This window comes from Nocardia sp. NPDC051463, assembly GCF_040681975.1.
GTDB lineage: Bacteria > Actinomycetota > Actinomycetes > Mycobacteriales > Mycobacteriaceae > Nocardia.
This window is the reverse complement of record NZ_JBFBAB010000024.1, coordinates 1-112620: the sequence shown is the minus strand read 5'-3', so window position 1 is coordinate 112620 and position 112620 is coordinate 1. Positions and strand designations below refer to the sequence as shown.

Here is a 112620-nt window from a genome sequence, read left to right as displayed (position 1 = left end):
ACTGATGCGGTGACGCAGACGACCGCCTCTGTCAATACCCAGTCTCTCGGTGAGCTCGATCCGGAGCTTGCTGCCGCGATGGCAGGCGAACTCGCCCGCGAACGCGACACCCTCGAGATGATCGCCTCCGAGAACTTCGTGCCGCGCGCCGTGCTGCAGGCACAGGGCAGCGTGCTCACCAACAAGTACGCCGAGGGCTACCCGGGCCGTCGCTACTACGGTGGCTGCGAGCACGTCGATGTGGTCGAGACCCTCGCCCGCGACCGCGCCAAGGAGCTCTTCGGCGCCGAATTCGCCAATGTGCAGCCGCATTCCGGCGCGCAGGCGAACGCGGCGGTGCTGATGGCGCTGATGGATCCGGGCGACAAGCTGCTCGGCCTCGACCTCGCGCACGGCGGACACCTCACCCACGGCATGCGGCTGAACTTCTCCGGCAAGCTCTACGAGGTGCACTCCTACGGGGTCAGCAAGGAAGACCACCGCATCGATATGGACGAGCTGCGCAAGACCGCGCTCGCCGCGCGCCCGAAGGTGATCGTGGCAGGCTGGTCGGCCTACCCGCGCCACCAGGATTTTGCCGCCTTCCGTGAGATCGCCGACGAGGTCGGGGCTTACCTGTGGGTGGACATGGCGCACTTCGCCGGTCTGGTCGCCGCGGGTCTGCACCCCTCACCCGTGCCCTACGCCGACGTGGTGTCCTCCACCGTGCACAAGACCCTTGGTGGTCCGCGGTCGGGCCTGATCCTGGCCAAGCAGGAGTACGCGAAGAAGCTCAACAGTGCGGTGTTCCCCGGCCAGCAGGGCGGTCCGCTCATGCACGTGATCGCCGCGAAGGCCGTGGCCTTCAAGATCGCGGGCGGCGCCGAGTTCAAGGAGCGCCAAGAGCGCACCCTGTCGGGCGCGAAGATCCTCGCCGAGCGCCTCGGCGGCGCCGACGTCAAGGACAAGGGCGTCAGCGTCCTCACCGGCGGCACCGACGTGCACTTGGTGCTCGTCGACCTGCGCAACTCCGAACTCGACGGCCAGCAGGGCGAGGATCTGCTGCACGAAATCGGAATTACGGTGAACCGCAACGCTGTTCCGTTCGATCCGCGCCCGCCGATGGTCACCTCCGGTCTGCGCATCGGCACCGCCGCCCTGGCCACCCGTGGCTTCGGCGACGCCGAGTTCACCGAGGTCGCCGACATTATCGCCACCGCGCTCGCCGGCGGCTCCGACACGGAATCGCTGCGCGCCCGCGTCGTCAAGCTCGCCCGCGACCTCCCGCTGTACCAGGGCCTGGAGGACTGGAACCTGCTCGGCTGAGCCGACCCGCTCCGACCAACGTCTCCGCACACCATTTCCAGGTGTGCGGAGACGTTTTTCATTCGGCGGGGTGGTGCAGCGGGGTCGGCATAGCCCGTCGGCGATGTCCCGTCGACTCACTGCGCCGGGCAGCTGTCGAGCATCTCGCCGAGGGCATCGCGTTCGGGCGGGGTGACGTGCAGGCCGTAGCGGGCCTTCACGCCGACCCATCGTCTGGCGTACTCGCACCGATACTCGTGGCGAGACGGCCGCCACCGGTCCGGACTCTTGCTGCCCTTGTCTCGATTGGCCTGTTTGTGCACCGCGACCAGGTTGTCGATGTCATTGGCGAGGCGCTCGCGCCGATCCGCCGGCCAATCCCATGCACCCGAACGCCACGCGTTACCGAGTGGGACGACATGGTCGATCTCGAGGTCGGAGGCTGTGAAGCGGTCGTAGGGCAATGGTGTACCGGTGTAGGGGTCGTCCAACCTGCCGGATAACACCTGGCACCGATTGCGGTCGGCCATCCGCACCTCGTGCAGGTCGCGGCGCAGCACCGCATCCCGTGCGGTGCACCCGTCCGACTGCGTCGGTTCGCCGCCGTGGCCTGCCCAACCAGGACCGAATGCGTTGCGGGCGTAGCTCTCCCCGTGTTCGTTACGTGCCACGGTCAGGCTGTTCAGCAGTGCCCGCGCGGATTCGGGACCGGGCGGGAACTGTGCCGGCGAGGCGGGTCGAGGACCCGGCGAACCACCCACCGCGGGCGCTGCCGAATCGCGAGGGGTGATCCACAGCGCGGCAGCGGCGGCGGCCAGGCACAACAGCGACGCCACCGTGGCCGCGGCACCGCGCAGGAGCTGTCGCGGCCTGTCCCGGTCCACCGGCCGCCGAGTCGGGAGGCGGGCGGGATAGTCCCTGGCAAACGCACGGACGCCGGGACGCGCAGAGCGTCGTTGGCCCCTAACTGTCGAGCCGCGCTTTGCCGCGAATGATGGCCTCGTCCAGGTAGCGGGTGATCTCCGCGCTGGTTGTCGGCCGAATCATGAGAGCGCGATTGGCGGGAATCTCGCAGTAGCGGCCTGCCTCCGTATCGATCCAGCGCAGCTTGCCCGTCCGGATCGGTGTGCCGTTGCGTGGGCCGAGCAACACAACGGCGGAGCCTCTGGTGTCGTAGGGCTGACGCCAGAAGCGCTGGTAGCGTTCCTTGACCCCGCGCGAGGGCGCATTGGCGAACGGGTCGGGCCGGTTGTCGTTGAGATCGTCCAGCAGGTAGCTCTTTTCGGCCGCGGTACCCGCAGGCGGGTCCGGCAGTAGCCGAACCAGCTCGGTCGCGAGCTGGTCGACCCGGCAGCGGCGCAAGCGCACCGTGCCACCGTCGAGGCCCGGCGCCTGCACGCCGATGACGCCGGGACCGCCGCGGGTCGCGCACCCGATGGCCCGAATCTCCGCCGAGTCTCGGGCATTGTCGATGCCGAAAAGTTCGATGCGCCAATCGGGTCGGGCGAGCACACCGAGCGCGCGCCGGAGGTGGATGTGGTCCTCGTGCGCCAGTTCCGCGCGGAACTGCTGCTGATACGCCTGATACTCGTTGCGGCCGAGGAAGCGGCTGGTGAACCGGAACGGAAAAGGCAAACGGTCCATACCGGTTCCGAACCACGCGGCCGCGAACTGTTCGGCCGTGAGTGACCATTGCGCCACTACTCGGCCCCGAGCACCGGCGGGACGGTTCGCTCGACCGGCCCGAGAAGTTCCGCCGCGTGCTCCTCCGAACGCAGGTAGCCGGGCGAATCGTGTTCGTCGTCGGTCCCTCGTGCCCGAGTACGCGGCGGAACCATGTTCGAATAGCCCGCTCCGAGTGTCGCGCCCGGGCGGCCGGCGGGGCCGGAGACAGGCTGTGTTCCCGGTGTTCCCGGCGTCGGCTGGCCGGGGACCGACGCGCCTTGTCGAGGTTCGCTGCTGTAGACCGGTGCCGCGGTGGGCGAACTCGGTGTCGTCGGGCCACCCGGGATGCTGTCGAGCGCAACCGGGATGTAGGTGGTCGGGACCGTTGCCGGATACGACGCAGGGCTGAGCGTCGAGGGCATGGCTGGTCTCGTCGAGGTTGGTGTGGTGCCTGTTGGAATGGTGGGCGCGCCGTTCTGTGGGCTCGATGCGGGCGAGACTCGCCGTGGAGTTCCTTCTTCCGGCTTCCCTTGCTGCTCCGATGTGTCCTGCCCTGCTGGTGTGTCCTGCTCTGCTGGTGTGTCCTGCTGCCCCGGTGTGCCGTGATCTGTGGGTGGGTTTTCAGCTGCCGGTTTGTCCGGCCCGCCGGGCTCGTCGTGGCCGGTCGGGTTGTCGTGCTCGGTCCCGCTCTGCGCGAAGGGTTCGCCCGATCCGGCGCCGTTCGGACTGCCGGGTCGAGCGTCGGTGTCCATGCCGCCCGGATTCACACCGACGGGTCGCACCGGCGGTGGCAGCGTCGGAATGTCCGGGGCGGTATTTCCATACGGTTGGATGTACAGCGTGTCCATATCGTCGCGGGCCTGCTCTTCGGCGGTGTTCCGTGCCGCGGGATCGGTTGTGGTTCCGGAATTTTCGATCACGTCGGGCACCGCCGCCTTGAACCGTGCCGCCGCGTCTGCCGCCACCGAGAGCGGCTGGGACTGCTGATCCAGCGCCTGCCCCAACTCGCTCATCCGCGCCGTGAACTGCCGGATGCTGCGCACGGCACCGTCCGCGGCAGCCCCCTCCCAATCCTGTTCCACCGCTTGCTGAATGGCCGCCTCGAACTGTTCCCCTGCCTTGGTCACCGCCGCCGCGATGGCCGACCAGGCTGCGAGGGCGCCGTCGAGGCCGGCCGGGTTCATGTGAACCGAAGCCTTTTTGATCTCCGCGTGCGAAAAGTTCTGCGCGTTCTCGGGATTGGTGATCGCGCGGCCGTCGGTTGGTCTCATGACCGGCCCTCCGCCCTTCCGTCAGTGCCGTCTTGACCATATAGACGCACCCGACCCTGCCCCGGTTCCATCGAACACACCTCTGCCCCCCGGTGCCGGCCACGCCGCGGCGGATTCGCACCGTCGGACCGGTTCAGTGCGCAACGGACTGGTTGACCAGCGTCGAGTAGTCCCGCAGATCGAATTTCGCCGCGCTGTCGGTGTACTTCATCATGAGCGTGAACATCCGCGAGTTCAGGAACCAGTTGCGCATCTTGATGCCGCGCGCGGTCTTCGGCGCGAGGAACGCACCCGCATTGCTGTTGCCCGCGAGCTTGGTGTAGCGCCGCATGATCTCGCTGTAGTTGGCGAAGGCGGTGGTGTGATCGTCGTTGACGGCGAGTTCACCGGCGATGACGTAGGCGCCGACGACCGCGAGTCCGGTACCGAAGCCGCCCAGAGTGTTTCCGTAGGCCGAGTCGCCGACCAGTGCGACCCGTCCCTTGGTGTAACCGACCTTCTTCATGTTCACCTTGCTGATCGAATCGAGGAAGACGTCCTCGAACTCGTCGATCTCGGTGAGCATGCGCGGCACCTCCCCGTCGACGTCGGCATAGGTCTGCTTGATGACTCGCCGCTGGTCTGCGGTGCAGGTGCGGTCGTAGTCGAGTTCCGCGGCGGCGAACATGTAGAGCTGCTGGGCTTTCGAGCCGCCACTGACTGCCAGTCGGCCCGGCACATTGTGCGCATAGGCGGTCGCGCGGTCGCGCGGCCCCTCGGCGTCGACGCTCCACGGGCTCGCACCCGCGACGCAGTAATAGTGGCCCAGGTGCTTGACGAAGTCCTTTTCCGGTCCGAAGGTCAATTTCCGCACCCGCGAATGGATTCCGTCGGCGCCGAACACCAGGTCGAAGGTGCGCGCAGGGCCGTGTTCGAACTCGACGAACACGCCGTCGGCCGTGTCGGTGAGTGCGCTGATCGAGTCGCCGAAAAGGTATTCGCAGTCCTCGACGGTCTTCTTGTACATGATCGCGGCGAGGTCCCCGCGCAGGATCTCCACATCGCCGCCGGTGAAGTCGCCGGACATGACAGCGAGTTCATTGCCCGCGTCGTCGATGAACACCGTGTCGGTCGTGCCGGTGCGCTGCTGCTGGATATCGTCCCAGATCCCCATCCGATCGAGGACGAAGCGGTGTGTCTCGCCCTTGAAGTCGACGGCCTGACCGCCGGTCCGCAGCGCAGGCGCCCGCTCGACCACGGTGACGGCGAATCCGTAGCGGTTCAGCCAGTAGGCGAGGGCGGGACCGGCAACGCTGGCGCCGGAGATGAGGACGGTCTTGTTTCGCATGATGACTCCCTTTGTTTGTGTCCCATGAAATCTGTTTCCGTCGGACACGAATGAGAGTATGGTAGACACAGTTACAAGTCAAGCCGTATCTCGGGAAGGATGTGGTGATGCCGTCACCTACCGCTGTCGAGCTGCTGTGGGGAACCCAGCAGCGACCAAAGCGTGGGCCCAAGCCCTCGCTGTCACTGAGTGGGATCGTCGCCGAGGCGATCGATCTTGCCGATGCCGAAGGTCTGGCGAACCTGTCCATGCAGCGTCTCGCCGAGCGCCTCGGCTACACCAAGATGTCGCTGTATCGCTACGTGCCGGGCAAGGCCGAGCTCACCGCGTTGATGCTCGACGCGGCCCTCGGTACGCCGCCGGATATGGCCGCGATCCAAGCGGATTCGGTCGATGAGCGCTGGCGTATCGGCCTGCGCCGGTGGGCGGAGACGATCTTCGAGAAGTACAACGCGCATCCGTGGTCGCTCGAACTCTCCGTCGGCGTGCGTCCCTTCGGGCCCAACGAGATGTTGTGGATGGAGGCCGCGCTGGAGGTATTGGCGGGTACCGGTCTGGCCGGAGCCGAACGCCTCGACACCATGGTGCTGCTGAACGGTCACGTCCGTAGCCTCGCGCAGCAATCGATGACGACGGGCAAGGAGGGACTGGAACAACAAATGATCCGCGAGCTCGGGGATGTCCTCGCGACCATGGGCGATCGTTACCCCGAGGTGGTCGCGGCCTTCGCCGAACAGGCGGTCGTCGGGGCCTCGGGTCCGGAGGCGGCCCGCGACAACGCGCTGAACTTCGGCATCGACCGCATTCTGGATGGACTCGCCGTCTTCATCGCGGACCGGCGCTGATCCGCCCGGAGTCGACCCGCGCGGCATACAGTCGAAACATGTCCGAACAGACCGAATTGACAGAAGACGCGATCATCACGGTGCGCGAGTTCTTCGCGGCGCTGGAAATGGGCGCGGTGGAGGAGGCGCTGGAGCTTCTGCACCCCGACCTCGTCTGGAAGAACTCCACGTTGCCCGACGTCGGTGCCGGTCTGGCCCGGCGCATCCTGCGCGGTCTGCACCGCGACCAGTTCGGCTTCGCCGTCGAGATGCATCACATCGCGGCCGAGGACGACAACGTGGTGCTGACCGACCGCACCGACATCCTGCGGTTCGGTCCAGTGCGCGTGGCGTTCTGGGTGGCGGGCACCTTCGAATTGCGTGAGGGCCGGATCATCCTGTGGGACGACCACTTCAGCTGGGAGAACTTCCTGCGCGGCACCGCCGTCGGGCTGTGGCGCGCGGTGTTCCCGCGCGACTGAGCCGGAACTCGGGCCGGAACTCAGGAGTGCTCGACGAGGTACTCCAGGTAGAACGGGCGCAGCACCTCGGCGACCTCGCCGTCGCCCGCATGGACGTAGTCATCGATCATCGGGACGACGTACTTGATGTCGGCCTCGCTCTGGCCGAGGTTGCCCGCCGCGGCCTCGGCGGCGGGGATCGAGGTGAGCAATCGCCACAGGTACTTCACGTCGCCGTGGCGTACCGCCAGTTTCACCGCCCTGTCGTGCAACTCCTTGGACGACAGCTTCTCCAGATCCTCGTAACCGGCCATGTCTGCGACTCTAACCCTTGCGCGCCGAATGTTCCCGTGAGCTCGGGTTAACGACAAATTCACGGACACGCCTACCAGTCCCGGAGCGAGGAATGGTCGGTCGGCGGTAGCGTCGGTGGTGCGGGTCGCGTCGGTGTGACTCGCACGGGAGGTCCTGACCGTGACTGAGCTATTCAGTACGAGGGGGCCGGCACCCGGCCCTCGTGGCATCTGACTCACGTCGGATCCCATCAGGACGGACCGGTCCAGCGAGATCGTCTGTGCGGGTGCCGCGCGGACACAAAGGAGCCCACCGTGACTGCTGCACGCTCCGTTCCCGCTCCCTCGGCGCATTCCCGCTCCGCGAAAAATAAGGATTCCGCCGCTGTCGCTACGGACATCAAGGGGGCCCGCCCCACGCATTCCCACAGTTCCGGTGCCAGGACCTTCGTGATCGACACTTCGGTATTGCTATCGGATCCCTGGGCTTTCACCAGGTTCGGCGAGCACGATGTCGTCCTACCACTGGTTGTCATCAGCGAGCTCGAAGGCAAACGACACCATCACGAACTGGGCTGGTTCGCGCGGGAAGCCCTGCGCAACCTGGACGATCTACGCCTGCAGCACGGCAGGCTGGATCAGCAGGTGCCGATCGGCACCGAGGGTGGAACGCTGCAGGTGGAACTGAACCACACCGACCCAGCGGTACTTCCGGTCGGGTTCCGCACCGACACCAATGATTCCCGCATTCTGGCCTGTGCCCTCAATCTCGCGGCGGAAGGCCGCGCCGTGGTACTGGTGTCCAAAGACATTCCGTTGCGCGTCAAAGCGAGTGCGGTGGGATTGCAGGCCGATGAGTACCACGCCCAGGACGTGGTCACCTCCGGCTGGTCCGGGATGGTCGAGCTCGATGTCAACTCCGCTCAGATCGATCAGCTCTACTCCGAGAGTGTGATCGATCTGGACGATGCCAAGGAACTGCCGTGCCATACCGGAATTCGGGTGCTCGGCTCCAGCTCCAGCGCGCTCGGTCGGGTCACTCCCGACAAGCGGGTGCAGTTGGTGCGAGAGCGCGAGGCATTCGGATTGCACGGCCGCTCGGCCGAGCAGCGCATCGCGCTCGATCTGCTGCTCGACGAGAGCATCGGCATCGTCTCGCTCGGTGGCCGAGCGGGCACCGGCAAGTCGGCGCTCGCGCTCACCGCGGGTTTGGAGGCGGTGCTCGAGCGCCGCACCCAGCGCAAGGTGGTGGTGTTCCGGCCGCTGTACGCCGTGGGCGGACAAGACCTCGGCTACCTGCCCGGCTCCGAGAGCGAGAAGATGGGCCCGTGGGCGCAGGCCGTCTTCGACACTCTCGACGGGTTGGCCAGTCGCGAGGTGTTGGAGGAGGTGCTCAGCCGCGACATGCTGGAGGTATTGCCGCTCACCCACATTCGTGGTCGTTCGCTGCACGATTCGTTCGTGATCGTGGACGAGGCGCAATCGCTGGAACGCAATGTGCTGCTCACCGTGCTCAGCCGACTGGGCACGGGATCACGGGTGGTGCTCACCCACGATGTGGCACAGCGCGACAACCTGCGCGTCGGCAGGCACGACGGTGTCGCCGCGGTGATCGAAAAGCTCAAGGGGCACCCGCTTTTCGCGCACATCACCCTCACTCGTAGCGAGCGGTCGCCGATCGCCGCGCTGGTGACCGAGATGCTGGAGGAGTACGGCCCGAGCGCATAGCCCGGTAAACCCGTGCGGTGCTGGTGTAGCCAGCAACTATTCAGGGTGTGTTTCATTTCACAATCGAATGGGTAGTATCCGCCGCGATACGTGTTCAGCAACGGCCCGGCGAGTCGGTCATCGGTTCGCCGGGTCATTGCCGGACAGCGGCCTAGGCTACGGCCGACGTCACCGCATCCGCGGTGTCGTCGGTAGCCACTTTCGAGAGGATGGAAATGCACCACTTCGCTCGACGAACGGCTGGACTCACCGCGGTGCTTGCGACGGGCGCATTGCTGCTTGCCGCGGGCTGTAGCAAGGATGACGACAAAGACTCGACCCATGCTGCGATGACAACCACCTCGATGGCCATGGGGCACATGGAGGAGCACACCGCGGGCGCCGCGGAGGAAACCAAGATCGCTACGCAGAACGGCGAGATCACCATTTCCGGCGAGATCCTCGAAAAGTACACCGCGACAGGCGGTCCGACCGGTCCGCTCGGTGCCCCACTGGAGGCACTGGAGACCGCGTCCAACGACGGCAAGTACCAGGACTTCACCGGCGGCACCATCTACTGGAGCAAGGACACCGGCTCACACATCGTGTGGGGCGAGATTCGCAAGGCGTGGGAAGACAACGGCGGCGCCAACGGCAAGCTCGGCTACCCGACCAGCGACGAGAAGGACATCGCGGGCGGCGGCAAGGAGAGCGATTTCAGCGGGGGCACCATCACGTGGGCGGACGGCAAGACTACAGTCACGCCCAAGGCCTGATCGGCTGCGGCGTCCGGTGCCGTGCCCCGCACGTTCCGGACGCCAGTCTCCATCCCTTGTTTCTCATCTGTAGATGCCCGCACCGCGGGCCCAGCAGCTAGGTTGTGTGAGTGCAAAATCTCTTGACCGACCGCGAGCTTCTGCAAGCGCTTGCGGACGAGGTGGAACTGAATCTGCGTCGTCACATCGAAGCCGCGGACGGCTGGCAGCCGCACGATTACGTGCCGTGGGACGACGGCCGGAACTTCGGCTTCCTCGGCGGCATCGATTGGGAGCCGGAGCAATCCGAGCTCAGCGAGACCGCCAAGTTGGCGTTGACCGTCAGCGTGCTGGTCGCCGACAACCTGCCCTCGTATCACCGTGAGGTCGGCAAATACCTGCGCACCGGCTCGTGGTGGCGCTGGGTCGGCCGGTGGACGGCCGAGGAAAACCGCCACGAGATCATGATCCGCAACTACCTCATGGTCACCCGCTCGGTCGATCCGATCGAGTTGGAGCGGTTGCGGATGGACCACATGACCAAGGGCTTCCGTCGCCCCGCACTGCACCTGCTCGACGTGCTGGCCGCCTGCGCGTTCGAGGAATCGGCCGCCGCGATTCGGCATCGCAACACCGCGGCCCTCGGCGAGAACAAGATGGTCACCGCCATCGCCGAGCGCATCGCGGTCGACGACGAGCTGCAGTCGATCCTCTTCGCCAACTTGGTCGCCGCGGCCTTCGAGATCGCGCCGGACCAGACCATGCGTGCCGTCGCAGACAGTGTGGCGAGCTTCCACGTGCCGACGGTGATACTGCCCGACGGACGTAGCAGCGACGACCTGCTGGCCGAAGCGGGCATCTACGACTTGGCCGCGGAGGGCGAGCTGGTCTTCGCTCCGCTGCTGGCTCGGTGGAACGTGTTCGAACGGACCGATCTCGGTGCAGAGGGCGAACAGGCCCGCGCCGAGCTCGCGCATCTGCGCGCCGAGTCGCTTGCCTGACTCGGGCTGTCGCGGGTAGCGCGATGAAGGGCCACCGGCCGGTGCACGGATCCGTGCACCGGCCGGTTTTCTAGGGCGCTCGAGGCTAGTCGTCGGTGGACGCTTGCTTTCCGTCCTTCACCTTCGCCATCGACAACACGTCGAGTCGGCGATCGAGTTCGTGCTCTGTCAGCTTTTCGTCGATCAGACCACGGTCGATGACCGTCTGCCGAATCGTTTTGCGCTGTTTCAGTGCCTCTTTCGCGACGGCCGCAGCCTCTTCGTAGCCGATCGCCGAATTCAGCGGCGTCACGATGGACGGGGATGATTCGGCCAGGGTGCGCAGGTGATCCTCGTTCGCGACCAGGCCACGGATGCATTTGTCGGCGAACAATCGGGAGACATTGGCGAGCAAGCGGATCGACTCCAGCAGATTGCGTGCCATCACCGGGATGTAGACGTTCAGTTCGAACGCACCGCTCGCGCCGGCGAACGCGACCGTCGCATCGTTGCCGATCACCTGCGCGGCGACCTGCGTGACCGCCTCGGGCAGTACCGGATTCACCTTGCCCGGCATGATCGAGCTGCCGGGCTGCAGATCGGGCAGCTGCAGTTCGCCGAGGCCGGTGAGCGGGCCCGAACCCATCCAGCGGATGTCGTTGGCGATCTTGGTGAGACTGACCGCGACGGTGCGCAGCGCGCCGGAAGCCTCGACCAGGCCATCGCGCGCGGCCTGCGCCTCGAAGTGATCCTCGGCCTCCGACAGTGCATCGAGGTCGGTCGAGCGCACCAGTTCTGCAACAACTTTCGTGCCGAAGCCATCCGGTGCATTGAGACCGGTGCCGACCGCCGTGCCGCCGATGGGCAGCTCGCCCAAGCGTGGCAGCACCGCCATGATGCGCTCGATGCCCGCGGCGACCTGGCGGGTATAACCGCCGAATTCCTGGCCGAGGGTGACCGGCACCGCGTCCATCAGATGGGTGCGCCCGGACTTCACCACCGTGCGCCATTCGGTCGACTTGTCCAGCAGCGCGAGCCGCAAGTGATCCAGCGCCGGAATCAGATCCTTGATGGCGCCCTCGGTAGCGGCCAGATGCGTTGCGGTGGGGAAGGTGTCGTTGGACGACTGGGACATGTTCACGTCGTCGTTCGGATGCACAATGACGCCGTTGGCCTTGGCGATCGAGGCGATCACCTCATTGGCGTTCATATTCGAGCTGGTGCCGGAACCGGTCTGGAAGACATCGATCGGGAATTGGTCGTCGTGCTTGCCCTCGGCGATCTCCTCGGCCGCGGCGATGATCGCGTCGGCCTTGGTGGGGTCCAGCAGACCCAGATCGCGGTTCACCTTGGCACACGCGGCCTTCAGCAGGCCGAGCGCGCGAATCTGCGCACGCTCCAGGCCACGTCCGCTGATCGGAAAGTTCTCCACGGCCCGTTGAGTCTGCGCCCGCCACAACGCGTGCACGGGTACCCGGACCTCGCCCATGGTGTCGTGTTCGATGCGGTACTGCGTCTCCTCGGTCGTCATGAATTCGACCCTATGCCCGAGACGACCGCTGTGGGGCTGCCACGCCTGAGCGCATTCGCACAGTGCCCGCCGGAATAAGAAAGAGACGCGCAGGCAAGCCCTGCGCGTCTCTTCTGCGTCTGGATTGCCCCCGCGTCAGGGCAGCGGGGGGATTGCGTCCTCGTCGCCGATGAAGTCGACCGAGGAGTACTCGCGCAGCTTGGTGAGGCGGTGGTACGCGTCGATCATGCGGACGGTGCCCGACTTGGAGCGCATGACGATCGACTGGGTGGATGCGCCGCCGCCGTAGTAGCGGACGCCGCGCAGCAGGTCACCGTCGGTGACACCGGTCGCGCAGAAGAAGACGTTGTCGCCGGCCACCAGATCCTCGGTGGTCAGCACCCGGTCCAGATCGTGTCCGGCGTCGAGAGCCTTCTGCCGCTCGGTGTCGTCGGTGGGCGCCAACATGCCCTGCAGCTCACCGCCCATACAGCGCATGGCGGCGGCCGCGATGATGCCCTCGGGGGTGCCGCCGATGCCGACCAGGATGTCGGTTCCGGAATCGGGGCGCGCGGCGGCAATGGCGCCGGCGACGTCACCGTCGGAAATCAGCCGGATACGGGCGCCCGCGTCGCGGACCTCCTGGATCAGCTCGGCGTGCCGAGGCCGGTCCAGGATGCACACGGTCAGGTCGGACTTGAGCAGACCCTTGGCCTTCGCGACCCTGCGGATGTTCTCGCCGATCGGCGCAGAGATATCGATCACGTGGGCGGCATCGGGGCCGACCGCGATCTTGCGCATGTAGAACACCGCGGACGGATCGAACATCGCGCCGCGATCGGCGACCGCGAGCACGGCAATGGCGCCGGGCGAGCCCTTCGACATCAGCGTGGTGCCGTCGACCGGGTCGACCGCGAAGTCCACCTCGGGACCGGTGCCGTCGCCGACCAGCTCACCGTTGTACAGCATCGGCGCTTCGTCCTTCTCGCCTTCGCCGATGACCACGACGCCGCGCATGGAAACCGAGCTGACCAGCTGCCGCATGGCGTCGACGGCCGCGCCGTCGCCACCCTCCTTGTCACCACGGCCGACCCAGCGACCCGCGGCCATCGCACCGGCCTCGGTGACCCGGACCAGTTCGAGCGCGAGGTTGCGGTCCGGCGCCTCGCGGCGGCTGGGTGCGGGCGAAGATGCCGTCATTACGGTGTGCCTCCTACGGTCGTTGCTAGGAGTGATTGTCTCAGAAGCGTGGACGTTCCCGATCAGGTACACCCGTACCGGCTCGGGCCACCTGTGGTCGAGCCCGCCGGATGGTGCGTGGATACTGGGAGCGTGTCGTACCAAAAGCCACGCATTCTCAACGACTACCGGGATCTGCTCTGGTCACTGCTCCCGTTGGTGCTGATCGCCGTGGTTTTCGCCGGGTTGGCAAGCCAATGCAGCTTCGCGGCCAAGGGCCCGACGCAGGGGCAGATCCCGCACTTCGACGTCACCGCCGCGCTCACCGCCGACGCCCGCACCCTGCCCTTCCCGATTCGGAATCCGAGCCTGCCCGCGGGTTGGACGCCGAACTCCGGCAGCCGCGACACCATCACGAGCAACGGCGGCGGCCCGGTCAGCACGGTCGGCTACCTCACCCCGCAGGGCACCTACATGCGCCTGAGCCAGAGCAGTGCGACCGAGGAATCGCTGTCGCGTTTCGTACTGGGCTCGCGCTACGCCGGCGGCGCCGAACAGGTCGGCGACCAGAAGTGGATCGTCTACACCGAGCCCGGCGAAGAGACGGCGTGGATCGCCGATCTCGGTCGGTCGCGTGTGCTCGTCACCGGCGCGGGCAACGAGGCCGCCTTCCGGATACTGGCTGCCGCCGTCGCCGCCGCTGAGCCACTGAAGCGCTGAGCCACTGAAGCGCTGGGTGGCCGAAGTGCCGAGCCGCTCAGGTGCGGGGTGCGGGGTCGCTCATGCGCGGGGTCTGGGGTCGAGGCGCTGAGTGCTGGTGCGTGGGGGTGCTCAGCGCGCAGGTGCTGGGGCGCGGGGTGCTGGGTCGCCGAGGCGCAAGGGTGCTGAGCCTGCTGAGGCGTCCTCCACTGGAGTTGCCGGAGTGGCCAGGTTGCCGCGAAGCGAGTGTGGTCGCTACCCGGGCATCGATGGCCGATGCGGGGTGGCAGCAGGTGTTGCGCAGGTTGCTGCGCTACGGTTGCCGTGGCGCGAGATGCGCGAGGACCAGGTCGGGCGGAGGTTGATGAATATGGCTGTCGGTAGCCGTCTTTCGCATGCCCACATCCGGTCTGCTCGCCGCTGAATCTCGAATTCGCCTGCCGGCCGGACTCTTCCGATAGTCAGGAGTGTCCTCATGTTTCGCCGTTTCTCGACCGCCGATTCCGACTTGATCACTGATCGCCTCGTGCTGCGATCGTGGACCGCCCACGAGGTGGCCGCCGCACTGGATGGCCACCGACTCGCCCACTGGGCCGAGGACTTTCCCGCCGACGGCGACCGTGTCATCGTCTCCCTCGTCGCGGAGCATCCCGACTGGTTGACCGAGTACGGCCATCGCCAGATCATCGAACGCGAAACCGGCCTCGTCGTCGGCTCGCTCGGCCTGTTCTGGCCGCCGGTGGACGGTGCGCTGGAGATCGGATACGGGGTCGTCGGCTCGCGGCAGGGGCGCGGGTATGCGACCGAGTCGACCCGCGCCCTCACCGAATTCGCGCTGACCACAACGGAAGTGCGCACCGTGTACGCGAATGTGGAGTTGTCGAACCCGGCCTCGATTCGTGTGCTGGAGAAGGCCGGATTCCAGCACTGGGCTACGACAGACGATATGGCTCGCTTCCGCGTTATCGCGGCGGACTGATCGCATGGACCGGCGTGTGGGGCGGGTGTGAAGCACTCGAACCGCGCGCCGGTCGCGCTGGCCGGTGCGTAGACCGGACGATGGGGAAAGCACGGGGCGAACGGAGACCGCTTGTCAGCGGTGGTTCACCACGTTGACGATGGTGCCGCTCGGGTCGCGGACGAAAAAGCGGCGCACGCCCCAGGGTTCGTCACGCAGTGCGTACACGATGTCGGCGCCCGCGGCGACCATGTCGGCGTGGACGGCGTCGACATCATCGACCTCGACGCTCATATCGGGTTGCGGCTGTTCGGCTTCCGGGCCGACGAGCAGGACCTGGGCGGTCGGGTTGGTGGGCGAGGCCATCGTCACCACCCAGCCGAGGTCCATGGCCTCTTCGAAGCCGAGCAGCTTGTAGAACTCGCGGCTGCTCTCCATGTCGTCGGTGCGGATGTCGGGGGTGGCGCGACGAATCGTCATTACCGCTCCTCGGGCTCAGTCGGACCCTGTCTCGGATCGGGCCAATGCGTTCTCGACGCGCGTGCGCGCGCCGGCGAGATGTTCTTCGCAGCGGTTGGCGAGTGCCTCGCCGCGCTCCCACAGCGCGAGTGAATCGTCGAGGTCCATACCGCCCTGCTCGAGCATTTTCACGACGTTGACCAGTTCGTCGCGGGCGCGTTCATAGCCGAAGGTGGCGATCTCGGCCAGCTCGGTGTCGGCGTCCTTGCCGGAGTCGGCCACGGTCATGTCCTCCCTGCTTCGGTATTTTCAGTTGGCTCGGCGCCCACTGTTCGGGTGCCGAGTTGCTGGGTGCCGAGCGCGGCGGCGGTCACGGCGCCGTCGGCGACGCGGATACGCAGCTGACTGCCCGCGGGCGCGTCGTCGATGTAGCGCACCACATGCCGCTCCTTGCCGTTCACACGCTGCACGACAGCGTAGCCACGGGCCAGCGTCGCCGCCGGGCCCACCGCGGTCAACTGCTCGCGCAGATGGCGCGTCGCCGTGGTTTCGGCGCGGATCAGGTGTTCGGCGGTGCGTCTGGTGGCGGTGCGCAGTCGTTCGACTTCTTCGTGGCGGCGTTCGAGGAGTTCGCGCAGTGGATCGGCGAGCACCGGCCGGGAACGCAGCTGGCCCAGCGCCCTGGTTTCGCGGTCGACCCAGCCGCGCAGCGCGGCGGCCGAGCGGGCTCGCATATCGCGTACACCGGCCAGTTCGGCGGCGGCGTCGGGCACGATGCGCTTGGCGGCATCGGTGGGGGTGGCCGCGCGCAGGTCGGCGACCAGATCACTGAGCGGGTTGTCGGGTTCGTGGCCGATCGCGCTGACGATCGGAGTGGTCGCGGCGACGATTGCGCGACACAGCGCCTCGTCGGAGAAGGCCAGCAGATCCTCGACGCTGCCGCCCCCGCGGGCGAGCACGATCACGTCGACGGTGGGGTCGCGGTCGAGCTCGGCCAGCGCCTCCAGCATTTGCGGCACCGCGGTCGGGCCCTGCACCGCGGTATTGCGAACCTCGAAATGCACTGCGGGCCAACGATTACGGGCCACAGTGAGGACATCGCGCTCGGCGGCACTGGCCCGGCCGGTGATGAGTCCGACGGTCTCGGGCAGGAAGGGGATCGGTCGCTTCAGTCGGGGATCGAACAGGCCTTCGGCGGCAAGCAGGGCCTTCAGGCGTTCGATGCGGGCCAGCAGCTCACCGATGCCGACCGGGCGAATCTCGATGACGCGCAACGACACTGTGCCCCGGCCGGTGAAGAACGAAAGCTTGCCGTAGACCACCACCCTGCTGCCTTCCTGCAGCGGGACCGGCGATGTGCGGATGAGGTCGGGGTCGCAGGTCACCGACAACGACATGTCGGCGGACGGATCGCGCAAAACCAGGAACGCGGTGCGGGTGCCGGGGCGCAGATTGATTTGGGTGATCTGGCCCTCGACCCAGATGCTGCCGAGCCGATCGATCCATTGCGCGACCTTGATGGCCACCGAACGCACCGGCCACGGGTGCTCGGCGGAATTGGCAGCCGCCGCTTTGGCCGAATCGGCCGGACGGTCGGGTTGGCCGGAGGGCACCCGGCCAACCGTCGATGAAGACATCGGGGGTTCGGTCACTGGGCCCGCACGGTGGCGATCCGGTTGGTCAGCATGGTGATGAAGGGCGCACGGGCGCGAGTCTGCTGCTCGTAATCCAGCAGCGCGCTCAGATCCTCGATGGTCAGCATGCGCAGGCGAGCGCGTAGCTGGGCCAGGGTCATGTTGGCGTAGTCGTAGCGGGTGGCGACTTCGGGTTCGTCGATCTCCGGCTCGGGCCGGTCGGTGTCGGGGGCAGGGGTTTGCTGCTCGGCGATTTCCGGTTCGAAGAGGGTCTGCACGACGGAGTTGTGGCCGTTGGACCGGTATCCGGTGGGTTCCTCGGCGGTGTATAGGTCGAAACGGCTGGACCGTGCGGTGGCGGGGGTATCGGAGCCGGGGGTTTGCTCGGGTGCCGCGTCCTCGTCGAACGTGGCCCACTCGGGTTGTTCCACGGGGCTATTGGTCAGCTGTTCGAAGACCGCGTCGCCCTTGAGGGCGAGGCTGGTCACGAACTGTTGGATGTGCATCGTGGTCTGCAACAGCTGGCTGATCGCGGTGATCGGGAGATTTATTGCCGTCGTGGGTAGCCGACGGGTTTCTTCGATGGCATAAACGGCCGCACCGGCGGCGACGCGGGCCAGGAATGGTGGTCGAAACATGGTCCTAGCCTGCCCGAAGCGGGTGGTTATGCAAAGAACAGACGCGCATGTGTCACCGTCCGGCATCGTCATCCACCGCCATTTCGGCCAAGTCGTCCCAGACGGATGTCCGGACGTCACCCATATTGTTCCGCACCAGTGCCGTCGCGGCAGTGACCGGCCGCTGATCGATTCCTCCGGCGCACGTAAGCTGAACGGCATGTCTTCGGCCATATCCTTGAACCTCGGAATCGCCCGCTCGGCCGGTTCCGGCTCTGCCGATGCCGACGGCGGAAAGCGGGTGCTACTCGCAGAGCCGCGTGGGTACTGCGCCGGCGTGGACCGCGCGGTGGAAACGGTGGAGAAGAGCCTAGAGAAGCACGGTGCGCCGATCTATGTGCGCAAGGAGATCGTGCACAACCGGCACGTGGTGGAAACACTGCGTGAGCAGGGCGTTGTCTTCGTAGACGAGACCGACGAGGTGCCGGAGGGTGCGGTCGTGGTGTTCTCCGCGCACGGTGTCTCGCCCGCGGTGCACGAGTCTGCGGCAGCCCGCAATCTGCACACCATCGATGCGACCTGCCCGTTGGTGACCAAGGTGCATCAGGAAGCCAAGCGCTTCGCCCGCGACGACTACGACATCCTGCTGATCGGCCACGAAGGCCACGAGGAAGTCGAGGGCACCGCGGGGGAAGCCCCCGACCATGTGCAGCTGGTGGACGGTCCCGATTCGGTGGATCGCGTCACAGTCCGCGACGAGTCCAAGGTCATCTGGCTGTCGCAGACCACGCTCAGCGTCGACGAGACGATGGAGACGGTCAAGCGGCTGCGTGAGCGGTTTCCCGCGCTGCAGGATCCGCCGAGCGACGACATCTGCTACGCCACCCAGAACCGTCAGGTCGCGGTCAAGGCGATGGCGCCGGAGTGCGATCTGGTGATCGTGGTCGGCTCGCGTAATTCATCGAACTCGGTCCGACTGGTCGAGGTGGCCCTCGGCGCGGGCGCCAAGGCTTCCTACCTGGTCGACTACGCCCGTGAGGTGGATCCGGCGTGGCTGGAGGGTGTCCGGACCGTCGGCATCACTTCCGGCGCTTCGGTGCCGGAAATTTTGGTTCGCGGTGTGTTGGACATGCTGGCCGAGCACGGCTTCGCCGATGTGCAGCCGGTCACCACCGCCAACGAGACGCTGGTGTTCGCGTTGCCGCGGGAGTTGCGCACCACTCGGAACTGAGAACTGTCGCACTGATCACCGTTGCCCGGGACCGTTATCGGTGCTCGGGCACGGTCGTCTCTACAGGTTCTCCGGCTTGCGCCGTTCGTTCCTGCTCGAATCACGTTCGCGGTAGCGGACATTAGGCTGCGGATGCGGCGGTAGCTCGGCGCGCCCACGAGCTCCCGACCTGCGGTTCGGCTCGGCTCCCGCGCGCGGCATCGCCGCAGTGGGCCGGGCGGGGCCGCGGGTGCCTCGGGGATATTTGGCGGTGGGACGGTCATCGGCACCGGGCTCCTCGGCGGTCGCGGCCAGCCGCGGTGGCGTATCGGCTACTGGCCCGCGCCTGCGAATTCGCGGCGATGCCTCATCCTCGTCGACATCGTCGACATCGTCGAGGTCATCGAGGTCGTCGAGTTCGGCGCGCGCGAGCCGGCGGCGAGCGGACTCGGCCAGGGTGCCCGCGGAGGTACCGGTCCGTGAGCGTTTCGCCGCGCTGCGGCCCCAGCTCGTGCCACGCCTGGCCTCATCGGTGCGCCCGGAGGTTGCTTCGCGCCGGTGCAGCAGGATCCGGCCCGCACCGATCGCCAGCACGAGCAGCGTGGCAATTGCCATCGTTGGGAACCTGTTCACCAACGGGATCGCCAGATTGAGCAGGATGTCCTTGATCGAGGTCGATTCGCGCCCGGTCAGCTGTTGGTAGGCCAGCGGCACCGAAACGAACAGCAGCAGCGGCGGCAACACCATGGTGGTGAACAGTCCGCGGTAGCGCACGGCCAGTGCCGCGATCACGCAGCCGACCACATACAGCGTGGCAAACGTGCCGGTCAGCTCGCCGCCTTCGCCGCTGGCATCGATAAGGAACCCCAGAAACGTGCAGGCGACCGCGATCAGGACCGCTGCGCCGGCCGGGATGCCCGGGACCGACGGCAGGATCGAACGATGCGGCGCGGGCACCCGGGATTGCACACGTTGGGAAGCAGCCACGCCATGAACACTAACTGCCGTCACGCCCGGTGGCGTTACGGCACGGCCATTGCCCGGGCTAATCGTCGGCGTCGGCGAAGCCCACCGCACGTGGCAGGGAATCCACTCGATGGATTGCTGGCACCTCGTGTTCAGCTATTTCCAGGTCGTGCAATTTGCGTGCGGTGACCATCACCCGCGACTCCACGGATGCGACGGTGTAGTTGAAAGCGTCGACGGCCTTACCGAGTTGCGCACCCAGCCGGTCCAAATGCTTGCCGGTCATGCCGAGCCGGGCGTACAGCTCCCTGCCTAGTTGCTGAACGGTTGCCATGTCTCGTGACAAGGCCTCTTGTCGCCAGCTGAACGCGACTGTGCGGAGCAAAGCGATCAATGTCGTCGGCGTCGCGAGGATCACGTTGCGGCCGAATGCGTACTCCAGCAGCCCGGAATCCGTGGTCAACGCGGCATCGAGGAAAGGGTCACCCGGCACGAACAACACGACGAATTCCGGTGTCGGTTCGAATGCCGTCCAGTATGCCTTGTCGGCCAGCTGATCGACGTGGGAGCGCAGATGCTTGGCATGCCTGCCGAGTAGTTCGGCGCGCACGTCGGGATCGTCGGCCATGGTCGCGTCGAGATAGGCGGTGAAGGGCACCTTGGCGTCCACGACGATCTGCCGGTTGCCCGCCAAGTGGACCACCAGGTCGGGTCGGACAATGGCGGTTCGTTCGGACGTCCCGTCGCCACGAGTGGCCTTGGTCACCTGGGTGTCGAAATCGCAGTGCCTGCTCATGCCTGCCAGCTCGACGACCCGCTCCAACTGGATCTCGCCCCACCGCCCGCGTACTTGCGGCGCGCGCAACGCCGCGACGAGCTGACCGGTCTGGCTGGTGAGCTGGTGTGAGGTGCGCTGCATGCCCGCAACCTGTTCGCGCAGGCTGGAATAGGCATTGATGCGTTGATGCTCGACCTGCTGGATGTGCTGATTCAGCGCGCCGACCGCTTGGCGCAATGGATCGACCATGGCGCCGATGGCATGCGAATGCCTACGCGCCGCATCCTCGTTGGCCGCAGTGAGAGACTGCCGTAGTAACCGTTCGTTATCGGCGGCCGCCGACAATCTCGCCTCCGCCGCCGTCGCCCGATGCCCTGCGCGCGCCGCATGTCCCAGCCCCCCGAGGCCGACCCCCGCGACGAACACCAGCATCAGCGCAACGAGCATCGGTGCGGTCATAGCGCAGATAATGCCGCACCCCACCGACAAGATACGAATCCGTCGAGCTACCAGGCAGCGGCCGCTCGGAAAATAGTCGTCGACCCGCACTTACCATCCGCACATCGGCTTTCCTGGACAGGCTCAGCAAACCGAGCCGGTCGAGAATCCCTCCGACCGCCGGCCACGCGGCTCCCTCTCGCGTCCGAGCATCCGAAGCACAGGCAACGGGTCGTGAGATTTCCATAGGCGTGCCTGCTCGGCACGATGATGATGACTTGCGGGTGCAGCGAGGTCCGGTGCTAAAGCTCGCGAGCATCTCGCGTCCGAGCACCCGAACCGCAGGCAACAAGGTCGCAAGATCCCCACGGACACGCCCACTCGGCACGATGACACTTTCCGAGCGCAGCGAGACCGAGCATTAGAGTTCGCGGCCCGTCTCGCTTCCGAGCCGTCGAAGCGCACGCGCCGAAGGCGCAAGTCTCGACGACTCGGAAGCGAGACCAAGGGGGCCGCGAACACGCAGCGCCGAAGGCGCTGCCAAAAAAACATCAAAATTGGAGTCTGTCGGTAGCTTCGCCTACGGTTTCGCGGCATGCGGATGCTGCACACCTCGGACTGGCACATCGGCCGCACGTTCCATGGTGTCGATCTCCTCGCCGACCAAGCCCGGTCGCTGGCTGCCATCGCGGACCTGGTGGCGGCGGAGTCGGTGGACGTCGTGGTGGTGCCGGGCGACGTGTACGACAGGTCCATCCCGAGCTCTGATGCGATCGCCGTGTGCAATAGAGGTTTCGAGGCCATCCGCGCGGCCGGAGCGCGGATCGTCGCGACCGCGGGCAATCATGATTCGCCCGCCCGCCTCGGGGCCGGAGCAAGTTTCGCGGCCGCGGGCGGCCTGTATCTGCGCACCACCGTAGCCGATGCCGACCAGCCGGTATTGCTGGCCGACGGACACGGCGAGGTTGCCTTCTACGGGATCCCGTACTTGGAGCCGGAGATCACCCGTGCCGAACTCGGTGTGCCGCAGGCGCGTTCGCATGCGGAGATCCTGGACGCGGCTATGGGCCGGATACGTGCCGATTTCGCCGCGCGGCCGGGAACGCGCACGGTGGTGCTCGCGCACGCCTTCGTCGTCGGTGGGGAAGCGACCGGTTCGGAGCGATCCATCTCGGTCGGCGGGGTGGAGACGGTGCCGATGTCGGCATTCGACGGGATCGACTACGTCGCCCTCGGTCACCTGCATTCGCCACAGACCCTCTCGGAGTCGGTCCGTTACTCGGGTTCGCCGCTGCCGTATTCGTTCGCCGAGAACTCCCACCGCAAAGCCGTCTGGATCATCGATCTGGATGCCGAAGGGCTGCAATCGGTGTGCCGCCACGACCTGCCGCCGGTGCGCGGGCTCAGCAGGCTCGCCGGTACCCTCGACGAGCTGCTCGCCGACCCGGTGCACACCGCGGCCGAGGAGCATTACGTCTCGGCGACCCTGACCGACCACGCGCGGCCCGTCGACGCCATGCGCAAGCTCCGCGAACGCTTCCCGCATGCCGTGCACGTGGAATGGTCACGTCCGGAAGGCAATCCGGAGCTGCGCTACCGTGAACGAGTGCACGGCCGACGCGACACCGACGTAGCGCGGAGCTTCCTCGCCGACGTCCGCGGTGTGCCCACCGCGAGCGAAATGCAGTGGCTGGAACGAGCTCTCGCGGCGGCGGTCACCGAACCGGACGCGGTATCGGCGGCGAGCGGCCCGACCCAGGGGTTGTCCGCGTGAGCGCGGACGCCCGCGACGGTCGAGTGCGATCGGGACTACCACCTCGCGTGTCGGACGCGGCCGGATCGACCTCGGGTGCTGGGGAACCCACGTGGACGGACTCGAGGTTGCGGGCCTGCGGTGACCACCGGCTCCGCTCCGCGATACCGCTGTCCCCGCTGGCCGGCGTCGGAGCCGTCGCGTGAGACTGCACTGCCTCGAGATGACCGCGTTCGGCCCGTTCGCCGAAACGACGGTCGTGGACTTCGACGCGCTCGGCGCGGACGGGTTGTTCCTGCTGCACGGCCAGACCGGTGCGGGCAAGACCACCGTGCTGGACGCGATCGCGTTCGCGCTGTACAACAAGGTGCCCGGTGCCCGTGGTGAGGGAAAGCGGTTGCATTCCGATCATGCGCCGGAGCAGACGCCGCCGCGCGTGGTTCTGGAGGCGACGCTCGGCGGTCGGCGAGTGCGACTGACGCGCACCGCCGAGTTCGAGCGGCCCAAGGTGCGTGGCACTGGGGTCCGCACCGAACAGGCCAAAGCGACGTTGGAATGGCTGGACGGGAAGGGGCAGAATCTCTCTCGCATACCGGATATCGGCGAGGAGATCGTCCGGTTGCTCGGTATGAGCGCCGAACAGTTCTTCCAGGTGGTGTTGCTGCCGCAGGGTGATTTCGCGCGATTCCTCCGGTCGGACAACGAGGATCGCGAGAAGTTGCTCGAAAAGCTTTTCGACACCGAACGATTCGGCACGGCCGAGCAGTGGCTGGCCGACAAGCGCCGAGCGTCGGCCGCCGAGGTGGAGGCGAGCAAGGACGGGATCAATCAACTGATCGCCGAGATTCGAGGTGCGGTCGGACTCGGGCGCGCCGAATCCGTCGAGGTGCTGGAGGCGGTGTCGTGGTCGCAGGACCTGCTGGCCACCGCTCGTGCCGAACTGGCAGCTGCTGCAACGGAAGTCGAAGGTAGGCAACAAGAGTCGGCGCGGGTGCGGACACGCGCCGAGGAACAGCGCCGGGTGCACGAGTTGCGCCGCCGGATGGCAGTCGCCCGGCAACAGCTCGACGAGTACACCAGCGGTGCCGCTCACCGGACCGATCTGCACGCCGAACTCGAATCCGCGCGTCGCGCAGCGCCGGTCGACGAGGCGATCGCCGAGGCTCGTGCCGCCGTCATCCATGCGCGCCGCAAGGACGACGAATCGCAGCGCATCGCGGTGCGACTGGCCGGTCTGCTCGGGGAACCAGCGGCTGCCGATATCGCTGGGATCGACCTGATCGCCGTCGAGGCGGGCGCCGACGCGTCGCCGATCGTTGGCGTAGACGCCGATGTCGATGCGGCCGTGCGGCGGTGGAGCGGTCAGATCGGTGCGCTCGACGAGGTAGGCGCCGACGCGGCCGTCGCCACCACGCTGACCGCTGAACTGTCCGGCCTGCACGACGAGGCTGCCACGCTGACCGCCAGGGTCGGCGAGCTGACCCGGTTGCGCGGAGCGCTCCCCGGATCGATCGTCACCACCGAGGGCAGGCTGCGCGAGGCCACCGAGGCCGCGGCGTCGTTGCCCGGGCTGTCCGCCGAATGCGAACGCCTGCAGATCGCGGCAGCTGCCGCGGTCGAAATCGCCGGACGTAGAACCGCTCTCGACCGTGCACGGATCGAATTCGAGTCGGCCCGCACCGCGCACAACGACGCCAAGGAACAGGTGCTGGATCTGCGTGAGCGCAGGCTGGCCGGGATGGCCGCCGAACTCGCCGGACAGTTGTCGGAGGGGCGGCCGTGCGCGGTGTGCGGCTCCGCCGAGCATCCCGCGCCCGCGCGCCCGGCTTCCAGCGCCGTATCCAGGGACGCCGAGGATGCCGCGGCCGCAGCGGAACGCGCCGCCGAGGACACCCGCGACCGCGTGCTGTCGCGCATCACCACACTGGAACGTGACATCGAGTCGTTGATCGCGCGCGGCGGCGACGCCGACCGAGTCGAACTGGCCGCCACATTGCGCACCGCCACCGATCGCTACGAGGACGCCGCCGAACTCGCGGTCAGGTCCGAGGGCCTCACCGCCGAGTTGTCCCGCCTACGGGCCGACGAACTCCGCCTGCACGAGGAACTTCGCCGCTGCGACACGCGCCGGAGCGCGGTTGCCGCGGGCATCACGGCCACGACCACCCGGCTCGCCGAACTCACCACGCGGCTGCGTGCCGCCGCCGGTGCCGACGAGACGATCGATCGCCGCCGCACCCGCCTGCACACTCTGATCGCCGACGCCATCGCGCTGCGCGACGCGCGCAATAATGCCGCGACTGCCGCGGAGCAGGTGACATCGATCGCCGACCGCGTCGAAAGCCTCGCAATAGCAGCGGGTTTCGCAGCGGCCGGAGATCAGCCGAATCCGACGCCGGGGATCGACGTCGTCGACAGCGACACTTCGGCTGTCGACAGCGAATCGATCGATGCGCGTGCGTTCGGTACGGGATCCGAACCGGCCGCCGCGCGGCGTGACGACGTGGCCATGCTGACCGCCTACGCGCGGGTGGTGACGGCGGCTGTGCGCACAGCGCAGCGGCAAGCCGAGATCGAAGCAGAGTTGGTAGCCGCAGACAGGGCTCACGCCCACGCGCAAGCCGTTCTCGCGGAGCCGGATATCCAAACGGCGGCCATTTCCGAACCCGACGATCTCGCGGAGCTGGAGGCGTTGGTGACCACCGCACAGGCCGAACTGAACGCCGCTGTCGCCGCGCACGCGGAGGCGTCGCGTCGGGTGAGTCAGCTGGAGCGGCTCGGTGGTCAGCTGTGGGCTGCGGTGGAGCGCATCGCTCCCGTGCAGCGCGCCCACGAAGAGCTCGCCGCGCTGGCAGAAGTGGTCGCAGGCAGAGGCGAGAACAACCGTCGAATGTCCTTGCGCTCCTATGTGCTCGCCGCTCGACTAGAGGAGGTTGCGGTGGCCGGATCGGTGCGGCTGCGCCGAATGTCCGGCGGCCGCTACGAATTCGTCCACTCCGACAAGGCGGGCCCACGTGGCAGGCGCGGGGGTCTCGGGCTCGACATCCGTGACGACTACACCGGCGCTGTTCGCCCCGCGAAAACTCTCTCCGGCGGCGAAACATTCATGGCCTCACTGTCATTGGCGCTCGGCCTCGCCGATACCGTCGCCGCCGAGTCGGGCGGCCTCGTCCTGGATACCCTCTTCATCGATGAAGGGTTCGGTGGCCTCGACGCCGATACGCTCGACGCTGTCATGGGCGTATTGGACGAACTCCGTGATGGCGGCCGCGTAGTCGGCGTTGTCAGTCATGTCGACGAAATGCGCCAACGCATCCCGAGCCGCCTGCACGTCCTACGTGGCCGCGCAGGCTCCCGCCTCGAAACTACTGTCGCCTGATTTCCCTGGGCGACGAGCGCGGGTGTCGGCTATAGCCGCCTGGTTCGCAGCCGTGATGTTTCTCCGAGGTGGCGCAGGAAGCGTAGGCGCGTCCATGTCGGGCACAGGGTTCGGCTGTCAGGAATTCGGTTCGGTCCGCACACTGATCGATCCCAGCTGATGCGTGGGGCTTTCGTGGTCGAGCAGCCAGCGCTTCACGTCCAGTCCCCACCGGAAGCCGCCGAGCGCGCCGCCGATGCGGAAGATGCGATGGCAGGGAACGAAGAGAGCGGCGGCGTTGCGGGCGCAGGCGTTGGCGGCCGCGCGGGTGGCGTTGGGGCGGCCGGAGATCACGGCGTAGTCGGTGTAGGTGATCGGGCTCCCGGCGGGGACGGTCCGCAGTACTTCCCAGGCATGCAAGAGGAATTCGCCGGATTGCTGGCGGACGGGGATGTCGTCGATCGCCGTCAGGTCGCCGTCGTGATAGGTGGTGATCGCTCGGGTCACCTCGCCGAGTGAATCACGGTGGCGTAGCTGCGCGGGCCGCAGACTCGGGTGGATCAGCCCGCGCAGGTTCTCGGCGTCGGCGGTCCAGCCGGAGGCCAACACCGCCCCGTCGGCGCCCACCAGTGCTGTGAATGGGCCGATCGGCGTATCGGTGACTGCGAAATCAGCTGTGGTGGTTGCTGTTCGGACAGTTTCCTGGTGAATAGCGATCGTAGCGGTCACGATTCGGCACTCGCTTTCGAAATTCAGGGTGATCAGGAGTTGGTGCGTGGCTTCGAACGGGTTGTCGACTTGGCCGCCGCTTTGGCGCCGCGGCCCGCCAGCGCCGTCTTCCACAGGTGCATGGACAGATACGACCGCCACGGTGCCCAGTGGGTGGTGTCGGTGAGGTCGAGGCCGAGCAGGCCCGCGCCCTGCCGTACCACCAGGTCGGTGTCGAGCAGGATGTCCGGGTCTGCGAGCAGGCGCATGGTGACGTAGTCGGCGGTCCATGGGCCGATACCGTCGAGACCCATGAGTTCACGGCGCAAATCCGTTGTGGTGCGGCCTTGGTGCAGCACGAGCTCGCCCGCGGCGAGTGCCTCGGCGACGCCGACGATCGAGCGGATCCGCCGCGCGGGACCGGTCAGCACCTCCGCGCCGCGTTCGGCGATCGCGGCGGGAGTCGGAAAGAGCAACGGCACCGGTCCGTCCACCTGCTCGCCGAGCGCTTCGACCAGCCGCGCGGTGTGGGTGGCGGCCGCGGATACCGAGATCTGCTGCCCGATCATGGTGCGCAGCAACAACTCCGGTCCATCCAGGCACCCGGGGACCCGGATTCCCGGTGTGAAGGCAGGCTGACGGTGACCGGTGGTGGGTTTGGCCACACCGACATTGAACGGGTGCTGTGCGGGTGCGGTCCCCACGTCGGGCAGGTCGGCGCCGTCCGGTGTGAACTCCGCAGCGTCGCGGCGGTGCGCTGCCGCTCGTCGCGAGGCCACCGTTTCATAATCCCCCCGCGTCACCCGGCTCTGCTCCGACGGCGCGGCGGCCGGAATGGCGCCGAGCACTTCATCGATGCCGACCGGGTCGGCGTCCAGATCCAGTAGGTGACGTACTCGCGCGACGGTCGGGGCCAGGTCGCGCATATCGTGCAGCGCCAGTTCGGCGCGCACGTGGTCGCGTTGGAAGCTCAGCCGGATCGTGGCGTGCCCATGCGGCGTGCGCAGGCTTCTCGTGTAGGCGCGGTCCTCCCACAGCTCCATCCCGGGGGCCAGATGGGACGACAGGAACCACTCCAGCCACGCCCGATCCAGCGGCTCTCGGTAAGGCAGCCGCAGTGTCAGCGATCCATTCGTCGGCGGGATCACCTGACCGTTCCCGGAACGGGTCACCCGCTGGGCCTCGGTGCGCATGGTGGTCGGGCTGACGGCGAACACTTCGCGCACGGTGTCGTTGAACTGACGGATACTGGCGAATCCGGCGGCAAAGGCTATGTCGGACATCGGCATGCTCGTGGTCTGGATCAGCAGCCGGGCCGTGTGTGCGCGGTGCGCCCGCGCCAAGGCCAGCGGCCCGGCGCCGAGCTCGGTGGTGAGCACTCGGGTGAGCTGGCGTTGCGAGTAGCCGAGCGTCGCGGCGAGTGCGGGCACTCCACCGCGTTCGATGGCGCCGTCACCGATGAGCCGCATCGCTCGGGCGGCCAGGTCCGCGCGGGTGTTCCAGAGTGGCGATCCCGGCGCGGCATCGGGTAGGCAGCGGCGGCATGCGCGATACCCGGCCTGCTGTGCCGCGGCGGCTGTCGGCAGGAAGGTCACATTGGTCGGCTTCGGCGTGATCGCCGGACACGAAGGGCGGCAATAGATTCCGGTGGTGCGCACGGCCGTGAAGAACTGGCCGTCGAATCGGGGGTCCTTGGTGGATACCGCTCGATAGCAGCGCTCGAAATCCAATGCCGTGATCGTCACCCCAACCACAATGGCAGCAACCCTGGTTGTGCGCTAGCGGAAATCCGCCACTACCCCCTAGGGGGCTCAGCAGCAGCGGTTGCTGGGGTTGCGATCGGCGTCGGCGTGGCGGGTACGCCAGTACTCGCGTTCGGTGGGGATTTCGCAGCCGGGATGGGTTCGACGCAGGTGCGCGACATACCGCTGGTAGTCCTGACCGCCGAGCACCGAGTTGATCCACCAGCCCAGCGCGCGCACCGTCGTGCCGCAAGCGGTTGCGGCCGCGCGCAGCCGCGCACCGGCCGGTCGCGGGGACCGGCCGGTGCGCGGGGCGTCGGATGCGGTCAATGCCCTCGGGCGTGTGCGGCGCCCGGCGCGCGGACCTGCCCCGATTCGATCAGGGCGTCCCATTCCTTCTGTACTTCCTTCTCCGCGGGAGTGGCGATGAATCCTCGTGGCGCGAAGATCTTCGATGGCTCCTCTGGTGATTCGCTGCTCGGGCCGCCACCGGCACGCCACGCGCGCACGCAGACCACGACGCCGACCACCGCGACGATCAGCACGAGCACCGCGAAGATGATCGACAAACTGCCCTGGATGAACGTGTTGCGCACGATCTTGTCCATGTCGTCGACATTCTTGGCAGGCGCCAACAGCTTTCCGGCATCGCGGGCCGTGCTGTAGTTACTGTGCTGCTTCCAGTATCCCAGCTTCGGATCGGCCGAGAAGATCTTCTGCCAGGACGCGGTCATGGTCACCGTCAGATCCCAGATCAGCGGCAGCGCCGGGATCCAGGCCCACTTGACCAGTCCCTTCTTGATCAGAATGGTCAGCACGACGGTCAGCGCGATCGCCGCGAGCAGCTGATTGGAAATGCCGAACAGCGGATACAGCGTGTAGATGCCGCCCAGTGGATCGGTGACGCCCATCAGCAGCACCGAGCCCCATGCGGCGACCACGACGGCCGAGCAGATCCACGCGCCGGGCCGCCACGACGGATCCTTGAACTTCCTCGCGGGGCCGCCGAGATTGCCGAGGGAGTCCGAGAGCATGAAGCGCGCGACACGGGTGCCCGCGTCGATCGTGGTGAGGATGAACAGCGCCTCGAACATGATCGCGAAGTGGTACCAGAACGCCTTCATGCCGGAGCCGCCGAGGAACTGCGACATCACTTGGGACATGCCCACCGCCAGCGTCGGCGCGCCACCGGTGCGCGAGACGATGCTGGTCTCGCCGACCTCGGTCGCGGCCCTGGTGAGTTCCGCGCCGGTGATCGGGTCACCGCTGAGTCCGAGCGAATTGGTGTAGGCGGCCGCCTTCTCGGCGGTTCCGCCGGTGAGCCCGGCGCCCGCGTTCATCGCAAAGTACAGGTGCTGGTCGATGATGCTGGCGGTGATGATCGCCATGACCGCGACGAACGACTCCATCAGCATGCCGCCGTAGCCGATCATCCGCGCGTGCGACTGCTTTTCCAGCAGCTTGGGCGTGGTGCCGGAGGAGACAAGGGCGTGGAATCCCGACAGCGCACCACACGCGATGGTGATGAACAGGAACGGGAACAGGCTGCCCGCGAAGGACGGACCATTGCCGGTGTGCGCGAATTCCGACACGGCGGGGGCCTTCAGCACGGGCATGGTGATCACGATGCCGATGGCGAGTAGGCCGATGGTGCCGATCTTCATGAAGGTCGACAGGTAATCGCGGGGTGCGAGCAGCAGCCACACCGGCAGCACCGAGGCGACGAAACCATAGAGGATCAGCATCCACGCGATGGTGGTGCCGGACAGGGTGAACAGGTCACGGCCCCAACCGGACTCGGAGACCCAGCGACCGGAAATTATGGCGAGCAGCAACAGCGCGAACCCGACGATGGACACCTCACCGACCCGGCCAGGTCGCACATACCGCAGGTAGACGCCCATGAAAAGGGCGATCGGGATGGTCATGCCGATCGAGAACACGCCCCAGGGGCTGCCACCGTGCAGTTGGCCGTCCGCGCCCTTGACCGCGGCGAGTGCCTGCACGACGACGATGCCGAGCACCGCGAGCAGGATCATCATGATCACCAGCACCGCGACGATCGCCGCTACGCCGCCGATCGGGCCGAGTTCGTCGCGGGCCATCTGCCCCAGCGAGCGGCCGCGGCGTTTCGACGAGGCCCACAGCACCAGGTAGTCCTGCACCGCACCCGCGAAAACGACGCCGACGATGATCCAGATCGTGCCCGGAAGGTAGCCCATTTGGGCGGCGAGCACCGGACCGACCAGCGGACCAGCCCCCGCGATGGCGGCGAAGTGGTGCCCGAAGAGCACCCGCCGGTCCATCGGCATGTAGTCCTTGCCGTTTTCCAGCTCTTCAGCGGGCGTTGCCACGTCGTCGCGTGGCTTGGTGATCTTGTATTCGATGAGTCTGGCGTAGAACTGGAAAGCGATCACGTAGCTACAGACCGCCGCGATCACAATCCACACGGCGTTGACGTTCTCGCCTCGTGCGATGGCGACCACGGCCCACGCGACCGCGCCGAGAACCGCGATGACGGCGAACACCGCCTTCTTGGCCGGGGTTATCGGCGACCGATCGACAACGCCGACGGGCGGCAATTCGGGATCGGTCCGTAAATATTCGATTGTCGCCATCCGCCCTACTCTCCTGTAAAACGCGCAGGATCTTGCTGAAACACGTGACAACGTATCCGATCGGTGACGGCGTGTGGGCGCGTTTCCCGACTCCTTCGGCCGACGTTAAATATTGTTCGTGTGTCGGCCATCACCTCGGTGTTGCCGGACGTATGCTGCCATGCGGTTCGTGATGCGCTACATCCGCCCCGAGGAGGGCTGACCTGTATCCCACCCGGTATCCCCACTTCTGGCGGTTCGCGATGCGCTGCGTCCGAATGGGCCATGGTTAGTCTCGAGCGCCATGCGTCCACCTCGGCTGGATTCACCGCAACCCACCCTGCCGGTTCGGCAGCTACGCCGGCGCACTCTGCTGAGTTCGGCACTGGCCGCGCCGCTGCTCGCCACCGGGTGCGGCGCCGCCGACGACGCCTTGACCTTCTTCTTCGGTGCCCGGCCGCAGGAGGCGCGGGTCCGGCAGCGGATCATTCAGGAATTCCAGAAAACCCACCCGGACATCAAGATTCGCACCATTGTGTCGGGGCCCGATGCGCTGCAGCAGATGCTCACCTATTGTGCGGGCGGCAAATGCCCCGACATCATCATGGCCTGGGAACTGCTCTACGCCGGTCTCGCCGAGCGCGGCGTGCTCCTGGACCTGAACCCCTTGCTCCAGCGCGACACCGAGCACGCCGCCGCGCTACGCGGTGACGGATTCCCGACGCTGTATGACACATTCACCTATTCCGGTGGGCAATACGCGCTGCCCGAGCAGTGGTCCGGGGTGTTCCTCTATTACAACCGGCAGCTGTTTGCCGAGGCGGGACTTACCCCGCCCGCTCGCTGGTCCGAGGCGTGGAATTTTACTGAATTCCTGCATGCGACAAAGGCTCTCACCCATCGTGAGTCCTCGGGTCGAACACGACAATGGGGCTTCACCGACGCGTGGGTGCCGTATTTCTCGGCGGCCTGCTTCGGCATGAACAACGGTGTGGAGTGGTTCACGCCGTCGGTCGGGCCGACCAGAACCAATCTCGGCGATCCCCGGTTCGCCGAGGGATTTCAGTTCTACGCCGATCTCGCGGTGCGGCATCACGTTGCGCCGCGAGTCGCCGACCAGCAATCGGTGTCGGCGCCGGACCTGTTCCGGCGCGGCAAGGCCGGGATGATGATGGGTGGGCACTGGCTGTACTCCGAATTCGTCGGCAAGAAAGACCTCGACGTCGATCTCACGGTGCTGCCGGTCGGTCCACACGGTGGTCCCGGCGCGATCACCGATGTGGGATGCACCGGGCTGTCCATCGCGGCGGACAGCCCGCGCATCGAACAAGCCTGGGAATTTGTCAAATTCGCGACCGGCCCGGTGGGCCAGGCCATCATTGCCGCCTCTGGCCTGTTCGTTCCCGTCCTGAAATCGGCCATGGGTTCGCGCGGTTTCGCCGACGCGCACCGCGAAATTCGCAACCTGGAAGTCCTCACCGGCGGCCCGGCCGCCTCGCGCCCACTTCCGGTCACCCCCGCCTGGGGCAAGGTTTCGGCCCTCCTCGAGCGCGGCGGCAACCGAGTCCTGCGCGGTGCCGCCACCGCGGCTTCCCTCAACGGCGACTTCACCACCGATATCGACGCCCTCCTGGAGCCCACCACATGACCACGCTGCGCGATCGCCTGTCGAACGGCACCCGGCTGCGGCACCCGTCGCCCAGAGCCCGTCACCCGGTGTCACGCGCCGAACGTGGGCGGCTGGCCCGGCAGCGAGAGCGGGCAGGATGGTTGTTCGTGGCACCGAATCTGGCGGCGGTGGGGTTGTTCTTGCTTTTTCCGTTGGGGTTTTCGCTGTATCTGAGTTTTCACGCGTGGGATTTGTTCAGTGCGCCCCGATTCGTGGGGGTGGCGAACTATCGGCGTTTGTTCGGGGCGGATCCGCTGTTTCTCATCGCGTTGCGCAACACCGCGATTTTCACGGTGCTGACGTTGGTGCCGACCGTGGTGATCGGGTTGGGTGTCGCCGCAGTGCTCAACCGAAAGTTGGCGGGTATCGGCATCTTTCGGACCATCGCGTTTCTGCCACTGGTGGCATCCACCGTGGCCATGGCTGTGGTGTGGCGATTCATTTTCACCAGCGACGACGGGCTGCTCAATATCATGCTCGGCTGGGTCGGCATCGATCCCGTGCCGTGGTTGGTCGATCCGGACTGGGCGCTGGTGTCGCTGAGCATTGTGACCGTATGGAAGAGCGTGCCTTTCGCGACGGTGATCCTGCTGGCCGCCATGCAGGGTGTGCCGGAGACGCTGTACGAGGCGGCGAAGATCGACGGGGCCGGTGCGCTGCGGCGGTTCTGGTCGATCACGGTGCCGCTGATTCGCGGACCACTGTCGTTCGTCTTCGTCATCACGATCATCAACTCGGTGCAGGCCTTCGACCAGGCGTATGCGCTCACCGGCGGCAACGGCGGGCCGGAGACGGGCACCTATCTGCTCGGAATCATGCTGTTCCAGAACGCATTCAGCTTCTATGAGGTCGGATACGCGGCGGCGCTGGCCTGGGTGATCTTCGCGATTCTGCTGGTGGTGACCTTGGTGCAATTGCGGTTGGGTCGGCGCGAGGAGGTCGAATTGTGAACGCCTACCGCGTTGTTCGTCGGTCACCAACGATCGAGCACAGAGCTGAAATGGCGGCGCAGCCGTCGCAAGCGCCCGCCGGCGCGCCGACCACCGAGGTCATTGTCCGAGACAGTCGGGTTCGGCGGGCAATCGCTCGACGTACGCTGCGGGGCACCCTCATCTATGTTGCTCTGGTAGGTGTCGCCTGGTGCGCGCTCGCCCCGATCCTGTGGGCGCTGTCGGGCTCACTGAAGCGTGACGGCGAGATCACCGAGCCGACACTGCTGCCCGCGCAACCACAATGGTCGAACTATCGCGAGATCTTCGATCTGCTGCCGCTGGGCCGGATGTTGCTCAACACCACCGTGTACGCGCTGTGCGTCACCGGGGGACAGGTCTTCTTCTGCGCGCTGGCCGGCTATGCGTTCGCCCGCCTGCGATTTCGCGGTCGGGATGCCTTGTTTCTCGCCTATCTCGGCACCCTCATGGTGCCGCTGACCGTCACGGTGATCCCGCAGTTTCTGATCATGCGCGCGTTCGGCTGGGTGGACACCCCGTGGGCGATGATCGTGCCCGGCCTGTTCGGCAGCGCGTTCGGCACCTACTTGATGCGCCAATTCTTCCGCACCCTGCCTGCGGAGCTCGAGGAAGCGGCCATCGTCGACGGCTGCACCACCTGGCAGGTCTTCTGGCGCGTCCTGCTCCCGCACACCCGCCCCGCCCTCATGGTGCTGGCCGTCCTCACCTGGATCGGCGTCTGGAACGACTTCCTCTGGCCGCTGGTGATGATCCAACGCAACGAGATCGCGACCGCCACTTTGGGTTTGGTGCGATTACAAGGTCAGTACCACACGCAATGGCCGATCCTGATGGCCGCCGCCATGGTCCTGCTCGCGCCGCTGCTGGTGATCTATGCGATCGCGCAGAAGTCCTTCGTCAGCGGCATCGCGCAGTCGGGAATCGGCGGCCGCTGAGTTCTCCCTCGGTCGCGCTGTCCTCGGCCTATCGGCCATTGCTCGGCTCCCGAGCTGCACTGCCTGCAGGATGCGCACGTGGCCGGGCGTTCATGGGTGAACCCGGCCGCGCTCGTCGTCGGCCTACTGGCGCAGCCGCGCTCGTCGTCGGTCTACTCGCCCCGATAGGTGCCGAAGCTCCAGATATTGCCTTCGGGGTCGCGGACGGTGAAGCCGCGGGAGCCGTAGTCCTCATCGCGCAGGCCGCGCACCACCTCGGCACCTGCGGCGGTGGCGCGTGCGAAGAGGTCGTCGGGGTTGTCGCAGACGACGTAGGTGGAGTCGTTGCCGGGGGAGCGTTGTCCGAACACGGTGTCGTCGCGGCTGTGGGAGCCGAACATGATGCCGCCGCCGAGTGGCCACCGCAGCTCGCCGTGTTCGACGATCGTCGGGTCGTCCTCGCGGGCATAGACACCGGTTTCCTCGAAGCCGAAGGCCTCGACGAGGAACGCGGACATGGCGCGAGCGTCGCGGAAGATCAGGCAGGGCCAGATCGCGGTGGCAGTGCGTGTGGTGCTGGTTGCCGTCGTGGGATTCGTCATGTCTCCAGCTTCATCCGGCGAACCCCGTGTCGTCTTGGACGGATGGAATCTCCTCGGCCAGCCAGGTGGTCGGACTGCAGCCGGCCAGGTCCGCGAAGTCACGGTTCAGGTGGGCCTGGTCGTAGTAGCCACAGGTGGCCGCGACCTGGGCAAAGCTCACGAAGGATGGGGTGCGTTCGATCATGTGCCGCGCGCGTTCGAATCGGGCGATCCGCGCGGCCAGTTTCGGGCCGAGGCCGAATTCCGCGCCGAAACGGCGGGCCAGGTGTTGCCGACTCCAGCCGATCTTCTCAGCCAGCGCAGCGATGGGCGCGGTGCCGCCGGTTTCTACCAAAGTCCGCCAGGCCCAAGCTAATTCGGGCGACACCACCCGGTCATGGCAGGCCAGATCGGCCAGTATGCGATCGCAGGCGGTGAATCGATCCGGCCAGGCGGACAGTGTTTGGAGTTGCTCCCACAGTTGGCGCCCGGTCGGGCCGATCACGTCCGCGCATTCCAGCGAGATGTTCCAGAGCTCACCTGCCGGCATGCCGAACAGGGCGCGAGAGCCCAGCGGAGTCAAGGCGATCGACACACCCTCTTGAAAACCGTCGTGGGCGATGGTCGCACTGCTTGCCTGCAAACCGCTGAGCACGCAGCCGTAATTGTCGGGTGTCTGTCGCGGGTCAGTGTGCGCGACAACGTCGATGGTGTGCCCGATGGCGACGATGAACGTCATGTGCCGCGACGGCAGTCCGCGATGCAGTCCGGGTGCGAACCCGGACATGCGGTAGCCGACGTAGCGGTCGATGAAGGCCGCGAGCGCGGGTGCCGGTCGTGCCGTCACCACTTCGGTGGTCGGCTCCATGAACGTCACGCTACGCCCGTCGCTGGTTCCCACAACCCGTCGACGGCTGGTCGGCGTGCAACGCGAAACAGTGCCTGCCACGGCTTCATCGGCCATCCCGATGGGCTCCGGTGCGGGTGCACAGGGCCGTCGGGGTGCTGCTCGGGCGGCGAGCCACCGGGTCATCCATGCCCATCGAGCGGCTCCGTGGGTGGTCGCTCAGCTCGCGACGCTGATGTGCGCGCGGATTGTCTGCCGGTCGGCCGCCACGTCGAGCATGCATGTGGCGAGATCGGCCCTGGCGATTCTGATTCCGAAGGTCACATTGCGCTCGATCGCGGTTCGGTAGGAGCCCTTCGCCGGCTTGTCGGTGAGCTGGGGTGCCCGGATGATCGTCCAGTCCAGCGCGGTGTCACGCACGGTTTGTTCGGCTGCGGCCATGTCGTCGAGGCTATGGCGCAGCAGCGGATTCAAGATGAGCGGCTTGACCACGAAGCGGGTGAACCAGTCGTCACCCGCCCCTGAGATTCTGGCGCTGTTGCTGACCAGGACGATGCGGTGGACGTCGACCGATTTCATGGCCTTGGTGATGGACAGGGCGGTGTCGGTGGCGACAGTCGTCGGTCCCTTGTCTCTGGATCCGATGGTGTCGAGCACAGCGTCCGCGTCTCGGATCGCTTCGGTGAGCGATCCGGGGTCCATGACGTCGGCCGGTACGACCCGGAGCTGCGGATGGTCCTGGATGGAGTGCTCACCTCGGACTACCGCGGTCACCTGGTGCCCTGCAGCCAGAGCTTGGTGCACGAGGTGACCGCCGGTGCGTCCGGTTGCTCCGAAAATCGTGAGTCGCATAACGAGTCCTTCTGGTTGGTGAGTACTTACTAACTTAGAATGGGTGAGTACTTACTAACTTGTCAACCGGGAGGCACGATGGGAACGCGCGATCAGATCCTCGACGCCGCGGCCGAGATCATGCGTAACCGTGGGGTGGCCTTCGCGACTACCAAGGAGATCGCCAAGGCCGCGGGGTATTCGGAAGCCGCGCTCTACAAGCACTTCAGCGACAAAGAAGACCTCATCCTCAATGTCCTGCGGCATCGCATGCCGGGTTCGATCGACGCGGGCCCGCAGCCGGGTGCGGCCACGGTGGAAGACAATCTCGCCGTGATGGCGCGCGGCGCACTGAGCTTCTATCAGCAATCGCTGCCACTACTCGGTGGCCTCTTGGCGCAGCCGAAACGGATGGCGGCACATCGCGATTCGATGAATCGCCATGGTGCAGGTCCGGGTCGGGCGATCGCGGGCATCGCCGGCTATCTGCGCGCCGAGCAAGAACTCGGTCGGGTCGATTCGGCCGCCGACGTCGACACCGTCGCGGCCCTCCTCGACGGTGCCTGCTTCCATCAGGCCTTCCTGCGTTTCTACGAAGGGGGACCCGATGCCACATCCGCGCCGGATGAGCTCGCACGGAATCTCGCGCGGACGCTCACCCGTGCCCTCGGGCCGGACACGGGCGCAGAGTCTCGCCGCTGATCTACTGCGGCCGACGTCCGGCTGCACGCACGGCAGTTGAGTCGGCCCACTGACCACCCGGCTGAGCCCACGGCAGCACCACGGCTCGGCAACCGAGGGGGAACTGCCGGCTGGGCGATTGGCATTCATAGCTGGGCAGCTGTCGTCGGGCCACCGACCGCGTGGCTGCCCTTCGAGCGGTCGTTGTCCACCCCATCTCGGAGGTTGGCGGCCGGACTATAGATCGTCAGCGTGAACCGCATCGCACTCGTCCGCATGCCCCACTCGACGGCGCGGCGCGGGCCCGAACCCGCCTCTCAGTCGATGCCGAGCGATGGTGAGATGGAGCACTCGGGGCGTCGAGGCACTGCGGAAACACGCTGTTGTGCGGTTACCGTTACCGCTTCTAAGCATTTTGGAGGTGTGATGCGGCGGGTTCAATACGAGCGCAGCGGTGGTCCGGAGGTACTCGAGGTCGTGTCGGTCGAGGTGCCGACACCGGGCCCGGGTGAACTTCTGGTTCGGGTCGACGCGATCGGGGTGACCCTGCCGGTGGTCCGCAAGGTGCGCGAGCCGCGGGAGCCGATCGCGTTGGGTGGCGAGATCGCGGGCGAGGTGGTCGCGGTCGGCGAGGGTGTCACCGGATACGCGCCCGGCTACCGCGTGACCGGCTTGGTTTTCGGCCACGGTTATGCCGAGTACGCGCTGTTGTCGGTCGCGATGGCATCGCCCATTCCCGACGGCGCCTCCGCCGTAGACGCTGTCGCGCTGGTGCGCAGCGGACTGGTCGCCTTGGGTGCGCTCGACGCCGCGAACCCGAAGGACGGGGAGGCTGCGCTGGTCACGGCCGCCGCGAGCGGCGTAGGGCACCTTGCTGTTCAGCTGGCACGGGTGCGCGGCGCGGCGCGAGTGGTTGCTGCGGTCTCCGATCTCGCCAAGGCGGATTTCGCGCGTGACCTCGGCGCGGACCAGGTGGTCGAATACGGGCAGGAGTCGTGGGGCGACCCCGTCGACTACGTGCTCGACGCGGTCGGCGGCGAACTGCTCACCTCCGCCGTCGCAGCCCTCGCACCGGGTGGGCGGCTGGTCGCCTACAGCTCTGGCGGCGGCACGATCCAGGCCTACGACCTGCTCGTCGGAGCCAAATCGGTCACCGGCTTCCAGCTCGCGCTGATCGCAAGGAACTCCCCGGATCTGTATGAGCACTGGCGGCAGGAACTCTGGCAGTACTTCGCCTCTGGCCAGCTGCGCCCCGCCGTCCATGCGGAGTTCGCTCTGGCCGACGCCGCCGCCGCGCACGCCGTCGTCGAAGACCGCGCCAACCTCGGCAAGGTGGTCCTGATTCCTTGACGGTGCCCGAAGCCTGCGTCGCCACCCCCTCCCAGTCGTGGCGGCGCAGGGCGTGTGGCAGCCATTCGGCGACGGTGCGGGAACAGTGACCCGGACCGCCGCGTAGACTCTGCTCCTCGTGAGTCTCACCCTCGGAATCGTCGGCCTGCCCAACGTCGGAAAGTCGACGCTGTTCAACGCGTTGACCAAGAACGACGTGCTTGCGGCGAACTACCCGTTCGCGACCATCGAGCCGAACGTCGGGGTGGTGCCACTGCCGGACCCACGGTTGAACAAGCTCGCCGAGATCTTCGGTTCCGAGCGCATCGTGCCAGCTGTGGTGTCGTTCGTCGACATCGCGGGCATCGTGAAGGGCGCCTCCGAGGGTGCGGGCCTCGGCAACAAGTTCCTCGCCAACATTCGTGAGGCCGACGCCATCTGCCAGGTGGTCAGGGTGTTCGCCGACGACGACGTCATCCACGTCGACGGACGGGTCGACCCGACCGCCGACATCGAGGTGATCGAGACCGAGCTGATCATCGCCGACATGCAGACGCTGGAGAAGGCGATCCCGCGGTTGGAGAAGGAAGCCAAGGTCAAGAAGGACCGCAAGCCGGTTCTCGACGCCGCCAAGGCCGCCCAGGAAGTCCTCGACACCGGCGCGACCCTCTTCTCGGCCCGCGCGAAGCTGGACAACGAACTGCTGAAAGAGCTTTCGCTGCTCACCACCAAGCCGTTCCTCTACGTCTTCAACGCCGACGAGTCGGTGCTCACCGACGAGGCGAAGATCGCGGAGCTGAAAGCCACCGTGGCGCCGGCCGATGCGGTGTTCCTCGACGCGAAGGTCGAATCCGAACTGCTCGAGCTCGACGACGAATCCGCCATCGAACTCCTCGAGTCCATCGGCCAGACCGAACCCGGTCTGCACGCCCTCGCCCGCGCCGGCTTTCACACCCTCGGCCTGCAGACCTACCTCACCGCAGGCCCGAAAGAGGCCCGCGCCTGGACAATCCACCAGGGCGACACCGCCCCCAAGGCCGCAGGCGTCATCCACACCGACTTCGAACGCGGCTTCATCAAAGCCGAGGTGGTCTCCTTCGCCGATCTCGTCGAGCACGGCTCCATGGCGGCGGCGAAGGCAGCGGGCAAGGTTCGGATGGAGGGCAAGGACTACACCATGGTCGATGGGGACGTCGTCGAGTTCCGTTTCAACGTCTAGCGGTAGTCGCGCCATCGAAGAATAAGTAGCGCCTGCTCTAGGTGCGTTTCAGCAGCTCGAGGCGGGGCGACGCGCCGAGCCCGCCGGCTGAGCTCGTCGCTGGGGTCGGCTGTGGCTGCCAACCGGGACCCCGGAACAGGAAGCCGAGCTTGTCCGAGAATTTCGCCGTGTTCTTGACGTCCTGCCAGATCGCGACTATCTCGCGGGCGTTGATCTTTGCGATGTTGTAGGTGTTGACGTTCTTGGTGAGGCCGTAGATCGCCCGCTCACCCTCCGGCTCGAAGGAGCCGAAGATGCGGTCCCAGATGATGAGCACGCCACCGTAGTTGCGGTCGAGGTATTCAGTGTTGGAGCCGTGGTGCACGCGGTGATGGCTCGGCGTGTTGAACACGAATTCGATAGGCGCCCAAAGTTTGTCGATGACCTCGGTATGGATGCCGAACTGGTACAGCAGGTTGATCGCGTAGGAGGCGGCGATGATCTTGCCATCGATTCCCGACAGTGCCAGTGGTACAAGGAACGGCAGGGACGTGACAACCAGCCAAGGCGTACGCAGTGCCGTGGTGAGGTTGAAGCTCTCGCTCGAGTGGTGCACGACGTGGACCGACCAAAACACCCGGATTTCGTGGTGAGCGCGGTGAAACCAGTAGTAGGCAAAGTCGACCCCGATAATCGCGACGGCCCACGCAACCCAACCCTCGAGGTGCCACGGCACCAGCGAAGAAACAGACGCGAAGATTGCGAGCTCCGCCAGCGCCCATGGAATATCGAGGAGTTGGTACCCCAGGCCGGCGGCGATGGAGGTAGCTGAGTCGCGGTAGTCGTACGGTTTGCCGTGCCGCTCGAGGTACACGAACTCCGCCGCAACGGCGACGATGAAGACCGGAATTGCCAGCCAGATCAGCATGGTCGAGACATCCATGCCGGACATCGCATACGCAAGGCGGGGAATAACGATGACTACGGCAGCCGTGCTCAGTCCGGCGAGCAGTACTCCGTAAGCCGAGATGAACCTAGTCCGGCCGCGGGCCCGGAACTTCTCCCGCCATGCCTCGGTGGTCGATTTCCTTCCACTCATATGTGAACCATCGTCTGGAGCGGCGCTCGACACCAGGGACCCAAGGTGTGGCTGATCGCCACCTTGTCGCCAGCCGGACCGAATCAGTGGGGGCAAGTCACGCCGTCGCGGGACAACAATGTCGCCCTTCGGCAAGTAGATCTGCTATTTCGGTGTGATTCGGACCGTTTCGGGATCGATGGTCTTTCGCCCGCGCCGTGTAGGTAACAGACGCACTTCGCAGAGCAAGTCGGTGGGGCCGCATCACTGTGTGGTCTCACTTCCCAGGCAGCTCAGCGACTGCATGGCCGCGCGCTCGATGCGTGAAAGATCGCAGAAGAGAGTGCCTGCCTGCAGGAGGTACTGCGTGTCGCCCGATTCGCCGGCTTTCGTGATCAGTGCTGCGGCTTCTGTCCACAGGATGGCTGCCTCGATGTACGCCCTGTGGCCGGTGCGCAGGTGGCTGCAGTCGAGTAGCTCGGTGCATTCGGAGAGGAAGTCGCGGTAGAGGTTGCGGAACAGAGCGCCTCCGGTGCCGCCCTTCTCCATCAAGAGGGCGGCCTGTGTCAGATCCCGCCGCGGGTTGTCAGTGCGCTGGAGCCAGGTGTGTACCTGCATGCCGGCCATCTCGATGCCTCGGTAGCCGAGATTGGCGATAGGTGGGTTGAGGAAGGCGTCGGCGCAGGCGGTGATGGCCGGAATGATCCGGCCCTGCGTGCGGGACAGGTTCCTCGGAACGGTGAGGGTGAAGGACCGATGCCTGGCGGTCATCGGGCGCGCGGCCCTGGCGTGGGCGAGGCTGGTCAGGCTGGTGGAGGCCCCTCGGCCTTGCTGCTCGGTGTCCGCCAGGTAGGCGTCGTGGTCGTCGTAGCCGTACATGGCTACGACATGACCACCGAAGTGCACCTTCGAACTGAAGTAGTCCAGGTAGTAGCTGTCGAGCTGCAGCCCGACGGGGTGACCGGCATCGAGGGGGGCCACTACGTTCTCCCAGGCTCTGCGGGGCGAGTTGGTCTCCTGGACCAGGAGCTCCAGCCCGAGTCCTGTGGCCAGGTTTCTGGTGAGGTCGAAAGGCTTGACCCGGCCCCCGAGGAAGGGAAAGCCTATGTTCTTGCTGTCCCAGTAGAGGAAGGACAGAGCGGAGCCGAGGCCGAAGAGCATGGGCTCGGACAGGTCGAGTCCTTGATGCCTCAGCAGCACCCCTAGGGCTGTCGTCTCGCAGTGCTGCATATCGCGGGCATCGATGTCTATCACCGTGGTCATGCCATGCGCTCCTGGACAGGGGGATCGGTCGGGTCACCAGTTCTTCGTGCGGTGCCTCTACCGGTCCGACGAGAGAGGTGCGAGATGTCCGATGGTGAGAAGTTCGTCTTGCACGACAACATGGTGGACCCTCCCCTGGTGGGAGAGTCCAACGCCGTACCCATGGCGTTATGCCAGCGCCCCCGAGCGCGTCGTCGGCTCGGCTCGCGCCGTGCCGGGATCGGAGGTCCGCTGAGAGATCGGTTCCGCCGCCCCGCCGATACGGCGTCGTAGGAAATCGACGGAAATTGATCATGTAATCCACATCCGGGTGAAGATCAAATGCGAGATCGGTTCCGCCGCCCCGCCGATACGATGCCGTAGGAAATCGACGGAAATTGATCATGTAATCCACATTCGGAGTGAAGATCAAATGTGAGATTGGTTCCGCCACACGCCGTTACGTGGTCTCGTCGTGTAAATCGACAGAAATTGATCATCGAATCCGCGTCCGGGTAAAGATCAAATTGTGTTACCACGACAAAATATTGTGTTAGCCCAATATTAACCGTGATTCATATCACAAAAATATAAGTGGATTTGCAGATCTCTTTTTCATAACGTTGCTGGTGTTCGCCTGTTACGGCGTCGTTATCCATCTGTGGAAGGAACCTCCGTACATGTTCTCTCGCAAGATCCTTGTTGCCGCCGGCGCCATCTCCGCCGCCACCCTGTTCTTCGGCCCGGTCGCGGTGGCCTCCGCCGCTGACTCCGCCGCCACCGGCTCCACCAAGGGCCTCGCCTTGGAATCGGCCAGCCCATCCTCGGATTCGTCCGGTTCGTCTTCGGGTTCGGCCGGTTCGTCTTCGGGTTCGGCCGGTTCGTCTTCGGGTTCGGCCGGCTCATCGTCCGGTTCCGCCATGCTCGACTCCGGTAGCTCGGCCCTCGACGGCGGCACCTCTGCCCTCGTCAACATGCTCGATGTGATCAGCGGCGTCCAGGCCATGGGGCAGCCCAAGCCCGCCTCCTGATTCGGTCTCGGTAGATCACGGCTCGGTACGTGTCGCCCCTCGGGGCCGGACTTATGTGTGCCGCAACGCGACGCATTAGCGATTGCTCGCTATTGCAGTGAATTTGCCAGAATCGCACCGTCCATTCGCTGTGTCGGAAGCCGAAGGGCGATCGCACATTCGATGTCCATGCTGAAGCGGGTGAACTGTTCGCTCACCGAGTCACCGGCTGGCCCATAGGCATTCAACGCCGAATGTCTCCGCGCACACGCCGCCGCCGTCCCACAACGTCGTGGGGCCCGGATCGGGAGTACAGTGCGACACTGGTCGGTGCCGGTAGCGCTTATACGGTAGGCAGACATGATCGGCCGTCCATGCCGCAAACGGAAAGCCCTTCACCGCACGCTGACTTCGAACCGGAGTGGGGCCGACGATCTCGGCGACCTCCGGGAGTGACCTCAGGATCGAGATCCTCGCCTAGCGCCGAGCCGTTATCAGCCAGGCACGCGAGTCGAACCAAACGCCGCCGGTTGTGCTGTGCGCGGCCATCACCACGCGCAGCCGTTCGAGCGCCCGCTCGGTCTCATCGGCATCGAGCTGCACGAGCAGATCGCTGACCATGCGCAACACGAGCACCGCGTCAATGGCGCCGTCGGGGTCCGCGCCGTAATAGATGGGCTCGCACACGTCGGTGATGCGTACGTCGGTAAACCCGGCCGTGGTGAGAATGCCGTCCACCGTGGCCGGATCGGCCAGGGAGAACGGGCCGGCACCCGCAATGGGAACGGGCGGGTCACGATCCACGAGTGCGCGGTGTATCGCGGCCACCCACTCTTGCCGACTGCTGTCCTGCCAGACCAGTTGCACCAGCCGCGCCCCGGGCAGTAGCGCGTGCCCTATGTTGGTCAATGCCTCGACCGGATCGGCGAAGAACATCGTGCCGAACCGACTGATCGCGAGGGTGAAATGCGCCGGTGGGAACGGATGGACCTGGGCATCCGCCTGCTCGAATCGCACATTATGGAGTCCTTCGGCCGCGCCGAGTCGGCGAGCACGCGCCACCATGACCGAGGATGCATCAACGCCGAGTGCGCTGCCCCGGACCGCGAACCTGGCGGCATCACGGGTGGTCTGCCCGGCACCGCAACCGATGTCGAGGACGTCGTCGTCGGGTGCCACATCGATGGCGTCGCGCAACCGCTGGTGATAGCGGCGTAGCTCAGCGTCATAGTCGAACACGATGTTCGAGTCCGGTCCTACGCGATTCCCCTGGTCAACCATGGAACCATCTTGGCAGCCACACCCCGCCGAGGAGCGGCAACGCCTCGGCCTCGATCCTGTCATCGGCATGGGCAGGCGGTCGGCCCGCCCGATGGGCGACATCACCGTGCGTGCGGTGTAGACGCCGACATCGTCCGCGAACGGGCCTGCGTGGGTGATGGTGGCACCTCACCTTTCCGTAGCCTGGATGGGCGGGAGCTGCAGCCTTCGGCGCGGCGATGACGACATCGCGATGTTCTTCGACTTCCCTTGTTGTCACCTGAACGACACGTTCGGTATCACGGCCCGGGCTCGACTGCCCGTATCAGGTCGCTGTAGCTGAACACCGGACAACCACAGATCCTCGCAAGAACTGTTCGCTGTCGGTCGGTCAGCTCGTTGGAGAAGACCACGGCCCCCGCATGGATCCGAGCACACGCTCCCGCGATCTCGCCGACCTTGCCGATGCTCATCAACGTTCTGGCCGAGTAGGGTGCGTCCATCGTCGCTGTGCCGCCGGGTGTATCGCCTTTCTTGCCGCCCGAGACCCCGCGGCGCTGCACGAAGCACTCGGCCACTCGACCTCCGAGACGAGCGACCCCTGCCGAAACGTCGGCCATCACGTCGAGACAGTCCGTGCGCTTGGCCGAGAACAGGCCCGCGACAACCACATCGGCATCGGCGATGACATCCCGCGGTTCCAGTGGCATGGACTCGGCTGGGTTTCGTCGTCGCCCGTCACCGCGTCGTATGTATCGCCGTTCGCCCACGTGCGCACCCTATGGTCGGTCCGGTTCCGGCGCCAGCGCTCGCGTCTCATGGATCGGTGTAGCTGCGCGCTGAGCAGGGGAGCGCCGCCGGGTGGCGCCGAGGGATCAGCTCAGGCGTGTGGCACGCGCGATCCCGGCGATCCGCGGCCACCTGTCTTGCTCATGGCGCTGGGCGAAGACAGTCGGCCGTGGTAGATCGCCGGGCTCGTGTGCCTACGCGCGGTAGTCGCGGAACGTGGCGCGCAGGTCGTCGATGATGAGGTCGGGTTCTTCCATGGCGGCGAAGTGGCCGCCCCGGTCGAATTCGGTCCAGCGCACGATGTTGTGGTTCTGTTCGGCGATGCGGCGGATCGGGGTGCCGATGTTGTGGGGTAGGACTGCTACCGCGACCGGCACGTCGGTGTCGGGCTCGGGTTTGCCCCAGGTGGCGGCGCCTTCGTAGTAGTAGCGCGCCGATGAGCCCGCGGTGCCGTTGAGCCAGTAGATCATGACGTTGGTCAGCATCGCGTCGCGGTCGACGGCATCCTCGGGCGCGTCGGTGGAGTCGGTCCAGTCCTTGAACCGTTCGACGATCCAGGCCAACTGGCCCACCGGCGAGTCGGTGAGCGCGTAGGACAGCGTTTGCGGCCTGCTGGCTTGCAGCATCGCGTACGCGCCGAGCTGGTACTGGTAGCGGCCGGCGAGTTCGACGGCGCGCCGTTCGGCGGGATCGTCGAGGTCGGCGGTCTCTGCGGTGACGGTGGCCGAGGCGATATCGGTCAGGTGCACCGCGACGAGGTGCTCGGCATCGATGACCGCCAGTTGGCGGGTGATTGCCGCGCCGGTGTCTTCGCCGTGCGCGGCGTAACGGTCGTAGCCGAGGCGACGCATGAGTTCCGCCCACGCGCGCGCGGCTCGAGTCGTCGACCAGCCGATGGCAGGTCCGGAGAACCCGTATCCGGGGATGGTCGGCACGATGACGTGGAACGCGTCCGCTGCGTTGCCGCCGTGCGTCACCGGGTCGGTCAGCGGCCCGATCACCTCGAGGAATTCCACGATCGATCCGGGCCATCCATGCGTGAGCACCAGTGGCAACGCGTCGGATTCGGCCGAGCGGACGTGGATGAAGTGCAGGTCGTGGCCGTCGATCTCGGTGCGGAACTGCGGGAAGGAGTTGAGTCGGGCCTCCTGCGCCCGCCAATCGTAGGTAGTGCGCCAGTAGTCGGCCAGTTCCCGGGTGTAGTCGAGCGGGATGCCCTGCGACCACCCCGCACCGGGAACCGCGTCGGGCCAGCGGTTGGCGTCCAGTCGCCGATTCAAGTCGTCGAGCTGCTCCTGGGGGACGTCGATGCGAAACGGTCGAATCTGTTCGGTCATGAAATCCATCGTAGAAATCACCTAGGACAGTTCCGGCCCTAGCTTCCGCGGAAGTCGCGTCATGTTCGAAATGTCGGCGCGACTGGTCCGACCGCTGTCGCTGCTGCGCCGAACCTCCGGCCCACCTGGGGCGCAGGCACTTTCGGATAGTCGCGTAACCAACCATGTGGTTCGCAGAGCTGAGCTCCACCCGGTGCCCGGGTGGAGCTCGGTCGTTCGGTGCCTGCACAGCTCGAACGGCGCGGTCAGTGGTGACGCCGAGTGGTCAAGGGGTGGCGTTGAGTTCGAGTTCGATTGCGCTGGTGAGGAGTTGGCGGGCACGGTCGAGGGTGAGGGAGCCGCTGTGCCAGCGTTCGCTGAGTCCTTCGACGAGGGCGGTGAGGCGTTCCGCGGTGGCGACGGCGTCCAGGGCAGGGTGGACGGTGCCCGTCTGCTGGGCCTGGCGGATGAGGGTTTCGACGTCGGTGTTCCAGCTTCGAGTGGTGGCTTGCAGAGGGTCGCGCAGATCGGGGTGAAAGACGGCGCTGGCGCGCAATTCGCCCCAGGCGATGCTGGTTTCGCGAACTTCGTCGGTGTCCTGGAGTTCGAGCAGCAGCATGTGCTCGACCCGGCTGCGGGGGTCGGCCGTGTCAGTGTGGTCGGTATACGCCTGGGCTCGGTGGTTGATGTGTTCGAGCGCGGCGTGTAGGACACCGGCACGGTCTTTGAAGTGGTAGTAGATCAGTGCCGTCGACACCTCGGCCGCGGCGGCGAGTTTCTCGATACGCAGCCCGCGCACGCCGTCCTGGGCGATGACACGGACGGCGGCTTCCAGGATCTGGGTTCGACGCTCTGACACGATTCCTCACAGTAGGGGCGAATCCGGCAGGCCCGGCAATCGGTGCGAAAGTTCGGGTCAGTCGGCGGGTTCCTGCTGGGTGGCGCAGTGGATGCCGCCGCCACCCGCGGCGATGCCATCGATATTGATCTGGACGACTTCCCGGCCGGGAAAGAGTCGCTCGAGGGTGGCTTTCGCGGCGCTGTCGGTGTCCGGATCACCGAACTCGGGACCGATGACCGCGCCGTTGCAGACATAGAAATTGATGTAGCCCGCGGCGAAGTCGTCGTTCTCGAACTCCGCACGCACCGTCGAGGGCCCCTCGAGGACCTCGACCTGCAGTGGGCGGTCTTGCGCATCGGTCACCGAGTACAGGATATCGAGGTGGCGGCGGGTGACGTCGTAGTCGAACGAGTCCGGGTCGGTGTCGAGTCCAGCGACCACCACACCCGGGCCGGTGAAGCGCGCGTAGAAGTCGGTGTGCCCGTCGGTGATGTCCTCGCCTGCGATACCGGGCAGCCAGATCACCTTTTCGATCCCGAGCAGGTAGTCGAGCTCCTCCTCGACATCCCTCTTCTTCCAGCCCCGATTGCGGTTGTTGTTGAGCACGCAGCTCTCGGTGATGATCGCGGTGCCTTCGCCGTCGACCTCGAGCGCGCCACCCTCCAGCACCAGATCTGTGTGCCGGGTTGCGACTCCGGCGCGGCCGGTGACGAACTGGGCGACCTTCGCGTCACGGCGGTGTTCCTGCTTGTTGCCCCAGCCGTTGAAGTTGAAATCCACCCCGGCCTTGCTGTTTGTGTCCGTCACGAACACCGGGCCGGTGTCGCGCATCCACAGATCGTCGAGGTCGGTGGCGATCAGCTCCACGTTCGCGTCACCGATCAGGCTCTCGGCCCGCGCCATCTCGCCGGGGCGCACGAGCATCGACACCGGTTCGAAGCGCGCGATGGTGGTGGCGATGGTGGCCAGGTTGCGCTGCACCTCAGGCACCAGCTGCGCACCCCAGATCCGTTCGTCGGCAGCGAAGGCCATCCAGGTCCGCTTGTGCGGCTGCCCCTCCTCGGGCATCAACCATGTCCTTCCGTCATCGTGGTCCGCACGGCTGCCGCTACCGAGTGGGGCAGTGGTGTCGTCGCAACCGGCCATCAGCAAACTGCCGATCGCGGTCATCGTGGTCTGGACGAATGTGCGCCGCCGCATCCTGTTTCTCCTCTTTGATCTGTTTATACGTGCTGCGAGTCCCTCGCGGCGCGTCGGAAGCCGGGCAGCTCCACTCTTGCTTCGGAGGCCCGCGTGATGAGCGGGCGACCATCTGGCTACTCGAGACCTTAAATCCTGACTAAAAAATTAGTCAAGGATCGTGACGTGAGCAACAACATCCAGTGGGGTCGGGCGCGATCGGTGGCGCACCGTGTTGCCTGATGCGGGATTCGCGAACATCCGCTGTCGAATTGCCCCCGGATTACCTCTGCGCAGGGGTGTTCGTCGCCGTCGGGACGGGAACGTGCAGGGGTGGACTCACGCCATCGGGGCAGGTATCGGGCGTTGGGTAGCTGCGTCGCACGGTCGTTGCGTAGGCGCAGGCGCCGGAGCTCGGCGACGAGGCGCGGGATGCCCGGTCCGAGCCGGCATCACCTTGGTGGTGATTCTGCTCCACCTTGGGGGTCGGACCTCAGCACTCGGGGTCCTGACGCCGGCGACGAATGCGATGGACAGTTGGACAAGTCACGCCAAGTGAATCGGAGCCTCCAATGTCGATCACCAGCACCATCGCCACCTCGGCGCAACGGGGTGCCACGGTCTCGACCGAAGATGGTGTGGCGCTTGCGGTTCGTGAATACGGCCCACGGAATGCCGATCTCACAGTTGTCCTCTTGCACGGACATTGCCAGCGCACCGAGTCCTGGACCTATGTCCGTGACGCGCTGTTGCGCCGATACGCAGGCGCCCGGATCGTCTGCTACGACCATCGCGGCCACGGCGACTCCGCCGCGGCGTCCCGACAGACCTACAACCTCGAGCAACTGGGCTACGACCTGCGCGACGTTCTCGACGCCGTAGCACCGACCGGTCCGGTGGTCCTCGTCGGCCACTCGATGGGCGGCATGACCGCGCTGACCTACGCCAGCCAGAACCCGCACGAGATCGGCACTCGCATTGTCGGCGTCGCACTCATCGCGACCGCCGCGAGCGGGCTCGCCGACGTCGGCTTCGGTCGCCTCCTGCGCAATCCGGTCGTTTCGGCATTCCAGGCCGCCGTCCGACGTGCTCCGGGCATGATGCACCACGCGAAGAACATGGCCTGCAAGGTCTTCGCCCCAGTCATCCGTACCGCGGAATTCGGCAATCGCACAGTCAGCGCTCGCGTGCTCGCCCTGGCCAACGCGATGCACAACGAAACGCCGATCGTGACAATGGCGAGCTTCTTGAGCGCCTTCATGGTCTATGACCAAACCGACGCGCTTCCGATCCTCTCGAAGATCCCCACGTTGGTGCTGTGCGGCTCCGCCGACCTGATGACGCCGCCGTCGCATTCCGTCGCGATGGCAGCCGTCGTCGAGTACTCGGATTTCGTGATGGTCGAGGGCGCCGGGCACTCGGTCATTCTCGAGCAGCCGAGTGGGGTCGCCGAGGCCATCGCTCGCCTGATGGCGCGAGCAGGCGGGGTCGAGGGCGCTCACCGCACACTCGCCGCGTAGTTCGGTCGAGCCCTCGTGCGCAGGGGTTTCGGCGGCCACTCGGCATACCCGCAGGCCAGGGGAGTGAAATCGGGCGTCAGCCCAGTATCAACAGGCTCCCGAGGGGCTGCGCGCAATCCGGTCGGGCCCTCGGCGATCAACGCCGCCCGCGACACCCTCACCATCCAGTTTCCGATTCGGCATGTTCCGCCGAGTTGAACGGCACACGCGGCGGCTGTTCACGGTGGCGGTCGCAAGAGGTGTTCGCCGGCAAGGTGGATGGCTTCGCGGGTGGTGTACCCGGGGTGGTCGGCAACGATGAAGTGGCGGCCGATCGCGAGGGCGAAGGCCAGGGTGCTGCGTGCCTCGATCTCGTCGGGGTCGGTGATGAAGGTGCCGAACATCTTCCGCAGGAACTGCATTCGCTCGTTGTCGATACGCCGCAGGCGGGTCGCGACGGACTCGTCGTGGCGGGCCCAAGCCCGGATCGCGAGATCAATCCGGTGCAGGTCTTCTGAGAACGTCAGTTGCCCGGCGCGCCGGATCCGATCGGCGGCATCGCCGCCTTCGGCATCGGCCTGGGTGATGGCTTCTTTGGTGCAGCGGAGTTCCCACTCGTCGAGGAGCTCCGTGAGGAACGCGGGGCGGCTATCGAAGTGTCCATAAAACCCGCCCTTCGTCACCCCGAGCTCGGTGGCGAGCGTCTCGACGCGGACCGCGTCGGGTCCGCCCCGGCCGAGGGCTTCGAGGCCCGCCGCTATCCAGCGGGCTCGTGTTGTGCGGGCTACGGCGGGAATCCGGCCACCTCCATTGGTCGAGTCGGATCTATACGGTATCGTATTCATGAACTATACGGTTCCGTATAAATGGGAGGTGAATCGTGCCGCGACTCGCAGAGGCCACCTACACCGAGCAGCCCTGGCGCATCCATGAACTCGCGAGTGACTTCACGGTCGAGGACGTGTGGTCGTTTCGCACCCCCGGAGCCGGACCCGACGACTTCCCGGCGATGCTCGCGGCCTTGCAAGCAGCCGGGGGGCCCGTGCGGCAGATCTGGCCGGTGCGGTTCTTGTTCGCCATTCGGTGGAAGCTCGGTGCACTCCTCGGCTGGGACAAGCCGTCCGCGGGGGTGGGTGAGCGGGTCGGCTCGCTGCGTGACCGCATGCCCAGCGACATGCGCGCCGCTCCCCGCGGCCCGGACAACGACGACATGCCCCTCAAAGCGGTCTACGAGCTCGATATGGAGTCCGCCCGCGAGCTGGCGAACAAGACCGTGCACACCGTGATGCATCTCGGCTGGGTTCAAGGCGCGAACGGCGACTATGAGCTGCGTATGGCCGTCCTCGTCAAGCCCAACGGATGGTTCGGGCGGCTCTACATGGCCGTCATTGCGCCTTTCCGATACCTCATCGTCTACCCGGCCCTGACCCGGCAGTGGGAACGAGCCTGGACAGGACGGTCACGATGAACTCCGAAAAGACGATTGCTGCGCTGGTCGAGCGGGATCATGCTCGTGCTTGGCATCGGCCACCTGTCTTTGCTGGTGCTTGCCGCGTGGGCGGATGTCACCGGCTGGGTGGACAGGGGGATATGGGCGGCCGTTCCGCTCGCGCTCGCCGACGACGGCGTTCAGACGGTGGAATCCCTACTGGTTATGCCGGTGAATTCTGGCGTCGTTTGTCGACGAATGTCGACGTCATGTGGGGAAGGGCCGAGGCGATCGTGTCGGTGAAAAGTGACCTCACTGCCGCGTGCCCGAGGTGGTCCAGAATGCTGACTGTCCTCTGCCAGTGAGTTGGACGTTTGCCATCGAAGTTCGCCCATCGTGGAGTCAGCCATTACAGTTGGCCCGTTCTGACCGAGTTCCGTTGATGGGAGTGGGGTTTGGGTTCAGCACCGAGTGACAGACCAATCGAGGTGCGAAGAATGCCTGAGTCGGAGCTAGCGGAATTTCTCAGCTCGTTCGGTTGGGAAGTGGCTGGGGTGCGACCTGAAGCGGATGCCGTCACGGCAGACCTGGAGCGTGTTGGCTTCGCCTGCCACGAGGAGGGAAGAAGCTTCTTAGGGGAGTATCTCGGCCTCGAGATTGACCATCTTCCGGCCCTCGTCATCGCCGGAGAGAGGATCTCGAGTTGGACGTATTTCGATCCATCTGCCGTAAGTACCGTCCGCGACGTGGACGTGGCCCGGCGATGTGCAGAGGTAGCTGGTGCCGTTCTGTTCCCGATTGGAGTGGACAGCTTTCATATGACCCTATATTCGGGGAGTGATGGAAAGTTCTATGCGGGGTTCGATTCGTCGGTTTATCGATATGCGGAAGATCCCAATGTGCTGTTCTCGATGTTGAAGAATGGAGTCCGCCCAATCTTGTTGGGAGAGTGGACACTTCAGTGAGAATGACATGCCGGCCACACCGGCTCGGTGGCCGCCTTCAGCGTGCGCCAACCCACTCCGTACCTGGCCTGTAAGGCCCTGCCCGTCATCCCCGCTCGGGCATGACGCCGGATCGCGGCATACAGCTCGACCTTCTTCCGCTCGAGGTTCGGGATGAAGCACACGCATCCATACATCGCAAGAAAGATTACGACGTCAAAATTAGCCGATACGAACATCTCCCGATCAGCAGCGACGCTGGGATCCACCGATCGGTGACGTCATAGATCACCGATAGAACCAGCGCGAGCAACGACTGGTGGCACGGCAAGAGTTTCGAGCAGCAGCAGGCTTGGAAGCGGGCCACCGACGACCTCGTTGCCGCTTGGATCGCCGCCTGGAAGGCTGGGGTGTCGCCGACCTCGGAGCGCGGACAGGTGCTGGCCGCTCGACATGTCCAGTGGCTGAGCGAGATTCCCGGCACCCCTACGGCCGAGGGCGATGGAGACCGCTCGATCCAGATGGTGGACTGCCTCGGTCAGATGTACGTCGAGGACCCTCGCTTCGCGACCACCTACGACGGTGCCGAGGGCGCGGCATTCGTCTGCGACGCGCTGCACACGGAGACGGATGTAGCACTTCAGGACCCGGTCGACTTCGCACCCGGTCAGCGAAAGCGGTGGGGTCCTCATTGATTCAGGGCATCGTAGGGTCGACACCCACCGTGTGATGCGGACATGCCGATGACAGGCCCCGGCCGACCGGGGCCTGTCCAGGTCGATCAGGCCGAGTAGTCGATGGCAGGACCGAAGGTGCCGTCACCGTTGCCGTAGCGCAGGGTGATGTTGCCGGTGCCGGTGTTGCCGACGACGGTGTCGGTTTTTCCGTCGGCATTGAAGTCGGCGAGAATCGGGGTCGACAGGGGGACGAGCCCACCGGAGGAGTAGGTGTTGCTCGGCGGGCCGAAGGTGCCGTTGCCGGTTCCGAGCAACACGCTGATGCTCGAGGTGCCGCCGTTGGCGACCACCATGTCGAGCTTGCCGTCGCCGTTGATGTCGGCCACGTCGAAGCACTGTGGGAGCAGGCCGCCGGTCTGATAGGTGCGCAGCGCGCCGAAGGTGCCGTCGCCCTTGTTGAACAGCGTGGACACGGTGCCGCTGACCAGGTTGGAGAAGAGGATGTCCGCCTTACCGTCGCCGTTGATGTCGCGCGCCATCCCGTACCAGGCGGTCAGGGCGCCCTCGCTGAAGGTGGTCGGCGCGGCGAAGGTGCCGTCACCGTGGCCGCGGTAGATCTGGATGGTGCTGTTGACGTAGTTGCCGCGCAGCAGGTCGAGGTTGCCGTCCCCATCGAAGTCCGCGGCGTCGGCGGATCCGGAGCCGACGCCGAGATTGCTGGAGACCGTGGCCGCATCGGCGAAGGTGCCGTCGCCCTTGCCGAGGAGTATCGACCACGACGGGGCCTGGTTGGAGGTGGCCAGGTCAGGGTTGCCGTCGTGGTTGTAGTCACCGACGACCACCGCGCCGGGAGCGAGGTCGGTGGCGTAATCGACGGCCTTGTCGAAGGTGCCGTCGCCCCTGCCCATCAGGATGGAGACGTTGTGTGAGGTGAAATTGGTGACAGCCATGTCGAGCTTGCTGTCGTGGTCGAAATCCGCGATCGCGACGTAGTCGGCCTGGCCGCCGGTGGTGTATCGGACCGCGGGCTGGAAGCCGCCACCCGGCTTGCCCAGGAACACCGACACCCCGAACCCGAGCACGAAGTCGCTGAACACGACGTCGGTGTAGCCGTCGTCATTGAGGTCGGCGACCGCGGGCACCGCTGGACCCGTCAGGTTGGGAAGCGCATCAGCCGATGCCGGGGGGCTGGTGAAGGCGGTGCCCGCCAGCGTGGAGCCTGCCATTGCCAGAGAAGCGAGAGCGCTTACGGCGAACCTGATCTGTGTCACTTATTCTCCCGATTGTCCGATATCGGCAGAACTTTACTTGTTTTCCGTGACAGGCGAAACTATCTGAGCCATAAGACAATTCGATAATTTGTCCTTATCGACGGCCATGCTCAACTGATCGGTTCATCGATAATCATCACTTATGGAATTCGCCTTCGAGGGTGCGCCCTATTCTCGTGCGAAGACCGATGTTTTCACATCCTGGTGGCGGGCGTGACGAGATCGGCGCAACTCGGTTCCTGAGGGTCTTCTCGTTGAATGTGATGATCGGTTGGGCGATCTGCCCGCTATCGGGCCGCACGCTCGTTGAATTGGGCAGAGAGCAGTTCCACTGCGGCGAAACCGTGTTCGAGGATCTCGGTTTCGTAGGCATGGATCGCTTACCGAAGCGAGTCGGTCCGGTCGGCGATGGGGCGGCAGCGCAGCGCGGCGGTCCCTGGGCGCGATGTCCGCGCTGAGTCCGCTGGAATCATCGTGTGAATGGCGTTGTCCATCAACGTGACCGGACCGGTGGTCGACCGACTCCGGATGGACAAGTCATCGATCATCTACATCATCGTTGAACTGGCTCCAGGCCTCGAGTTGATGCCGGAAGCTACTCCGTGAAGGTCACGCCGAAACGCTCGCCCAGTTGCCGGAGGGCCTGCGGGTCGGCGAAGACGGCTTCCGCGCTGTAATCGGGATCGGGCGGGTCGATGCTGCACCAGCGTTCGGGGGAGTCGTCAGGGGTGAGATCGGAGATGTAGCTGGCGAAGGTGAGCGAGGCTTCGAAGGCTTCGTCCTCGCCCGGGTCGACCGGCCAATGGTCGGGTCGGCCGTTGCACAGGAATGTGAGCTTCGAGTCTTCCTCGTCCTCCACGAGCTTTACCTGGGTAATGGTGATCAATCCGCGAGTACAGGCAGCTATTCGCTCCAATTCCTCTCGGTACCAACCCTCTCGGCCTTCCTCCGCCTCGTTGATGCCACGAAAGGTCTTATAGTCGAGGGTGTATCGGATGCCGAGCTCATCGAGCAGGCTCGGTAGCGCCGTTTCGGTGGAGTCGCCGAAATAGTCCAGTGTTTCGTCGAACCACTCCGGTGGCAAGTTGCGGGCGGGCGTCTCGGGGTCGACGAGGCCGAGCTCGACGATGACAGCCGTCGCCTCGCGGATCGTGGCCGTGGACAAAAGACTCATCAGATCCTCCTGTGGCATATCGATCCGAACGGTCTGTGAAATTAGATGAAAAGACTAGTGATGCAACTGATTACAGTTGGGCGACCGCGAACATCAGGGATGGGGCACCGACAAGTCGATGGAGTCGTCACCGCTCGCGGGCATAAACCTTCACCACCGTGCCGTCGACGTCCGCGGCCAGGTACGCGCTGCCGTAGTCGTCGGTCAGGTACACCATGATGGTCGGGCGATCGTCATTGAAAGTCCATGCGGGGTCGACGATCACATAACGGAGGGTCGGGGTTCCGACGTTGAGTTGGTCTTCCGCCGCGCGCATCAGGGTCGGCAGGATGTCCCAATTGATCGAGCTCAGGGTCACGGTGGCTTTTCCCGACATCTGGCCACCCGCGCCCTTGCGGCCGGCGATACCGTTTCGGTAGCTGAATTCGTCGTAGATTTTCGGCTGTCCTGCCACGGGGGCGGCGACGTTGGCGAACGTCGGGTAGAAGGTCGCGTCGGTGAATTCCCTTCCACCGGTGACTTTTTCCAGGGCGGCGATCGCCGTGCGGATGCCGTCGGGGGTGAGGAGGTCGCCTGCCTCTTCGGTCACGGGCGCGGCGGAGGGAGTCGCGCCGGGGAGCTGGGTGCCGCCGGGTCGTTGGCTGGTTTCTGTCGGCTGGCTCGGGCCGGTGCGATTCGTCGACGAATCGGGCTGCATGGCCACTGCCACGACGATCGCGCCGGTAATGGCGGCGGCCGCGATTCCCGACAGAATCCAGCGTTGCCGCTGGGGGGACGCCGCCGGGTTGGGGCCGGGAATTCCGCTCGATGGTCCATGAGTCGGCGCCGGGTGCGCCGGTGGCACGTGGGCTGGAATTTGCGCCGGGTGGGCCTGCGCGGCGGGCGCGGCCCCGATCTGCGCGGCTGCCTGGGCGAGCAGCCAATCGACCTGCTCGGGCGAAGGTCGGTGGCTCGGTTCGGGCACCAGCAGCGCCTGGAGCGCCGGGGTCAGCGGCCCGGAACGTTGCGGCGGCGGGACCTCGCCCTTCAGGACGGCCGCGAGTGTAGCGACAGTGGTGTCGCGGCGCATCGGGTGATAGCCCTCCACTGCCACATAGAGCACCAGACCCAGCGACCACAGGTCGGAGGCGGGGTTGCCCTCCTGGCCGCCGAGTCGTTCCGGCGCAACATAATCCAGCGAGCCGACCACACTGCCGGTGGAGGTGAGCCCGTTCAAACCGGTGATCGCCGCGATGCCGAAATCGGTCAGCACCGGCGTGCCGTCTTCGCGCAGGATCACATTCGCCGGTTTGATGTCGCGATGCAGCACGCCGACCACGTGGGCGGCACGCAACGCGCCGAGTATGCCGCGGCCGATCTGCGCCGCGCGCGCCGGATGCATCGGGCCCTCGGCGAGATGTTCGGCCAGCGTGCGGCCACGAATCAGCTCCATGACGATCCACGGATGTGTCGCAGCGTCCGAATCGACAATGTGATGGACTGTCACCACATGCGGATGCGCGATCCGCGCCAGCGCCCTCGCTTCCCGCAGCACACGTTCCCGCTGCACGTCGGGCAGGCTCGCACCGCCGTCCGGCTCGGCCGCCCGCACTTCCTTCAACGCCACCTCGCGATGCAGAGCGAGATCGTAGGCACGCCACACTGTCCCCATCCCGCCGCTGCCGAGCGGTTCGAGCAACTCGAAACGCCCGTCGACCACTGTCCGCTCGGAAATCACCGCGCCAGCCTATGGGTATCGCCCCGGTTGCGCGAGCGCACCTCGAGGTCGTCGGGACGTCATGGTCACCGGTATCGACACGAGTGCCGCGTTCGGCGGGAAGCCTCAACGCGAGACCGGTCCGCCTGTTGACCGGTCCAGGGCGTTGTAGAGCCAGAGTTGGCCTGCGCCCACCGTGATGGTTGCACCGGTGATTTCACTGGTGAGACGCCAATAGCGTTGTGTGCGAGGGTCGTTGTCGTGCAGGCCGACTCGGAGGCGTTCACGAAATCCCGGGGTATCGCGTTCGCCGCGGGCGGTGGCGTGGGCGTCGACGAAACGGTCCAGAGCCCGACCGGAGCAGGGCGCGCGGCCCTCATGGATCTGCGACTCCGCCATGCCGCAAGCCTCCGCGACGCCGGACAGCAGACCGACCTTGTCGCGGATCGGAGTGGGACCAGGGCGCCAGAGCTGTTGGGAAACAACGGCAGCGAACCGAGGCTCGGCGACAAGGGCGACGAGCTCGGCGTAGCCGACGACCTGTTCCGGCGTCGGATCACGCAGCGGATCGGGCACGTTCATCGAACGGAAATCCTCGAACATGTCCGATGGCATCGGTGTCAAGATCCGCCGCCAGAACGTGACTACCGAGTCGTGCGCAGACCCGCCATCCGATACCTCGGCCAGCAGCTCCAGTCGGGTCGCCCGCTCCGCAGGTGTGGCGTTTTCGATGGCCCGCAACGACGCTCGCCGCCACGCCAATGCCCCTAATTCGACGTCGACCGCCGCCCGTTCGGCGGCCAGCGCTTCCGCCATCGACTGTTCACCGGTGAGTACCGCGGCGATTGCCACCAACCCCACGCCGAGTGCGCGCAGCCGACGGACCAGGAGTAGCCGATCCACCGCCGTGCCCTTGTCGAACATGCGGTGGCCGCCGGTGGTGCGTGTGGACTCCACAATGCCGCTGTCGCAATAGAAACGAATCGTACGAACCGCAACACCAGTCAGCCGCGACAGCTCCCCGATGCTCACCAATCCATGCAGTGTGCCGCCGGTCACAATCTCTTGAACCTCCACCCGGGTGGAGTTCCTACCGTACTAGTGCCCGACACGGAAGGAATCCCCGATGACCACGACATCCGACGAGATCTGGCAAGCCGTCGCCACCGAACGTGCCACCCTGGTCGATCTCCTCGAAAATCTCTCCGAGGCCGAATGGAACCACCCCACCCTCTGTGATGGCTGGCGGGTCCGTGAGGTGGTTGCTCATGTAATCCTTTCCAGCAGTTCGACATTGGGCTCTATTCTGGTCAATCTCCTTAGAGCTCGCGGCAGCATCGATCGCATGGGCCTCGATACGGCCATACGTTACGCAGGCCGCACCACGCCCCAGCAACTCCTCGCCGAACTTCGCGCCACGATCCCGCTGCGCATTGCCCCGCCCGCTACGACTCCCACCGACCGCCTGATGGACACCCTGGTCCACATTCAAGACATTGCTATCCCGCTCGGGCTTTCCCGCGAAATGCCGACTGCTGCCGCACGCCTGGCACTCGACCGGGTCTGGTCGGCCGACTGGATATTTCACGCCAAGAAGAAACTGTCGCCCTACCGGCTGACTGCCACCGACACGAACTGGACAGCAGGCACCGGCCCCAGCATCGAAGGCCCCACTTCCGCGTTACTGCTGCTTGCCAGCGGTCGAACCGCCGGACTCTGCGCCCTCACCGGCGAGGGCGTCGCAATCCTTAGGTCGAAAGTCGGTTAGGGCTGGTCTGGTTCGGCGACCGGCCGTCGAATGCGTGCTTCGGCGGTATTCCATCGGTGCCTTCTACGCTGATTCCTGTTGATCAGGACGTACCACTTCCCATTCGAGAAGGGGCTACACATGATTTGCAGGTTCGCGACGGTCGGTGCGGTCGGAGTGCTTACCGCATCGGCCATCATCCTCACGGCTGGTGGCGCCGCGGCCGCGCATCCCTCCGAATGCGCCGAGGCAGCCGTGGTCATGGCCCAGTTCGCCCCCGATGACGACGGGGGTCTTGTCGGCGACATCGGAGCGGGTGACACAAACGGCAAAGGCGAGGATGGCAAGGGCGCCGATGGCAAGGGCAAGGGCAAGGGCAAAGGCAAAGGCAAAGGCAAGGGCAGCGGCGACGCCAAGAGCGAAATGCCGAGTACCGCGCGCCGTGGCGGCGTGAACTTCGGCGCAGGAAACTAGCCGTCGGAGGGTGCGCTGACATCGTCCTCGCACCGGTTCGGGATCGATACAGCGGTGTGCCCTTGCCGACCGCGGATGCCTGCGGTGGATGCTCATTTCCGGATGCACCGGGGTAAGGATGTGAGCGACTAGCCTCGGTGCAGGGGGTGACGCGGAGGAGGGTGCGGTGCGGCGAGGGGTGTTGATCGGCGCGGTGGGTGGTGTTGTCGTGGCTGTGCTGGTGTGGGGGGAGGCCGAGCATTGGTGGGCTTCGCGGGCCGTGCTGGGACAGGCGCGGTCAGGGGTTCCGGAATCGGAAGTGCTGGTGGTGCTCGGGTTCGCCAATCGGAGTGCGGATCGGGCCAATGCGCTCAATCGGTGGCGGGTTCGGGCGGCGCTGCGGTCGGTGGATGACGAGGTGTCCGATAGCCGGATGGTCTTTTCCGGGACGACGCGGCCTGGTGGGTCTGTTTCCGAAGCCGAGCTCATGGCCCGCTACGCGATACGAGAGCGTGGGATGTCGAGTGCACGGATCCAGCTGGAGGACCGGTCTCGGACGACATGGGAGAACATCCAGTACTCGATTCCGTTCATGGAGGATGCCGCGTCGATCAAAATTGTCTCGAATCCCTTGCATGCGTTACGAGGCCGGCTGTATCTGCGGCGGCAGCGGCCGGATCTGGCGTGCAGGGTTCGGCGAGGCTGCGACTATCGATTCGGTGAGAAGTCCTGGGCCAAACCATTTTTCGCCGTGTACGGCCTACTGGATCTGGCTCGGACGCGGAAAGATACGCGGATGCGGGATGGATAGGTCGCAGTAGCGCTCGCCAGTGCCGGGTGACTCGTGATCACGGGTGGCGGCAACGGTCCGAACCCGATATGGTCTGGCGGGGAGTTCGTCGATGTTCGCGTCGGCTGTGAAATGGGGAGGGCCGTATGGCATTTCGTAAGAAGAAGATTCTGGAACAGGTGACGCAGAAGCTGGCCGAGGTCGGTCCGCCGGGGGAGCAGTTCAATACCGCTTTTCTCGCCATTACGGGCCCGAGCCCGTGGGTCGACAGCCTGCCGTATGTGCGGTTGGTCATGGTGTTTCTGCGGAAATACTACTTCGTGGTGCTGACCAACACCTCTGTGGTGCTGATCGAGGCCAGCAAATGGACAGGTCGGCCGACGAATCTGGTGTCGGCGGAGCATTTTCAGACCGCCGAGTTCTCCGGTCTGCAGATCAATTCGCTCTGGTCGAAGGTGTTCTACCGACTGCCGGGAACCGCGGTGGTCGAGCGGCTCAATGTTCACCGTCAGTGGCGCACCGAGTTGGATGAGCTGGTGCGCGTGACCCATCAGGCACCACAGGTCCAGCAGCCGAGTTCGCACCCGTAACGAACCGGAAGTGGCTTGCTGGGCGGGATATTACGCCGCCCAGCAGGGTTCGCCTAGGTGTCGGTGGACGTGCCAACTCTACTAGCGAGCGCAATTCCGAAGTCACACTCAGGAATTCGGTTCCGCGGCTTCTTTCGGTGCCTCCGCGATGGTGTTCGGCTTCGCATGTCGCGCCGCACCGGCGATGGCGGTGGCGGTGGCGGTGGCGAGGGACAGGCCACCTCACGCGCTGGTTCCGCCGCTGCTACAGCCATCACGCCGGCATCTACCTCAACGCCGCGTAGCCGGCGCTCACGGTCGCCACGGGGATCTCGCCTTCCGGGCGCGCAGCCCTACGGCGGTTCGCGCTCGGCATGAGCACCGCGAGCCGCCGTGACGTCCGAGGAGCGGATTCCAGCGGCGGTGCGTTGAGGAGTCGCTTCTCACCAGGTGCGGGCGGTAGTTTGCGCAACAACGCGCTCGGCCGAGTCCGACGATGCCGCCGCCTAACGGGCGTGTGGCGGACGCGGCCATGGGTTGTCCTCGATGTGTTCGATGGACTCGTTGAAGCGTGCGATCAGCGTGCTCAGTTGTTCGATATCGGCGTCGGCCCAGTCGAGGACCACCGCGCCGATGCCTTCGTGGCTTTGGGCCCGATCGGCGGCGACGAGTTCCAGGCCCTTTCGGCTGGCCCGGACCTTGCGCGCGATACCGCCGTCCGGATCGGGCACCCGCTCCACCAGGTCCTGTTTCAACATGGCGCCGACCTGACGGTTGATCGTGGAGATGTCCAGTTGGAAGGCCTCCGACAGCTCGCGCAGGCTGAGCGGGGAGTCGATCTCGAGTCTGCTGAGGATGAGGTAGGCCGAGCGGTCCAGCTGGAACCCGGGGCGGCGCAGCAGGGATGCGGGGAACTGCCGGGAGAGCAGGGTCAGCTCGAAGACGAGGCGCGAGAGCGCGTCGTTTTCCTCGGGACCTGATGCGGGCATGGACCACACTATGTCGCCTGAATCACGGTGATAGCAAATTGTGCACGATACACATCATGTGTAGCGTGCACATTCGTGACTGTTGCTGCCGACGCGTCCTCGACCGTCTCTGGTACCGACGACCGGCGCAGGCCCGCGCCGGCCCTACTCATCGCGACCCTCGGCACGGTCGGTGTCGTCGTCTCGCTCATGCAGACGCTGGTTATCCCGATCATCCCCACCCTCCCCTCGCTGCTGAACACCTCGGCGTCCAACGCCTCGTGGGTAATCACCGCAACGCTGCTCGCGGGCGCGGTGGCCACCCCGATCAGCGGCAGGCTCGGCGACATGTTCGGCAAGCGCCGGGTGCTGTTCGCGAACATCCTCTTGCTGGTCGCAGGCTCGGTGGTCTGCGCGCTGTTCTCCTCGCTCGTTCCGGAGATCGTCGGCCGCTCGCTGCAGGGCGCCGCGGTCGGCGCGATCCCGCTCGGCATCAGCATCATGCGTGACGAGCTGCCCGCCGAGAAGGTGGGTTCGGCAATGGCGATCATGAGCGCGACACTCGGCGTCGGCGGCGCCCTCGGGCTGCCGGTCGCCGCGGCCATCGCGCAGAACGCCGACTGGCACATGCTGTTCTGGACCGCGGCCGGACTCGGTGTCGTCTGTGCCGCACTGGTTTTCGTCTTCGTGCCCGAGTCGCCGGTGCGCACCCCCGCACGCTTCGACTTCGGTGGTGCGGTCGGGCTTTCCATCGCCCTGCTCGCCCTGCTGATCGCGATCACCAAGGGCGTGGACTGGGGCTGGGGCAGCGCGAGCATCCTCACCCTCTTCGCGATCGCGGTGGTGGTGTTCGTCGGCTGGGGAGCCTTCGAGCTGCGGCAGCGTTCGCCGCTGGTCGACCTGCGGGTCTCGGCACGGCCTCGGGTGCTGTTCACCAACTTCGCCTCCATCGCCGTCGGCTTCGCGCTCTACGGCATGTCGCTGACCTTCCCGCAGCTGCTGATGGCTCCGGAACAGACCGGATACGGGTTCGGCCTGTCCATGGTCAACGCCGGATTGGCGCTTGCCCCTACCGGATTCGTGATGATCCTGCTCTCGCCGGTGTCGGCTCGGCTGTCGGCGGCCCGAGGGCCGAAGATCACCCTTGCGCTCGGTTCGGCGGTGATTGCGGCGGGTTACCTCTGTGCCGTGGTGCTGATGAACAGCGTCTGGGAAATCATGGTCGCGGCGATGATCGTTGCCGCCGGTGTCGGCCTCGCCTACGCCGCGATGCCCGCCCTGATCATGGGTGCGGTCCCGATCACCGAAACCGCGGCGGCCAACGGACTCAACTCGTTGATGCGCTCGATCGGCACGTCCACCTCATCGGCGGTGATGAGTGTGGTGCTCGCGCACATGACGATGCAGCTGGGCTCGCACGTGCTGCCGTCGCGGGACGGATTCCACACCACCTTCCTCATCGCCACGGCGGCGGCGCTCGTCGCGATCGTGCTCACGCTCTGCATTCCGATGCGTAAGGCGCCGGATGCCGCGGACAAGGCCGGGCACGCCTGATCATCGGGCCATCGCGCTCGAACGGCCACGGGGCCGATCCTCAACGGCGAGGATCGGCCCCGTTGTCGTTGGTATGACGCTAGGAAATGCCCGCGGCGAACTCGGCGAAACGCGCGGCGATGCGGTCCGGGAACTCGCCGTTGACGGCATGCGAAGCCACCGGCCACACCTCGACCTCGGCGCCGGGGATGGTGCGAGCGGTCGTGGCGGCGCGCTGCGTATCGTGCACGATGCTGCGCCCGGCCAGGATCGCCAGCACCGGGACAGTGATGTTCGCCAGTTGGTCCTGACTCGGTCGGACGGGCATCGGCTGCGCCGAGGTGAAATCGCGCATGGCAGTGGCAACCAGGCGGCCTTCGGGGACCGAGTCGTCGACCCGCGCGCCGCCGGAGATCCAGCTCAGCAGCCAGTAGCGGGCCCGCATCGGCAAACCGGGAATGACGCTGCCCAAGGAGACGGTGACCATCTTCCAGGTAAGCGGCGCAAAGGTATTCGCCGGATCGAGCAGTGTCACCGAGGCCGTGCGTTTCGGCTGATGGATCGCGACCTGGGTGGCCAGCCAGCCACCGATGCTGACGCCGAGCAGATGTGCGCGCTCGAGACCAAGCCCGGTGATGGCCTCGGCGACCCAGGTCGCCTGATCGGCCGGACCGGTCAGCGGGCGGTGCTGGGTGCTCGCACCGGGTTCCCCGATGCTGTCGATCGACCAGACCGTGTGTTGTGCCATCAGACCGGGCAGATTCACGCCCCACAACGGGGTGGACGCCTGCCGACCGGACAGCAGTACCAGCGGTGTGCCGCCGGCCTCGCCGAAACGGTAGCCGCGCACCGGCCCGAACGAGGTGGTCACCGCTACCTTTTCGGAGGGTGCCGGCAGTTGCGCCATGCCGTCGCGATAGGCCGCCGCGAACCGATCGAAACCAGCGCGACTCGCGAAGTATCCGACCTTGTCCGCAGGCTTACCGATGTTCGGTGCGAGGAAGAACTCGTCGTTGGCCATAGGCGAACACTAGTGACGGCAGTCGCCGGGCGGTGGCAGTTCGGCTGCCCGCCCTGCGAGTAGCGACACTACGGTGCGGATGCCACCGAGGCGGTGTATCGGCGGGCCAGCGTACGCAGATGCGCGACCAGCTCCGGTGGCCCGTCGACCCGGAAATCCATCATCAGCATGCTGAGGTAGATGGCAATGGTTTCCAACGCATCCGCGCCGGTCAGCAATACGCAGGTGTTCGCGTCGACAGCCTCCACCACGCCGACAGCGGGATTGATGCGCGCGATCACTGTTTCGGCCGGTGCCAGCACGGTGACCCGGGCGTGCACCTTCCAGCCGGTGCTGGCGATATAGCGCATGACGAACGCGATCAGGTCCTCGTCGGGCAGCGGACGCGGTCCGAAGCGGCGGGTGCCGGTGGCTGCCCGGTGCACCTGTGCGACGGGAATCGCACGCCAGGAATGGGTTTCGAGGTCGTAGGCGACCAGATACCAGCGCCGCTGCCAGTTGATCAGGCGGTACGGCTCGACTTCTGTTGTGCCGCTGTCGATCTCGACCGACACCGCGGTCGTGTCGCGGATAGCTCCGGCCAGGGTGGTCAGGACCGCGGCGGGCACCGGGGCGTCCGGTTCGCGCGAGCCGGTGGTCGCCGGTCCGATGGCGGTGGCCTTGCGCAGCGCCAATACCTTGCGCTGCAACCGCTTCGGCAGGATCTGTTCCAGCTTCGCCAGCGCTCGCGAGACGTTCTCGCTGATGTCGGCGATGCCGGTGGCGCCGTCCTCGGCAAGGCCGACCGCCACGGCCATCGCCACCGCCTCGTCGTCATCGAGCAACAGCGGCGGCATCGTCGCGCCGCGACCGAGCCGGTAGCCGCCGATCGCACCGCGTTCGGCGTGCACCGGGTAGCCGAGTTCGCGCAGTCGCTGGATGTCGTTGCGCAGGGTCCGGTCGGTGATGTCGAGCTGTTCGGCCAGCTCCCGGCCGGTGTATGCGCGATCCTGCAGCAGCGAGAGCAAACGTAGTACTCGGGTTGTGGCGGTCGCCACATTCGCCTCCAAATTATTAGGAACGAATCCAGCCTAATAGGCCCATAGGCTTACTTCATCATCGAAAAGCACGACGAAAGGCCCATCATGAACATCACCACCGCCGCCGACGCCACCGCGACACTGCGCCCCGTGTGGCGCGAGGTGCTCTCGACCGCCTACACAGCGCTGGAAAACGCTGTCGCAGGCATCGGCGACGAGCAGTGGCAGGCACCGACCCCGTGCTCGGAATGGAATGTCACGCAGGTGATTGCGCACGCCGCGGGTGACCAGCTCGCCTTCGCCCAGGCACTCGGTGTGGGTGTCGGACCCGCCTACAACCCCTTCGAACCCTCCGGAACTATCGACGGCTCGGCCGCCGCTCTGGTACGCGACGCGATCGAACAGACCGCGGCTGCCTGGGCGACCGTCGCCGACGACACCGAGGCCGTCCCGACTCCGCTGCCGCACGGCACACTGGCGACCCCGGTCGCTGCCGTGATGTGCGCTTTGGACGCCGCCGTGCACGCCTGGGACATCGCGATCGCAACCGGTCAGCCATCTCCGCTGACCGACGAACTGGCCGGCTACCTGCTGACCGCCGCACGGACCGCGCATCCGGCGCCGGGTAGCGGTGTGGAGGCCGAAATCATTGAGCCGCTGCGTCAGTGGGGTGCTTACGCCGCGGTGGTCGACGGGGACACCGACGACACCGCGGTCGCCGAGCTGCTGCGCTACCTCGGCCGCGACCCGCGCGCATGAACCGGGGTGTGTGCGGGTGCGTACCGTCGCACCCGCATACCCGGCGTCGAGTTGTGCTGCATTTCTTCGCAATCGGTGGCGATCCCCGGGTGGCGGATAGCCCAGCGGCCTACGCGGGGCCACCGGATCGGCGGTCCGGTCAGCGCGCGGTGACGAACCCTTGGGCAACCATCCAGTCCCGCGCGACCTCGGCAGGCTCGCGCCCCTCCACATCGACCTGGCGATTCAGTTCGGTGATGGCCTCATTGGTCAATAGTTTCGAGATGGGCGCCATGATCGCGGCGACCTCGGGGTGCGCGTCGGCGAATGACTTGCGCATCACCAGTGCCGCATTGTATTTCGGGAAGAAGCCGAGATCGTCCTTCAGCAGTACGAGATCGAGGGCGGGGATGCGGCCGTCGGTGGCGGCGACGGAGCCGAATCGGCATTGCTTGCTATCGGCGGTGGCCTGATACACCAGGGCGTCTTGCACGATCTGTTTGTGGACCTTGCCGGTATCGATGCCGTACTTGCGGGCCAATCCCGGGAAGCCGTCCTGGCGCACATTGAATTCCGTGCCCACACAGGTGGCTGCCGCGTCCGGGTCGGCATTGCTCAGCCGCGCGTAGTCCGACAGCGTCCTCACGCCGGTCTGCTGGGCGGTCTGTCTGCTCATCACCAGCGCGTAGGTGTTGTTCATCGGCGCCATATCCGTCCACACGATGTTGTGCGCAGCCAGGTCGGCGTCGCGGACCGCCTCGAACTGTCCGATCTCCTCCGGTATCGGGGTCTCGTTGCCGAGGTAGTTGATCCAGCCGGTGCCGGTGTACTCGTAGGAGAGATCGATCTGCCCGTGCAGCTGGGCATCGCGCACGCTGTTGGAGCCCTGGATATTCGTCAGATCCCGCACCTGCGCCCCGGCAGCGGAGAGGGCGAACTCGATGAGATAGCCGAGGATGTTCTGTTCGGTGAAGTCTTTGGATCCGACGGTGATCGCGACCCCGTCGAGCTCGGGTACTGGACGGATACTGCCGGGACCCACCCGCAGCGGCACCGCGCCGCCCGATTGCAAACCGCAGGCGGTGATCAGCGCGAGTACTGCGCCGGCCGTCGCCGCGGCCGCGCGCCCGCGCCATCCGCGCCTCATGTCAAACCTCGTGGGCCGAGGAACTGTTCGGCCAGCGCGCCGAGCCAGTCGACCAGCAGCGCGAGCGCGACGGCGAGGACCGCGCCGACGACCAGCGTGACGTTGTCGCGCAGCTTATAGCCGGTGTCGATCAGGATGCCGAGACCGCCCGCACTGACAAGGAACGATAGCGTCGCGGTGCCGACCGCCAGCACCAGCGAGGTGCGCAGTCCGGCGAGGATGTAGGGCACCGCGAGGGGAAACTCTATGCGGCGCAACACCATCAGCGTCGACATGCCCTGCCCGCGGCCCGCGTCGATGAGGGTGTCGTCCACCTGGTGGTAACCGAGGATCGTGTTGCGCAGCACCGGAAGCAATGAATAGAAGGCGATCGGTGCGACACCGATCCAGAAGCCCGTGGTGCGGGTGGCGAGATAGCACAGCACGATCAGCCCGATGGCGGGCGCGGCCGCGCCGATATTGGCGATGCCGAGGAAAACCGGTGCCAGACGTCGATACCCGGGGCGGGTGAGCAGTGTGCCGAGCGGCACCGCAACCGCGACGACGATCACCACGACCGTCGCGGTGATGAGCACATGCTGCCAGGTGAGGGTTGCGATGTTGACCGCGCTGATGCTCGCATGCTGGGTGGCGGTGAGATCACGCCGGAACGCCCACACCAGCACCCCCGCGGTGAGTGCGAGTACCAGCACCGGCTGGACGAGCAGTCGAATGTGTTCTGCGCGACGCTCTGTCGTCGGAGTGCGTCCCGGCGCTGCGGTGGCGGGTGGTGTCGCGGACTGTGTGGACGGTGTCATGTCGTCGCGTCCGTATCGATGGTGCTGTGGCTGGCGCGTAATGCCGACAGATGCTCGACGAGCGTATCGATCGTGATCAGCCCGGCGTACTCACCGCGCCGCCCGGTGACGACCGCGGTCGCCGTCTGCTCGGCGAGTAGCGATTCCAGTGCCTCCTGCAAGGTCGACTGCAGCGACAGCGGCGCACCGACCGGAGATCCGGTGTCGCGCAACGATGTCGCATGCGCGAGGTGCTCGGCCGACACCCACCGCACCGGACGCCGATGATTGTCGAGCACCAGCGTCCACGGCCACTTCCGGCCCGCGAGTGCGGTGCGTAAAGCCGAGACCGGTTCGTCCTCGGTCGCGGTCGGGCACTGGCCGAGCGTGACATCCCGGACCCTGGTGAGGGTGAGCTGCTTGAGCGAGGCATCCGCGCCGACGAAACCGGCGACGGTCTCGTCCGCGGGATCGGCGAGGACGGCCGCGGGGGTGTCGTATTGCAGAATGCGGGATCGGTTGCCGAGCACCGCGATTCGATCGCCGAGCTTGACCGCCTCGTTGAAATCGTGGGTGACGAACACGATGGTCTTACCGAGCTCGGCCTGTAGTCGCAGCAGTTCGTCCTGCAGTAGGCCGCGGGTGATCGGATCGACCGCGCCGAACGGTTCGTCCATCAACAGCACCGGGGGATCGGCCGCCAGTGCGCGAGCCACCCCGACCCGCTGCTGTTGGCCGCCCGAGAGCTGGCGGGGATAGCGATGGCGGTAGGTATCGGGCGGCAGGCCGACCAGGTCGAGCATCTCGTCGGTGCGGGCGGCGATTTTCTTGCGATCCCAGCCGATGAGGCCGGGGACGGTCGCGATGTTCTTGGCGACGGTCATGTGCGGAAACAGGCCGGCCTGCTGAATCGAGTAACCGATGCCGCGCCGCAGCCGATCGGGGTCGACGGCCGTGACATCGCGCCCACCGATGGTGATGGTGCCCGAGGTCGGTTCGATGAGGCGGTTGATCATGCGCATAGTGGTCGTTTTGCCGCAGCCGGAAGGCCCGACGAGGACGACGATTTCGCCCGCCGGAATGGTCAGCGACACAGTGTCGACGGAAGGGTCCTGGTGTCCTGCATAGCGTTTGGTCACCGAATCGAGCACGATCTCGACGCCGGAAACCGCCGACTCGATAGTGCCGCTTCGGGTTTCGGTCTCAGTCACGAATTCCCCTCGAGGTGGTGAGACGGCCGATGATCACGAATAGTCCATCGAGAACCAGGGCGAGGACGACGATGAGGATCGTGCCGACCAGGGCCTGCGGCACCGCATTCGGGCTGCCGAGCCTGGCCAGGCCGGAGAAGATCAGATTGCCGAGCCCAGGGCCCTTCGCGTAGGCGGCGATCGCGAGAATGCCCATGATCATCTGGGTGCTGACCCGGATGCCGGTCAGGATCGACGGCCACGCCAGCGGGAGCTCGATGCGGGCCAGCACCCGCAGCCGATTCATTCCGACACCGCGCGCGGCATCGACGATCGCCGGATCCACCGACGCCAAGCCGACGATGGTGTTCCGGAGAATCGGCAGCAGCGCGTAGAGCACCAGCGCGGTGATCGTCGGCCCGACGCCGAGGCCGAGGAACGGGATCAGCAAGCCGAGCAGCGCGAACGAGGGAACGGTCAGGATCGCGCTCGCCGTCGCCGTTGCCACCGAAGAGCCCAGCGGGCTGCGATAGACCAGCACGCCGATCCCTACCGCGACGATCGTGGCAAGTAGTACCGACTGGACAACCGCCGAAACATGCAGAGCGGAATCGGTGAGCAATTGCGCCCGACGGTTCACCACGAACGTCCACAACGTGTCCAGGTCGCACCTCCCCGTCGCCCAGTGTGTTGGGAGACTACCTCGACTTGCGCTCGGCCGGAGAGGATTCCGGGCGGCCCGGCATCCGCCAGGGCCGACAGACTTCTCGCGGAGAATGCCCCACCCGGTGCGGTCCGAAACCAGCCGTTCGGTGCGGCCCGGCGGTGGCGGGAACCGATCGGGCGGACTGTTCGTCTAACTGATCAGGGCCGCGAGTCGGTCGCGATCGACGGGAGGTCGGGGGCGCATGGCGGAACAACGGACGGTGCGTCGGGGGCCGGGTTACGGCTGGCTCGTGCTCGGCTTGGTGGTATCGGCGCTGGTCGCCTGTGGTGTGGTGGGCGTGCGCCGGTTGCTCGAACGCGGCGACCGCGAGGCCATCGTGGGTGTCGCCGTGCAGACGTTCCCCGCGATCGATGAATCCACGCTCGACCCGACCCAAGCCACAGTGGTCGCGGTGCTGGAGCGAGAGTTCGGCAATCCCGGTGATGGGCCGAAGTACGCGGAGGGAAACAACGAGCCCTGGTGCGCAGACTTCGTCAGCTGGGTGATGCGCGAATCGGTTGTGCCGCTGGCCAACCCGAACTCGGGATCGTGGCGGATCCCCGGGGTGAACACACTGCAGGAGTACTACCAGAGCACCGGACGATTCACGCCGATCGCCGCCGGGTACCAGCCGCGCACTGGTGACGTCCTGCTCTACGGCCCGGCAAGCCCGTTCTCCCAGCACACCAATATCGTGCTGACGGCGGCCGACGGAGTCGTCACCACGATGGGCGGAAACGAGTTCGGCGAGATCCGCATGCACCGTTTCGACCTGGCCGAAGTGCCCGATATCGTCGGATTCGGCATGCTGTGACCGTTCCGGCGGGTGTGCGCGGTCGGCGGGTCTGGGCGTAGCACCTAAAATAGATCCGGCGGCGCCCGGCAGCGCCGCCCGGCCCCTGTCCTGCTACCCCCTCATCAGCAGGACAGGGACCACCTAACGACCCTGTCGGCCGGAGCCCGACCGTCGTGCCGGGCGATCGCCGCCGAGTAGCGCGTAGGGAGTCAGCGGTCGGCCCGGCGTTGTTCCCCTTGCCGGTGGCCGAATGTCGAGGTAATACGGCCGCAGAAGCGCCGGGGCGAGCCGGGGCGAGGCAACCGCCGGACGAGCGGCCACTTCGAGGGCCAGGTACAGCGTTTCGCGTACCGTGTCGGGTGTCCGTCGACAAGGTGAGGGTTTCGGAACATCTGATGCAGCCGACCGACCACACGAGCGCCGATCCCGTCTGGATCGAGTACGCCGATTTCGGGGAACGTTTCCTCACCCACGCGGTGACGGAGGCCAGGATCGTTGCCGCGGTGTCCGGTATGGCGGGACGTGGCATGACGATCGGACCGTTCTCGGTCGGACCCGCGGGTCTGGCCGGTTTCGTCGCCGAAGGCAAGGTCGGCCAGCCGGTGGTGTTGCGCAGCGGCCCGAATGTGACCTTCGAAGTCACCGTGCCGGTGTCGCTGTCGGTGCAGGTACTGCTCGGCGGCAGAAAGCTACGGCTGGAGGCGGTCGTCGAGATCGATCTCACACTGCACGCGCACACCGCCGATCCGCTGCTCATCGTCATCGACGTCCCGCCGATCACCGCGCGCGATGTCAGCTTCGTGCTGCGGGCCCGCGCAATCGAGACGGCTTGGGAGTGGCTGCTCGACCCGATCGCCGGAGTGGTGCAGCGCGAGGTCGCCAATCGGGTGAATGCGATGCTGGCCGACCCGCAGGGGCGGCGCGGCCGGGTCTTCGACATCGAAGCGATAATCGACGGGCTGCGCTCCGAGCATGCGATGCAGACGACGTTCGACTGGATCGACTACGGCGAATTCGGCCACCGATTCTTCGCCCGCATCGTGACCAGGGAGCGCGTCTTCGAGGTGGTGGAGCGGCTGGCGGGCCGCCCGATCGAGATCGGACCGCTACGGACCGGTCCACGCAACTCGGCCACCGTCACGGTGCGCGGGTCGGTGCGGGTGCCGCAGCTGGCAGATCGGTCGGACGACGCGGTGTCCTTCGATCTGGTGGTGCCGGTGAGCCTCGACATCACCGTCGACGTGCTGAAGGCGAATCACTATCGCGCCGACGTCGAGATTCCGCTGGTGCTGACCGCACGGGCGGCCGGCCCGCTGTTGGTGGTTATCGACGTCCCGCCGCCGGACTCGTCGGACATCCGGCTCGAGTTCAAGGCCAGCGGCATGCGGGCGGCCACCCTCGGCGTGCTCGCGGGGATCAGGAAGCAGGTCGTCGCCCAGGTGGCCGAGGTCGTGCGCGAGGAACTGGCCGACAGTTCGGGCCGCACGATCGACGTCGCTGCGCGCATCGACGGCGTGGCCTGAACCGATCTGCGGCACCCGGAGCGGACCTCGCAGGCAACTCCTGTGGCGAGTGTTGTTTGTGTTTCCGATGGGTCTAGCGGTTCCCATGTGAATATGGTGAAATTAGTGCACGTTCGAGGCTCCCGGCGCGTGAGTGACTTCTGGGGAAGGTGCGCCGGGCACGCTGCTATTCCATATCGGGGTTGCGCGAAGGAGTCCTGCGATGCGTTCCTTTCCTGTGTCCCGCCGCGAGCTGTTCGTCTATGCCGCTGCCACCGCCGCTCTCGGAGCGACCGTCGGCGCGCCGAATGCCGCGGCAAGTGGAGTCATCGGCACCATGGTCGACTATGCGGGTGGCGTTCCGTCGGCCACGGCAATCCGGGACGCCGGCCATATCGGTGTGATCAGGTACGTGTCGGATCGCCGTCCCGGCGCCGAATGGATGGAGGGTAAGCCGCTGCTGGCGCGTGAAGTCGATCAGCTGCACGCCGCGGGCCTGACCATCGTCTCGAACTATCAGTACGGCAAAGCCCAGACCGCGGATTGGCGCGGCGGGCTGGAGGCGGGCAAGAAGCACGCCGCGCGCGGGCTGGAACTGCACCTCGCCGCGGGCGGTCCGCAGGACCGGCCGATCTATGCCTCGATCGACGACAACCCGACGCCCGTCGACTTCGCCACCATGATCGCGCCGTATCTGCTCGGCTGGGAGTCGGTGGTCGGCAAGGCGAACACCGGCATCTACGCGAACGCGCCGACCATCGAACTGGCGCGCGCCGCGGGCCTCGGTTCCTGGTACTGGCAGCACAATTGGGGCACCCCGAAGGGTTTTGTGCACCCGTCGGCGCATTTGCATCAGATCGAGATCGACAAGCGGTCCATCGATGGTGTCGGCGTCGACGTCAACAATGTGCTGCGGCCGGAGTACGGGCAGTGGTGATCCGCGCGGTAGTCATCAACTGACCGCTGCCCGCGCCGGTGGCCGCTCGCTCAGGTCTGGCAGTGGCAGGTGGGCGCCAGGCGCAGCTCGGGCTCGTCATCGGGGACGACGCGCAGCGTGGGCCGACTCTCCGGCGCCTGGTGATCGCCGAGCCAGGAGAACAACGACCAGCGCGACAGGCCGGAGAAGGCCGAGCCGACGCAGGCGAACGAGCCCGAGGAGATCACCGACCCGAACGATCCGACCGAGCCGATAGACAGTACCGAGCCGACGCTGCCGATCGAGAGGATCGAGTATGCGGAGCCGATGGACAGGATCGAGCCCTCGGAGCGGAAGGACAGTATCGATCGTCGCGAGCGCCTGCTTCGAATCGAGCGCCCGCGGTGCTTGGGATTGGTGCTCTCTATCGAATTATTGCGCCGCAGCGACACTTCGACGGTAGCCATGGCTTCGGTCTACCACAGTGCGGCACGGTTGTGCACTATCGCCGGTGATTCGCCCGGATGTGTCGACCTGCGGGAACCTGCCGTGGATGCAACGAAGCCCGGCGGTCCGGATGGACACGCCGGGCTTCGGAGCCTCATGCGACGGTGAAGAAACCCAGCGTCGGCAGGAACGAGCAGGTACGCGGAGCGGCGTCCGGGGCCTGTGTGGTCAGCGAGCCGGAGACCACCGCGACGACGCGGCCGAAGCCGGTGTCGGCGATCGCGGACAGGGTGGCCGGACCGTCGGGGTTGATCTTCGCCTCGTCGGTCAGCGGCAGGATGCCCGACTTGCGGGTGTCAAGGTTCATCCACTGGACGGTCATCGGCGGGTTCTGCACCGGGGTCGGCGACTTGGTGCCGAGCGCGGTGAAGACGAACCCGGCCTGACCGGCCTGCGGTCCCGGCGGGGGCAGCTGGGCCGGGCCGGGCACGGCCAGCGCGGTGCCGATGGAATCGGCGGTCGGGCTGATGCAGCCCTTGCCGATGGTCGGGTACAGGAACTGGGCAATGACCGGCCCGCCGTCCCTCGGAATCTCCGGTCCGCCACCGCCACTGCCGTCCAGGAAGGTGATGATCTTTTCCAAGGTGGACTTGATCTGCGGTGGCAGGTTGAGGGTGGCGAGCAGCTTGCGGGCCGAATCGAGCAGCATGCCCTGCAGGCCGCCTGCGATCGGCTTGGCGTCGGCAGGGCCTGCGATCGCGCCGACGATGGCAGGGGCCAGCGCGGCGAGCGCATCGATCGGGACGCCCTCGGGCACCATCGGGACATTGTTCGGAACCGCCGCGGGCACGGGCGCCGGGGCCGCGACAGCCGCCATCGGCGCAGCAAGCGAAGCGCTCGCCGTGATGGCGAGTGCGGACAATACGATCCGCGATCCTCGGGTGCGAAGCACTGGTCTAGCCGTCCTTACCTCGGGTACATCTGGAGTTCGATGCTGAAAAGCCATCGTTTCGGGGGTCACTCTAGGGATACGGTTGCATGTTGTACAGCCGCAATATCCCGACAGGTGCGTTGGACGAACAGTGTTATCAGACGTTAGCGCCAATTGGTGTTACAGAAGTGAATGGTGATGCAAATGTTATCAGTGATTCGAGTGCATCACCGCTCCACTCCGGGCTGCGGCTAATCTAATCGGAGTCTTCAGATCTTGTCGCCGAACGCCCGAACGTCCGCGGGTCGCAGGCCGATGACCTGCCGCCCCGACTCGAAAGCCTGCGAATTGAACCGACGCCTACAGCTGGCTGTGTCAGCGCTGGGTCTGTCCGTGCTGGCCAGGCTTTTATGGATGCTGCTGTCGACGAACGGCATGAATCTCGTCGACCTGCACGTCTATGTCGGCGGGTCGGCCTCGTTGCTCACCCATGGGCTCTATGACTTCACCTACGCCGAGAAAACGCCGGACTTCCCGCTGCCCTTCACCTATCCGCCATTCGCGGCCCTGGTGTTCTTCCCGCTGCACTACCTGCCGTTCACAGTGGTCGCGGTGCTGTGGCTGCTGGCCACGGTCGCGGCGCTCTACGGCGTGGTGTGGATAAGTCTCGAGCTGATTCTCGGCGAGCAGCGGGTCCGCGAACCGGGTTGGCACACCGCGGCCGCTGCCTGGACCGCGGTCGGCGTGTGGCTGGAACCGGTGCGAACCACCATCGATTACGGGCAGGTCAACGTATTCCTGGTGCTCGGCGCCATGCTCGCGGTGCGCAGTGCGCGGTGGTGGCTGTCGGGTCTGCTTGTCGGCGTCATCGCGGGCATCAAGCTGACGCCGGCGATCACCGGGTTGTACTTCGTCGCCCGCCGTCGTTGGCTGACGGTGATCTGCTCGGCGGTGGCCTTCGGTGCGACGGTCGGGGTCAGCTTCCTGATCGCGCACACCGAGGCGAAGCGCTACTTCGGGACGTTGCTCGGCGATGCGAGCCGGATCGGGCCGGTCGGCTCGGTATGGAACCAGTCGCTGCGCGGCACCCTCAGCCGCATCCTCGGCTACGACGTCGAATCCGGGCCGTGGTGGATGGCGGCCGTGCTGGTCGTCGCCGTGCTCGCGTTCCTCGCTTGGCGCACACTGGGTTCCGACGATCGAATGGGCACCCTGATCATGGTGCAGCTGTTCGGGCTGATGGTCTCGCCCATCTCCTGGTCGCACCATTTCGTGTGGCTGCTGCCGACGGTGCTGTGGTTGGTCTACGGTCCGCTGCGTGCGGTCGCGGGTGCGCGGCTCCTCGCGGGCTACTGGCTGGTGACGATGTTGATCGGCGTGCCGTGGGTGTTGTCGTTCGCCCAGCCGTCGATCTGGACGATTTCACGGCCGGGCGTGTTGTCCTGGCTCGGCGCGGTCGACGCGCTCGGCGTGCTCGTGTTGTTCGGCTGGATGATCTGGCACGGACGTTCGGTACTGCGCTCGGATATCGGGTCCGCGCGGCACCGGCTGCGAACGTTCCCGAAGGCGTTGTCGGCGGATCGCAGCGCTGTCGGCGAGCGGGCGCTGCGTCGCGCCACCGCCGATTAGTGGCCGACGCTCAGCCCGCGGCCAAACGATCGATCTGATGGGCCAGCATCATGTCGCGGCCGGTGAGTCCGCCCGCGGAGTGGGTCGACAGTGCGAAAGTGATCCGGCGCCAGCGAATATCGATATCCGGGTGGTGGTCGGCGGCCTCTGCGGCGTCGGCGACCCTCCGCACCAGCTCGATACCGTCGAGGAAGGTCGGCGCCTTGATCGTGCGAGTGATGGTGTCGCCGGAGCGTTGCCAGTCGGGCAGGTCGGACAGCGCGTCGTCGATATCGGCGTCGGACAAGAGTTCGGTAGCCATGGTCCAAGTATCCGCGCGGATCAGGCGGCGCGGGCTTTCTTGAGACCCTTCTTCAGCTCTTTGCCGCAGCAACCAGCGGCTTCGAGGCGTTTCATCCGCATAATGACCACGGGGCATTTCAGGCAGCGCGTCTTCTTGCGACAGCACTTCTTCTTGGGTTTCAGGCTCGAAACCTTCTTTGCCTTGACCTTGCCCATGGTTGGTTAGCATACCCTTAGTGGGGCGCGTGGTCTGCGGCGCGCCTGGCTACCGGTAGTCTGTTACTGGCCGCAATGCCCGGTGAGTATCGATTCTCCACCTGTTTGCAGGGGTCGGCCCGCACCAACACCAACAGCAGGAGGATTAGGCGTGTCGTCTGCACGCGATTTTCGCAACGTCGCCATCGTGGCCCACGTCGACCACGGTAAGACGACGCTGGTCGACGCCATGCTGCGCCAGTCAGGAGCCTTTGCCGAGCGAGCCGAGCTCGTCGACAGGGTGATGGACTCCGGCGACCTGGAGCGCGAGAAGGGCATCACCATTCTCGCCAAGAACACCGCTGTCCACCGGCACCACCCGGATGGCTCGGTGACCGTGATCAACGTCATCGACACGCCCGGCCACGCCGACTTCGGTGGTGAGGTCGAACGTGGCCTCTCCATGGTCGACGGCGTCGTGCTGCTGGTCGACGCGTCCGAGGGGCCACTGCCGCAGACCAGGTTCGTGCTGCGTAAGGCACTTGCCGCGTCGCTTCCGGTGATCCTGGTCGTCAACAAGACCGACCGCCCCGACGCCCGCATCGAGGAGGTTGTCGAGGAGAGTCACGATCTGTTGCTCGACTTGGCCTCCGACCTCGACGACGCCGCCGCCGAGGCCGCCGAGCTCGCGCTGGACCTGCCGGTTCTGTACGCGTCCGGCCGTGAGGGCAAGGCATCCAAGGAGCGCCCCGAGAACGGGAACGCGCCCGAGGCCGAGAACCTCGACGCGCTCTTCGACGTGCTGATGGAGAACATCCCGGCGCCGAAGGGCGACTCGACGGCCCCACTGCAGGCGCACGTCACCAACCTCGACGCCTCGGCCTTCCTCGGCCGCCTCGCGCTCGTCCGCATCTACAGCGGTGAGCTGCGTAAGGGGCAGAACGTCGCGTGGATGCACGCCGACGGCGTCAAGACCGTCAAGATCACCGAACTGCTGCAGACGATCGGTGTCGAGCGTCAGCCCGGCGAGGTCGCCGTGGCCGGTGACATCGTCGCCATCGCGGGCATCCCGGAGATCATGATCGGCGACACGCTCGCCGATCCGGACAATCCGGTCGCGCTGCCGCGTATCACCGTCGACGAGCCTGCGATCTCGGTCACAATCGGCACCAACACCTCGCCGCTCGTCGGTCGGGTGCAGGGCCACAAGCTGACCGCGCGCATGGTGAAGTCGCGCCTGGACCAGGAACTGGTCGGCAACGTCTCGCTGCGTGTCCTCGACATCGGCCGTCCGGACGCCTGGGAGGTGCAGGGCCGTGGTGAGCTGGCGCTGGCCATCCTGGTCGAGCAGATGCGCCGGGAGGGCTTCGAGCTGACCGTCGGCAAGCCGCAGGTGGTCACCAAGCAGGTCGACGGCAAGATTCATGAGCCGTTCGAAGAGCTGACCGTCGACTGCCCGGATGAGTATCTCGGCGCGATCACCCAGCTGCTGGCTGCCCGCAAGGGCAAGATGGTCCAGATGACCAACCACAGCGCGGGCTGGGTGCGGATGGAGTTCATCGTCCCGTCGCGCGGTCTGATCGGTTTCCGCACTGACTTCCTCACCGAAACCCGCGGCACCGGCATCGCCAACGCCGTCTCCCACGGCTATGCGCCGTGGGCCGGTGAGATCCGGGCCCGGCACACCGGTGCGCTGGTCTCCGACCGGGCAGGCTCGGTGACTCCGTTCGCCATGATCCAGCTCGCCGACCGCGGCCAGTTCTTCGTCGAACCGGGCGCGGACACCTACGAGGGCATGGTTGTCGGGATCAACCCGCGCGCCGAGGATCTCGATATCAACGTCACCCGCGAGAAGAAGCTGACCAACATGCGCAGCTCCACCGCGGATGTATTCGAAACCCTCGCCAAACCGTTGCAGCTCGATCTCGAGGCCGCGATGGAGTTCTGCGCGGACGACGAGTGCGTCGAGGTCACCCCGGAGGTGGTCCGGGTGCGCAAGGTCATCCTCGGTGCCACCGAACGCGGACGCGAACTGTCGCGACGCAAGGCTCGGGACCGGGCCGCGTTGTAATTGCCGGACCGTCCGGCCGGATCTGGCGGATGATCCGGCTGCCGCGTACTCCTGGCGATGTACCGAAAGAAACTGGGGAGCGAATCATGAGGAATGATTCGCTCCCCAGTTCTATTCAGTGATCGCGACCTTTGTCGCGCATTGGATTTCGAACAGTCGACCTGTAGCTACCTGTGGAGCATCAGCGAAATGCAGAGCCTGACGATCAGCACCGTTTGTCGCAGTACCAACAAGAGATCAGACTTCCGTCATTCCGCTGTACGACTTGATGATTGCCCGTCCCTCCCGGTGCTGGAACTCGCGAAAGCCGCAGGATCGGGCCGCCTTGTCACCAAGGTAGAGTGCGGATCGTGAGCTTGGCGGCAAGACGACGTGCAAGGGTGCGCGCAGGGCTGGTTATCGCGGCCATCTCCATCACGGTGGGCGCTGGTTGCACTGCGAATCCGCCACCTCCGATCGAAAGCACCGATAGTCCCAAGACGACGCCCGCGAAACCTGGCAAGAACACAGTCGTGGTGGCGATCGACGACATCGGGATCGGTTTCAACCCCCACCTGCGGTCCGATCAGTCACCTGCCACAGCGGCGGTGAGTTCGATGACGCTACCCAGCCCGTTCCTGGCGATCCCGGACCCAGCCGTGCCCGGTGCCACCCAATGGGTATCGGACGGAGCATTGATGGTCTCCGCCGAGGTCACCGCGCAAGAGCCGTTCACCATTACCTACACGCTGCGCAACCAGGCCAACTGGTCCGACGGGGCGCCGATCGCGGCGGAGGACTTCCGGTTTCTCTGGCAGCAGATGGTCACCCAGCCCGGTGTGGTGGATCCGGAGGGCTACCGGCTGATCGCCGATGTCAACTCCACCAGCGGCGGCAAGACCGTCACCGTTACCTTGACCAAACCGTATCCCGCCTGGCGACAGCTGTTCGCGAACCTGCTGCCCTCACATCTGTTGAAGGACGCACCAGGTGGATTCGAGCGTGGCCTGCGTAGCGATGTCAACGGCGTGCGGGTATCCGGCGGTGCTTTCACGATCAGATCGGCTGATCGCGGCCGGGACGAAATTGTGCTGGAACGCAACGACCGCTATTGGGGGACCCCGGCGGCACCGGACCAAATTCTCTTGCGACGCGGCGGGACCGCGGCGCAGCTAGCGGATTCATTGCGTGCAGGCGACGCGCAGATGGCGCTGGTCCACGGTGGTGTTGCGACGCAGGCGCAGCTGGCCGCGATCCCATCGGTGCGCACTGCCATCATGCCGCAGTCTCGGGAATTGCAGTTCGTAATGAACGGGCGCAGTGGTGATCTCAGCGATCCTCGGGTCCGACGTGGTGTGCTGTCGTTGCTCGACCCGGCGCTGCTGGCGACGGTCGGCGCTCAAACCGGCGGCTGGGTCGAGCCGGTGCGGGCACAGATCCTCTCGCCCTCGGATCCTGGTTACGTGCCGACCGCCCCGCCCCGGCCATCCGCCGAGGAGGCGTTCGCGCTGCTCCACGAAGCGGGATACGGTCGAGGGCCGGAGCTGCCGCCGGCTACCTCGCCGACCTCCCCGGCGCCGAGGCCACGGCCGATCGCGAAAAACGGTAAGACACTGGCGATAAGGATCGGCGCGGTGACAGGGGATGCGACCGCTCTCGCGGTCGCGAACACCGCCGCAGATCAATTGCGCAGCTCCGGAATTGATGCCACGGTGCGTAGCCTCGCCGCGGACGAGCTGTACGGAAAGCCGCTCACCGAGGGAGCGATCGACGCGATCGTCGGCTGGGAAGTCGCGGGCACCGACCCGGCCACTGTGCTCGCGTCCCGTTACGGTTGTCCGCCAGCGGATGTCAGAGGCACCGACGGGTCCGCGCAAGCGAAATCCGAGGCAGCAAAAATTGCACCGAGCAACCTGTCCGGTGTCTGTGATCCTGAACTGCAGCCCGCGATCGACGAAGCGCTGCGTGGCATCGAAGTGGGCCGCGTGCTCGCCGATGCCGAGCCGAAGTTGTGGGGTCTGGCGACGGTACTGCCGATTGTGCAGGACAACGTGGTTGCCGCGTCCGGCCCTCGGGTCGACGGTGCTTCCCTCAGTGGTGCCATCCAGGTCGGTATCTTCGGTGACGCGGCGATGTGGCGCAGGATCCCATGACCGGTGGGTTGCTGCTTGTCCACGCCCATCCGGACGACGAATCCATCACCACCGGGGGCACGATCGCGCACTACCGCAGACGGGGTGTGCCGGTCACGGTGGTGACCTGCACGCTCGGTGAAGAAGGCGAAGTGATCGGCGACCAGTGGGCGCAACTGGCCGCCGACCGTGCCGACCAGCTGGGTGGCTACCGGGTGCTCGAACTCACCGGCGCGCTCGCCGCGCTGGGTGCGGGACCGCCACGTTTCCTGGGCGGCGCAGGCCGCTGGCGTGACTCCGGTATGGCGGGCACCGCGGCGGCGGAGAATCCACGCGCCTTCATCCACTCCGGTGCCGACGCGGTGAACGCGCTGACAGAGGTGCTGCTCGAGCAGCAGCCGCGGGTCGTGGTCGGCTACGACCCTCGAGGCGGCTACGGCCACCCCGACCATATTCGGGCCCACCAGATCACCACAGCGGCAGTGCATGCGGCTGCCGACCGAGGTTGGGACACCCCGAAGTTCTATTGGACCGTCACCGACGAAGAGATGCTGCGCCTGCATACCGAAACCCTCGCGCGACGCACGGTCGAGGGGTTGCCTGGTGCGTTGCCGCCGGGTTGGTTGCTTCCCGCGGTTGGGGAGCTCGCCAGCGTGCCCAGCCACATGGTGACCACGACGATCGACGTGTCGGATTCGCTCGCGGCCAAGCGCGCCGCGCTGCGGGCACATGCAACGCAAGTGATGGTGGCGCCGACAGGTCGGGAATTCGCGCTGTCCAATAATGTCGCGCAGCCGGTGTTGCCGGAGGAGCACTACGTGCTCGTGCGCGGGCAACGCGGTGTTGTCGGCGCCGACGGCCGCGAACACGACCTGTTCACAGGTATTGCCTGAGGGTTGCTGCAACGCCGGATTGATGCCCCCTGTACCGTCTCCGTGATCTCGGACATCGACGTGGAGGCTCAGCGGTACATGACAGCGGTCGGCGACAAGGCTCACCTCAACATCGAAGACGACGGGTATCACAAGAGTCTCAAGCCACGTCAGCTCCAGATGATCGCCATCGGCGGTGCCATCGGCACCGGCCTGTTTCTGGGTGCGGGCGGTCGGCTCGAGAGTGCGGGACCAGGGCTTTTTCTGGTGTACGCGGTGTGCGGGATCTTCGTATTCTTCATACTGCGCGCGCTCGGTGAGCTGGTGCTGCACCGGCCCTCGTCGGGCTCTTTCGTGTCCTATGCGCGTGAGTTCTTCGGTGAGAAGGCCGCGTTCGTCGCGGGCTGGATGTACTTTTTGAACTGGTCCATGACCGGGATCGCCGATACCACGGCGATTGCCCAGTATTTTCACTATTGGGCAGGATTTTCACATATCCCGCAGTGGCTGCTCGCGCTCATCGCGCTGGTGCTCGTGCTCGGCGTCAATTTGATGTCGGTGAAGTGGTTCGGCGAGATGGAATTCTGGGCCGCACTGGTGAAGGTTTTCGCGCTGAGCGCCTTCCTGATCGTCGGCACGATCTTTCTGCTCGGCCGGTTCACCGTGCAGGGCAACCCAACCGGAACGAGCGTGATCACCGAAAGCGGCGGACTGTTCCCTACCGGGATCCTGCCGCTGGTCGTGGTCACCTCCGGCGTCGTGTTCGCCTACGCCGCGGTCGAGCTGGTAGGCACCGCGGCGGGGGAGACCGAGAACCCGGCCGCTATCATGCCCCGCGCCATCAACTCGGTGATCTTGCGCATCGCGATCTTCTACGTCGGTTCACTGGTGCTGCTCGGGCTGCTGCTGCCCTACACCAGCTACACCGCCAAGGAGAGCCCGTTCGTCACCTTCTTCACGTTGCTCGGTGTGCCGGGTATCGGCAGTGTGATGAACCTTGTCGTGCTGACCGCGGCCTTCTCCAGCCTGAACGCTGGTCTGTATTCCACCGGTCGCATTCTGCGATCGATGTCGATGAACGGCAGTGCCCCGAAATTCACCGGTGTGATGGGCCGCAACGGCGTTCCCTACGGCGGCATCCTGCTCACCAGCCTGATTGCGCTGTGCGGGATCGCGTTGAACGGGATCGTGCCCGACCGCGCGTTCGAGATCGTGCTGAACCTGGCCTCGCTCGGCATCATCGCCTCGTGGGCCACCATCGTGCTCGCCCAGCTGCAACTGTGGCGCTGGTCCAAGCAGGGCAAGCTGCAGCGGCCTTCGTTCCAGATGTTCGGCGCGCCCTACACCGGCCTGGCCACACTGGCCTTCCTGTTCTTCGTGGTGGTCTTGACCGGCTGTGACTATCCGGTGGGTACGTGGACCGTCGCCTCGCTGGTGTTGATCATCCCGGCGCTGATCATCGGCTGGTTCGCGGCCCGCAAACGTGTGCTCGCGATCGCCGAGGAACGCCGGGGCTACACCGGTGAATACCCGGTCGTGGCCAACATCCCGATCGACGGTGACTGAACCGACGCGGCCGGAATAGACTCGATATCTATGTATAACTGGGACCTGCAGAACGCGATCGCGGGCTTCGTGGACAGCCTGCGTCCCGGCGCGCAGCACCAGCACGACCTCTATATGTCGGTGCTGTACGCGTTCGTCGATATGCAGAGCCATCTGTTGACCCTCCTCGGCTTTCCTCCCGTCGCGTGAGGGCAGCCGTCGACCGCAGTGCCGACGATCGTGCCGCGGCACCGTCGAGCTATGGAAAGCCGCAGTGGGGCCTGGAGTCTCTGACGCCGGTGATCATCACCTTGCTGGTGCTCGATGCGTTGATCACCCTCGCCCTCGAGGTGCTCTACCTGCCGACCTACCTCGACACGGTGGCGTTCCCGCTCTCCGCCGTGCTGGCCGGTGTGATCAACGTGCTGCTCGTGATGGCTGTCCGCGCCGTGACCACCCGCGTCGGGTTCGCGATCCTGCCCATTGCCGCATGGACTTTCGGCTTCCTGACCTGCTCGGTGTCCGGGCCCGGCGGTGACATCATGCTCGGAAGCGATTGGCGCACAGCACTTCTCTTGTTCTGTGGTGTGGTTCCGCCGCTCGGCTATCTGTACTTCCGGCTCAATGCGGGGCTGTTCGGTAGTCGCTGAGTATCGCTGCTGCCGTTGGCGATACGAGTCACGCTTCGGCCGACCTCGGCACGCCGACCGGCGGCGCCTCGCCGACCTGTTAATCCAGACGCACCGCCAGGGTGGCTATCACGGCGTCGGTGCGGGCGCGCAGAGCGGCGGCGAGGACAGGGCCGCGCGGGTTGTGTAGCGGGCGGTGCCACCAGCGGTGGGCCTCCACCTGGGCCAGCAGGACCATCACCTGCCGGCCGTAACGAGTTTGGTTGCGGACATACCCGACGAGCGTGGTGACCAGACTGCGGTGCGGGCACGGCAGCACAGTGAGGGGGACGCCGGGGTCCCATTCCTTCCATTGGCGGCTGAGGCGGCGGGTGGAGGCCGGGTCGATTTCCGCCGCGACGGCGACGATATCGCCGTTCATTGCCTGGGCGGTGCGCAGCGCGCGTGCGGTGACCTCGCTGACCGCGACCACCGGGACCACGATCAGCATGGGCTCCGGGTCGGGGGATTGCGGTGGGAGGGCGGGAATTCGGCCGAGGCTGAGCTGTTTTGCGACGCTGCCGTAATAGCTTTCGGTGCGGGCGAACAGCATGATCAACGCGGGCACGATGATCACCAGCAGCCATGCGCCCTCGGTGAATTTCTCGGCAAGCAGCACCACGGCGGCCACCGCGGTGAGAATGGCGCCGAAACCATTGAGTGCGGCGCGTGGAATCCACCCGGTTACGCGTTGTGTGCGCCAATGCCGGACCAGCCCGGTTTGGCTGATGGTGAAGCCGATGAAGACACCGACCGCATACACCGGCAGCAGCCGGTGGGTTTCGGCATCCACAACGATCAACACGGTTGCGGCCACAACCGCCAGCGCCCCGACCCCGTATCGGAACACCGGCCGTTCGGAGCGCAAGGCGAACAGGTGCGCGACCCGGTGGTCTTTTGCCAATAGCGAAAGCAACACCGGCAGGCCGCCGAAGCTGGTGTTCGCGGCGAGGCACAGGGCCAGGGTGACGGCAAGGTTGGTGACGTAGAACGGCCAGCCGGTGCCGAATGCCGCTGCCGAGAGCTGCGCGAGCAGCGTGACATCCTCGCGCGCAACGGTGTGATGCCGGCCGATCAGCACGGCGAGACCGAGCAGCATCCCGCACAGCAGCACACCCAAGCCGACTTCGGTGTGCTGGGCTCGTCGCACCGCGGGCGCCCGGAACGCCGGCACCGCGTTGGCGATCGCCTCGACCCCGGTCAGCGCCGAGCAGCCTGCGGAGAATGCCTTGAGCAACAGCACAATACCGATGGCGTCGACCGGCACGATCGGTCCGCGGTCGATGCCGATGACGGCGACCGGCTCTGTGCGCGCCAGTCCTACCACGATCACCGCGAAGATGGAGACGATGAACAGCAGCGTCGGCCCCATCAGCACTTTCGCCGATTCGGCCACCCCGACCAGGTTGATCACGGTCAGCACCGCGAGCCCGCTCAGCGTGATGAGCAGCAGATGATCCGCCAGCACCGGAAACGCGCTCGCCAGGCTGGCCGCACCGGCGGCGAGACTTACCGCGACGGTGAGTACGTAGTCGATGACCAGGCCGGCCGCCGCGAGCAGACTGGCGCTACGACCGAGATCCTTCTTCGCCACCGCATAGGAACCACCACCGTCCGGATGCACCGCGATCACCTGGCGGTAAGAAAGAACCAGCACCAGCAACAGCGCCGCGATTGCCAGCGAAACCGGCAGCGTCCACGAGACCGCCGCCGCGCCCGCCGTGATGAGCACCAGCACGATCGCTTCCGGCCCGTAGGCCACACTGGACAACGCATCCAGCGACAACGCCGCCAGCCCGCCGATCGCGGTCAGTCGATACTTGTCGCCGCGCTGATGCCGCCGCATCCGGCGATCGACTATCCGAGGCTCCTGCGACTCCGACCGCGCCGTCTCGACCACACACTCCATTCAACGCGGCTCACTCTCGGCAACCACTCAGCGACACCATCGAAACCGCGCCGAAAGCACCTGGCACCCCGGGCGCCGCGCGGTGCCGACTGCTTCAGTGGGTACCGAGGAGCCCGGGGGTCACCGAATCGATGAGGGGCCAGGCTCGGTCGAGGGGGATATCGATCACGAGGTAGCGCTTCTTGCCCGCGGCGGACGCGGCGACAACGGTGGCCACCCCCGCGCGGCGTTGCCACAACGATTGGCGGACGGTCCAGCCGATGACACCGGGGGCTTCCAGGCAGTCACGGTCGCGGTCCAGCGAACCGGCGCGGGTGATCAGCCAGGTGGGGCTGCTGTCGGTGGCCGGTAGGACAGTGTGGCCGAGGCCGCGGTACCGGTCCTCGGCCAAGGCGATGGCGAGGCTCGCCATGACGGCCGGCAGTAGCCACCACAATGCCGAATACTCCGCTCCCGCAGAGGAAAAGATGAGCATGGTGATCACGACGAGCAGGACCGGCAGCAGGGCCCTGGAGTGCCTGCGTCGATGGGCGACCGGTCCGTGCGCCGTCAGCGGTGCGGTGCCGAGCTCGCTCGGTCCGACCTCGGCCGCCGCACGGGGCGCAAGCAGGTGCGTAAGCGTGTGCTCGACGGCCGCGCGCGGAGCCTGCGGCAGGATCTTGTGCCGGGGGTTGTCACCCACCATGATGGCTTCGAGTTCGCCGGCCCCCGCAAGGCGAAGCAGCAGCGGCTCGTTGACGGTGGCGCCGCGGAAGCGCGCACGGTCCAGGGTGGTCTGGCGGGTAGTGAACAGGCCGTGGCGCAGCTGCAGGGTGCGACCGTCATCGAGCACCCGCAGGCCGAAATATGTTGTGAGATAACGGGCGCAGGAGGTGAGGCTGACCACGATGACGATCGCAAGCAACAGCAGCACACCGCCGACCGCGAGGAAGACAGTGCTGCCGTGCTCGAGGTTGTGCACCGCATCCGAGTTGAACAGGGTCTGGCCGAGCCCGTACTGGAACGCCAGACCCACGACGGGTGCGATGATCGCGAACCCGGTCAGCGACAGCGGTGCGTAGCGCACCCAACTCGCGTGCCAGTGTCCGATCTCCTTGGCACTACGCGGTGCGGGAAGATCACCGGATGTGTTCTCCGGCAGGCCCTTTCGGAAGATGTCCACCGGGTATAGGGAGTGTGGAACCTGCGCTCCGGCAACACCGCTCGATGCGTTCGCGGTGTCGGTGGCGGTGTGTGCGAGTAGGGCCGCGCGTAGCCCCGGCACCACCCGGGCGTCCAACGCGTCGAGCTTGAATTTCTCCCCCGATTCCGCGTGCTGACCGGTGCCTATCGCGAGTACCGCCAACCCGAGGGCACGGTGCAGTAGATCGGCCTCGATGTCGACCGAGCGGATTCGTGAGCGCGGCACCGAGAGCTTCTTGCGTTGGATCAATCCGGTGCGCAACTCGATATGGGTCTGGCCGACCCGGTAGGTGGTGGTGAACCAGCGGGTGAGCGCGAATCCGACGATCAGCGCCAGCGTGATGACGCTCCACCCGTGATTGCCGCTGCTGGTGCCCAGGATCACCGAACCGATCAGCACCGGGATGAACTTCACCACCTCGGTGACGGGGTGCACCAGCAGCATGCGCTTGTCGAGCCGCAGCCACGGTTGATCCGGCTGTGGGTCGGGTCCGGCCGCCGGGTGCGGCACCGATGCGGTCATGTCGCGTCGCCGCGGTGCAGTGCCGCGATTTCGGCCAGCCGGGTGACGGTCTGCTCGGCCACCGGCAGGTCGAGTGCGGAGATCTGCACCGCTCCCGCGGATGAGGCGGTCGTCACGGTCACCGTGGCAAGGCCGAGCAGCCGTTCCAACGGCCCGCGCTCGGTGTCCACTGTCTGCACCCTGGAGATCGGCGCCACTCGGCTCTCCTGAGTCAGCCAACCGACCCGGGTATAGACGGCCTCGTCGGTGACCTCCCATCGATGCACCGCGTACCTCCACTGCGGCACCACGCCGATGCTCAACAGTGCCAGCACGGCTGCTACGGCGAACACCACCAACTGGGCCGCGCGGTGTCCCGAGTCGACGAGCAACCAGATGACCATGGCGACCACCGGAATGATCCAGGCCATCACGGCCTGGAGTGTCCACAAGAGTTTCGCCTTGGGGCTCGGGCGCCAGGCCGGATCGGCCATGATCGTGCGCGGCTGCGACATGCCTGCCATGGTTGCACGAACTCGCCCGAAAGCGCGTCGGCCTGCAGGGGAATAACCTGCGGCGCGGCAATGGAATAGTGCGCTCGATCGTGCAGTTGGCAACGGTCACAAGCACTGGAGGGAGACAGTCCGGGATGATTAGCGCATGATCGAGGGCGTGATCGAGCTAGCGACCCCGAGTGTTCCGCCCGCACCGCCAACGCCGTCGGCCATGCGCCGTGCGCTGCGGCGGGCTCGCGACGGCGTGACGCTGAATGTCGACGAAGCCGCTGTGCTCTTGCACGCGCGCGGCGCGGACCTGGTCGATCTGAGTCGCAGTGCGGCCAGGGTTCGCGACGCCGGGCTGGAGTCGGCGGGTCGGCCGAAGACCATCAGCTATTCGCGCAACGTGTTCATTCCGCTGACCCGGTTGTGTCGGGACAAGTGTCACTACTGCACCTTCGTCACCGTGCCCGGCAAGCTGCGCGCCGAGGGCAAGGGCATGTTCCTGGAGCCCGACGAGGTCCTCGACATCGCTCGCCAGGGTGCAGCGCTTGGTTGCAAAGAGGCGCTGTTCACCCTCGGCGATCGTCCGGAAGACCGCTGGCCGGAGGCCGCGCAGTGGCTCGACGAGCGCGGCTACGACTCCACGCTGGACTATCTGCGCGCGGTATCGATCATGGTGCTGGAGGAGACCGGGCTGCTGCCGCATCTGAACCCCGGCGTTATGTCGTGGGAGGAAATCTCCAGGCTCAAGCCGGTCGCGCAGTCGATGGGCATGATGCTGGAGACCACCTCCACCCGACTGTTCACCGAAAAAGGCCAGTGCCACTACGGAAGTCCGGACAAGGATCCCGCGGTCCGGCTGCGCGCCATCACCGATGCGGGCAGGCTCTCGGTGCCCTACACCACCGGGATCCTGGTCGGCATCGGCGAGACGCTGTCCGAGCGGGCCGAGTCGATCATGGCGATCCGTAAGCAGCACAAGGCTTTCGGGCACATCCAGGAAGTGATCATCCAGAACTTCCGCGCCAAGGACGACACCGCCATGCGCGATGTCCCCGATGCGGGTCTCGAGGAGTTCCGTGCGACCATCGCGGTGACGCGGCTGCTGCTCGGCCCCGATGTTCCGGTGCAGGCGCCGCCCAATCTGGTGTCGCACGAGGAATGCCTGGCATTGATCGACGCCGGCATCGACGACTGGGGCGGCGTCTCGCCGGTCACCCCGGACCACGTGAACCCGGAGCGGCCGTGGCCGAACCTGGACACCCTGCGCGAGATCACCGAGGCCGCTGGCTACCAGCTCGTCGAACGCACCTCCGCGCACCCGAAGTATGTACGGGCGGGCAACCCGTGGGTCGACCCGCGTATCGGTGCGCACGTTGCCGCGCTCACCGATCCGGCTACCGGCCTGGCGATGCCGGGCGCGATGCCGGTCGGATTGCCCTGGCAGGAGCCGGACGAGTCCTGGGAGTCGGCAGGGCGGGTGGATCTGAACACCTCGATCGACATCGACGGACGGATCACCGAGAGCCGAAGCGATTCCGCGCTCGGTCGTGGCGTGAGCGACGGGCCCGGCGGCGGCCCGCATGACCAGGAAGGGCCCGGTGATCGCGGGCGATCCGACACCGATGTCGTCGGCGCTTTCGGCGATTGGGACACCATTCGGGAGCAGGCGCGCGATCTCGCGATCACGGCGCCGCAGCGGCTCGATTCCGAGGTGCTCGCCGCGTTGCGTTCGGCGGAGCACGACCCGGCCGGCCTCACCGACGCCGAGTATCTGGCGCTGGCGACCGCCGAGGGACCCGCGCTCGAGGCGGTGGCGGCGCTGGCCGATCAGCTGCGCCGTGAGGTCAACGGCGACCAGGTGACCTACGTGGTGAACCGGAACATCAACTTCACCAATATCTGCTACACCGGCTGCCGTTTCTGCGCGTTCGCCCAGCGTAAGGGGGATGCCGACGCATTCACCCTGAGCATGGACGAGGTTGCCGACCGGGCCTGGGAGGCGCACGTCGACGGTGCCACCGAGATCTGTATGCAGGGCGGCATCGACCCTGAGCTGCCGGTTACCGGCTATGCCGATCTGGTGCGGGCGATCAAGCAGCGGGTGCCATCGATGCATGTGCACGCCTTCAGTCCGATGGAGATCGTCAACGGCGCTTCCCGGGGCGGGCAGAGCATTCGTGACTGGCTGGTCGCGCTGAAGGAGGCCGGGCTCGACACCATTCCCGGCACAGCCGCGGAAATCCTCGATGACGAGGTGCGCTGGGTGCTCACCAAGGGCAAGCTGCCGACCTCGGCGTGGATCGAGGTGATCACGACGGCCCACCAGGTGGGCCTGCGCTCCAGCTCCACGATGATGTACGGCCACGTCGACAATCCGAAACACTGGGTCGGACACCTGCGGGTGCTGCGCGGAATCCAGGACGAGACAGGTGGTTTCACCGAATTCGTGCTGTTGCCCTTCGTGCACCAGAGCTCGCCGCTGTACCTGGCGGGCGCGGCACGGCCGGGACCCACCATCCGCGACAACCGGGCCGCCCACGCGTTGGCGCGGATCATGCTGCACGGCCGGATCGATAACATCCAGACCAGCTGGGTGAAACTCGGCACAGCGGGCACCAGAATGATGCTCAACGGTGGCGCGAACGATTTGGGGGGTACGTTGATGGAGGAGACAATCTCTCGCATGGCCGGCTCCCAGCACGGCTCGGCCAAAACGGTCGCGGAACTCACCGAGATCGCCGAAGGCATCGGCCGCCCGGTCCGCGAGCGCACTACCACCTATGGTGTCCCGCAACACAAGATGTCGGTCCTGCCGCTGTCGGTGGGATAGTTCGACGAGCCGCAACGACGCGGACGCAAGAGGCGGGGTTCACACACGAGCCTGTGGTGTGCGGAACCGAATTAGTTAGGGCAGACTGGCCCGGAGTAACCTGGGCTGCCCGGATAGTGTGACGCTGGGCGGACTATCCCCGCAGGTGAGGACAGACTAGGAGAGCGGCAGTGCCGTACATCATCGCTGAACCGTGCGTTGACGTGAAGGACAAGGCATGCATCGAGGAATGCCCCGTGGATTGCATCTACGAGGGTGGTCGCATGCTGTACATCCATCCCGACGAGTGCGTGGACTGTGGTGCGTGTGAACCGGTGTGCCCGGTGGAGGCGATCTTCTACGAAGACGACACCCCGGACCAGTGGGTCGGCTACGTGAACGCCAACGTCGACTTCTTCGACGAGCTCGGTTCGCCCGGCGGCGCGACGAAGGTCGGCAAGGTGGATTACGACCCGACTTTCATCAAAGAACTGCCCCCGATGGCGAGTGAGTAAGTGAGTTCCTGACGTGTCATTGCGTGGCCCGGTCAGCAGTCTGCTGCCCGACTTCCCTTGGGACACCATTGCTTCGGTGAAAGCCAAGGCGGCGGCGTATCCCGGCGGGATCGTCGACCTTTCGGTCGGAACTCCGGTCGATCCGGTCGACCCGCTGATCCGCGCCGCGCTGAGCTCGGTGGCCGATGTCCCGGGCTACCCGACTACCCACGGCACGCTCGAGCTGCGTACCGCTGTGGTCGACGCACTCAAACGACGCTTCGGCATCACCGGCATCGATCCGGCGGCCGTGCTGCCCGCGATAGGCACCAAAGAATTGATCGCGGGACTGCCGCGGCTGCTCGGTCTGGGTGGCAATGACCTGGTCGTCATTCCGGAGGTCGCCTACCCGACCTATGAGGTGGGGGCGCTGCTGGCCGGTGCGCGGATCGCACGGGCGGACGGGCTGACGCAGCTCGGCCCGCAATCACCCGCGCTGATCTACGTGAACTCACCGTCGAATCCGACCGGACGTGTGCTCGGCGTCGAGCACCTGCGCAAGGTCGTGGCCTATGCCAGGGAGCGCGGTGCGATCGTGGCCTCCGATGAGTGCTACCTCGGTCTGACCTGGGAGGGCCGGGCGGTGTCCCTGCTCGACGACGAAGTGTCCGACGGTGACCACACCGGCTTGCTCGCCATCCACTCGCTGTCGAAGACCTCGAACCTGGCCAGTTACCGCGCCGGTTTCGTGGCGGGCGATCCCGCACTGGTCGCCGAGCTGCTCGAGGTGCGCAAGCATTCGGGCATGATGGTTCCCTACCCGATCCAGGCGGCGATGACCGCCGCACTCGGTGACGACACCCACGAGGCGCAGCAGCGCGAGCGTTACCGCGCGCGGCGTGAGGTGTTGCGGAATGCCTTGCTGGCGGCGGGTTTCCGTATCGATCACTCGGAGGCCGGCCTGTACCTGTGGTCGACTCGCGGTGAATCGTCCCGGGCCACCCTGGACTGGTTGGCCGACCATGGCATCCTTGCCGCACCCGGTGACTTCTACGGACCCTCCGGGGCCGAACACGTGCGGATCGCGCTCACCGCTACCGACGAGCGGATCGCCGCGGCTGCGCAGCGGCTGCTGACTGCCTGAAACATCTACTGCCGCAAGTGATTCCAGCTGATCAGAACCTCGATGCGGGCCGGTCGTAATCGCATTCGATAGGCTCCGTCGGCTGGTGGTTCGATCGGGGTGGAAAGGTTCGTCGATGCAGGGGGCGAGACTCGTCGCCGGTGAGCTGTTCGCCGGATACCGAATCGAACGTGTGCTCGGCCGCGGCGGCATGGGGACGGTGTATCTGGCGGCGCACCCACGGCTGCCGCGTCAGATCGCCCTCAAGCTGCTCAGCCGGGAGCTCTACGCCGACGAGGAGGTCAGAGCGCGGTTCGAGCGTGAGGCCGATGTGGCCGCGCGGCTCGATCATCCGAATGTGGTGTCGGTGTTCGACCGCGGCGCGCAAGACCATCAGCTGTGGATCTCGATGCAGTATGTCGACGGCAGCGATGCCGCGGCGTTCCGCGGCACGCCACTGGATCCGCGGCGCGCGCTGCACATCCTCGGGCAGACGGCGGACGCCCTCGACCATGCGCACGAATCCGGTGTCCTGCACCGAGATGTGAAGCCGGCGAACATTCTGTTGACCGCCGCGCGCACCGGCGGTGACCGGGTGTTGCTGACAGACTTCGGCATTGCTCGACTCCGGGACGACGCGCACCAACTGACTCGCACCGGGGAGTTCCTCGCGACGCTGGCTTATGCCGCCCCGGAACAGCTTTCGGGGCAACCGGTCGATCATCGAGCCGATCAATACGCACTCGGATGCACCCTGTTCGCCCTGCTCACCGGCGAAGCGCCCTTTGCCGCAACCAATCCCGGTGCCGTGGTCGCCGCGCACCTGACCAGCCCCGTGCCGCAGGCGAGCCGAGTGGTGGCGCATCTTCCCAGCGCGATCGACGCGGTGATCGCCCGCGCGATGGCCAAGGACCCAGACCACCGGTTCGGTGACTGCACCGAGTTCGCCGAGGCGGCGTATGCGGCGGTGACCGGCGTGCGTCCGTCCGCGCCGCCGCACCCGATGTCGCAACACTCCTCGCGTGCGGTGCCGCAGCCTGCGCCGACACTTCGGGCCTACACACCACCGCGTCCGGTCGCGTCGCAGGGACACCGCGCACCCACCTCGCCCGCGGCGGTCGCGACACATTCGCCATCGACTGAGGCGCAGCATGATCCGGTCCGGCCGCGGCGGACGGTGTCCTCGCGCTGGCGCGTGCTGGCCGTAGCGCTGTTGGTACTGGCCGTAGTTGCCATCGTCGGGATGGCTGCCGCCGCGGCCATCTACTGGAAGTACGTGCGCCCGCACCGGTTGCCCGCGCCGCCGGTGTGGGGCGCCGAGCACTCCATCGTGCAGGCATTCCCCCAGTTGATACCGCCGAGCCCGAACGGAACGGCCTGGCGGGGTGCGCGCTGTTCCGCGGTGGCGGTGCCCACTGCCGAACCGGGTGATCCGGTTCCGCTGCGGCAGATCACCTGCACCCACCAGGACGGACTGATCGTGTGGTTCTCCGAATATGCGGGCAGCGATGAGGTCGGCGCCTACCTTGCCGCCAAGACGACCCAGGTCGGTGTGCGGCCGCTCGGGGACGACGGCAGTGTGCTGCAGTTCCGGCCGCGCGATGCCGCGGCCCCGTTCACCTTGGCCGCGCGGGCGCGGGGCGCCAGGTTTCCCGACACGGTGTCGGTGGAGGTTTCCTGGCCGAACCACACCTTCGAGCAGGCCAGCGAACAGTGGTGGGAGCGGGCACCGTTCTGAGGGCCGACGCGGCTCGCCGAGTGGCTCGCAGGCACGCGCGATCATCGACGAACGGCGTTAGCCTGGTTTATGGACGCTGTCACGGTTGTCCCCACCCCCGACAATGAGCCGGTGCATTCCTACGCGCCGGGTAGTCGTGAGCGGGAGTCGCTGGTCGCCGAACTCGCCGAGATCTCCGCGAACTCCGTGGATGTGCCGCTGGTGATCGGCGGTAAACATCGGCCGGGCATCGGGCAGCGGCACCCGATCGTTGCGCCGCATCGACACCGTCAGGTGCTGGGGACCTACACCGATACCACCCATTCCGAAGCGCGCGGTGCGATCGACGCGGCCGTGGCCGCCGCGCCCGGCTGGCGCACATTGCCGTTCGACGAGCGGGCCGCCATTTTCCTGCGGGCCGCTGATCTGCTCGCGGGGCCGTGGCGGGAAACTGTCGCCGCCGCGACCATGCTCGGCCAGTCGAAGACGGCCCAGCAGGCCGAGATCGACGCGCCATGCGAATTGGTCGACTTCTGGCGGTTCAATGTGGCATTCGCGCGCGGCATTCTGCAGCAGCAGCCGGAGTCGAGCGCGGGGGTGTGGAATCGGCTCGACTATCGGCCGCTGGAAGGTTTCGTCTACGCGATAACTCCGTTCAACTTCACCGCGATTGCCGGGAATCTGCCGACCGCGCCCGCGCTGATGGGCAATACCGTGGTGTGGAAACCGTCATCGGCGCAGACACTGTCGGCGTTCTATACGATGCGGCTGCTCGAGGCGGCGGGCCTGCCGCCCGGGGTGATCAATATGCTGACCGGCAGCGGCGTCGAGCTCTCCGAAGTGGCGCTGGCCGATCCGCGGCTGGCAGGCATCCACTTCACCGGATCGACCAAGACCTTTCAGCACCTGTGGGGACAGGTGGGCGCCAATCTCGGTCGCTACCACGGGTATCCGCGGCTGGTCGGGGAGACCGGCGGCAAGGACTTCATCGTTGCGCACCCGTCCGCCGACCCGGAGGCATTGCGCACCGCGCTTATTCGAGGTGCCTACGAGTATCAGGGGCAGAAGTGTTCGGCCGCCTCACGCGCGTACATCGCCCGATCGGTGTGGCGGGTGATGGGTGAGGACTTCCTGACACTGACCAGGAACCTGACCTACGGCGATGTGACCGACCTGTCGAATTTCGGTGGCGCGCTGATCGATCGACGCGCCTATGACAAGAACGTGGCGGCTATCGAGCGCGCGCGGGCGGCGGGCATCGCTATCCCGGCGGGCGGTACATACGACGACAGCGAAGGGTGGTTCGTGCGGCCGACGGTGCTGTTGGTCGACGATCCGCGTGACGAGTCGTTTGCCACCGAATACTTCGGGCCGATCCTGTCGGTGCATGTCTACGACGATGCCGAACCCGGGGCCTATGCGGCGGTCCTCGCCGAGGTGGAATCGGCGGCGCCGTACGCGCTGACCGGTGCGGTGTTCGCCCAGGACCGGCACGCCATCGAACAGGCTGCTGCCACACTGCGATTCGCGGCGGGCAACTTCTATGTCAATGACAAACCCACCGGTGCGGTGGTCGGCCAGCAGCCCTTCGGCGGCGCACGCGCCTCCGGGACGAACGACAAGGCCGGATCGCCGCTGAACCTGCTGCGGTGGGTGTCGGCGCGCACCATCAAGGAGACCTTCGTGCCGCCGACGGACCATCGGTATCCGCACATGGAGGAGGCGTAGCGTGATCAATCCGCTGCGGCCTGCCATTCTTGCCGCGGCGGGGTCGCCGCGGATGAAGCGAATGCTCACCGGGGTGCCCGTCACGGCGAACATCGTGCGGCGATTCGTGGCCGGAGAGACCCGCGACGAGCTGATCCCGGTGGTGCGAGGGCTACTGGAGGGTGGTCGGATGATCAGTGTCGACTTCCTCGGCGAAAACACTACCGGCCGTGCTCAGGCGGATGCCACACTCGCGGAATATCTTTCGTTGATCAATGACCTGGCGGTCTTGGACGACGGACCGAACGGCGCGGCCGCGCGGATCGAGGTGTCGGTGAAACTGTCCGCGCTCGGCCAGGCCTTACCGGACGACGGACCCGCGATCGCCACCGAAAATCTGCGCATCCTGTGTGCCAAGGCGGCGCAGGCCGGCGTGTGGGTCACCGTCGATGCCGAGGACCACACCACCACCGATGCGACCTTGGCGACGGTGCATGCCGTGCGTGCCGAATTCCCGTGGCTCGGTGCGGTCTTGCAGGCCTATCTACATCGCACTGCGGCCGACTGCCAGGAGCTGTCGGGTGCCCAGTCGCGAATCCGGCTGTGCAAGGGCGCTTATCGTGAACCGCGCGCCGTCGCCTTCCAACACGTGTCCGAGGTCACCGACTCCTACCTGCGCTGTCTCGACACCTTGATGCGTGGTGACGGCTACCCGATGGTGGCGTCACACGATCCGGTAATCATCACCGCTGCCCAGCAGCTCGCTACCGAAACCGGTCGGGGCACAGACCAATTCGAGCATCAAATGCTGTACGGCATTCGCGACGCCGAGCAGCGACGTTTGGCAGTCGCGGGTACCGCGATGCGGACGTATGTGCCCTACGGCGATCAGTGGTACGGCTACCTCACCCGCCGTCTTGCGGAGCGTCCGGCGAACCTGGGGTTGTTCCTTCGCGCACTGGCCGGTGATTCCTGACGCGGTGCTCGGGCCGCTCGGTCGGGCCGCGGGAGATCGGTCGATCAGAGCAGCGGCTTACCGAGGCGATGCCGCCTGCGCATGTCGTAGAGGAAGGCATTCATCGGAAAGAGTCTGGCCTGCTTCGGAAGTCGGCCGTGTACCGCGCCGATGGCGCGCAGCAGCACCACCGCGAATCGGTGGTGCCTTGTGGTCCAGGTCATGCCCATCTGGTCGCGCAGCTGCGGTGGCAGCAGGGCGGTGACCACGAACCGCTGCAACGGTGCGAAGACTCGCAGTGGCCGCGGGACCATCTTCAGGTCGATGAGGTGGTCGAAATAGGCGCGGGTGCGCGCGTCGATGGTCTTGGTTGCCAGAGTGGTGTTCCAGTACTCCGCGAACGCCTTTCGGTCGGCGGGCCACATCTGCCTGCGCATCTGCAGCGTGGTGCCGAACCGGGCGGCGTACTGATAGAACACCTCCGCGGTGTCCTCGTCCATCGGGCCGTGCAGTCGTTCCTCGAGATCGACGACGCCCCAGTACAGGCAGGCGGCCACCCACAGCTGCAGTTTCGGGTCGAAGGCGTTGTATTCGACCGCCGCGCCGGGCTCGGAGCGGACCGGGCGGTGCGACTGGTTGACGGCCTCCCGATAGACCGTGCGCTCCTGCTCGGTGCCCATCATCGCGACCGCCAGGTAGGTGAGCGTGGTGCGCAGTCGCTTCCACGGGTGTAGATCGACTCGACCGGTCTCGACCGTGCTGTCCATGACGCCATAGGCGACGGGCTGCAGGCTCAACTGCATGATGACGTTGGCGGTGCCCCCGAGGAAGGCCGCGACGCCGCTCCACATCTCGTCGATGGCGAACTCGTCGGCCGTGCCGTAGCGGCAGCGCAGGGCGGGTTCCGGCGGCGTTGCGCGAAAGGGCGCGGTCATCGTTGGCCTCGTCTTTCCTGATCGCGGTGCGATGGTTGCACGGTGAGAGCTTTGAATGCTCACCTTCTCATCGACTCGCGGCGGGTGTCAATCGTTTGGTTCGGGTGGTCTCAGACCAGCGGTGTGCCTCGGCGCAGGCGTCTGCGCAGGTCGTAGAGGTAGATGTTCAGCGGGAACAGCCGCGCTTGCTTCGGCAGCCGGGCCTGCACCGCCGAGATCCCCCGCAGCAACCGATCGAATCGGCGCTGATCGCGGTCGGACCAGGTCAGGTCCATCTCGTCGCGCAGGTGCTGCGGCAATAGGCCCGCCACGACGAAGCGCTGCAGTCCGGCGAAGATGCGCTGAACCGGTTTCGGCAGCATCGTCAGATCGATCAGGGCATTGAAATAGTCGCGCAGCTCGGGCTCGATCGAGCGGGTTGCCAGGTTCTCGTCCCAGTACCGCTGGAACGCGGCGCGGTCGGCCGGCCACATTTCCGGTCGCATCTGCAGCGTGGTGCCCAGGCGGGCGCAGTATTGATAGAACGCTTCGGCGGTGTCGGGATCCATCGGCCCGCGCATGCGCGTACGGAGATCGTCGATGCCCCAGTAGAGGCTGGCGGCCACCCAGAGTTGCAGCGTCGGGTCGAAGGCGTTGTATGTCACCGGGCTCGACGCGCTCGACCGGACCGGCCGATGCGATTCGTTGATCGCGGCCCGATAGCGTGCGCGTTCCTCGTCGGTGCCCATGAGTGCGACGGCGAGATAGCTCAGGGTGGTGCGCAGGCGTTTGATCGGATGCAGCGTGATCTTGCCGCTATCGACGGTGCTCTCCAGCACACCGCGCCCGACTGGGCGCAGGCTCAGCTGCACGATCACGTTGGCGGTGCCGCCGAGAAAGGCGGCGATGCCGTCCAGGTGTGCGCCGATGGTCTCCGGAGTGAACGGCGCGACCGTCGATCCAGGGTGGTCCGGATCCGACTCGTGGTCGTCGCTGTGCAAGGGGGCGGTCATCGTTGACCTCGTCTTTCTGTATCCGTCCGCACTGCTGTACGCGAACGGGTGAGAAGATTCGCCGGAAAACCGTCTCATCGCCTCGACATCATGTCGATTGTTGCCCGCGCGCGATGGCGAGTTAGTACCCAATCGCCGATGATGGCATGCAATGCTGTTGGTGTCATCGTTTCACCGACGTGGATAGGGTGTGGACATGGCGAGGCTGACCAGATTGTTGGCGTTGGTGCGCAGTACCGGCCCCGAGGACGGCAATCAGGCGCGGGTACTCGACGCCGCTCTGCTGGCATTCCTGGATTTCGGCATCAAGCGCACCAGCATGGTCGAGGTGGCCCGGCGGTGCGGGCTCTCGCTCGCGACGCTCTATCGGCGCTTCGCCGGCAAGTCCGATCTCATCCAAGCGGTCGGGTTGCGCCAAGCGCGTCAGTTCATCGACGAGGTGGACGCCACCCTGCAGCGGCAGGTCGATCGGGACGCGAGCGCCGAGGATCAGATCGTCGAGCTTTTCGTCGCCTTCCTGAACGGGTTGCGCGGCAACAAATTACTGGACCGGCTGCTGAAGACCGAGCCGGAGATCGTGCTGCCGTACCTCACGGTCAAGGGTGCGCCGGTCATCGAAATGGGTCGCGACTATGTCGCCGAATTCATCACCCGGCTCCAGGGTGAAGGCAAGCTGCCCGACTACGATCCGGAGCCACTCGCCGAAATGATCGCGCGGACTGCGGTTTCGCTGGCACTCACGCCGCAGACGGTCATTCCGCTGGGTGACGATATGGCGGCGCGGCAGTTCGCGCGCGACCATGTGGTCGTCTCGTTCCGTGTCACCTGATGTACTGTCGGATGGAGTCCGCCGACAGCCGCATGGATCGTCCGGTCATCCCGGGCTCAGGCCAGGCGCAGGCCGAGCCGCCGCCGGATGCGCATGTCCCACAGGAAGGCATTGACCGGAAAAGTCTTGATCTGCTTCGGCATTCGGCGTTCGACGGCACCGACGGTGCGCAGTAGCCGCGCCAGCGCTCTGTCGTCGCGCTCACTCCAGGTCATACCCATTTCGGTGCGCAGATGTGGGGGCAACAGTCCGGCGGTCACCCAGCGGTGCCATCGGCCGAGGGTCAGCTGCACCGGGCGCGGGAACATCTTCAGGTCGACGATCTCCCAGAAATATTCGCGGATCGGCGGATCGATGGTCGTCTTCGCCAGGTTCTCGGTCCAGTAGGAATCGAATGCGGTCCGGTCGGTGGGCCACATGTCCGAACGCATCTGCAAGGTGGTGCCCAGTCGTTCGGCGTGCCGATAGAACGCGTCGGCGGCGGTGTCGTCCATCCGGCCGTGCATGCGCTCGTAGAGGTCACGAGCCCCCCAATACAGGCAGGCGGCCACCCACAACTGCAGTGTCGGGTCGAAGGCGTTGTACTTCACCGGGCTGCTCGCGGTCGATCGCACCGGTTTGTGTGAGCGGTTGATAGCGTCGCGGTAGGCCGCGCGGTCGTCGTCGTCGCCGAGCATGGCGACCGCGAGGTAGGTGAGCGTGGTTCTGGTCCGTTTGACCGGGTGCAGCATGATCTTGCCGCTGTCGACGGTGCTCTCGACTACGCCGTAGCCGACCGGTCGCGTGCTGAGCTGCATGATGACGTTCGCGGCGGCACCGAAGAACGCGGCGGACCCGTCGAGATACTGCCCGATATCGAACTCCTCGGGCGGCCTTTTCGGGTGGGTGGGTGCGCGAAGCGGGCTGGTCATCATCGACCCCGTTCTCGTTGCTGAGAAGGATATGGATCAACGTTCTCACTGCCTCAGGGGTGTGTCAACAGTCACGCACGGGTTCATCGAGCTGTGATCGGCACGGCCACACCGGGTGGTGCGACAGGTTCGCGCGCCGCCGAAGTAGCGTGAGCGAATGTCGTTCGGTGCGTCCCTGCTGCTTCGGTCCCTCAATCCGCTCGCGGTCGCCGCCGGGGAGGACATCCCCGACGCGGTCACCATCGACGGCGTGACGCTCTCGCGCAGCGACCTACTCGGCGCGGCGACCTCGGTGGCCGAACGTATCGCTCGTGCGGAGCGAGTCGCGGTGCTGGCCAGACCGACGGTCAGCACCGTGCTCGCGGTGGTCGGCTGCCTCATCGCCGGGGTCACCGTCGTGCCGGTGCCACCGGACTCCGGGATAACCGAGCTCGAGCACATTCTGAACGACTCGGGGGCCCAGGCGTGGCTGGGGGAGGCCCCGGCCGGGACGATACTGCCGGTGGTGCCGGTCCGCGTCCATGCCCGCTCGTGGCACACCTACCCCGAACCCGATCCTGCCGCGGCGGCATTCGTGCTCTACACCTCGGGGACCACTGGCCTGCCCAAGGGAGTTGTGCTCAGCCGCGCCGCCATTGCCGCCGGGCTCGATGCCCTCGCCGAGGCCTGGGCGTGGACCGCGAACGACGTTCTGGTGCATGGGCTTCCGCTGTTCCACGTGCACGGACTGATTCTCGGGGTGCTGGGCCCACTGCGTGTGGGCAGCCCGCTGATCCACACCGGCAAGCCGACCCCGCAGGCATACGCGCAGGCACCGGGAACGCTGTACTTCGGTGTGCCGACAGTGTGGTCGCGCATCGCCGAGGATCCTGATGCGGCACGGCAATTGGCGAAGGCTCGCCTGCTCGTTTCCGGCAGTGCGCCGTTGCCGGTGCCGGTGTTCGAGCGGCTGCGCGAGCTCACCGGCCACGCACCGATCGAACGGTACGGGATGAGCGAAACGATGATCACGCTGTCGACGCGGGCCGACGGTGAGCGACGACCCGGCTGGGTCGGCGTCCCGGTCGCCGGCGTGCGAACCCGGATCCGTGACGAGTCGGGTGCACCCGTCCCGCACGACGGCGAAAGCATCGGCGGGCTCCAGGTACAGGGGCCGATGGTCTTCGACGGCTACCTCGACCGGCCCGAGACGACGGCCGAATGCTGGACCGACGACGGCTGGTTCAAGACCGGCGACGTCGCGGCCATCGACGCCGACGATTTCCACCGCATCGTCGGCCGGGAATCGGTCGACCTCATCAAGTCCGGCGGCTACCGGATCGGTGCGGGCGAAGTGGAGACCGCGCTGCTCGGACATCCCGAGGTCGCGGAGGTCGCCGTCGTCGGACTTCCCGATGCGGACCTCGGTCAGCGGATCGTCGCCTATGTCGTACTGCGGAGCGCGGCAACGGATTCCACGGAGAAGACGCTCATCGAGCACGTGGCCGAGCAGCTCTCGGTGCACAAGCGGCCACGCGAGGTCCGGGTGGTGGCGGCGCTCCCGCGCAATGCCATGGGCAAGGTGCAGAAGAAACTGCTCGGGTGAGCGCCGTCGGCGCCTCAGGCCAATCGGGCGTCCGACGACCCGGGTGTGCGGCCGCACAGCGCGACCATGGTGCGAATCAGGTGCGGCTGATCGGCGAAGCCGGTCTGCGCGGCCACCTCGGCGGCCGGGTGGAAGGGCAGTCGTAGTCCGGCCTCGCGCAGCCGATGCCAGCGCCGCAGTGTGCTCAGCGGTCCACCGATCGTCTGGACGGACAGCTGGCGCAGGCGTCGGGCCGACAGACTCACACTGGCGGCCATGCTCTCGATATCGGCGTCGTCGTCGAGCAGGTCCAGCGCCCGGCGCAACCGGGGATCCATCTGCGGTGCGTCGCCCAGCATTCGGTGCACGGTCCGGCGCAGCCGGATCGGATCGAGGTCGCCGCCGGTGCCGGCCAGCAGGCGCTGGACCTGGGCACGGTCGAGCGCCTGGATACTCGGTCGCCGGGGAATCGCGAGACCGTACGGATCGATCCACAGCCCGGTGAATCCATCCGGATGTGTTACCGCGCATCGCATCCCGGGCGGGACGAGCACTCCTGGCCCGGTGGTGACCCGGCCCGTTTCGTCGGTGGCTGTTATCTCGCCGTCCCAGGACAGCATGAGCTGCCAAGCGGGATGGCGATGTCTGCCACCTGCGGGCCCCGAGGACTCCGCATAGCAGGCGAATTCGGCGCTCACGGCGGCGAACACAATGTTGCCGTTCCGTTCAAGACGCCACGAACGTCCCTGCTCGATCATGTTTTCAGTATTCCGATACAAGCAGGAGTCGAGCCATCCGGGCTCGCGATCGAGAGAGGCCGATCCATGCGGCTACCGAATTCCGAGTATTCGTCCCGGCCGTGGCGAGTCCACGATTTTACGAAGGACTTCGAAATCGAAGACGTGTGGGCCTTGCCCACGCCCGGTGGTCCGGACGATCTCGAGCGGCTGGTCGGGCAGATGACCGACGGCGACGGGTCGGCGGTGAGCGGCAAGAATGTGGTCGGCTTCCTGTTCGCCGTCCGCTGGAAATTGGGGGCGTTGCTCGGTTGGGACAAGCCTGATGCGGGTATCGGCACGCGGGTGGCGTCGCTGCGTGATCGGTTGCCGGAGGATCTGCGCGCGATCCGGGGAACGGATATGCGCGCGGTGCCGTTCGAATCGGTGTTTCAGACCCACGACGAATGGGTGGCGGAGAGCGCCAATAAGACTGTCCACGTGCTGATGCACCTCGGCTGGGTCTCGGATGGCGACGGTGGGTACCACGCCCAGATGACGGCGCTCGTCAAGCCGAACGGGCTGGTTGGAAAGGTCTACATGCTCGCCATCTCACCGTTGCGGCGGCTGCTCGTCTACCCGCCGCTGCTACGGAGCATCGGCCGGAGATGGCGGCTGCAGACGGCGCAATGAGCTGCACCGACGGGCACAGTGCGGCGCGGCTGCGGCGCGGAGCGTCGGCTGAACCGGGCGCCATTCGGTATTGACCTCTACCTAGGTCGAGGTCTTACTGTCGCGGTATGACCGCAACTCTGACGTCTGAACAGCTCGAATATCTGAACACGCAGCGGCTCGGCCGATTGGCGACGGTGCGTCCGGATGGATCGCCACAGAACAGCCCCGTCGGCTTCCGCTATAACGCAGAACTCGGCACGATCGACATCGGCGGCTGGAACATGGGCGCTTCGAAGAAGTTTCGCAACCTCGCCGACAACGATCGGGTGGCCTTCGTGGTCGACGATGTTGCCTCGGTGCAGCCCTGGCGGGTGCGGTGCCTCGAAATACGCGGCACCGCAGAGGCTCTCACCGATGTCGAGACCTACATCAATGGTGAGGCCGGCGAACTGATCCGTATCCACCCGAGTCGGATCATCGCGTTCGGCATCGGGCAGACGGAGAACTGAGGTAGCCGCACGCGGGTGGAGACACCCGTGTGCGGCCCACGCGATCAGTCGTTGGCGTGCAGCGCGGCGTTGAGCTCGATGCCGGTTCCCTTGCGCGGCACCACTTCGACGGCGCCGGTCAGGGAGTTGCGGCGCAACAGCAGGTTGTTCTGGCCTGCCAGTTCCGAAGCTTTGACGACGGTGCCGTCAGGGGTGGCGACCTTGGTGCCCGCGGTGAGGTACAGGCCCGCCTCCAGCACGCAGTCGTCGCCGAGCGGGATGCCGAGGCCGGCGTTCGCGCCGAGCAGCGAACGCTCGCCGACGGAGATGACCGTGGTGCCACCACCGGAGAGGGTGCCCATGATGGAGGCACCGCCGCCGACATCGGAGCCGTCGCCGACCACAACGCCCGCGGAAATGCGACCCTCGACCATCGAGGTGCCGAGGGTGCCGGCATTGAAGTTCACGAAGCCCTCGTGCATGACGGTGGTGCCCGAGGCCAGATGCGCGCCGAGGCGGACCCGGTCGGCGTCGCCGATGCGGACACCGGAAGGGAGCACGTAATCCACCATCCGCGGGAACTTGTCCACGCTGTAGACGGTGACGGGCCCACGGGCGCGCAGCTTGGCGCGGGTCAGCTCGAAGCCCTCTACCGCCGCGGGACCGTGGTTGGTCCACACCACATTGCTCAGCAGACCGAACTGGCCGTCCAGGTTCAGTCCGTGCGGGCGAACCAGCCGGTGCGAGAGCAGGTGCAGGCGCAGGTAGACATCGTGCGCGTCGACCGGGGCCGCGGTGAGATCGGCGATGGTGGTCTGTACCGCGATCACCTCGACGCCGCGGGCATCGTCGACGCCCACGAGCGCCGCCAGCTCATCGGGAGCCTGGTCCAGCCGTTTGGTGCCGGTCTCGGCGAACTCGCCCAGTTGCGGGTTCGGGTACCAGGTGTCCAGGACGGTTCCGTCCGCGGTCACATTGGCGATGCCGACTGCTGTTGCTCCCTGAATGCTCACGTCAAGAGAGAATACCGACCGCGGTGCTTCGGCCGGACCGCACGTCTATGACCTCGAGCGCAAGGGTGTGTCCCCTGCTATCGGGCGGACGCCCGCGGGCGTCCGCCGCTGGGAGCCCAGGCGCGTGGTCGACGGCATGGGTGGCGGTCCTCGTGTCGATGGCGATGGGCGCGGACCTAGGCTGAGGCGGTGACCCTCGATCTGCGCGCCGACCCGATCCAGCTCACCGCCGCCCTCGTCGATATCGAGAGTGTGTCCCGCGACGAGGCGAAGATCGCCGACATCGTCGAAGCGGCGCTGCGCGAACAGACCGTGGGATTCGAGGTACTCCGGCACGGCAACGTGGTGCTCGCGCGCACCGATCGTGGCCTGCCGACCAGAGTGATCCTGGCCGGGCACTTGGACACCGTGCCCATCGCCGACAATGTGCCCAGCCGGTTCGAGGTCGACGAGGCAGGGGAGCAGGTGCTCCACGGCTGCGGCACCGTCGACATGAAGTCCGGTGACGCGGTGTTCTTGCACCTGGCGGCCACCGTCGCCGAACCGGTGCACGACCTGACCCTGATCTTCTACGACTGCGAGGAGATCGCCGCCGAATTCAACGGACTCGGTCGTATAGAACGCGAGCTCCCGCACTGGCTCGACGGCGATATGGCGATTCTCGGCGAACCTTCCGGTGGTTGGATCGAGGCGGGTTGCCAAGGCACGCTGCGTGTTCGGCTCACCACGGCGGGCGTCCGGGCGCATTCGGCGCGAGCGTGGCTCGGTGACAACGCCATTCATCGACTGGCACCGGTGCTGCAGCGCCTCGCCGACTACAAGGCGCGCGAGGTCGATATCGACGGCTGTGTCTACCGCGAGGGCCTGTCCGCGGTGCGCGTCGGCGGCGGCGTCGCGGGCAATGTCGTCCCCGATGTCGCCGAGGTGGACGTGAACTTCCGCTTCGCCCCCGATCGTTCGATCGAGCAGGCTGCCGACCATGTCCGTGAGGTCTTCGCCGGGCTCGATCTGGCCTTCGAGGTGACCGATTCGGCGGCCGGTGCGCTGCCCGGCCTCACCGCCCCCGCCGCCGTGGACCTCATTGCCTCGGTGAACTCTCACGGTGGCGGCGGCGTGCGCGCCAAATACGGCTGGACCGACGTCTCCCGCTTCGCCGGGCGCGGCATCCCGGCCGTGAACTTCGGCCCCGGCGATCCGAACCTCGCCCACAAGCGCGACGAACACGTCCCCGTCGCGCAGATCACGGCGGTCGCGGCCATGCTCCGCAGTTACCTGACCGGTGCGGTCTGATCGAGATTCGGTACGGGACGGCGGTGCAACCCTGCGCTTCGCCCCGGCCCGGTACCGTTGGCGCCATGTCCACCGAAGCCGCTGATAACGAGGTCGCAAGCACGCCGAAGTCGACACCCAAGTACCGCGGCCCGATCATGTTCCGCCGCGATCGCAAACCGGGCGGCACCGCCGACCAGAATCTGCTGGATCAGCACGGGCCCAGCGATTGGGTGCGGGCCGACCCGTGGCGGGTGCTGCGCATCCAAGCCGAATTCGTCGAGGGCTTCGGCGCACTCGCCGAGGTGCCGCGCGCGGTGACGGTTTTCGGCTCGGCGCGCACCCATGCGGGCCACCCGGAGTACAAGGCCGCACGCGCCATCGGCGGCGCGCTCGCGCAGGCCGGTTTCGCGGTCATCACCGGTGGCGGTCCCGGCGTGATGGAGGCGGCCAATCGCGGCGCATCGGAGGTGGGCGGTTATTCGATCGGCCTCGGTATCGAGCTGCCGTTCGAGCAGAGCCTCAACGAGTGGGTCGACCTGGGGATCAACTTCCGGTACTTCTTCGCCCGCAAGACCATGTTCGTGAAGTACTCGCAGGCCTTCGTGTGCCTGCCCGGCGGATTCGGCACTCTCGACGAGCTGTTCGAGGCACTCACGCTCGTGCAGACCCGCAAGATCACCCGCTTCCCGATCATCTTGTTCGGCACCAAATACTGGGCGGGGCTGGTGGATTGGCTGCGCGATTCACTAGCGGGCTCGGGGAAGATATCGCCGGGCGACCTCGGGCTGCTGCATGTCACCGACAGCGTCGAGGAGGTCTGTGAGATCGTCCTCGCCGCGGCCGAGAACGGTGGCAACCTGGATGCGATCGGGACGGAGGATCAGTGGTGAGCGCGAGTGCGGGGTATTCCGTCTGTGTCTACTGTTCGGCCAGCACCGCTGACCCGGCCCACATCGGGCTCGCGGCCCGGGTCGGCACCGAGATCGCCAGGCGTGGTTGGCAATTGGTTTCCGGTGGTGGGCACGTCTCGATGATGGGCGCGGTCGCTACCGCGGCGCGCGCCGGTGGCGCGAACACGATCGGCGTGATCCCGAAACACTTGGTGCACAAGGAAGTCGCCGACGTCGATGCCGACGAACTCGTCGTCACCGACACCATGCGTCAGCGCAAGCAGGTCATGGAAGATCGCGCCGACGCGTTTCTCACGCTGCCCGGCGGTATCGGCACGCTGGAGGAATTCTTCGAGACCTGGACCGGTGGCTATCTCGGGCAGCACGACAAGCCGGTGGTCATCCTCGACCAGGACGGCTTCTACACGGGTCTGTTCCGCTGGCTCGACGAGTTGTACGACCGAAAGTTCGTGTCCCAGTTCGCCAGGGACCGGATCGCCGTGGCCACCGATCTGCGGTCGGCCTTCGCGGCGCTGGAACCCCTTGCGGCACTGGACGACACTGCTACCCCGGACAAGGAGAATTGACGCGTGAGCACCGAGGCCCGCACGACTGTCAGCTTGTTCGACGTAGCGAAACGACTGCCGGCCATGGTGGTCGATGCTCCCTCCATACTCCGCGGCGCGCTGGGCATGCTGATTCGGCCCGACGACAAATCCTCGGTCGGGCTGTACTTCCAGCGCAACGCACACCGTCATCCGGACCGCCCTTTCCTGCGGTTCGAGGGCAAGACGTTCAGCTATCGCGACGCCAACGCGCAGGTGAACAGGTACGCGAATGTGCTCGCCCAGCGCGGTGTTCGGCGCGGCGACGTGGTCGGTGTGCTGATGACCAACCGGCCGGAAACGCTGTTCGTGGTGCTGGCGACGGTGAAGCTGGGCGCGACCGTCGGACTGCTCAACCATCATCAGCGCGACACGGTGCTCGCCCACAGTTTCGGTCTGCTCGACAGCGTGCTGAACGTGGTCGGCGCGGAATGCGCGGCGGCCCTGGACTCGCTGCCGGAGCCACTCGCCGATGTGCTCGACGCGCAAGAACTGCACGCTGCCTCCGAGGTCGCCGACGCCACCGATCCGCCAAGCTGTGCGCAGATCACCGCGAAGGAGCGGGCTTTCCTGATCTTCACCTCTGGCACCACCGGGTTGCCGAAGGCCAGTGTGATGACACACCTGCGCTGGACCAAGAGCATGGCCGGACTCGGCGGGCTCGGAATCCGCCTGCGCGACACCGACACTCTGTACTGCTGCCTGCCGCTGTACCACAACAACGCGCTGACCGTCGCGTTGTCGTCGGTGCTGGCGGCCGGGGGCACATTCGCGCTCGGCAGGAAGTTCTCGGCGTCCGGGTTCTGGGACGAGGTCATCCGGGAGAAGGCCACCGCGTTCATCTACATCGGTGAGCTGTGCCGGTATCTGCTCAACCAACCTGCCAAGCCGGTCGACCGCCGCCACAAGATCCGGCTCGCCGTCGGTAACGGGCTGCGGCCGGAGCTGTGGGACGAATTCACGGAGCGTTTCGGCATCGACAGGATTGTCGAGTTCTACGGCGCCAGCGAGGTGAACATCGCCTTTGTCAATGCCTTCGGAGTGGACAGGACCGCGGGCTTCGGGCCGCTGCCATACGCGATCGTCGAATACGACGACACCACCGGAAAGGCCGAGCGTGGCAAGAACGGACGGCTGCAGCGTGTGCCCTCCGGCGGGGTGGGACTGCTGCTCGCCAAGGTCACCAGCCGCTCACCCGCCGACGGTTATACCGACAGGGCCGCCTCCGAAGCCAAGCTTATCCGCGACGGCTTCAAAGACGGCGACGTCTGGTTCGACACCGGCGACCTGGTCCGCGATCAGGGTATGCATCACATCGTCTTCGTCGACCGGCTCGGCGACACCTTCCGCTGGAAAGGCGAGAACGTCGCGACCACCGAGGTGGAAGGGGCTCTTTCCGCGGCCGCCGCGATTTCGCAGGCCGTTGTCTACGGCGTAGATATTCCGGGCGCCGATGGCAAAGCGGGCATGGGCGCGGTGACGCTGTACGCCGACGCCGAATTCGACGGGCATGCGCTCGCCGAGCAGGTCTACACGCAGTTGCCCGGGTATGCCGTGCCACTGTTCATCCGGGTGGTGCCGGAACTCGATCAGACCTCCACCTTCAAAAGCCGCAAAGTGGACCTACGCAAGCAGGGCTACCAGCCCGACGCCGACAGCACCCTGTATGTCCTGGCCGGTCGTGTCGATGGCTATGTGCCCGCCTATGACGAGTACGCCGCAGACGTGGTCGCAGGGCGCGCACCGAAGTGAGCTGCCGCTCGACCCCTCTGGCCTGAATGCGCGCAGAGACGGGCTGTGCAGCGGACAGTCGGGCGGACAGCACAGCGGGTTAGCTACAGTCGGGGGCATGTTCAGCCCCGTAGCGCCGCCACCGACTTTGTGCGGCAAGCCGGTGGCGACGGATCGCGCGCTCGTGATGGCGATCGTCAATCGCACGCCCGATTCGTTCTACGACAAGGGGGCGACGTTCACCGACGAGGCGGCCATGGACGCCGTCGCGCGTGCGGTCGACGAAGGTGCCGACCTCGTCGATATCGGCGGGGTCAAAGCCGGTCCGGGGACGCTGGTCGACGCGGCCGAGGAAGCCAGGAGAGTGGTCCCGTTCGTCGCGGCGATCCGGGCGAAGTACCCGGAATTGCTGATCAGCATCGACACCTGGCGGGCCGAGGTGGCCGCCGCGGCGGTCGGCGAGGGCGCCGATCTGATCAACGACACCTGGTCGGGCGCTGATCCGGATCTGGTGCGGATCGCGGCGGAATTGGGCGTCGGCATCGTATGCAGCCACACCGGCGGCGCGATTCCGCGGACCAGGCCGCATCGGGTGCGCTACGCCGATGTCGTGCCCGAAGTGACCGAGACCGTGGTCGCGGCCGCGGAGAACGCGGTCGCGGCGGGGGTGCGCAAGGATTCGATTCTGATCGATCCCACCCACGATTTCGGCAAGAACACCTACCACGGGCTCGAGTTATTGCGGGGAATAGACGTTCTTGTAAATAGCGGATGGCCAGTCTTGATGGCGCTCAGCAACAAGGATTTTATCGGGGAGACTCTAGGTGTCGGTCTTTCCGAGCGGTTGGAGGGCACGTTGGCGGCAACAGCATGGTCGGCAGCGGCAGGCGCCCGAGTCTTCCGAGTGCACGAGGTCGCCGAGACCCGGCGTGTCGTGGACATGATCGCCGCGATCCAGGGCATCCGGCCCCCCGCACGAACTCTGCGAGGTCTGGTATGAAAATCCAACACCGCGAGCCCGCATGGGCGACGACCAACACCTGGGACACACCCGAGTGGACGGTGGACGAACTGGTCGCCGCCAAGAACGGGCGCACCGTTTCCGTGGTGCTGCCCGCGCTGAACGAAGAACGCACCGTCGCCGACGTGGTGGCCAGTATCCGGCCGCTGCTCGGCACGCTGGTGGACGAACTGGTGGTGCTCGACTCCGGATCGACCGACGCCACCGCCGAACGCGCACGCGCCGCGGGCGCGGACGTGATCAGCCGCGAAGAGGCCGTCCCCGAACTCGATCCGCTGCCGGGCAAGGGCGAGGTGCTGTGGCGCTCGCTGGCTGTGACCAGCGGTGACCTGGTCGCCTTCGTCGACTCCGATCTGATCGACCCGGATCCGGCGTTCGTGCCGAAGCTGCTCGGCCCACTGTTGAGGGTCGAGGACATGCACCTGGTCAAGGCTTATTACCGCAGGCCGCTGCGCCAGGGCGCCGCAGTGGACGCCCACGGCGGTGGCCGGGTCACCGAACTCGTCGCCCGCCCGCTGCTGGCCGCGCTGCGCCCTGAGCTGTCGGATGTGCTGCAGCCGCTGGGTGGCGAATACGCGGGCACCCGGGAACTGCTGACATCGGTGCCGTTCGCCCCCGGCTACGGCGTCGAGATCGGGCTGCTGCTCGACACCTACGACCAACTCGGCATGTCCGCGATCGGTCAGGTGAACCTGGGCGTGCGCACCCACCGCAATCGCCCGCTCGCCGACCTCGGCGTGATGAGCCGCCAGATCCTCGGTACGGTGCTCGGTCGCAGCGGCGTGCAGGATTCCGGCGCGGCGCTCACCCAGTTCCCACTGGTCGGCGACGCCTTCACCGCGCACAGCACCGAGGTGTCACTGGCCGATCGGCCGCCGATGAACACGCTGCGCCCGGCTCGCGCGGCGGCCTGACGATCGTCGGCTCGCGAAGTTCTGTCGCGTTTGCTGTTTGATCGCTAGCCGCGCGCGCAGGTCCGAACCTCTGGCTCTGTCGCTCGAGATCGCGTATCCGGTGCGCGGACAGGACAGGGAGATACGAGTCGATGATCGACACCGTCCACCCCGCCACCGGCCGGCGTGAACGAGATCCCGCTGCGGATCGAACACCTGCTTTTGAGAGTGGGATTCGGTCCACAACCGTGGCAATGGCAATGGCAGTGGTGGAGGCGCTGGTACTCGTGGTAGCGGCACTCGGCAAGGGCGGTGGCGCTGGTATTGGTGGTGGTGCTGGTGATTATGGTGCCTGGCATGGGTGCTGGTGTGCTGGTATTGGTGGCGGTGCTGGTGATTATGGTGCCTGGCATGGGTGCTGGCGCTGGTATTGGTGGCGGTGCTGGTAATTACGGCACCTGGCAAGGGGGCTGGTGCTGATATTGGTGGTGGTGTTGGCAACGGCAACGCGGCGGCAAGGCGGCGGGTGAGTGGCCTCTCAGCGCGAGCGCTATCGAGCGTTTGCTGCAGCTGTGCCTCTCACCGAGTGGGCCGCTGCACTCACCCAATTCTGTTGAAGGCGTGCCGACCAGAGTTGCCGAAATTTTGTCGGGGACGTGCCCCGGGGCCCGGCTTGTCCGAGAAGCTGTGCCTACCAGTGGTTTTACCGGGCAGTGCTGGGCGCGTCGGGTGCCGTACCCGCTTGGTCTTCCGCATCCCAGGTAGGCAGGCATGCGACTTCCAGCGTGCGGACTGGCTGTGGTTGCGTTTCGCGCAGCGAAGAGCTCAGAGAAATGGTCGGCGTGAGAGATATGGTGGGCTCTCGAACGGGCGGATTCACGTGGTCGATGCAACAGGGGCAGTGTTGGACAGTACCTGGTCGAGGATGTAGGTCGGTGTTCGGAAGCCGTGGCGTTTGCGGGG

108 protein-coding genes are annotated in these 112620 nt (G+C 66.2%); 57 read left to right on the top strand and 51 right to left on the bottom strand.

Annotated features, from left to right (window positions below):
- Positions 1-9 precede the first annotated feature (9 nt).
- Positions 10-1305 carry a serine hydroxymethyltransferase gene (gene glyA / locus AB0M74_RS26600; RefSeq protein WP_366529016.1) on the top strand — a complete coding sequence of 432 codons (1296 nt, stop codon included), beginning with the start codon at positions 10-12 and terminating at the stop codon, positions 1303-1305.
- A 116-nt stretch (positions 1306-1421) separates the two neighbouring features.
- Here glyA and AB0M74_RS26595 read toward each other — a convergent pair whose 3' ends face one another.
- The 4 genes from AB0M74_RS26595 to AB0M74_RS26580 form a co-directional block, all read right to left on the bottom strand.
- Positions 1422-2168 carry an HNH endonuclease family protein gene (locus AB0M74_RS26595; RefSeq protein WP_366529015.1) on the bottom strand — a complete coding sequence of 249 codons (747 nt, stop codon included), beginning with the start codon at positions 2166-2168 and terminating at the stop codon, positions 1422-1424.
- A gap of 79 nt (positions 2169-2247) precedes the next feature.
- Positions 2248-2985, bottom strand: a complete 738-nt coding sequence (locus AB0M74_RS26590; protein ID WP_366529014.1) for an ESX secretion-associated protein EspG — start codon at positions 2983-2985, stop codon at positions 2248-2250.
- Positions 2985-4220 (bottom strand): hypothetical protein, encoded by a 1236-nt coding sequence (locus tag AB0M74_RS26585; RefSeq protein WP_366529013.1) that lies wholly within the window; start codon positions 4218-4220, stop codon positions 2985-2987. Before AB0M74_RS26585 ends, AB0M74_RS26590 begins: the two co-directional genes overlap by 1 nt.
- Positions 4221-4353: 133 nt before the next feature.
- Positions 4354-5547, bottom strand: coding sequence for an FAD-dependent monooxygenase (locus AB0M74_RS26580; protein WP_366529012.1), 1194 nt, complete (start codon positions 5545-5547; stop codon positions 4354-4356).
- Positions 5548-5654: 107 nt separating this feature from the next.
- Here AB0M74_RS26580 and AB0M74_RS26575 point away from each other — a divergent pair, with 107 nt between their 5' ends.
- Both AB0M74_RS26575 and AB0M74_RS26570 read left to right on the top strand, forming a co-directional pair.
- Positions 5655-6392 (top strand): TetR/AcrR family transcriptional regulator, encoded by a 738-nt coding sequence (locus tag AB0M74_RS26575; RefSeq protein ID WP_366529011.1) that lies wholly within the window; start codon positions 5655-5657, stop codon positions 6390-6392.
- A gap of 38 nt (positions 6393-6430) precedes the next feature.
- Entirely contained in the window at positions 6431-6853 is a 423-nt protein-coding gene (locus tag AB0M74_RS26570; RefSeq protein WP_366529010.1) for a limonene-1,2-epoxide hydrolase family protein, read from the top strand.
- Between the two features lie 20 nt (positions 6854-6873).
- On the opposite strand, the gene AB0M74_RS26565 is transcribed toward AB0M74_RS26570, so the two are convergent.
- A complete protein-coding gene (locus tag AB0M74_RS26565) occupies positions 6874-7146 on the bottom strand; it encodes a hypothetical protein (protein ID WP_366529009.1) in 273 nt (90 codons plus the stop codon).
- 378 nt (positions 7147-7524) lie between these two features.
- Between AB0M74_RS26565 and AB0M74_RS26560 the strand changes: the two genes are divergently transcribed.
- The 3 genes from AB0M74_RS26560 (at position 7525) to AB0M74_RS26550 (ending at position 10588) form a co-directional block, all read left to right on the top strand.
- Positions 7525-8853: a PhoH family protein gene (locus AB0M74_RS26560; protein ID WP_366529028.1), complete on the top strand. Its 1329-nt coding sequence runs from the start codon at positions 7525-7527 to the stop codon at positions 8851-8853.
- 209 nt (positions 8854-9062) lie between these two features.
- Positions 9063-9608: an esterase gene (locus AB0M74_RS26555; protein ID WP_366529008.1), complete on the top strand. Its 546-nt coding sequence runs from the start codon at positions 9063-9065 to the stop codon at positions 9606-9608.
- A 110-nt stretch (positions 9609-9718) separates the two neighbouring features.
- Positions 9719-10588: an acyl-ACP desaturase gene (locus tag AB0M74_RS26550; protein ID WP_366529007.1), complete on the top strand. Its 870-nt coding sequence runs from the start codon at positions 9719-9721 to the stop codon at positions 10586-10588.
- A gap of 85 nt (positions 10589-10673) precedes the next feature.
- Here the strand turns inward: AB0M74_RS26550 and AB0M74_RS26545 are convergent, their stop codons facing one another.
- Both AB0M74_RS26545 and glpX read right to left on the bottom strand, forming a co-directional pair.
- Positions 10674-12098, bottom strand: coding sequence for a class II fumarate hydratase (locus tag AB0M74_RS26545; protein WP_366529006.1), 1425 nt, complete (start codon positions 12096-12098; stop codon positions 10674-10676).
- Between the two features lie 135 nt (positions 12099-12233).
- Positions 12234-13277, bottom strand: coding sequence for a class II fructose-bisphosphatase (glpX, locus tag AB0M74_RS26540; protein ID WP_366529005.1), 1044 nt, complete (start codon positions 13275-13277; stop codon positions 12234-12236).
- A gap of 132 nt (positions 13278-13409) precedes the next feature.
- On the opposite strand from glpX, the gene AB0M74_RS26535 reads away from it, so the two are divergent.
- Positions 13410-13976 carry a DUF4245 domain-containing protein gene (locus AB0M74_RS26535; protein ID WP_366529004.1) on the top strand — a complete coding sequence of 189 codons (567 nt, stop codon included), beginning with the start codon at positions 13410-13412 and terminating at the stop codon, positions 13974-13976.
- Between the two features lie 454 nt (positions 13977-14430).
- Positions 14431-14934 carry a GNAT family N-acetyltransferase gene (locus AB0M74_RS26530; protein ID WP_366529003.1) on the top strand — a complete coding sequence of 168 codons (504 nt, stop codon included), beginning with the start codon at positions 14431-14433 and terminating at the stop codon, positions 14932-14934.
- Positions 14935-15048: 114 nt separating this feature from the next.
- On the opposite strand, the gene AB0M74_RS26525 is transcribed toward AB0M74_RS26530, so the two are convergent.
- The 4 genes from AB0M74_RS26525 to AB0M74_RS26510 are packed head-to-tail and all read right to left on the bottom strand — an operon-like array spanning position 15049 to position 17644.
- Positions 15049-15393: a VOC family protein gene (locus AB0M74_RS26525; protein WP_366529002.1), complete on the bottom strand. Its 345-nt coding sequence runs from the start codon at positions 15391-15393 to the stop codon at positions 15049-15051.
- A 15-nt stretch (positions 15394-15408) separates the two neighbouring features.
- The gene (locus tag AB0M74_RS26520; RefSeq protein WP_366529001.1) at positions 15409-15660 is read right to left on the bottom strand and encodes an exodeoxyribonuclease VII small subunit; all 252 of its coding nucleotides are present in this window, start codon (positions 15658-15660) and stop codon (positions 15409-15411) included.
- A complete protein-coding gene (gene xseA, locus AB0M74_RS26515) occupies positions 15657-17009 on the bottom strand; it encodes an exodeoxyribonuclease VII large subunit (RefSeq protein WP_366529000.1) in 1353 nt (450 codons plus the stop codon). Before xseA ends, AB0M74_RS26520 begins: the two co-directional genes overlap by 4 nt.
- An 11-nt stretch (positions 17010-17020) precedes the next feature.
- The gene (locus AB0M74_RS26510) at positions 17021-17644 is read right to left on the bottom strand and encodes a lipid droplet-associated protein (protein WP_366528999.1); all 624 of its coding nucleotides are present in this window, start codon (positions 17642-17644) and stop codon (positions 17021-17023) included.
- 199 nt (positions 17645-17843) lie between these two features.
- Between AB0M74_RS26510 and AB0M74_RS26505 the strand changes: the two genes are divergently transcribed.
- Positions 17844-18854, top strand: coding sequence for a 4-hydroxy-3-methylbut-2-enyl diphosphate reductase (locus AB0M74_RS26505; protein ID WP_366528998.1), 1011 nt, complete (start codon positions 17844-17846; stop codon positions 18852-18854).
- A gap of 60 nt (positions 18855-18914) precedes the next feature.
- Here AB0M74_RS26505 and AB0M74_RS26500 read toward each other — a convergent pair whose 3' ends face one another.
- Complete coding sequence (locus AB0M74_RS26500; protein WP_366528997.1) at positions 18915-19820, bottom strand: DUF6542 domain-containing protein; 906 nt, start codon at positions 19818-19820, stop codon at positions 18915-18917.
- 58 nt (positions 19821-19878) lie between these two features.
- Entirely contained in the window at positions 19879-21036 is a 1158-nt protein-coding gene (locus AB0M74_RS26495) for a DNA recombination protein RmuC (RefSeq protein WP_366528996.1), read from the bottom strand.
- 574 nt (positions 21037-21610) lie between these two features.
- On the opposite strand from AB0M74_RS26495, the gene AB0M74_RS26490 reads away from it, so the two are divergent.
- Both AB0M74_RS26490 and AB0M74_RS26485 read left to right on the top strand, forming a co-directional pair.
- A complete protein-coding gene (locus tag AB0M74_RS26490; RefSeq protein WP_366528995.1) occupies positions 21611-22789 on the top strand; it encodes an exonuclease SbcCD subunit D in 1179 nt (392 codons plus the stop codon).
- 181 nt (positions 22790-22970) lie between these two features.
- Positions 22971-26147, top strand: a complete 3177-nt coding sequence (locus tag AB0M74_RS26485) for an AAA family ATPase (RefSeq protein ID WP_366528994.1) — start codon at positions 22971-22973, stop codon at positions 26145-26147.
- A 117-nt stretch (positions 26148-26264) separates the two neighbouring features.
- On the opposite strand, the gene AB0M74_RS26480 is transcribed toward AB0M74_RS26485, so the two are convergent.
- The 4 genes from AB0M74_RS26480 to AB0M74_RS26465 form a co-directional block, all read right to left on the bottom strand.
- Positions 26265-26837, bottom strand: coding sequence for a methylated-DNA--[protein]-cysteine S-methyltransferase (locus AB0M74_RS26480; RefSeq protein WP_366529027.1), 573 nt, complete (start codon positions 26835-26837; stop codon positions 26265-26267).
- 50 nt (positions 26838-26887) lie between these two features.
- Complete coding sequence (locus AB0M74_RS26475) at positions 26888-28588, bottom strand: Ada metal-binding domain-containing protein (RefSeq protein ID WP_366528993.1); 1701 nt, start codon at positions 28586-28588, stop codon at positions 26888-26890.
- 57 nt (positions 28589-28645) lie between these two features.
- A complete protein-coding gene (locus AB0M74_RS26470; protein WP_366529026.1) occupies positions 28646-28816 on the bottom strand; it encodes a YbdD/YjiX family protein in 171 nt (56 codons plus the stop codon).
- 86 nt (positions 28817-28902) lie between these two features.
- A complete protein-coding gene (locus AB0M74_RS26465; protein ID WP_366528992.1) occupies positions 28903-31194 on the bottom strand; it encodes a carbon starvation CstA family protein in 2292 nt (763 codons plus the stop codon).
- 283 nt (positions 31195-31477) lie between these two features.
- On the opposite strand from AB0M74_RS26465, the gene AB0M74_RS26460 reads away from it, so the two are divergent.
- Genes AB0M74_RS26460 through AB0M74_RS26450 form a run of 3 tightly spaced genes read left to right on the top strand, consistent with a single transcriptional unit; the run spans position 31478 to position 34748 of the window.
- Positions 31478-32821, top strand: a complete 1344-nt coding sequence (locus AB0M74_RS26460; protein WP_366528991.1) for a sugar ABC transporter substrate-binding protein — start codon at positions 31478-31480, stop codon at positions 32819-32821.
- Positions 32818-33792: a sugar ABC transporter permease gene (locus tag AB0M74_RS26455; protein WP_366528990.1), complete on the top strand. Its 975-nt coding sequence runs from the start codon at positions 32818-32820 to the stop codon at positions 33790-33792. The genes AB0M74_RS26460 and AB0M74_RS26455 overlap by 4 nt, the downstream gene beginning before the upstream one ends.
- A 50-nt stretch (positions 33793-33842) precedes the next feature.
- Complete coding sequence (locus AB0M74_RS26450; protein ID WP_366528989.1) at positions 33843-34748, top strand: carbohydrate ABC transporter permease; 906 nt, start codon at positions 33843-33845, stop codon at positions 34746-34748.
- Positions 34749-34900: 152 nt separating this feature from the next.
- Here the strand turns inward: AB0M74_RS26450 and AB0M74_RS26445 are convergent, their stop codons facing one another.
- The 3 genes from AB0M74_RS26445 to AB0M74_RS26435 form a co-directional block, all read right to left on the bottom strand.
- Positions 34901-35329 carry a VOC family protein gene (locus tag AB0M74_RS26445; RefSeq protein WP_366528988.1) on the bottom strand — a complete coding sequence of 143 codons (429 nt, stop codon included), beginning with the start codon at positions 35327-35329 and terminating at the stop codon, positions 34901-34903.
- A gap of 10 nt (positions 35330-35339) precedes the next feature.
- Positions 35340-36176 (bottom strand): helix-turn-helix domain-containing protein, encoded by an 837-nt coding sequence (locus tag AB0M74_RS26440; RefSeq protein WP_366528987.1) that lies wholly within the window; start codon positions 36174-36176, stop codon positions 35340-35342.
- A 198-nt stretch (positions 36177-36374) separates the two neighbouring features.
- Positions 36375-37007, bottom strand: coding sequence for an NAD(P)H-binding protein (locus tag AB0M74_RS26435; protein WP_366528986.1), 633 nt, complete (start codon positions 37005-37007; stop codon positions 36375-36377).
- A gap of 78 nt (positions 37008-37085) precedes the next feature.
- Here AB0M74_RS26435 and AB0M74_RS26430 point away from each other — a divergent pair, with 78 nt between their 5' ends.
- From AB0M74_RS26430 to ychF, 3 genes are all read left to right on the top strand, one after another.
- Positions 37086-37688 (top strand): TetR/AcrR family transcriptional regulator, encoded by a 603-nt coding sequence (locus tag AB0M74_RS26430; RefSeq protein ID WP_366528985.1) that lies wholly within the window; start codon positions 37086-37088, stop codon positions 37686-37688.
- Between the two features lie 405 nt (positions 37689-38093).
- Positions 38094-39017: a zinc-binding dehydrogenase gene (locus AB0M74_RS26425; RefSeq protein WP_366528984.1), complete on the top strand. Its 924-nt coding sequence runs from the start codon at positions 38094-38096 to the stop codon at positions 39015-39017.
- Positions 39018-39135: 118 nt separating this feature from the next.
- Complete coding sequence (gene ychF / locus AB0M74_RS26420) at positions 39136-40215, top strand: redox-regulated ATPase YchF (RefSeq protein ID WP_366528983.1); 1080 nt, start codon at positions 39136-39138, stop codon at positions 40213-40215.
- A gap of 37 nt (positions 40216-40252) precedes the next feature.
- Here ychF and AB0M74_RS26415 read toward each other — a convergent pair whose 3' ends face one another.
- The gene (locus AB0M74_RS26415; RefSeq protein WP_366528982.1) at positions 40253-41293 is read right to left on the bottom strand and encodes a sterol desaturase family protein; all 1041 of its coding nucleotides are present in this window, start codon (positions 41291-41293) and stop codon (positions 40253-40255) included.
- 243 nt (positions 41294-41536) lie between these two features.
- Positions 41537-42535, bottom strand: a complete 999-nt coding sequence (locus AB0M74_RS26410) for a BtrH N-terminal domain-containing protein (protein ID WP_366528981.1) — start codon at positions 42533-42535, stop codon at positions 41537-41539.
- Between the two features lie 659 nt (positions 42536-43194).
- Between AB0M74_RS26410 and AB0M74_RS26405 the strand changes: the two genes are divergently transcribed.
- The gene (locus AB0M74_RS26405; protein WP_366528980.1) at positions 43195-43545 is read left to right on the top strand and encodes a hypothetical protein; all 351 of its coding nucleotides are present in this window, start codon (positions 43195-43197) and stop codon (positions 43543-43545) included.
- A 456-nt stretch (positions 43546-44001) separates the two neighbouring features.
- On the opposite strand, the gene AB0M74_RS26400 is transcribed toward AB0M74_RS26405, so the two are convergent.
- Positions 44002-44805, bottom strand: a complete 804-nt coding sequence (locus AB0M74_RS26400; RefSeq protein WP_366528979.1) for a methyltransferase domain-containing protein — start codon at positions 44803-44805, stop codon at positions 44002-44004.
- Here AB0M74_RS26400 and AB0M74_RS26395 point away from each other — a divergent pair.
- On the top strand, positions 44804-44926 hold the full coding sequence (locus tag AB0M74_RS26395; protein ID WP_366528978.1) for a hypothetical protein: 123 nt from the start codon (positions 44804-44806) through the stop codon (positions 44924-44926). The genes AB0M74_RS26400 and AB0M74_RS26395 overlap by 2 nt on opposite strands.
- A 157-nt stretch (positions 44927-45083) precedes the next feature.
- On the opposite strand, the gene AB0M74_RS26390 is transcribed toward AB0M74_RS26395, so the two are convergent.
- From AB0M74_RS26390 to AB0M74_RS26375, 4 genes are all read right to left on the bottom strand, one after another.
- The gene (locus tag AB0M74_RS26390) at positions 45084-45494 is read right to left on the bottom strand and encodes a hypothetical protein (protein ID WP_366528977.1); all 411 of its coding nucleotides are present in this window, start codon (positions 45492-45494) and stop codon (positions 45084-45086) included.
- A gap of 273 nt (positions 45495-45767) precedes the next feature.
- Complete coding sequence (locus tag AB0M74_RS26385) at positions 45768-46910, bottom strand: epoxide hydrolase family protein (RefSeq protein ID WP_366528976.1); 1143 nt, start codon at positions 46908-46910, stop codon at positions 45768-45770.
- Between the two features lie 265 nt (positions 46911-47175).
- The gene (locus AB0M74_RS26380; RefSeq protein ID WP_366528975.1) at positions 47176-47748 is read right to left on the bottom strand and encodes a TetR/AcrR family transcriptional regulator; all 573 of its coding nucleotides are present in this window, start codon (positions 47746-47748) and stop codon (positions 47176-47178) included.
- A 57-nt stretch (positions 47749-47805) separates the two neighbouring features.
- Complete coding sequence (locus AB0M74_RS26375; protein ID WP_366529025.1) at positions 47806-48876, bottom strand: agmatine deiminase family protein; 1071 nt, start codon at positions 48874-48876, stop codon at positions 47806-47808.
- 605 nt (positions 48877-49481) lie between these two features.
- Between AB0M74_RS26375 and AB0M74_RS26370 the strand changes: the two genes are divergently transcribed.
- Entirely contained in the window at positions 49482-50429 is a 948-nt protein-coding gene (locus AB0M74_RS26370; protein WP_366528974.1) for an alpha/beta hydrolase, read from the top strand.
- A 218-nt stretch (positions 50430-50647) separates the two neighbouring features.
- Here AB0M74_RS26370 and AB0M74_RS26365 read toward each other — a convergent pair whose 3' ends face one another.
- Positions 50648-51253 carry a TetR/AcrR family transcriptional regulator gene (locus tag AB0M74_RS26365; RefSeq protein ID WP_366528973.1) on the bottom strand — a complete coding sequence of 202 codons (606 nt, stop codon included), beginning with the start codon at positions 51251-51253 and terminating at the stop codon, positions 50648-50650.
- Positions 51254-51288: 35 nt separating this feature from the next.
- Here AB0M74_RS26365 and AB0M74_RS26360 point away from each other — a divergent pair, with 35 nt between their 5' ends.
- The 3 genes from AB0M74_RS26360 (at position 51289) to AB0M74_RS26350 (ending at position 53476) form a co-directional block, all read left to right on the top strand.
- A complete protein-coding gene (locus tag AB0M74_RS26360; RefSeq protein ID WP_366528972.1) occupies positions 51289-51876 on the top strand; it encodes a DUF2867 domain-containing protein in 588 nt (195 codons plus the stop codon).
- Between the two features lie 458 nt (positions 51877-52334).
- A complete protein-coding gene (locus tag AB0M74_RS26355; protein ID WP_366528971.1) occupies positions 52335-52802 on the top strand; it encodes an SUKH-3 domain-containing protein in 468 nt (155 codons plus the stop codon).
- Between the two features lie 266 nt (positions 52803-53068).
- Complete coding sequence (locus tag AB0M74_RS26350; protein ID WP_366529024.1) at positions 53069-53476, top strand: TipAS antibiotic-recognition domain-containing protein; 408 nt, start codon at positions 53069-53071, stop codon at positions 53474-53476.
- Between the two features lie 86 nt (positions 53477-53562).
- On the opposite strand, the gene AB0M74_RS26345 is transcribed toward AB0M74_RS26350, so the two are convergent.
- Positions 53563-54729 carry a VCBS repeat-containing protein gene (locus tag AB0M74_RS26345; RefSeq protein ID WP_366528970.1) on the bottom strand — a complete coding sequence of 389 codons (1167 nt, stop codon included), beginning with the start codon at positions 54727-54729 and terminating at the stop codon, positions 53563-53565.
- Positions 54730-55209: 480 nt separating this feature from the next.
- Here AB0M74_RS26345 and AB0M74_RS26340 point away from each other — a divergent pair, with 480 nt between their 5' ends.
- Complete coding sequence (locus AB0M74_RS26340; RefSeq protein ID WP_366528969.1) at positions 55210-55335, top strand: hypothetical protein; 126 nt, start codon at positions 55210-55212, stop codon at positions 55333-55335.
- Here the strand turns inward: AB0M74_RS26340 and AB0M74_RS26335 are convergent.
- From AB0M74_RS26335 to AB0M74_RS26325, 3 genes are all read right to left on the bottom strand, one after another.
- Positions 55325-55903, bottom strand: a complete 579-nt coding sequence (locus tag AB0M74_RS26335; protein WP_366528968.1) for a hypothetical protein — start codon at positions 55901-55903, stop codon at positions 55325-55327. The genes AB0M74_RS26340 and AB0M74_RS26335 overlap by 11 nt on opposite strands.
- 127 nt (positions 55904-56030) lie before the next feature.
- Positions 56031-57620: a serine/threonine-protein kinase gene (locus tag AB0M74_RS26330; RefSeq protein WP_366528967.1), complete on the bottom strand. Its 1590-nt coding sequence runs from the start codon at positions 57618-57620 to the stop codon at positions 56031-56033.
- A 105-nt stretch (positions 57621-57725) separates the two neighbouring features.
- Positions 57726-58676 (bottom strand): MerR family transcriptional regulator, encoded by a 951-nt coding sequence (locus AB0M74_RS26325; protein ID WP_366528966.1) that lies wholly within the window; start codon positions 58674-58676, stop codon positions 57726-57728.
- Between the two features lie 49 nt (positions 58677-58725).
- Between AB0M74_RS26325 and AB0M74_RS26320 the strand changes: the two genes are divergently transcribed.
- From AB0M74_RS26320 to AB0M74_RS26305, 4 genes are all read left to right on the top strand, one after another.
- Entirely contained in the window at positions 58726-59367 is a 642-nt protein-coding gene (locus tag AB0M74_RS26320) for a maleylpyruvate isomerase family mycothiol-dependent enzyme (protein WP_366528965.1), read from the top strand.
- 120 nt (positions 59368-59487) lie between these two features.
- The gene (locus tag AB0M74_RS26315; protein WP_366528964.1) at positions 59488-59820 is read left to right on the top strand and encodes a hypothetical protein; all 333 of its coding nucleotides are present in this window, start codon (positions 59488-59490) and stop codon (positions 59818-59820) included.
- 166 nt (positions 59821-59986) lie between these two features.
- Positions 59987-60610 carry a YdcF family protein gene (locus AB0M74_RS26310; RefSeq protein ID WP_366528963.1) on the top strand — a complete coding sequence of 208 codons (624 nt, stop codon included), beginning with the start codon at positions 59987-59989 and terminating at the stop codon, positions 60608-60610.
- 125 nt (positions 60611-60735) lie between these two features.
- On the top strand, positions 60736-61179 hold the full coding sequence (locus AB0M74_RS26305; RefSeq protein WP_366528962.1) for a hypothetical protein: 444 nt from the start codon (positions 60736-60738) through the stop codon (positions 61177-61179).
- A 485-nt stretch (positions 61180-61664) separates the two neighbouring features.
- Here AB0M74_RS26305 and AB0M74_RS26300 read toward each other — a convergent pair whose 3' ends face one another.
- A complete protein-coding gene (locus AB0M74_RS26300) occupies positions 61665-62147 on the bottom strand; it encodes a MarR family winged helix-turn-helix transcriptional regulator (protein WP_366528961.1) in 483 nt (160 codons plus the stop codon).
- A gap of 75 nt (positions 62148-62222) precedes the next feature.
- Between AB0M74_RS26300 and AB0M74_RS26295 the strand changes: the two genes are divergently transcribed.
- The gene (locus AB0M74_RS26295; RefSeq protein ID WP_366528960.1) at positions 62223-63680 is read left to right on the top strand and encodes an MFS transporter; all 1458 of its coding nucleotides are present in this window, start codon (positions 62223-62225) and stop codon (positions 63678-63680) included.
- A 79-nt stretch (positions 63681-63759) separates the two neighbouring features.
- Here AB0M74_RS26295 and AB0M74_RS26290 read toward each other — a convergent pair whose 3' ends face one another.
- Positions 63760-64680, bottom strand: a complete 921-nt coding sequence (locus AB0M74_RS26290; protein ID WP_366528959.1) for an alpha/beta hydrolase — start codon at positions 64678-64680, stop codon at positions 63760-63762.
- Between the two features lie 68 nt (positions 64681-64748).
- The gene (locus tag AB0M74_RS26285) at positions 64749-65717 is read right to left on the bottom strand and encodes a WYL domain-containing protein (protein WP_366528958.1); all 969 of its coding nucleotides are present in this window, start codon (positions 65715-65717) and stop codon (positions 64749-64751) included.
- A gap of 87 nt (positions 65718-65804) precedes the next feature.
- Between AB0M74_RS26285 and AB0M74_RS26280 the strand changes: the two genes are divergently transcribed.
- Entirely contained in the window at positions 65805-66458 is a 654-nt protein-coding gene (locus AB0M74_RS26280; RefSeq protein WP_366528957.1) for a TIGR03086 family metal-binding protein, read from the top strand.
- Positions 66459-66597: 139 nt separating this feature from the next.
- Here the strand turns inward: AB0M74_RS26280 and AB0M74_RS26275 are convergent, their stop codons facing one another.
- Genes AB0M74_RS26275 through AB0M74_RS26260 form a run of 4 tightly spaced genes read right to left on the bottom strand, consistent with a single transcriptional unit; the run spans position 66598 to position 70214 of the window.
- A complete protein-coding gene (locus tag AB0M74_RS26275; RefSeq protein ID WP_366528956.1) occupies positions 66598-67584 on the bottom strand; it encodes a glycine betaine ABC transporter substrate-binding protein in 987 nt (328 codons plus the stop codon).
- Positions 67581-68381 (bottom strand): ABC transporter permease subunit, encoded by an 801-nt coding sequence (locus AB0M74_RS26270; RefSeq protein ID WP_366528955.1) that lies wholly within the window; start codon positions 68379-68381, stop codon positions 67581-67583. Before AB0M74_RS26270 ends, AB0M74_RS26275 begins: the two co-directional genes overlap by 4 nt.
- The gene (locus tag AB0M74_RS26265; protein WP_366528954.1) at positions 68378-69571 is read right to left on the bottom strand and encodes an ATP-binding cassette domain-containing protein; all 1194 of its coding nucleotides are present in this window, start codon (positions 69569-69571) and stop codon (positions 68378-68380) included. Before AB0M74_RS26265 ends, AB0M74_RS26270 begins: the two co-directional genes overlap by 4 nt.
- A complete protein-coding gene (locus AB0M74_RS26260; protein ID WP_366529023.1) occupies positions 69564-70214 on the bottom strand; it encodes an ABC transporter permease in 651 nt (216 codons plus the stop codon). Before AB0M74_RS26260 ends, AB0M74_RS26265 begins: the two co-directional genes overlap by 8 nt.
- A gap of 244 nt (positions 70215-70458) precedes the next feature.
- Here AB0M74_RS26260 and AB0M74_RS26255 point away from each other — a divergent pair, with 244 nt between their 5' ends.
- The 3 genes from AB0M74_RS26255 (at position 70459) to AB0M74_RS26245 (ending at position 73491) form a co-directional block, all read left to right on the top strand.
- The gene (locus AB0M74_RS26255) at positions 70459-71070 is read left to right on the top strand and encodes a CHAP domain-containing protein (protein ID WP_366528953.1); all 612 of its coding nucleotides are present in this window, start codon (positions 70459-70461) and stop codon (positions 71068-71070) included.
- Positions 71071-71447: 377 nt separating this feature from the next.
- The gene (locus AB0M74_RS26250; RefSeq protein WP_366528952.1) at positions 71448-72575 is read left to right on the top strand and encodes a hypothetical protein; all 1128 of its coding nucleotides are present in this window, start codon (positions 71448-71450) and stop codon (positions 72573-72575) included.
- A gap of 202 nt (positions 72576-72777) precedes the next feature.
- Complete coding sequence (locus tag AB0M74_RS26245) at positions 72778-73491, top strand: DUF1906 domain-containing protein (protein WP_366528951.1); 714 nt, start codon at positions 72778-72780, stop codon at positions 73489-73491.
- Between the two features lie 50 nt (positions 73492-73541).
- Here the strand turns inward: AB0M74_RS26245 and AB0M74_RS26240 are convergent, their stop codons facing one another.
- Positions 73542-73937 carry a hypothetical protein gene (locus tag AB0M74_RS26240; protein WP_366528950.1) on the bottom strand — a complete coding sequence of 132 codons (396 nt, stop codon included), beginning with the start codon at positions 73935-73937 and terminating at the stop codon, positions 73542-73544.
- A 134-nt stretch (positions 73938-74071) separates the two neighbouring features.
- Positions 74072-74869, bottom strand: a complete 798-nt coding sequence (locus AB0M74_RS26235; RefSeq protein ID WP_366528949.1) for a hypothetical protein — start codon at positions 74867-74869, stop codon at positions 74072-74074.
- 294 nt (positions 74870-75163) lie between these two features.
- On the opposite strand from AB0M74_RS26235, the gene AB0M74_RS26230 reads away from it, so the two are divergent.
- Positions 75164-76477 carry a mannosyltransferase gene (locus AB0M74_RS26230; RefSeq protein WP_366528948.1) on the top strand — a complete coding sequence of 438 codons (1314 nt, stop codon included), beginning with the start codon at positions 75164-75166 and terminating at the stop codon, positions 76475-76477.
- Between the two features lie 10 nt (positions 76478-76487).
- On the opposite strand, the gene AB0M74_RS26225 is transcribed toward AB0M74_RS26230, so the two are convergent.
- Complete coding sequence (locus tag AB0M74_RS26225; RefSeq protein WP_366528947.1) at positions 76488-76778, bottom strand: 4a-hydroxytetrahydrobiopterin dehydratase; 291 nt, start codon at positions 76776-76778, stop codon at positions 76488-76490.
- A gap of 20 nt (positions 76779-76798) precedes the next feature.
- Positions 76799-76975, bottom strand: coding sequence for a hypothetical protein (locus tag AB0M74_RS26220; protein ID WP_085998628.1), 177 nt, complete (start codon positions 76973-76975; stop codon positions 76799-76801).
- Between the two features lie 151 nt (positions 76976-77126).
- Here AB0M74_RS26220 and typA point away from each other — a divergent pair, with 151 nt between their 5' ends.
- The 6 genes from typA to AB0M74_RS26190 all read left to right on the top strand — a co-directional run bounded on the left by typA (position 77127) and on the right by AB0M74_RS26190 (position 84203).
- Positions 77127-79025 carry a translational GTPase TypA gene (typA, locus tag AB0M74_RS26215; RefSeq protein WP_366528946.1) on the top strand — a complete coding sequence of 633 codons (1899 nt, stop codon included), beginning with the start codon at positions 77127-77129 and terminating at the stop codon, positions 79023-79025.
- Between the two features lie 350 nt (positions 79026-79375).
- On the top strand, positions 79376-81157 hold the full coding sequence (locus tag AB0M74_RS26210) for an ABC transporter family substrate-binding protein (protein WP_366528945.1): 1782 nt from the start codon (positions 79376-79378) through the stop codon (positions 81155-81157).
- On the top strand, positions 81154-82029 hold the full coding sequence (gene mshB, locus AB0M74_RS26205) for an N-acetyl-1-D-myo-inositol-2-amino-2-deoxy-alpha-D-glucopyranoside deacetylase (protein WP_366528944.1): 876 nt from the start codon (positions 81154-81156) through the stop codon (positions 82027-82029). The genes AB0M74_RS26210 and mshB overlap by 4 nt, the downstream gene beginning before the upstream one ends.
- A gap of 78 nt (positions 82030-82107) precedes the next feature.
- Entirely contained in the window at positions 82108-83574 is a 1467-nt protein-coding gene (locus tag AB0M74_RS26200; RefSeq protein ID WP_366529022.1) for an amino acid permease, read from the top strand.
- Positions 83575-83604: 30 nt separating this feature from the next.
- The gene (locus AB0M74_RS26195) at positions 83605-83763 is read left to right on the top strand and encodes a hypothetical protein (protein WP_366528943.1); all 159 of its coding nucleotides are present in this window, start codon (positions 83605-83607) and stop codon (positions 83761-83763) included.
- Entirely contained in the window at positions 83760-84203 is a 444-nt protein-coding gene (locus AB0M74_RS26190) for a hypothetical protein (protein ID WP_366528942.1), read from the top strand. Before AB0M74_RS26195 ends, AB0M74_RS26190 begins: the two co-directional genes overlap by 4 nt.
- A gap of 79 nt (positions 84204-84282) precedes the next feature.
- On the opposite strand, the gene AB0M74_RS26185 is transcribed toward AB0M74_RS26190, so the two are convergent.
- The 3 genes from AB0M74_RS26185 to AB0M74_RS26175 all read right to left on the bottom strand — a co-directional run bounded on the left by AB0M74_RS26185 (position 84283) and on the right by AB0M74_RS26175 (position 88329).
- Positions 84283-86067 (bottom strand): APC family permease, encoded by a 1785-nt coding sequence (locus AB0M74_RS26185; RefSeq protein WP_366529021.1) that lies wholly within the window; start codon positions 86065-86067, stop codon positions 84283-84285.
- 157 nt (positions 86068-86224) lie between these two features.
- Positions 86225-87835: a PH domain-containing protein gene (locus AB0M74_RS26180; RefSeq protein ID WP_366528941.1), complete on the bottom strand. Its 1611-nt coding sequence runs from the start codon at positions 87833-87835 to the stop codon at positions 86225-86227.
- Positions 87832-88329: a PH domain-containing protein gene (locus AB0M74_RS26175; RefSeq protein ID WP_366528940.1), complete on the bottom strand. Its 498-nt coding sequence runs from the start codon at positions 88327-88329 to the stop codon at positions 87832-87834. The genes AB0M74_RS26180 and AB0M74_RS26175 overlap by 4 nt, the downstream gene beginning before the upstream one ends.
- A gap of 145 nt (positions 88330-88474) precedes the next feature.
- Between AB0M74_RS26175 and cofH the strand changes: the two genes are divergently transcribed.
- The 6 genes from cofH to AB0M74_RS26145 all read left to right on the top strand — a co-directional run bounded on the left by cofH (position 88475) and on the right by AB0M74_RS26145 (position 97143).
- The gene (gene cofH / locus AB0M74_RS26170; protein ID WP_366528939.1) at positions 88475-91147 is read left to right on the top strand and encodes a 5-amino-6-(D-ribitylamino)uracil--L-tyrosine 4-hydroxyphenyl transferase CofH; all 2673 of its coding nucleotides are present in this window, start codon (positions 88475-88477) and stop codon (positions 91145-91147) included.
- Positions 91148-91317: 170 nt separating this feature from the next.
- Complete coding sequence (gene fdxA / locus AB0M74_RS26165; RefSeq protein ID WP_366528938.1) at positions 91318-91641, top strand: ferredoxin; 324 nt, start codon at positions 91318-91320, stop codon at positions 91639-91641.
- 13 nt (positions 91642-91654) lie between these two features.
- Positions 91655-92764, top strand: a complete 1110-nt coding sequence (gene dapC / locus AB0M74_RS26160; RefSeq protein ID WP_366528937.1) for a succinyldiaminopimelate transaminase — start codon at positions 91655-91657, stop codon at positions 92762-92764.
- 115 nt (positions 92765-92879) lie between these two features.
- Entirely contained in the window at positions 92880-94481 is a 1602-nt protein-coding gene (locus AB0M74_RS26155; RefSeq protein WP_366528936.1) for a protein kinase, read from the top strand.
- A 69-nt stretch (positions 94482-94550) separates the two neighbouring features.
- A complete protein-coding gene (pruA, locus tag AB0M74_RS26150) occupies positions 94551-96188 on the top strand; it encodes an L-glutamate gamma-semialdehyde dehydrogenase (protein ID WP_366528935.1) in 1638 nt (545 codons plus the stop codon).
- Between the two features lie 52 nt (positions 96189-96240).
- Positions 96241-97143, top strand: a complete 903-nt coding sequence (locus tag AB0M74_RS26145; protein ID WP_366529020.1) for a proline dehydrogenase family protein — start codon at positions 96241-96243, stop codon at positions 97141-97143.
- 44 nt (positions 97144-97187) lie between these two features.
- On the opposite strand, the gene AB0M74_RS26140 is transcribed toward AB0M74_RS26145, so the two are convergent.
- Together AB0M74_RS26140 and AB0M74_RS26135 are read right to left on the bottom strand one after the other, a co-directional pair.
- The gene (locus AB0M74_RS26140; RefSeq protein ID WP_366528934.1) at positions 97188-98057 is read right to left on the bottom strand and encodes an oxygenase MpaB family protein; all 870 of its coding nucleotides are present in this window, start codon (positions 98055-98057) and stop codon (positions 97188-97190) included.
- A gap of 110 nt (positions 98058-98167) precedes the next feature.
- Positions 98168-99049 carry an oxygenase MpaB family protein gene (locus AB0M74_RS26135; protein ID WP_366528933.1) on the bottom strand — a complete coding sequence of 294 codons (882 nt, stop codon included), beginning with the start codon at positions 99047-99049 and terminating at the stop codon, positions 98168-98170.
- Positions 99050-99245: 196 nt separating this feature from the next.
- Between AB0M74_RS26135 and AB0M74_RS26130 the strand changes: the two genes are divergently transcribed.
- Positions 99246-99878, top strand: coding sequence for a TetR/AcrR family transcriptional regulator (locus AB0M74_RS26130; RefSeq protein ID WP_366528932.1), 633 nt, complete (start codon positions 99246-99248; stop codon positions 99876-99878).
- 56 nt (positions 99879-99934) lie between these two features.
- On the opposite strand, the gene AB0M74_RS26125 is transcribed toward AB0M74_RS26130, so the two are convergent.
- Positions 99935-100789: an oxygenase MpaB family protein gene (locus AB0M74_RS26125; protein ID WP_366529019.1), complete on the bottom strand. Its 855-nt coding sequence runs from the start codon at positions 100787-100789 to the stop codon at positions 99935-99937.
- Between the two features lie 157 nt (positions 100790-100946).
- Here AB0M74_RS26125 and AB0M74_RS26120 point away from each other — a divergent pair, with 157 nt between their 5' ends.
- Positions 100947-102374: an acyl-CoA synthetase gene (locus tag AB0M74_RS26120; RefSeq protein WP_366528931.1), complete on the top strand. Its 1428-nt coding sequence runs from the start codon at positions 100947-100949 to the stop codon at positions 102372-102374.
- A gap of 14 nt (positions 102375-102388) precedes the next feature.
- On the opposite strand, the gene AB0M74_RS26115 is transcribed toward AB0M74_RS26120, so the two are convergent.
- Positions 102389-103111: a helix-turn-helix domain-containing protein gene (locus AB0M74_RS26115; RefSeq protein ID WP_366528930.1), complete on the bottom strand. Its 723-nt coding sequence runs from the start codon at positions 103109-103111 to the stop codon at positions 102389-102391.
- Between the two features lie 66 nt (positions 103112-103177).
- Here AB0M74_RS26115 and AB0M74_RS26110 point away from each other — a divergent pair, with 66 nt between their 5' ends.
- Positions 103178-103762 (top strand): DUF2867 domain-containing protein, encoded by a 585-nt coding sequence (locus tag AB0M74_RS26110; protein WP_366528929.1) that lies wholly within the window; start codon positions 103178-103180, stop codon positions 103760-103762.
- A gap of 107 nt (positions 103763-103869) precedes the next feature.
- Positions 103870-104253: a PPOX class F420-dependent oxidoreductase gene (locus AB0M74_RS26105; RefSeq protein ID WP_366528928.1), complete on the top strand. Its 384-nt coding sequence runs from the start codon at positions 103870-103872 to the stop codon at positions 104251-104253.
- A 44-nt stretch (positions 104254-104297) separates the two neighbouring features.
- Here the strand turns inward: AB0M74_RS26105 and dapD are convergent, their stop codons facing one another.
- The gene (gene dapD / locus AB0M74_RS26100) at positions 104298-105245 is read right to left on the bottom strand and encodes a 2,3,4,5-tetrahydropyridine-2,6-dicarboxylate N-succinyltransferase (protein ID WP_366528927.1); all 948 of its coding nucleotides are present in this window, start codon (positions 105243-105245) and stop codon (positions 104298-104300) included.
- A gap of 189 nt (positions 105246-105434) precedes the next feature.
- On the opposite strand from dapD, the gene dapE reads away from it, so the two are divergent.
- The 7 genes from dapE to AB0M74_RS26065 all read left to right on the top strand — a co-directional run bounded on the left by dapE (position 105435) and on the right by AB0M74_RS26065 (position 112137).
- Complete coding sequence (gene dapE / locus AB0M74_RS26095; RefSeq protein ID WP_366528926.1) at positions 105435-106535, top strand: succinyl-diaminopimelate desuccinylase; 1101 nt, start codon at positions 105435-105437, stop codon at positions 106533-106535.
- 65 nt (positions 106536-106600) lie between these two features.
- Entirely contained in the window at positions 106601-107407 is an 807-nt protein-coding gene (locus tag AB0M74_RS26090) for a TIGR00730 family Rossman fold protein (RefSeq protein WP_366528925.1), read from the top strand.
- Entirely contained in the window at positions 107404-107994 is a 591-nt protein-coding gene (locus tag AB0M74_RS26085; protein WP_366528924.1) for a TIGR00730 family Rossman fold protein, read from the top strand. Before AB0M74_RS26090 ends, AB0M74_RS26085 begins: the two co-directional genes overlap by 4 nt.
- A 3-nt stretch (positions 107995-107997) precedes the next feature.
- Positions 107998-109764 (top strand): long-chain-acyl-CoA synthetase, encoded by a 1767-nt coding sequence (locus AB0M74_RS26080; RefSeq protein ID WP_366528923.1) that lies wholly within the window; start codon positions 107998-108000, stop codon positions 109762-109764.
- 97 nt (positions 109765-109861) lie between these two features.
- Entirely contained in the window at positions 109862-110743 is an 882-nt protein-coding gene (folP, locus tag AB0M74_RS26075) for a dihydropteroate synthase (RefSeq protein WP_366528922.1), read from the top strand.
- Entirely contained in the window at positions 110740-111678 is a 939-nt protein-coding gene (locus tag AB0M74_RS26070) for a glucosyl-3-phosphoglycerate synthase (RefSeq protein WP_366528921.1), read from the top strand. Before folP ends, AB0M74_RS26070 begins: the two co-directional genes overlap by 4 nt.
- Positions 111679-111969: 291 nt before the next feature.
- Positions 111970-112137 (top strand): hypothetical protein, encoded by a 168-nt coding sequence (locus tag AB0M74_RS26065; protein WP_366528920.1) that lies wholly within the window; start codon positions 111970-111972, stop codon positions 112135-112137.
- Positions 112138-112620 lie beyond the last annotated feature (483 nt).

Bases quoted from the DNA above. Each gene is read 5' to 3' on its own strand.
- AB0M74_RS26585 (WP_366529013.1), bottom strand. From the start codon at position 4,220: ATGAGACCAACCGACGGCCGCGCGATCACCAATCCCGAGAACGCGCAG.
- AB0M74_RS26580 (WP_366529012.1), bottom strand. From the start codon at position 5,547: ATGCGAAACAAGACCGTCCTCATCTCCGGCGCCAGCGTTGCCGGTCCC.
- AB0M74_RS26575 (WP_366529011.1), top strand. From the start codon at position 5,655: ATGCCGTCACCTACCGCTGTCGAGCTGCTGTGGGGAACCCAGCAGCGA.
- AB0M74_RS26570 (WP_366529010.1), top strand. From the start codon at position 6,431: ATGTCCGAACAGACCGAATTGACAGAAGACGCGATCATCACGGTGCGC.
- AB0M74_RS26565 (WP_366529009.1), bottom strand. From the start codon at position 7,146: ATGGCCGGTTACGAGGATCTGGAGAAGCTGTCGTCCAAGGAGTTGCAC.
- AB0M74_RS26555 (WP_366529008.1), top strand. From the start codon at position 9,063: ATGGAAATGCACCACTTCGCTCGACGAACGGCTGGACTCACCGCGGTG.
- AB0M74_RS26545 (WP_366529006.1), bottom strand. From the start codon at position 12,098: ATGACGACCGAGGAGACGCAGTACCGCATCGAACACGACACCATGGGC.
- glpX (WP_366529005.1), bottom strand. From the start codon at position 13,277: ATGACGGCATCTTCGCCCGCACCCAGCCGCCGCGAGGCGCCGGACCGC.
- AB0M74_RS26530 (WP_366529003.1), top strand. From the start codon at position 14,431: ATGTTTCGCCGTTTCTCGACCGCCGATTCCGACTTGATCACTGATCGC.
- AB0M74_RS26525 (WP_366529002.1), bottom strand. From the start codon at position 15,393: ATGACGATTCGTCGCGCCACCCCCGACATCCGCACCGACGACATGGAG.
- AB0M74_RS26520 (WP_366529001.1), bottom strand. From the start codon at position 15,660: ATGACCGTGGCCGACTCCGGCAAGGACGCCGACACCGAGCTGGCCGAG.
- xseA (WP_366529000.1), bottom strand. From the start codon at position 17,009: ATGTCTTCATCGACGGTTGGCCGGGTGCCCTCCGGCCAACCCGACCGT.
- AB0M74_RS26510 (WP_366528999.1), bottom strand. From the start codon at position 17,644: ATGTTTCGACCACCATTCCTGGCCCGCGTCGCCGCCGGTGCGGCCGTT.
- AB0M74_RS26505 (WP_366528998.1), top strand. From the start codon at position 17,844: ATGTCTTCGGCCATATCCTTGAACCTCGGAATCGCCCGCTCGGCCGGT.
- AB0M74_RS26495 (WP_366528996.1), bottom strand. From the start codon at position 21,036: ATGACCGCACCGATGCTCGTTGCGCTGATGCTGGTGTTCGTCGCGGGG.
- AB0M74_RS26490 (WP_366528995.1), top strand. From the start codon at position 21,611: ATGCGGATGCTGCACACCTCGGACTGGCACATCGGCCGCACGTTCCAT.
- AB0M74_RS26465 (WP_366528992.1), bottom strand. From the start codon at position 31,194: ATGGCGACAATCGAATATTTACGGACCGATCCCGAATTGCCGCCCGTC.
- AB0M74_RS26460 (WP_366528991.1), top strand. From the start codon at position 31,478: ATGCGTCCACCTCGGCTGGATTCACCGCAACCCACCCTGCCGGTTCGG.
- AB0M74_RS26455 (WP_366528990.1), top strand. From the start codon at position 32,818: ATGACCACGCTGCGCGATCGCCTGTCGAACGGCACCCGGCTGCGGCAC.
- AB0M74_RS26450 (WP_366528989.1), top strand. From the start codon at position 33,843: ATGGCGGCGCAGCCGTCGCAAGCGCCCGCCGGCGCGCCGACCACCGAG.
- AB0M74_RS26445 (WP_366528988.1), bottom strand. From the start codon at position 35,329: ATGACGAATCCCACGACGGCAACCAGCACCACACGCACTGCCACCGCG.
- AB0M74_RS26440 (WP_366528987.1), bottom strand. From the start codon at position 36,176: ATGGAGCCGACCACCGAAGTGGTGACGGCACGACCGGCACCCGCGCTC.
- AB0M74_RS26435 (WP_366528986.1), bottom strand. From the start codon at position 37,007: ATGCGACTCACGATTTTCGGAGCAACCGGACGCACCGGCGGTCACCTC.
- AB0M74_RS26430 (WP_366528985.1), top strand. From the start codon at position 37,086: ATGGGAACGCGCGATCAGATCCTCGACGCCGCGGCCGAGATCATGCGT.
- AB0M74_RS26425 (WP_366528984.1), top strand. From the start codon at position 38,094: ATGCGGCGGGTTCAATACGAGCGCAGCGGTGGTCCGGAGGTACTCGAG.
- AB0M74_RS26415 (WP_366528982.1), bottom strand. From the start codon at position 41,293: ATGAGTGGAAGGAAATCGACCACCGAGGCATGGCGGGAGAAGTTCCGG.
- AB0M74_RS26410 (WP_366528981.1), bottom strand. From the start codon at position 42,535: ATGACCACGGTGATAGACATCGATGCCCGCGATATGCAGCACTGCGAG.
- AB0M74_RS26405 (WP_366528980.1), top strand. From the start codon at position 43,195: ATGTTCTCTCGCAAGATCCTTGTTGCCGCCGGCGCCATCTCCGCCGCC.
- AB0M74_RS26395 (WP_366528978.1), top strand. From the start codon at position 44,804: ATGGAACCATCTTGGCAGCCACACCCCGCCGAGGAGCGGCAACGCCTC.
- AB0M74_RS26400 (WP_366528979.1), bottom strand. From the start codon at position 44,805: ATGGTTGACCAGGGGAATCGCGTAGGACCGGACTCGAACATCGTGTTC.
- AB0M74_RS26390 (WP_366528977.1), bottom strand. From the start codon at position 45,494: ATGCCACTGGAACCGCGGGATGTCATCGCCGATGCCGATGTGGTTGTC.
- AB0M74_RS26385 (WP_366528976.1), bottom strand. From the start codon at position 46,910: ATGACCGAACAGATTCGACCGTTTCGCATCGACGTCCCCCAGGAGCAG.
- AB0M74_RS26375 (WP_366529025.1), bottom strand. From the start codon at position 48,876: ATGGCCGGTTGCGACGACACCACTGCCCCACTCGGTAGCGGCAGCCGT.
- AB0M74_RS26370 (WP_366528974.1), top strand. From the start codon at position 49,482: ATGTCGATCACCAGCACCATCGCCACCTCGGCGCAACGGGGTGCCACG.
- AB0M74_RS26365 (WP_366528973.1), bottom strand. From the start codon at position 51,253: ATGAATACGATACCGTATAGATCCGACTCGACCAATGGAGGTGGCCGG.
- AB0M74_RS26355 (WP_366528971.1), top strand. From the start codon at position 52,335: ATGCCTGAGTCGGAGCTAGCGGAATTTCTCAGCTCGTTCGGTTGGGAA.
- AB0M74_RS26340 (WP_366528969.1), top strand. From the start codon at position 55,210: ATGGCGTTGTCCATCAACGTGACCGGACCGGTGGTCGACCGACTCCGG.
- AB0M74_RS26335 (WP_366528968.1), bottom strand. From the start codon at position 55,903: ATGAGTCTTTTGTCCACGGCCACGATCCGCGAGGCGACGGCTGTCATC.
- AB0M74_RS26320 (WP_366528965.1), top strand. From the start codon at position 58,726: ATGACCACGACATCCGACGAGATCTGGCAAGCCGTCGCCACCGAACGT.
- AB0M74_RS26315 (WP_366528964.1), top strand. From the start codon at position 59,488: ATGATTTGCAGGTTCGCGACGGTCGGTGCGGTCGGAGTGCTTACCGCA.
- AB0M74_RS26305 (WP_366528962.1), top strand. From the start codon at position 60,736: ATGGCATTTCGTAAGAAGAAGATTCTGGAACAGGTGACGCAGAAGCTG.
- AB0M74_RS26300 (WP_366528961.1), bottom strand. From the start codon at position 62,147: ATGCCCGCATCAGGTCCCGAGGAAAACGACGCGCTCTCGCGCCTCGTC.
- AB0M74_RS26290 (WP_366528959.1), bottom strand. From the start codon at position 64,680: ATGGCCAACGACGAGTTCTTCCTCGCACCGAACATCGGTAAGCCTGCG.
- AB0M74_RS26280 (WP_366528957.1), top strand. From the start codon at position 65,805: ATGAACATCACCACCGCCGCCGACGCCACCGCGACACTGCGCCCCGTG.
- AB0M74_RS26275 (WP_366528956.1), bottom strand. From the start codon at position 67,584: ATGAGGCGCGGATGGCGCGGGCGCGCGGCCGCGGCGACGGCCGGCGCA.
- AB0M74_RS26270 (WP_366528955.1), bottom strand. From the start codon at position 68,381: ATGACACCGTCCACACAGTCCGCGACACCACCCGCCACCGCAGCGCCG.
- AB0M74_RS26255 (WP_366528953.1), top strand. From the start codon at position 70,459: ATGGCGGAACAACGGACGGTGCGTCGGGGGCCGGGTTACGGCTGGCTC.
- AB0M74_RS26250 (WP_366528952.1), top strand. From the start codon at position 71,448: ATGCAGCCGACCGACCACACGAGCGCCGATCCCGTCTGGATCGAGTAC.
- AB0M74_RS26245 (WP_366528951.1), top strand. From the start codon at position 72,778: ATGCGTTCCTTTCCTGTGTCCCGCCGCGAGCTGTTCGTCTATGCCGCT.
- AB0M74_RS26240 (WP_366528950.1), bottom strand. From the start codon at position 73,937: ATGGCTACCGTCGAAGTGTCGCTGCGGCGCAATAATTCGATAGAGAGC.
- AB0M74_RS26230 (WP_366528948.1), top strand. From the start codon at position 75,164: ATGACCTGCCGCCCCGACTCGAAAGCCTGCGAATTGAACCGACGCCTA.
- AB0M74_RS26225 (WP_366528947.1), bottom strand. From the start codon at position 76,778: ATGGCTACCGAACTCTTGTCCGACGCCGATATCGACGACGCGCTGTCC.
- AB0M74_RS26220 (WP_085998628.1), bottom strand. From the start codon at position 76,975: ATGGGCAAGGTCAAGGCAAAGAAGGTTTCGAGCCTGAAACCCAAGAAG.
- mshB (WP_366528944.1), top strand. From the start codon at position 81,154: ATGACCGGTGGGTTGCTGCTTGTCCACGCCCATCCGGACGACGAATCC.
- AB0M74_RS26200 (WP_366529022.1), top strand. From the start codon at position 82,108: ATGACAGCGGTCGGCGACAAGGCTCACCTCAACATCGAAGACGACGGG.
- AB0M74_RS26195 (WP_366528943.1), top strand. From the start codon at position 83,605: ATGTATAACTGGGACCTGCAGAACGCGATCGCGGGCTTCGTGGACAGC.
- AB0M74_RS26185 (WP_366529021.1), bottom strand. From the start codon at position 86,067: ATGCGGCGGCATCAGCGCGGCGACAAGTATCGACTGACCGCGATCGGC.
- AB0M74_RS26180 (WP_366528941.1), bottom strand. From the start codon at position 87,835: ATGACCGCATCGGTGCCGCACCCGGCGGCCGGACCCGACCCACAGCCG.
- AB0M74_RS26175 (WP_366528940.1), bottom strand. From the start codon at position 88,329: ATGTCGCAGCCGCGCACGATCATGGCCGATCCGGCCTGGCGCCCGAGC.
- cofH (WP_366528939.1), top strand. From the start codon at position 88,475: ATGATCGAGGGCGTGATCGAGCTAGCGACCCCGAGTGTTCCGCCCGCA.
- AB0M74_RS26155 (WP_366528936.1), top strand. From the start codon at position 92,880: ATGCAGGGGGCGAGACTCGTCGCCGGTGAGCTGTTCGCCGGATACCGA.
- pruA (WP_366528935.1), top strand. From the start codon at position 94,551: ATGGACGCTGTCACGGTTGTCCCCACCCCCGACAATGAGCCGGTGCAT.
- AB0M74_RS26145 (WP_366529020.1), top strand. From the start codon at position 96,241: ATGAAGCGAATGCTCACCGGGGTGCCCGTCACGGCGAACATCGTGCGG.
- AB0M74_RS26140 (WP_366528934.1), bottom strand. From the start codon at position 98,057: ATGACCGCGCCCTTTCGCGCAACGCCGCCGGAACCCGCCCTGCGCTGC.
- AB0M74_RS26135 (WP_366528933.1), bottom strand. From the start codon at position 99,049: ATGACCGCCCCCTTGCACAGCGACGACCACGAGTCGGATCCGGACCAC.
- AB0M74_RS26130 (WP_366528932.1), top strand. From the start codon at position 99,246: ATGGCGAGGCTGACCAGATTGTTGGCGTTGGTGCGCAGTACCGGCCCC.
- AB0M74_RS26125 (WP_366529019.1), bottom strand. From the start codon at position 100,789: ATGACCAGCCCGCTTCGCGCACCCACCCACCCGAAAAGGCCGCCCGAG.
- AB0M74_RS26120 (WP_366528931.1), top strand. From the start codon at position 100,947: ATGTCGTTCGGTGCGTCCCTGCTGCTTCGGTCCCTCAATCCGCTCGCG.
- AB0M74_RS26115 (WP_366528930.1), bottom strand. From the start codon at position 103,111: ATGATCGAGCAGGGACGTTCGTGGCGTCTTGAACGGAACGGCAACATT.
- AB0M74_RS26110 (WP_366528929.1), top strand. From the start codon at position 103,178: ATGCGGCTACCGAATTCCGAGTATTCGTCCCGGCCGTGGCGAGTCCAC.
- AB0M74_RS26105 (WP_366528928.1), top strand. From the start codon at position 103,870: ATGACCGCAACTCTGACGTCTGAACAGCTCGAATATCTGAACACGCAG.
- AB0M74_RS26090 (WP_366528925.1), top strand. From the start codon at position 106,601: ATGTCCACCGAAGCCGCTGATAACGAGGTCGCAAGCACGCCGAAGTCG.
- folP (WP_366528922.1), top strand. From the start codon at position 109,862: ATGTTCAGCCCCGTAGCGCCGCCACCGACTTTGTGCGGCAAGCCGGTG.
- AB0M74_RS26070 (WP_366528921.1), top strand. From the start codon at position 110,740: ATGAAAATCCAACACCGCGAGCCCGCATGGGCGACGACCAACACCTGG.